This window comes from Kribbella ginsengisoli (assembly GCF_039537185.1).
Lineage (GTDB): Bacteria > Actinomycetota > Actinomycetes > Propionibacteriales > Kribbellaceae > Kribbella > Kribbella koreensis.
Genome location: NZ_BAABAA010000002.1, coordinates 1,178,644 through 1,290,688, shown reverse-complemented (window position 1 = coordinate 1,290,688; position 112,045 = coordinate 1,178,644). Strand labels below are relative to the sequence as shown.

Below are 112,045 nucleotides of genomic sequence, written 5' to 3'. Positions count from 1 at the left end.
GAGCGCCTCGGGCGAGAGGTCGCCATGCCGGACGACTTCGGCGTGGTACCCGGCTCGCTGGGCCCTGGTGACGGCCTGCCGCACCGGTCGCATGGTCCGGCCCTCGAGGGTGAAGTCGGCGACGTCGATGATCGCCTCGTCGCCCATCGCGAGCGCGCGCAGACCGGCGTCGACGTACGCGTGCGCGGCCTCTTCGCTCGCCGACAGCACAGCAGGGGACCAGCCGTAGTTCTGCGCCTCGGCCAGCCAGCGCTGGATCGCGCCGGGCCAGGCCGCCGGATCGCCGATCGGGTCGCCGCTGGCGAGACTGACGCCGTTGACGACCCGGTAGGCGATCGCCGCCTGGTTGTCGGGCGCGAAGACGACGGCCTTGTCGCGCCGGGTGGCGAAGTAGCCGAGCGAGTCGCGTTCGCCGTACTCGAGCAGCAGCCGGCGGACCTGGAGCTCTTCGGCCTGGCTGAGGTACCGGACCCGGCGGACCGAGCGGAGGAAGATCGCGAAGGCGACCACCAGCGAGGCCGCCGAGATGGCGCCGACGGTCAGCCCGACCCAGCCGTGGCCCTCGTGTCCCTCGCCCATCTTGCTGCGGCTCTGACCGAGGGCGGCGATCACCGCCCAGCCGATCTTCTCCTTCTGGCCGGTCAGCGTCCGGGGGAAGGCCTGGGTCAGCATGATGCTGACCGTGATCGAGATCAGCAGGCCGCCGATCAGGGCGCCGACCGCGAGCCTGCGAGTACCGGGTGCCAGCCGGGCCGGGAACGAGGCGCGGATCTTCCACAGCAGCAGGACCAGCGCGGCCACCACGATCACCCGGGCGATGGCCAACTCGAGATCCTGTGGCTTGGCCTCGCCGAACTCCTGGATCAGGTCCTGGTCGCGCGGATTGGCCAGCCGGACGCTGGCCAGTCCGACCGCGGCCATCGAGGTCAGCAGCCAGAGCGCCTCGAAGACCCACAGGACCCAGAGCAGTGCGGCCCGCTTGCCGCGCAGCAGCGCGCTGCCGACGACGGCCAGGTAGACGGCCGAGAAGAACGTGTGCCCGGCGGGGATACCGAAGAAGTCGAAGGCCTGGTCGACGCGCTTCACATAGGCCGGTGCGAACAGGTGCAACGGGATGGCGAGGAACGACCAGATCGACGCGAATACGACGACCCGCCCGACCCAGACGGCCGCGCGCTGTTGCCACTGCGGGATGACCTGTTCCGACGACACCCAGCGATCATCCCATCCTCAGGTGTTGACTTTGGTCTCATATGCAACTCTTCGGTCATGATGGTCGTCCCCGCCCTGTTCCCGTACCGGTTGGTCCGGGGCCTGATGGTCGCCGCGGGAGTGCTCTACTGCAGCCTGCTGCTCGAGCTGGCGGCCGGGTTTCCGCTCGATCTGCGGAATTCGATGCTCAGCGAACTGGCGGCGCTGGACCAGCCGACCAGCAGCTATGCCCGGGCGATGGACCTCGCCACCGGGATCCTGCTGGTGGTCGCGGTCGTGCTGGCCCGCTCGGCCGCCCGGATGCACCGCGACGTCGCCGGGTTGCTGGTCAGCACCGCGCTGTTCGGTGTCGGGACGATGTTCACCGTGTTCCTCCCGCTCGACTGTGCGCCGTCGCTGAGCCAGGCCTGCCTGGAGTCGGAGGACAGCGGCCGGGCCGGTCTCGCCCTGTTCCTCCATGCGACGTTGTCGACCATCGCCGGGATCGGCTGCGTCGCGATGGCGGTCTTCATCCTCCTCGTACTGCGGCGTGTCGGCCCGGGCGGGCGATGGGGCTGGACGGCCGGAGTAGCCGCCGGGGCGGCCCTCGCCAGCCAGATCTGGCTCACTGTCGCGATCGGCATCCAGGAGCTGCGCGGCGATGACGCGCACCCGCCCGGCATCCTCCAGCGCGCGTCGGTGGTACTGGTCTGCCTGATGCTGGCGACGGTGATGCCCGGTCTGAGGCAGGCGCTCCGCCGATGACCAGCAGCTGGGTGATGGTGCCGGGTCTGGCCGAGGCTCCGGAGGAGTTCGGCGAGGTCCTCTCGTTGCTGCCCGACAGGGACATCCAGGTGCTGGACCCGTGGCTGACGCCGATCACGGCGCCGGTGTCGGAGCTGCGCCGGGGGCTGACGCTGCCGGTCGGGTTGCTCGGGCACTCGATCGGCGGGCTGGCGGTGCTGCGGTGGACGCTCACTCATCCGGAGGAGGTCGAGCGGCTGGTGCTGATCGACACGAGCCTCACGTCGGAGACCGGATGGCGGTGGCTTTACCCAGGGACGGTGGGGGACCGCTTGGTGAGGGCGGTGTTGCGGGGGCTGGGGCGGTTCGGCGTACCGCAGCTGATCGGTACTACGGCCCGGCGGCTGCTCATCCGGGTCGGCAGCATGCGGAACAACGACCTGCTGTCCAGGGCGACAGCTCGACGCCGGTACGGGGCTGCCGGCTCGTGGCTGCTGTTCTGGGACGAGCTGACCGGCAGCTGGGAGCTCGCGGCTGAGGTTGCCCGGCTACTGGAGTCCCCACCGGCCGTACTGCCGCCCACTGTCGTCCTGGTGGCGACCGGCGGCAGCTCTCGCTTCACCGCTCAGGGATGGCTAGCCGGGCAGCGAGCACTTGCTGACAGGTTGAATGCCACTGTCGAAGTACTGCCCGACTCTGCCCACCTGATCCACCTGGACCGCCCTGACGCCATCGCCAAGGCTGTCGCTGGGTTCTAGGCGGGTGTCGTAAGTGCGGGGGTGGGGAGCTTGCGCTGCCAGACCTCGTCGAGGGCCATCCGCATCGCACCGGTGACCACTGCGTCCTCGGCCAGAGCAGAGAGCTCCAGCTTGGGGTGGTTGAGGGTGAGCAGCCGGAGCTGGTCGGAGATGGCGTCCAGCAGCACTGCGCCGGCCCGGGCGACACCACCACCGATGACGACGGCAGTGGGGTCCAGGACCAGTACTGCCGGCGCCAGCGCTCTGGCGAAGTCGCGGGCGACCTGCTGAACGACTGCCTGAGCAACCGGGTCGCGCTCAGCCGCTGCGGCGAACACGTCAGCTGTGCCGAGTTGGTCTGCACCGAGCTCCGCTAGGCGGGAGTCCGGGTTCGCGAGCGCGGCCTGACGGCCCAGCTCGGCGATCGCCTCGGAGCCGACTGCGCGCTCCAGGGGGCCTCGGCTGTCCTCGGGGTTGATCACGTCGTCCGGAGCGGTGGCGATGAAGCCGATCTCACCCGCCGCGCCCGTACCGCGGTGGAGCCGGCCGTCGATCACGATGCCGGCACCGAGCCGCTCACCCCACTGGACGGCCAGGAGAGTGCCCGTACCGCCGCGGGCCGCCGCGATGGCCAGGGCGGCCAGGTTGGCGTCGTTGTCGAGCATTACCGGGCAGTCGAGCAGGCTGCGGACGTGCTTGGTCAGGTCGATCGCGGACCAGCCCGGTACGGACGGGACCAGCTGGACCCGTCCGGTGTGCTCGTCCACGATGCCGGGGCTGGCGGCGACGGCTGCAGCGATGTCCTCGGCGGGGACCTCAGCCTCGGCCAGTGCCTCGGTGATCACCTCGCTGATGACGCCGAGCAGCTCCTGGGCCGTCCAGCCCGGGCCGGACCGGCGTACCAGAGAGAGCTTGCGGCCGGCCAGGTCGGAGACCCCGACGGTGACGCGGTGCGGGCCGACGTCGAGCCCGAGCACCGGCGCCGCGCGCCCGCGCAGAGAGACCCGGATGGCCGGGCGACCCAGCGAACGGTCCGCGGAATCAGGGCCGTGTTGCTGCAGCCAGCCGGCGTCCAGCAGCTCGTCGACGGCCTGGGCCACCGTCGGCCTGGCCAGTCCGGTGCGTTCGACCAGTTCGGCGACTCGCAGCGGTGCCGGTGCCGAGCGGCGGACCGCGTCCAGCACAGCAGCGACGTTGATCCGCCGCAGCATCGTCGTACCGCCGCCGCCGACCGTTCCCTTGCTCATGTCCGACCCCTTGCCTGCCACTCGCCCATCCTATATATAAAGCGAGCGTTCATAAATTATCCGGCCAGTTGCGCGCGTGCCGCCGGAGCTCCAAGGCGGGCGGTCGCCCGGAATTTCCGTGAGTCGACAACTATCACCCGAACGCCCTCCGGGCGCCCAGCACACGCACGGGCCCCGGGATCAGTCCTGCAACTTCAGTCTTGCAGCACCGTCCGCGCAAAGCTGCTCAACGCCTCCCGATCCGGCTGCTGAGTCTTCGTCATCAAGCTCGCGACATGCTTCTCCACCGTCCGCGGCGAGATGTGCAACCGCGAAGCGATCGACTTGTTCCCGATCCGGTCCACCAGCAACTGCACAACCTCGAACTCCCGCGTAGTGATCCCCAGTTGCCGCAGATGAGCCGGCACCTGATCAGACCCGGTACGCCGCTGCGACACCGTCGCCCCGAGCTGCCGCAACATGCTCCGGCATGCACTCGCCACCGCCGGCACCTCAGCATTATGAAAGTAGTCCTCAGCCTGCCGAAGCCAGACCACCGGCTCGCCCCACCCATCAGCCGCCGCCGGCTCGGCCACCAACCGCAGACCGAGATGTTGGGCCATCGGATAGAGCGCCGAGGTCTCCAGGGCGCTCGCGACAACCGCGTCAGCCTCCTCGCCGCGGCCGTCGCGGCCGAGCAGGATGGCTTCGGCCCACTGCACGAACTGGCGGTTCCAGCGCATCCCGCTGGCAGCGGTAGCGGTCACCGCCTCGTGATGCGCCCAGCTGTTCCGGCCGGTCAGTACGCCGAGAAGCAGGCCGAGTCCGTTCTTGCCGGCCAAGTGGAAGGTGCTCGGATTCTGCGCGTCGTAGGCCAGCGCCTGGGCCATCTCGCTCGCGGCGAGATCACGGTTCTCCTCCAGCAGTGCGCAGAACGTCCTGGCCAGCCCGAAGGACAGCGGCAGTTCGTGCGACGCCCGCTCGCCGTACTCGGCCAGCTCGGCGAGGGTGTCCTCCATCGCGCTGCGCTTGCCCTGGTGCCCGGCGAGGACTGCCTTCGAGACCAGGACGTACGGCGCGTGCCGGGTCATCTTGAGCCGGCTGGTGATCTCCAGGCAGGCCTGGATCATCACCGCCGCCTGGTTGTACTCCGATCTGAAGATCGCCTGCTGCGCAAGCACACTGTCGACCTCGTACGCGCTCGGAATCGCGCCGATCCGCAGGGCTTGCTGACGGGCGTGCTCCAGCTCGGTCACACTGCCGTCGGCCAGGCAGATCGAGCCGGCCTGGAAGATGTGGGAGGTCACGCGCTGAACGCCCATGTTGTTCTCGGTGGCGATCTGCCGGGCTCGCCGGAAGTACTCGATCGACTGGTCGAGGTCCTGCTCGCGGGCCAGGATGCCGAGCAGTTGCCAGCCGTCGATCGCGACGGCCGGCAGGTTGGCCCGCTCGGCCGCTTCAACGGCGCGGGTGGCCAGCACCGCCGCGGACCTCAGCCGGGCCGGGCTGCTTCGGGCGAGTTCGAGTGCTGCTGCCATCGCATCGAGTGGAGCCAGATCCACGTCGCTGGCGTCGTGGCCGAGCAGACCGCGGGCGGTGGCCACTTGCGTCATCGCAGAAGACCACCGCCCGGCCATGTGTTCCACTCCGGCCAGTCGCACATGTAGCGCGGCCAGCTTGCGATGGTCGAGGTTCTGGTCGCCCAGCGCGTCGATGGACTCCCGGCGTGCCACAGGATGGTCGAACTGCCCGGTCTCGCCGAGGGCGAGGAACAATGAGCCGAGTACCTCCGCCCGGTAGCCGATCTCGGGATCTTCCACCAGCAGGCCGTTCGCCCGGTCGAGCAGATTGACCGCCGTCCCCATCGATCCTTCGTCGAACGATCGTCGTCCGGCCGCCGCGAACAGCCGGCCCGCGCGGATGTTGTCGCCACCGGTCTGCGCCAGTTCGGCGACCATCAGCGCCCATTCCCCTGGCAGTCCGGGGTGCAGCGACTCGATGGCCTCCACCAGGCGCCTGGCCAGGCTCGCGCGCTCGGTCGGATTGAGACCGGCCAGCAGGGCCTCCGCGGTCAGGGGATGACGAAAGGCGTACCAGTCGGGCACCGGTTCGTCTGGACCGACCAGTTGCGCGGCCAGCCCGGCCCGCAGGGTCGCGAGCAGTTGCCGCTCGTTGGTGCCGCTGGCCTGCCGGACGATGCTGAGCGGGAACCGGTGGCCGATGACCGCGGCCAGTACGAGCAACTCGCGCGACTCCGCGCCGAGCTGATCGGTCCGGTTGCCGATGCTGCGGACCACCGCGGCCGGCACCGTCATCCGCAGGTCGCTGACGATCTGCACGCTGCCGTCCGACCCGGACAGCAACTGTCCGGACCGGCTGGCCTCCTGGAGCAGCTCCTCGACGATGAACGGGATGCCGGCGCTGTCGGTCCACAGACGCTCCGCCAGCTGATCGGGAACCGCCTCTGGGTCGGCCTCGAGCTGAGCGGCGGCCAGCTGGCGCACTTCGGCCCGGGTCAGCGGTGGAATGTCCAGTACGGTCGCCGAGCCTCGCTGGGATGCCAGCTGGGTCAATTCGGTCGCCGGGCAGCGTTCGGACCGTACGGTAGCGACCACTGCGATCGGCTGGTCCTCCAGGTTGTCGAGCAGGTAGTCGATCACCGCCAGAGTCTCGGGGTCGGCGCCCTGCAGATCCTCGATCACCAACAGGCAACCGCGCCCCTGGCCGGCCAGCCCGAGCAGCCGGAGGATGGCCTCACCCAGGATCACCGCGGACACGCTGGTCTCCGGGGCGTCGCCGTCGTCCCAGTCCGGGATCAGCCGGCCCAGCACCCTGCGGTAGGGGCCGAGGCCGGCCGGGTCCGGCATCTCGCCCCGGCGGATCAGCGACAGCAACGCCTCGGCGAACGGCCGGAACGCCATCGTCGACCCGACCGCGCCGACTCGCCCGCGCAGGGTGACCATGCCGTGGTCCAGGGCATCAGTGGTCGCGACGGCGGCCAGCCGGCTCTTGCCGATCCCGGGCTCGCCGACCAGGAACGTCGTGTTTCCGCGTCCTTCACGGGCAGCGCGCAACGCATCTGCGATGTGTGCGATCTCCCCGTGTCTGCCGACCACTCCGGGCGCTTGGGTCTGCATGCCAGCAAACTCTAATCACCCGAGGGCACGAGCGCAGCGTGATCGGCCGGTTGATTTTCCGGCCGATCACGCTGTGTGAAGCGCTTGTTTCAGACCGGATTCTGGTTGCTGATCGTGGTGAAGGTGGTGCAGGTGTCGGCGATCGGCTGAACCGCAAGGGCGGCGACACTTGCGACGCCGACCAGGGCCAGCGCGCGGGCGCCGATCCTGCTGCGTTTGGGAAGTGTGATCGGACCGATCGGGTCGGTCTGCTCGGTCACTTCGCGGTCCTCGTGCTGCGGGTGCTGGGCGGTGGTCATGCTGTTCCCCTGTCGAATCTGCCGACTCGGCGCTGTGATGGGCGTCGATCGTCGGCGGCTGGTTCGAGCAGCAGTACTGACGGGATCTGCCCGCGAAAACCGAGCCGGAGCAAGCCGTAGCCGATACCAGCCAGGCCGGTCAGCAGACCGGGGGACGGTACGGCGCGGGGCGTGCCACAGATCGGTCCGTACTGCTGTACTGCGGCGAGCACCAGCCCGGCCCGGCGACGCCGGATGGCCGCTATGGCTGGATGATCGCGTTCGGTCAGCCACAGCAGTGGCTCGACCGCGCCGAGCTCGCCATGACACAGACTCATGTCGGCGAGCACCGGACGTTCGTTGGCGACGCGGAGGTACGCGTCGAGGGTCGCGGCCGGATCCGCGCTGGTGCGGGAAAGTACCGATCCCGCTGCGCCGGAACACCAGCCGGCGTCTTCCGGCCCGTCGTGCCGCTCGAGCCGGGCAGCAGCCAAGGCCGCTTCCGAGTAGGGATCGCCTGGTGTGCCGTACTGCGCCAGGGACCAGGCGACCCCGGCGTAGCCACGAGCGAACCCGTGGCCAGGTGCGGCGTCGGCCCGCCGCACGGTCTGGAGGAGTTCGTCGGCGTAGCGACCAGCCAGCTTCGCTGCTGCCGGGAGATTGTGGATGCCTTGTACCGCAGCCAGTCCGCCGGCGGCCCCGTCCAGGTAGCCGGGGAACGATTCCGTGTCGGTCGGCAGGCTTGCCATCACGTCCAGCAAGGACGCGAGCCACTTGCCCGGTTCGGGGTCGTCCAGCAGCGTGCTCAGCCGGCTCAGCGCGTAGCTGATCCCGCCAAGACCGTGCAGCCCCGCGCCCACGGCCTGCGCGGCATCCGGTTGCTCGCTGAGCAAGTCCAGTAGCCGCGGGATCGGGCGAATCGCGTCGCGAGCGAGTTCGGAGTATTTGTCGGCTCCGGTGAGGGCGCCGATCTGCGCCAGGAACAAGGCGGTTCCGGTGTATCCGTTGGTCAGTCCGGCGCCCATCGGGAGCAACGCCCAGTGGTGGTCGTCGAGCAGTTCCAGGCCGAGCCAGTTGGCGAGCCCGCCCCGGTCGCCCAGCACCCGGGCCATGATCTCGTCGGCGATGTCGGTCGATGCCGCGAGCAACTGTTCCGGATCGGCCTCGGTCACGCCGACCCCGGTGCGGTTCGCCGTTCCGGCATGCACCACTGGGACAGGCCTGGTCGCCAGGCAGGCGGAGATCACCCAGCTCTGTCGGTGCTCGTCGACCTCGCCCAGCAGAGCGAGCTTCGCCTCGACGGCGGCAAGTCCCTGTACCGCCAGGAGTTCGGGGACCCGGTTGCCGTCGGCAGTCCAGATGTCGCGGGTACCCGGCCTGGTCGTGAAGAGCGGAATGTCGCCCGCCCACAGGTCCGCCAGCTCGAACGGCACCAGGCGTCGCTGGTGCTCGTCCGCGTCCCACAGCAGGTCCAGCAGGCCGCCACGGACCTCCGCATCGCGGAGAGCGTCCGGGTGCGTCGACTCGTCGAGCAGAGTCGCGTAGAGGTTGGTAGGCCTGGCCAGGTAGCGGATCTCGTCGTCCGCGAAGGCAGCCAGCAGGCCGCCCGGGCCGGCCAGCTCGTGGCGGTTCCGGGCGATGGCTTCGTACCCGGCGCGGAATCCGGTCTGCAGGGAAGCCTCGTGATCGCGCGGTTCGAGGGTCGCGCCATCGAGCGAGGGACGATTACGCCCGCCGGTCGTGGTACCGGCTCCGCGGACGAGGTGCATCGAGTCGAGTCCGGCATCGGCCCATTCGACAACGCTGTACGGAGTCACGGATCCGGCGTCGCCTCCCAGCCCGGAGACATCAGCGACGCCGTGTTCGCCGGCCAGCACCAGGGGCAGCAGAGCGGTTCGGTAGACCGAACTCAGCAGGGCGGCGTTCGCCGGGTCCGTGCTGAGCATGCCCAGCGGCACTATGGCCGGGTGGAACAGGGTCTCGATGTCGACCAGGACCGGCTGGTCGCCATGGGCGATCAGGTTCTCGTAGTGCATGTCCGTGCCGTCGAGGACGTACAGCAAGGCCAGTAGGGCGCCCTGGCGCTGGTAGAAGCGCCGTACCTCGGAGATGTCCTGGCACGGTGTGTGGGGGACGTACCCGAGCCAGCCGTAGCCCGGACGCCTTAGTACGTGGACTGTTTGGAGGTCCAGACCGGTTTTGCTGGTCAGCCAGTGAACCAGGTCGTTGAAGTGCGCGTGGAGGTCCAGCGGGCGGGGCTTGTAGATGACGTGGCGGCCGTCGGCGAAGGTGAGGGTGGCGGTGCACCGGCCGCCGCGGTGCGGGTCGCCGCCGGGGGAGATGCTGAGGAGGGGACCTGGGTCTGTGCCTGCCAGCAGGTCGGTGATCAGTTGCTCGCGGTCCTCGGCGAGGCGGGCCAGCAGTTCGAGGTGGCCCTCGACCGACTGTCGGCACGCCTCGCCCAGGACCCGGGCCAGCACCGGGTATGCGGCCAGGAACTCCGCCAGCTCGCTCCCTCCGACGAGCCGGTGGGTGAAGTCGAGGAAACGCTCGGCCGGGGTGTCGCCGGCCAGTTCGCCGCGGTTGCGGGCGCGGGAGAGTTCCAGCACCAGGGTCCGCGATGCCAGCCGCACCAGGCGCAGCCCCAGCCGGTCCAGGAACTCATCGGTCAGTACGCCGTCCTGCCCGGCCGCGGTAAGGTCCTGCCGAGCCGTTGCCAGCAGAGGTTCGAGGCAGCGGACCAGGGCTTGCTGCCAACCCTGTGTCATCGATTCCCTACTGACCGGCATGGCCGTACTGCGTTCGACGTACTCCGCCCAGGCGGGCATGGACAGGCCCTGCTCGTGCGGGCCCATCCCGGCAGACCACCAGGCTGTCGACTGGTCGGTCCGGGAGGTCCCGGCGGTTGCGGAGTTGAGCACGCGCTCAGAGTGCCATCGAGGGACCGGCCCTGCCATGGGTACGGATCCCCCATATTCCGTACGAGCGCGGTAACGAGTTGGTGACGGCTGGACGGAGGTGTGCTGTACCGCGGGATGTCGACTGGGGGTAGCCATCCCGCGGTCCAGCATCGCCTGGGCCGGACGTCCTCTGGTGGAAGGCCGTACGGCACAGGAATCGGTGGATCTTGTCGGTCATTCGGTCACTGGGTGGTGCCGAATTCCCGACGCCATGAACGATGCCGGACGGCCGGCCGGGTCTGGAAGGGCTGCCGGTACCCAATTTCGCGGGCTTTCCGTTGGCCTCGACCGTGGGTGGGGGCCGTCGGAAACATGGGGGCTCAGCCCCCATGTGCAATATCTTCGGGGCTGCGACGGTGAGCGGGTGTACAGCCTCGCGTCGCCCGGACTTCCGGTGTCAGCCCACTCGGTGCTCGATGTGGTGCCGCAGTTGCCTGGGCAGTCTGCGGCGGCTGCGCTTCGGGAGACCGTGGAGGTGGCTCAGACCGCCGATGATCTTGGCTACCGGAGGTTCTGGGTTGCAGAGCAGCATGGCGTCCGAGGGGCCGGTGGCGCAAGCCCTGCCGTGTTGGCGGCTGTACTGGCGGCCAGGACGGACCGGATCCGGCTGGGGTCGGGGAGTGTGCTGCTGACGAATCACCGGCCGCTGGTGGTCGCGGAACAGTTCGCGGCGCTGGCTGCGGCGTACCCGAGCCGGATCGACCTGGGGGTGGGGAAAGCGCCGGCTGTGCCGCCTAGTACGGCCGCGGCGCTTGGGCTTAGCGAGAAGGGGTGGGACACGTTCCCCCAGAGGCTGGACGAGTTGTGCCGGTTCCTGAGGGATGGGTTGCCGGGACGTGCACCGGTTGGCGACGTGCGGCTGGCTTTGGCTGGGTTGCCGCCGCCTGTGTTCGTGATGACGGATAACCCGGCCAGCGCGCAGGTGGCCGCAGTACGGGGGTTGCCGTTGTTCTTGGGGCATCACACTGCGCCGGCAGGGACGCTGGCGTCGGCTGCGGCGTACAGGGACAGCTTCGAGCCGACAGGGCCGACGGGGAAGTCGTATGTCGGGGTGACCGTGGCAGTGGTTGCCGCTGACACCGATGAGGAGGCAGTCATCCGGTTGGGGGAGTACGTGCGGGTGAAGTCGCGTCTGAGGACTGCAGCCAACAGGGCGACGCCGGCGGAGCTCATGGAGTTGCTGGAGCCGCCGATCACCGGTCGCGAGCGGAGCAAGGCCGAGCGGCTGCTCGACGAGCCCGGGTACGTCGTGGGGACCCGCGCTGGTGTTGCAGCCGGTCTGGCATCGGTTGCGGCCAGTACGGGCGCCGACGAGCTCATGCTGGTCCCGCTGGCCTTCGACAGCCTCGTCCGGTCGGCCATCCTCCGTACCGTCGCCGCAGGCCTGACCCGGGCCATCCGCAGCGTCCCCCGGCACACCCCGCACTTCGTCGCGACTGCCTGAGCACACCGGCCTAAAGTGGGCGATGTCCACTAGCGAAAGGCGTGCCGATGTCGCGGGAGCAGGAAGTCGTCGAGGCTTGTCCGACCGAACTCTTCATCGCAGGCAAGTGGCGACCGGCCGAGGGCGGTAAGACCCTCGCCGTGGAAGACCCAGCCACCGGTACGACGCTGTGCCAGGTCTCAGACGCAAGCCCTGCCGACGGACTGGCCGCCCTGGACGCCGCCGTCACCGCGCAGGCCGAATGGGCGGCCACGGCCCCCAGGGAGCGCGGCGAGATCCTCCGCCGGACCTATGAGCTGATGACCGAGCGGGTCGACGAGCTGGCCCTGCTGATGACCCTCGAGATGGGCAAGCCGGTCGCGGAGTCGAAGGGCGAGATCGCCTACGCCGCCGAATTCTTCCGCTGGTTCGCCGAGGAGGCCGTCCGGATCGAGGGCGGCTACCAGGTCGCCCCGAACGGCAAGGGCCGGCTGCTGGTGATGCGCCAGCCGGTCGGGCCCTGCCTGCTGATCACCCCCTGGAACTTCCCGGCCGCGATGGGCGCCCGCAAGATCGGGCCGGCCGTCGCCGCCGGCTGCACGATGGTGATCAAGCCCGCCTCGCAGACACCCCTGTCGATGCTGAAGCTGGCCGAGTTGATGACCGAGGCGGGCCTGCCGCCCGGCGTACTGAACGTCGTCACCACCCACGACGCCGGTGGCGTGATGGAGCCGCTGATCCGCGACGGCCGCGCCCGCAAGCTGTCCTTCACCGGCTCGACCGGGATCGGCGTGAAGCTCATCGAGCAGGCGGCCGAGAAGGTGCTGAAGACCAGCATGGAGCTCGGCGGCAACGCGCCCTTCCTGGTCTTCGAGGACGCCGACCTGGACAAGGCGGTCGACGGCGCGATGCTGGCCAAGATGCGCAACGGCGGCGAGGCCTGCACGGCGGCCAACCGGATCTACGTGCACTCGTCGGTGCTCGACGAGTTCGCCACCAAGCTGACCGCGCGGATGGCCGGGCTGACGGTGGGGCGGGGGACCGAGGACGGGGTCGACCTCGGCCCGCTGATCGACGCCAGGCAACGCGACAAGGTGAAGGATCTGGTCGACGATGCCATCGAGCAGGGCGCCGAGGTGCTGACCGGGGGAACGGTTGCCGAGGGCAAGGGATATTTCTATCCGCCGACCGTGCTCACCGGCGTACCGAAGTCCGCCCGGCTGCAGAAGGAGGAGATCTTCGGCCCGGTCGCGCCGCTGACCGCGTTCGAGACCGAGGACGAGGCGGTCGCGATGGCCAACGACACCGACTTCGGGCTGGTCTCCTACCTGTTCACCAACGACATCGGCCGCGCGCTGCGGGTCAGCGAACGGCTCGAGACCGGCATGATCGGCCTCAACCAGGGCATCGTCTCCAACCCGGCGGCGCCCTTCGGCGGCGTCAAGCAGTCCGGCCTCGGCCGCGAGGGCGGCACGGTCGGCATCGACGAGTACCTGGAGATCAAGTACGTCGCGGTCGCGGTGGACTGACTACTCCGCGAGCCACTTCTGGATGGTCTCCTCGTCCGGGCGGGCCTCGGTGCCGATCGCGTGCGGGACGAACCGTGCGTAGTAGTCGGTGACGGGCCCGTCGGACTCGCGGACCATCATGCCTGCCGCGACGCCGTCGACGACCCAGCTGCCGATCACCGCCCGGTTGCCCTCGTACGACGGGAGCGGACTCCACTCCTGGTAGACCATCGTGTCGGTGTCGTACGGCCCGTCGTGCACATCGTCCTCGGTGGAGGTGATGGTGTGGATCCGGATGTTGCTGCCCTCCCGGCCGTGCAGCGGCTTGGCCACCCACTCGAGCAGGTCGCCTGGCGTACCGAAGTACGCGGGCAGCAGGTTCGGGTGGTCGGGGTAGAGCTCCCAGAGGACCGGGAGGATCGCCTTGGTGGACAGCATCGTCTTCCAGATCGGCTCGATCCAGCGCACCGGCTCACGCTCCAGCCCGGACAGGATGTACTTGCCGAACTCCTCGTCGAGCATGTCCTCCCACGGGTAGAGCTTGAACGCCGTCCGGATCTTCCGCGCGCCGTAGTCGACGAACGCGCGCTGCTCCGACTCCCAGCCGAGGTCCTCGATCTCATGCCCGTACGTCGCCAGGCCGGCCATCGCCGCGGTGTCGCGCATGTACGCGACCGTCATCGCCTCCTCGCCGGTCGTCTCGGCCGCCGAGTTGAAGAAGTGTGCCTCGTTGCCGGGGAACGTACCGGCCGCGCGCTGATCGCTCCACCACTTGACCAGCCGGTCGTGCACCGAGTTCCACTGGTCGGCGTCGGGGAAGACGTCCTCCAGCCAGTTCCACTGGATCACCGCCGACTCCACCAGCCCGGTCGGGGTGTCGCCGTTGATCTCCAGCATCTTCGGCTCGACCCCGTTCCAGACCAGGTCGAACCGGGCGTACACCGACGGGTCGTCGCGCTTCAGTGACTCGCGGACCATCGGCAGCGTGCCGGACGCCAGGCCGAGCTGGGCGTCGCTGAAGCGGTCACCCGACGCCATCACCGAGGCGGCGTGCTTGCACATCTCGTAGAGCTCCTCGGTGACCCGCTCGAGGTGCAGCACCTCGTCCATGGTCACCTCGTACCAGGCGCTCTCGTTCCAGTACGGCGTCTGGGTGCCGTCCGGCAGGTCCGTCATCGGGAAGACCAGCCCCTGCTCGACGACCTTGTCCTTCCAGCCCGGGCGGGGCTTGATCGAGTGCCGCCACATCAGCCGCCGTGACTCCCTTTGCTCGCCTTGCCGAAGCCGCCGCGGGCGATGGTGCCGATGTTGCCGCCCTTGGTGGACAGCCCGCCGCGCTGGATGGTCGCCGTACCACCGGAGGAGTTGCGCAGGTTGGAGCTGGTGTAGCTGCCGTCCCCGGCGTTGTAGCGGCCGCCGACCGGTGGCACCAGGAAGCCGCCCCGGGTGGCCATGTAGAACCAGAAGAAGCCGGCCCCGGAGCCGTGGTACTCGCGGTCGTCCTTGCACTTGTCGTCGTCGGTGCGCTGCTGGGTCTCCGGGTCGACGCAGATCGCGGCGTAGTCCGCCTTCTCGTCGTCCCCGCTGCTGCAGCCGGTCAGCGACGCGGCGACCAGGGCCGTCAGCCCGAGCGTTATGCCCGCGCTGCGCATCCTGCGCCGCGCCTTGTCTGCTGGTGGTTGCGTCATGCCCTGCCTTCCCCCTCGGCCGGCGGCTTCATCGAGAACATGATCAGCGCGCCGACCACCATCGTTACACCCACCACAACCAGGGGCCCGGTACCGACGTCAGAGACAGCCAGGACGAGTACTACGACGAACGACGCTGCCGCGAGTAGGGGGACGACTACCCGCTGCAGTACTCGGCCTTCGATCGCCCCGGTGAAGTACACCGGTACTGCGATGGCAGTGGCCAGGTAGTAGATCGACACGAGCACCGAGACGGCCCCGACGGCGTCAGCCAGTACTGCGTCCGAGGTGAGCACCAGCGTCACGTAGATGACCAGGCTGGCGACGGCGAAGACGAAGGTGGAGACGCTGGGGGTGTGGAAGCGAGTGGAGATCCGGGCGAACTGCCCCGGGAACGCGTCGCGCCTGGCCATCGACAGCATCGTCCGTGCGGTCGGCAGGATGGTCGTCTGGGTGGAGGCGAGCGCTGAGACGAGTACTGCGCCGATGAGGAGCTTGCCGCCCGCAGTACCGAGTAGGTCGTTGCTCAGCACGGAGAAGAAGTCGTCGTCGGCTATGTCGGCCAGCGGGCCCACCCCTGCGTAGGCGATGGCTGACCAGGCGACTACGACGTACAGGAGGACCAGGAAGCCGTTGGCGATGAGTGCTGCGATGGCAGGGGTACGCCGGGGGTCACGGGTCTCCTCATTGACGCTGAAGGACGAGTCCCAGCCCCAGTAGAGGAACACTGCGACCAGTACGCCGGTAGCCCACTTACCCTGGCCGGTGTCCGTGGGGAGGCTGAGGGTGCCGGCCTCGTAGAACGCGTTGATGGCGAACCAGAGCAGCGCGACGACCTCTACCGTCAGCAGGATCGCCTGGGTCCACGCTGCGATCTGGATACCGCGGTAGGCGAGCACTGCCATCACCACGATGAACACGGCGCCCAGACCGGCCTGTGCGCCACGGGAGCCAGCAGCGTCGTCCAGGCCGAGCAGTACGTAGGTGTAGATCGAGGCGACCTGGGCCAGGTTGCTCATGACCAGTACGCAGGCCATGACCGTGGTCCAGCCGACCATGCGGCCGACACCCAGCCCGAACGCCTTCTCGGTCCAGGGGAACGTCGTACCGCAGTCCGGCTCGGCCCTGTTCAGCTCGCGGAAGCAGAGCGTGACCAGGACGACCGGCACCGCCGCGAGTGCCAGGACCATGGGAGCCGCCGTACCGACATACGCCACCAGTAGTCCGACCGCCACGGCCAGCGAGTACGCCGGTGCGGAGGAGGAGATCCCGATCGCGGTGGACGTGCCCAACCCCAGCGCATCCCGTCGCAGGCTCCGCCCACGGGACCGCGAATCAGCTGTCGTCGTCATCGTCCCCCCAGAGTGCCACCCCAGTGGTCCGCTGTCCGTCAGGCGCTGTTGTCAGCCGTTCATCAGTTGGGTCACCGTGACGAACCGGAAGCCTTTGGCCCGCAGCCCGGCGATGATCGGGGTGATCGCTTCGTCGGTGTACGGCGCGTTGTCGCCGCCGTGCATGTGGAGGACGACGATCGAGCCGTTCTGGCAGTGGGTGAGCACCTGCTTGACGATCGGCTTCGGGGACCTGGCGAAACCGTCGGCGCCCGGTACGTCGAGGCCTACCGCCGTGACGCCGGCTGGGGCGAGCTCATGCAGGGCGGTGCCGTCGTAGCAGCCGCCGGGGAAGCGGAACCATCTGGTGGCGTGGCTGTCCAGCTGGTCGAGCATGGTGACCGCTTTGCGTACGTCGCTGAGCATGTCTTTGCGGGCGACGGTGCCGAGTGTGTAGCAGTGCTTGGTGAAGCCCTTGTGGTCGTAGGTGTGGGTGCCGAGCTCGAAGAGGGGGTCTGCGGCCAGTTCGCGGACACGGTCGGGGTACTGCTCCATCCACATGCCAGTGAGGAACAGCGTGGCCGGGACGTGCTCCTGGCGGAGCTTCGTGATCAGGGCTTCGTTGTAGTACGACTTCACCTTGCCGTGCTGTAGGCGCTCGCGCATGAGCGCGGTGAGGTCGGCGTCGAAGGTCAGGGCGACCCACTTCTTGTCGCGCGGCCCGTGCTGGATCACCGGCATCAGGTTGGTCTCGTGCGACTCACCAGGCCGTCCCGTCGCGCCGGGTGTGGTCGCCGGTCCGCTGGGCTGGGTCGGCTGGCTGGCTTTGGGCGGGGTGCTCGCGGCGGTGGTCGGCGTACTGGGTGGTGTGCTGCTCGGGGTCTGGTGGCTGGGGCCGCCCAGCGTCGGCGTACCGGCTGCTGTGCCCCGCGGTGCCGCGGTGCCGCCACAACCGGCCAGTACGACGGACGCGGCGGCGGCGAGCGCGGCGATCCTGATCCCCCAGTGAACAGTCACGATGCCCGAGTATGCCTCGCGCGCCGGGTCGTCACTTCCAGGGGCGGTGTTCCCAGTCGTCGCGGATCATCGCCCAGACCTGGCTGTCGTGGACCTCGCCGCGGTACGGGAAGTCCTGCCGCAGGGTCCCCTCGAGCGTCATCCCGAGCCGCTTGGCGACCGCCGCGCTGCGCTCGTTGGTGGTGAAACACCGCCACTCGATCCGGTTCATCCCGCGGACCTCGATCGCCCAGTCGATCAACTGCTGCACCGCCCGGGTGATCAGCCCTCGTCCCTCCGCCTCCGCGGACAACCAGGCGCCGATCTCACAACAGCCCGTCCGCACCTCGAAGGTCCGGAACAGCAACCCGCCGACCAGCTTCCCCTCCAGCCAGATCCCGTAGAGCCGCCCGCTGTCCGCGGCCTGCCGCTCCGCATACCGCTGCAGAAACTCCCGCGCCCCCTGCTCATCGACCACCACATCGACGAACGACACGTAAGGCTCGATATTCGCCCGCGCCTCATCGATATGCGCCAGAAACTCCGCCGCCTGCCACGGCTCGAGTCCCCGCAACTCGGCACCCTCGGCAAGCCTCGAACCGAACAACATGCTGCCTCCCCGGCGTACATATCAACTGTTATGTACCTACTATAGGACGATGCCGGCAAAGCTGGATCACGAGGCCCGACGACGAGACGTCTCCGCCGCCGTCTGGCGAGTCCTGGCCGCCGAAGGCTTCGGCGGCCTGACTCTCCGGGCCGTCGCCGCGGAGCTGAACGCGACCACAGGCCTGGTCACCCACTACTTCCCCTCCAAACAGGCCCTGATCGTCCACGCCCTGGAACTGGCCGAAGCCCGCACCCGGGCCCTGGTCCCCGCGACCGAAAACCCTCGCGGCCTGGAAGCCCTCAAACAAGCCTTGGCCGCGGTACTACCCCTGACCCCCGAAGCCACCGAACTAAACCGAGTCTGGGTCAGCTCCTGGGACGCCGCCCTGGCCGATCCCGAACTCCGCATCATGGAAATGTCCCGCTACACCCGCTGGCGAGCCCGCCTCAAACCCCTCGTACTCCAGGCCCAGCAAGACGGCGACCTACCACCAGGCAACCCCAACGATCTGGTGGCAGGCCTGGCCGCCTTCACCCACGGCCTCGTAGTACAAGCCCTCTTCGATCCCAGAGCGTTCCCGCACAAACGGCTACGGCAGTTGCTGGACGCGCATCTCGAGGCGCTTACTCCACGACGAGGTTGAGGCGTTGGATGCCCCAGTTGTCGGCGGCGGGGCCTGGGGGGAACCAGACGTCGACGATGTCGTCCTTGATCCAGCTGCCGATGTCGGCGGCGTAGCAGTGGCCGTAGCCGGGGACGTAGAGGCGGGTGCCCCAGGGGATGATGCGGGCGTCGACGGCGCAGATGCCGGTGCCGGCGTTGTAGCCGAGGGCGGTCTGGGCGACGTCGTTGTACGCCGAGACGCGGTAGTTGAACGTGGTGCCGACAGGGATCGTGTACGCCGCCAGCCGGTTGGCCGAGTTGAGCCGGAACGATGTGGTGATCTGGCCGATCGACGACGCCGCTGTGTCCTCCTGCGACATCGCGTAGACCTGGTAGTGCGCGCCGTTGCAGGGCGACGAGTCGGTGACCTGCAGCGTCGCCTGACCCCAGTCGCTGATCCACTGCAGCGCCTGACCGTTCTTGAACGCCCGGTACGCCTTGGCGCCCGTCACCCGGTTGAAGGTGAACGTCACCTTGCCGTCCGTGCCGAGTCCGCCGTTGATCCCGGTCGGCGCCGGCAACCGCCCGGCGAGGCTGTACGCCGGTGCCGTGGTCCCGTTGCCATGGCCACCCGACACGGGCCGGTCAGGGATCGTACCGGTGTAGAAGTGCTGACAGGCGGGAAGCGCGGCCGAGGCCGTCGCCGGGGCGGCCAGCAAGGCCGCGACACTGAGGAAGGCGACCGAAATCACCTTGAATACATGGGTTTTGGGCATGACGGACAGACCTCCAGTGGGGGCGGAAGCAGAGCTGTCAGCACCCAGTAGGAGGTCTGTCGATCACTTAGTCAAGATGTCGTCATAAAGCAATCAGGTCGTTGGCCGAGCGCAGTACCGGCTTGCCGATCGGCGTCACAGGAGCTGACGCGTTGGTGACGTGGAAGGTGTGCGACTCACCCGCGTTCAGCGTCACCAGGCAACTGTCGACCTTGGCATCCTTCTCCAGCCGGTCCGGGAACAGCGCGAGATCCTTCGCCAGCGCGGTCGCCGTCACGGTCACGTCATACCCATCAGCAGTCGCCGCCACCTCGGCCGTGTAGGCGTCGCCGACCACCTGCAGCTGCGTGTCCTCCACGAAGTACCAGTACGCCGTACCGCCACCAGCGGCCCGCACCTCCACATACTCGGCGGCCGCATCACCCGCCACCGCAACCGACTCGGGCAACGAATTCAGCACCCCGTCCCGCGCCCCGACCTCGAGGACGAAGGTCTCGCTGGCGAGCACCTCGCCACCCTTCGCCGTGCTGCGACGCCGGACTGTCACCTCGGTGCTCCACGCAACGTCCGTATCGTTGTGCGCGGCAACAACCAACCCGTCTTCCCGCGGCTGCACCGACAGCAGCCGATCGGAGTACACCCGCTTCAACGTGTGCCACAAGGGCTTCCGCACCCCATGGCCGTCAACGGCGGCCCATGAAACGACCGGCCAGTTGTCGTTGAGCTGCCAGACGATCGCGCCCGTGTTCAGCGGGAACAGGCTGCGGAAGTGCTCGACGCCATAGGCGATCGCCCGCGCCTGGTTGAGCTGCGTCGTCCAGTGCCAGTCATCCATCGTCTTCCATATCGGCAGATGATCGCCGAGCCCCTTCTCCAGCTTGAGGTTGCCCTCGAAAGCCTTCTGGTGCACGAGCATCTGCTCGCCGTACGGGTCGAGCGGCTCGTCGTGCACGACACTCGTCAGCGTCGACCAGGCCGGCGGTCCCTGGAACCCGAACTCGGACACGAAACGCGGCTTGTACTTGCGGTAGTAGGAGTAGTCGACCTGGTTCCACACATCCCAGATGTGCATCGTGCCGTTGCGCTCGTCGTTCGGATGGATGTAGCGGTCGTACGAGAACGGGCTGCCGGCCGAGTACGGCGTCCGCGGGTCGAGTTCGGCGACGATCCGGGGGAGGAGCTCCATGTAGTAGCCCTCGCCCCACGACCGACCGCCGAGCGGCTCGCGCCAGCCCCACTCGACGTACCCCCAGATGTTCTCGTTGTTGCCGTTCCAGAGCGCGAGGCTGGCGTGGCTGCTGAGCCGGGTGACAGCCTCGCGGGCCTCCGCCTCGACCTCGCTCCACAGGGGTTCCTCCTCGGAGTACGCCGCGCAGGCGAAGAGGAAGTCCTGCCAGACGAGCACGCCCAGCTCGTCGCAGAGGTCGTAGAAGTCTTCGCTCTCGTAGAGACCGCCACCCCAGACCCGGAGCAGGTTCATGTTGGCGTCGACGGCGTCCTGGATGCTGCGCGCGTAGGTCTCCCGGGTCTGCCGGGTGAACAGGGCGTCGTCGGGGATCCAGTTGGCGCCGTGGATGTAGATCGGCTTGCCGTTGACCGACAAGACGAACGGGCCGCCGTCCTTGTCCGGGGCGACGTCCATCGTGACGGTCCGGAAGCCGACGCGAGCTCGCCAAGCGTCGGCGTGGTTGCCTGCAGCAACCGAGATCGTCACGTCGTACAAGGGTTGCTCGCCGTGCCCACGCGGCCACCACCGGTCGACCGCGTCGATGGTCGACGTGACGCTGACCTCTTCGGTGCCCGCGGCAACGGTCATCTCGGTGGTGGTGCCACCGACCTCGACGGTGATCGTGGCGTCGCCCTCAGCGCCCGGAGACCAGGCGAGCGAAACCTTGCTGTCCAGGACGCCGCGGTCGCGATCGAGCCCGGCGAGCGGGCGGACCGCGTCGATCCGTACGCCCGTCCAGGACTCGATCCGCAGCGGCCGCCAGATGCCGGCCGTCGCGACGTCGATGCCCCAGTCCCAGCCGAAGTTGCTCGCCATCTTGCGAATCGCGTTGTAGGGATGAAGATTCGTGTGCGGCCACATCCCCGACTCTTCCCGCAGCCGGTTCGCCGTCGCCACCGGCGAGGCGAACTCGACGACCAGCTCGTTGTGCCCGGCAATCAGCAACCCGGTGACATCGAACCGGTACGACCGGTGCTGGTTGCAGGTCGACCCGATCTCGGTCCCGTTGAGCACCACCCGCGCCGCCGTGTCCAGCCCCTCGGCAACGATCTCCTGCACCGCATGCTCGTCCGGCTCCCAGTCGAAGTCCGTCCGATAGCTCCAGCTGGTCTTCCCGATCCAATGCAGCTTGCCCTCGTTGTCCCCGTCGAACGGATCGGGAATCACCCCGGCGGCCAGCAGATCGCTGTAGACCTCCCCGGGAACGGTCGCCGAGACCGGCGCGGCGAACAACGCGCTGTTCCCATCGGGCACCGGCCCCTCCACTGCCCGCACGGTCCATGCCACCCCGCCCGCGGTGGTCAGCAAAACAGTCCTGAGCGTCGATGTCACAGCCGGTTCTCTCTTTCGGGACATTCGGAACGATTACTTGACGGACTGAAGAAATCCTACGTGCACGGAACGGAGTGACCTACGCCGTACCGCAAAGGCCGAAGGTTCCCTAATCTGGAGGGCTTACCGATGGTTGGGAGACCGCCGTGACGACTGTCGTCCTGATGGGCCCGCCGGGAGCCGGCAAGGGAACGCACGCCGGCCACCTCGCCGAGAGGCTCGGTGTGCCCGTGGTCTCCACCGGCGACATCTTCCGCGCCCAGGTCGCCGCCGCGACCGAGCTCGGCCGGACCGCGAAACGCTTCCTCGATGCCGGTGAGTACGTCCCCGACGAGGTGACCAACGCGATGGTTCGCGAGCGGCTGGCTGCCGGCGACGCCCGCGGCGGCTTCCTCCTCGACGGCTACCCGCGGACGCTCGACCAGGCCGCAGTACTGGACGAGATCCTGGCCGCGCAGGGCCGATCGCTCGACGCGGCCGTCATCCTGCAGGTCGACCCCGAGGACCTGCTTCATCGTCTGCTCCGGCGGGCCGAGATCGAGCACCGCTCGGACGACACCGAGGAGGTCATCCGCCGCCGCTTCCAGGTGTACGAAGACCAGACTGCTCCGCTGCTCGCCCTGTACGCCGGCCGCGGCATCCGCCACGAGGTCGACGCGTCCGCGGAGATCGACACGGTCCGCGAACGCATCCGCCAGGTCGCTGACCTGCTCCGCCCAGCCGCCTGACGCCGCCCTGCCGCCTGACGCCGCCCAGCCGCCTGATGCTGTCCTGAGGCCTGACATCGTCCTGAGGCGTGGCCCTGCTTGCTGACGGCCGTGGCGGCTAGCGATCCCGGACCGTCCGATGCCAGAGCTCGGCCAGCAGCGCATGGCCGGCCGCGGTCGGATGCACTCCGTCGTCGGCCAGACTGGTTGCGCCGACGACCGCGGCCTGCCGGTTGAACTCCACGTCCGCAGGGACGAGAAGGGCGTCGTACTCCGTCGCGAGGCGGCGGACGACCTCGATCTTGGGGTCGAGGTCTTCGCGCCAGGCATGCTGTTCTTCCTTCACCGCCAGGAGAAACGGCTCGATCAGGACGAGTCGCGTGCTCCGGAGCGGCTCCAGCAGTTCGCGGTACGAGTGCTCGAACGACTCGGCCGACGTCGGGTCGTCCTCGTCGTACCGACGCCAGGTGTCGTTGATGCCGACCAGGATCGAGACGAGGTCCGGCTCGTACGCGAGGACGTCCGTCTGCCAGCGGGCGGCCAGATCGGCCGCCCGGTGACCGGAGATGCCGGCGTTGACGATCCGTGGGCGGTCCGGGCCCAACTCGTCGTACAGGTTCTTCACGTAGCCGTCGCCGAGGCCGGCCGGGTCGTCCCGGCGGCCGCAGTCGGTGACGGAGTCCCCGGCGAACACGATGGTCCGCCGGGGATCCAGGAGTGCTGTCATCAGATGGTCGAGGCCTGTACGTCCCAGTCGTCCGGCAGGACGGGCGGGACCTCGACGGTGCTGGTGACGTCGACGAAGGAGCCGGTGTCGATCGACTGCGTGATGGACGACATCACGTCGACGACGTGGAACGCGAGCGCTCCGGTGGCCCGGTGCGGGCGGTCCTCGCGGATCGCGCGCGCCATCTCCAGTACGCCGGTGCCGCGCTCGGCCGTCGCCTTGGTGGTCTCGAGGACCTCCCAGTCCTCGGCGCCCCGGCGACGGATCTTGATCTCACCGTCGAACTGGTTCGGATCCGGCAGCGCCAGCGTCGCGTCGGCGCCGGTGATCTCCACGAACCCGCCCCGCGGCAGCGGCGAGTCGAAGCTGAAGATGCTCTGCGACGACTGTCCCGACTCGAACCGCGCGATCGCGCTGACGTGGGTCGGCACGGTCACGTCGAACTGCTGACCCTCCAGCGGCCCGGACCCGATCGTGCGCTTGTCCCGCGACTTCGACCCGATCCCGGCGACCGCCGCGACCGGCCCGAAGAGCTGCACGAGCGTCGTGAGGTAGTACGGACCGATGTCCCACAGCGGCCCCGCGCCTTCCTGGAAAAGGAAAGCCGGGTTCGGGTGCCAGGACTCCGGACCGGGGGACTGCATCAGGGTCAGCGCGGTGAGCGGCTGACCGATGTCGCCGCGCTCGATGATCCGGCGCGACTGCTGCAGCCCCGGCCCGAGGATCGTGTCGGGCGCACAGCCCAGCCGAAGGCCCGCGTCGGACGCGCTCGCGAGCAGCTTGAGGCCGCTCTCCTGGTCGAGCGAGAACGGCTTCTCACTCCACACGTGCTTGCCTGCGGCAATGGCTGCCAGGGCGACCTCGACGTGCGCGATCGGGATGGTCAGGTTGACCACGATCTCCACGTCCGGGTGGCCGAGCACGGCCTCGGGGCCGCCGTGCGCCTCGATCCCGTACTCCGCTGCCTTCGCCGCCGCGGCCTCCGGGCGCAGGTCGCCGATCGCGACCACCTTGAGGTCGGGGAAGCTCTGCATGCTCTTGATGTAGGCGTCGGAGATCACTCCGGCGCCGATCACGCCTACGCCGACAGCGCTCATTCGACGTCCTCTCCGGTGAGGTAGGCGAAGCTGCCCTCGACCGCGTCGAAGATGTCGCCCTCGAAGTCGTCGAGCTCGACGACGCGCAGCGTGCCCGGCGACGCCTTCAGGATGTCGTTGACCGCGATGGAGCCGGCGCCGACCGCGACCTGCGCCTTGTTGTTCAGGGTGCCGTCGCCGTCCTTGACGTGCAGCGCCTTCACCCGGTCGCCGAGCCGGCCGAGCAGCGCCGGTACGTCGGCGCCGCCGACCGCGGCCCAGTAGGTGTCGAGCTCGAGGACGACGTCGTCGGACAGGTTGTCGGCCAGGATCTCCAGGCCGTGCACCCCGTCGATCACCGACTCCAGCTCGAAGTGGTGGTTGTGGTACCCGACCGTGATGCCGTGGTCGGCCGCGACCTTGGCGGCCTCGTTCAGCGCCGCGGCCGTCGCCAGGATGTCGTCCGCGGACTGCCACCGGGCGGGATCGACGTACGGGTCGATGACGGTGCCGATGCCGAGCTTCTTGGCCACCTCGAAGATCGGGCCGCTCTCGTCGCGGAGCAGGCCGGCGTGCGTGGTGGGGGCCGACAGACCGTACTTGGGCAGCGCCTCGGCCAGCTGGTCGGCCAGGCCGACGACACCGAAGGGCTCGACCTTGCGATACCCGATCTCAGCGATCCGGGCGAGCGTGGCGTCGAAGTCCTCCTCCAGCTTGAATCGGACCGTGTAGAGCTGTAGGGACAGATTGTCCACTGCGACCATGTTTTTCTCTCCTCGTCTTCGGGGTCTCCCGCTGCCCATGAGAGCCCCCGGACTGGACTAGCCGAACCGGTTAAGTAACTCGCCGCAGCCTATCCCAGCCAGCCACCCCCGGACCACCCCATAACCACCAGTCGAGCCGCCTTCACCCGCTGAAGGCAAGCGTTTGCCGAATGGCGTCGCCGAGCGGGTCCGCAGGCCCGGTAGCCGGTTGACTACGTTTCGTGTCCAGACCTCGGATGTTTGATCAAATGATTGCGGAGGGTGGTGGAGAGCGTTTACCTGGAGACAGGGAGTACACGGTGGTCGCAGAATGGGGGCTTACCGGACCGCCCGTCACGGTTCGGACCGCCCGTTCGAAGGAGGCCATCGTGCCCCGAATCACGATCAAGGAGATTGCCCGACGGGCCGGCGTCTCCAAAGGCGCGGTGTCGTACGCGCTGAACAACCAGCCGGGGGTCAGTGAGGCCACCCGGGCTCGTGTGCTCAAGGTCGCCGAGGAACTGGAGTGGGTGCCCAACCGGGCGGCGCGGCAGTTGTCGGCCGCGCGCAGTGAGACGTTCGGACTGGTGCTGGCCCGGACCGCCAAGACCCTGAGTGAGGAACCGTTCTACATGGGCTTCGTCGGTGGCGTGGAGTCCGTGCTGAGCGACCGGTCGTACGCGCTCGCTCTCCAGGTCGTACCGGACCTGGCCGACGAGATGGCGACCTACCGCAAGTGGGCCGCCGAGCGACGGGTCGACGGAGTGCTCGTCGTCGATCTGCGGGTCGACGATCCGCGGATTCCGTTGCTGCGCAAGCTCGAACTGCCCGCGGTGCTGGTCGGGGACCCAGCACTCGCGGACGGGTTGGCGTGCGTGTGGACCGACGGTACGACGGCGATGTACGCCGCCGTCGAACACGTCGCATCGCTCGGCCACCGGTCGATCGCCCGGGTGGCCGGGCCGCCCGAACACGGTCACGTCTGGATCCGCGACCAGGCGTTTGCCGCGGTGAGCCGGCGACTCGGGCTGGAGGAGCACGTCGTACACACCGACTTCTCCGGTGAGGGAGGCGCTGCCGCGACGCGGGAGCTGCTGGCCGGCAAGGACCGTCCGACGGCGATCATCTACGACAACGACCTGATGGCCGTGGCCGGTCTGTCGGTGGTGAACGAGCTCGGGCTGCGTTCGCCGGCCGATGTCACGCTGGTCGCCTGGGACGACTCGACCCTGTGCCGGCTGACCCATCCGACGCTGACCGCGATGAGCCACAACATCGTTGCCTACGGCGCCGAGGTCGCCCATCGCCTGTTCGACCTGCTGGACGGCGCGATGCCGCAGTCGCACCTCTACTCCACGCCCGCGCTGGTCGTGCGCGGCAGCTCGGGGCCGCCACCCGCCTGAAGTTCCGGTACGGAAGTGGTGACCTTGAACACGAAGTGGTGACCGCGGACATCGCATTTCATGTCCGAGGTCACCGGATGGTGTTCAAGGTCGCCGGAGTGGGTCAGTTGGGTGGGGCGGCCGTCACCTTGACCGGTACGCCGTTCAGGGCAGCGGTTCCCGCAACGGGGTCAGTGAGCGCGCTGTCCGTGATGTCGTTGACGCTCGCGCCGGCGACCTGGTTGGCGACGGACAGCTGCGCGCCCTTCCGGCCATGCCCGAAGCCGTGCGGAAGGCTGACCACCCCCGGCATCATGTCGTTGCTAGAGGCAACTTCGACCGAGATGGTGCCGGCGGCCGAGGTGATGTCCACCAGCTGCCCGTCCGACAGTTGGCGGGCCTTCAGATCCGACGGGTTCATCAGCAGTTGGTGGCGCGGCTTGCCCTTCACCAGGCGGGCCGAGTTGTGCATCCAGGAGTTGTTGCTGCGCAGGTGCCGCCGCCCGATCAGCAGCAGCCCGTCGTCCAGGGCATCCGAGAACAGCGCGGTGAAAGCGCGTGGCAGATCATCGAGGATCATCGCCGGGGCCAGGTCGATGCGTTTGGTCTTCGTATAGAGCCGACCAGGCAGCGCCGGTTGCAGCGGCCCGAGATCCACCCCGCCGACGGACTTTCGCAGCTTGCGTACGGACAACCGGTAAGGCCCGATCCGCAATCCAAGATCGACGATGCGCCGCGGCGACAGACGCAGTCGCGCGGCAGCGAGCAGCTTCTGCCGATTGAGACCGGGGGAACCCAGCAACGCAAGCCCCAGCCCCCGGAAGATCTCCCAGTCGTGCCGGGACTCCGACGGCCGCGGCAGCACGGCGTCGTTCCACCGCGCAGTGTTCCGTACTGCGAGTTGGTGGAACGCCAAGTCGTAGTGCTCCCGCTCGAGTGGCGGCGTCGGCGGCAGGATCACGTCGGCATGCCGTGTCGTCTCGTTGATGTACGGATCGATCGACACCATGAAGTCCAGCGTCGGCAACGCCTCGTCCAGCCGCCGTCCGTTGGGAGTCGACAGCACCGGGTTGCCGGCGATCGTCACCATCGCGCGGATCTGCCCGTCGCCCGGCGTCAGGATCTCCTCGGCCATCGCCGACGCCGGCAGCTCGCCACCGAACTCCGGCAGCGACCGCACCCGGCTCCTCCAGACACCGATGTGCCCGCGCCCGATCCCACGCAACGTATCGACCGCCGGCCGCGGGAACATCGACCCACCCGGCCGATCGAGGTTGCCGGTGATGATGTTGAGCACCTGCACGGCCCACTGGCAGATCGCCCCGAACTGCTGCGTCGACACCCCGAGCCGCCCGTAACAAGCAGCCTTGTCAGCGGCCGCGAACTCCCGTGCCAGCCGCCGGATATCCTCCGCCGCAATCCCCGTCACCCCAGCTGCCCGCTCCGGCGTCCACTCCCGCGTCACCTCTTCGACGGTCTCGAGACCATCGACGTACGGAGCCACCTCAGTAACCCCGTCGGCCAGGATGACGTGAATCAACGCCAGCAGAAAAGCAGCATCCGTACCCGGCCGGACGAACTGATGTTCATCGGCCACCGCCGCCGTCTCGGTCCGTCGTGGATCGATCACCACGACCCGCCCGCCCCGCTTCTGTACCTCCTTGAGCCGCCGTCCGAAGCCGGGCGCCGTCATCATGCTGCCGTTGGACGCGAGCGGATTCGCGCCGAGCATCAGCAGGTACGACGTCCGGTCGATGTCGGCGACCGGGACCATCAGTTGATGCCCGTAGAGCAGATGGACCGCGAGCATGTGCGGCAGTTGGTCGACCGACGTCGCGCTGAACCTGTTGCGCGTCTTCAGCAGCCGGACCACGGTCGGCATGTGGGTCATCGCGCCGACGCTGTGCACGTTCGGGTTGCCGAGATAGACGCCGATCGAGTTCCGGCCGGATTCCTGTTGGACCGCTCGCAGCCGGGTCGCGACGAGCGTGTACGCCTCGTCCCAGCTGAGCTCTTGCCAGCCGGTGGCGGTCCGGCGTACCGGCTGGGTGAGGCGGTCGGGGTCGTCCTGGAGGTCGCGCAGCGCGACGGCCTTCGGGCAGATGTGTCCGCGGGACAGCGGATCCGCCTCGTCGCCGCGGATGTCGGTGACACGGCCGCTCTCGACGGTCACGAGCACACCGCAGATGGCCTCACACAGGTTGCACGAAGTACGCCGTACGGTCGCCATCCAGCCAAACTACTCTGGAGTAGCGACGCCGACTACTCGAACTTGGCCTCGTCGAGTCGGCCGAGGATGGCGTCGACGGTCTCGTGCGGGGAGAGGTCGGAGTTGTCCAGCCAGAGGCCGCGGCGCGGGCTGAAGGCGTGCAGTTCGTAGTCGAGCTCGTCGACCGAATGCTCGTGCCCGTAGCCGAGCCGGTCGTGGATCACGTCGGGGCGCGGAGTGAGGACGACCAGATAGCGCGGCCGGGTCTCGATACCGTCGAGGAACTCGCGCAGCAGCTCGCCGATCACGACATCCTCGAGTACCACCGTGAAGCCGCCCTGCGCATAGCTGTCGGCGACTTGGCAGGCGATCCGGTAGCGCAGCTTGAGTTGCTTCTGCGCTTCCTCGCCGTTGTCGGTCGCGGCCGAGGCCCGGCCGCTGACGATCATCCGGCGGAAGACATCACCGTGCAGATGGACGCCGTACTGGAATCGTTCGGCGAGCAGTTGGGAGACAGTGGATTTCCCTGCCGCCATGATCCCGCTGACGACGATCACCCCCTCGGTCTCCATGTAGGGGATCGTGCCACGCAGGACAACCTTTTAGTCAGGGTTCAGCGAATCTTCTCGGCACCCGGCCGATCACCGAACGAGACACTCCGGCAGGTACTCCGACCTGACGGCGAAGGCGATCCCACGTTGCCGCGCGATGGCCGCCAGGCAGACCGGCCCGAACGCGACGAACCCGAGCGGGTCCCGCGCGTTGGATTCACCCGGGTTGGCCTCGCAGTTCTCGTACCAATGCCGGTGCGACCCCAGTGTCGCGACGAGCTGCTCCTCGAACCCTCCGTCGAGCACTGCCTGGGCGAGCTTCAGCAGCGGCAACTCGATGTGCTCGTTCCACGGACCGAGCAGACAGTGGCTGAGATCGAGCTCCTCGATCGCCGACCGCAGCAGCTCACCCGCATGCGGATCGCCGGTGACCAGCGCATGAAAGGCGTGCAGCACCGTCGAGTGGCCGAGGCCGGCGGCGGTCAGCTCCAGCGACTGCTGATCGTCGAATGCTGCTGCTCCCAGCGCCGCGAGCTTCTCCAGGAAGCCGGGATCGCGTCGTTCGGTAGCGCGGTCGAGCTCCACCTCCTGCCCGGCGAGAGTGACCGTGAAGGTACCCGGACCGGCCGCTTGTCTCGCCAGGGTGGCGGCACCGCTACGGACGTACAGCTCGAAGAGATCAGTCAGCCGCTCGTCGTCCGGGGTGAGCAGCTGGCGCAAGCCCAGCTCCTTGGCGGCGTCGGTCATGACGAGCTTCACGTGCTGGGGCCGGGTGCCCAATGCTTCGATCTGCCACTCGAGTGGGTCCAGGTCGTCCAGGTACTCCTGGAACCAGGTGAGGTCGTCGCGTGGGCCGTGGCGGTCGATGGTGACGGTCACGGCTGGAGTTCTACCAGGTGTCTGCGGAGGATCTCCCGTACGCGGTCCGGGGTGCTGGCGGTGGGATCGACCGCTGCGTGCAGGGAGAGGCCGTCGATCAGGGCGTGCAGACGGTCGGTCTCCAGATCGATCCGCAGGTCCGGGCGGAGGACGCCGGCCTCGGACAGGGAGCTGAGCAGGGAGGCGCAGAGGTCGCGGAGGCCTTGGTGGACCGGGGCGAGGACTTCGCGGAGGCCGCCGGCGCCGGACTCGGCTTGGGCCTGGGCGATGAAGGAGAGCCAGATGTCGAACTCGGCCTGCCGTTCGGGGTCGAGCGGGATCACCTCCTCCAGGAAGCGCAGTACGACGTCGGTCAGCGGGCCGGTGGTGTCGAGCGCCCTGATCCGGTCGCCGACCCGGCGGGAGACCAGGTCCATCGCGAACGCGATCAGGCCGGCCTGGTCGGGGAAGTAGTAGCGGACCGCGCCGGCGGACCAGCCGGCCTCGGCGGCGACGGAGCGCACCGACGCCGCGCGGATCCCGTCGCGGCGGACCACCCGCCAGAGCGCCTGGGCGATCTCCTCGCGGCGGGTGTCGTGGTCGACGATCTTCGGCATCTGCCCTTTTTAGCACAACCGTGTTAGAGTCGATCATATAAACACAAGCGTATGAAATAAACGGAGGGGTGAATCCTTGTGCTGCTCGCTGTGATCGCCGGCTGTGAGATCGGCTTCTGGGTCCTGCTCGCCGCCGGGATGACGTCCCGCTATCTGCTGCGCCTGCCGCGGCTGGGCATGGTGCTGCTCGCGATGGTCCCGCTGGTGGACGTGGTGATGCTGGTCGCGAGCGTGATCGACATCCGGTCCGGTGGGGAGCCGGCGTTCAAGCACTCGCTGGCCGCGATCTTCATCGGGGTCAGCGTCGGCTTCGGTCATCGGAGCCTGAAGTGGGCGGACGGCTGGGCGGCGTACAAGTTCGCCGGCGGGCCGCGGCCGCTCAAGCCGAAGAAGGGGACCCGCGAGAAGGCGCGACACGAGCGTTCCGGCTGGTATCACCACCTGCTCGCGTACGCCGTCGGAGTCGGCGTGATGATCGCGCTCGGCCTGCTGTCCGGCAAGGGGTTCGACGCGCTGCTCGGCCCGGCCTGGACCTGGACGATCGTGCTGGTGATCGACGGCTTCGTCTCGTTCAGCTACAGCGGTGCGACCTCCCCGTCTGACCCACCTGGAAGCCGTACATTGCCACCATGCGAAAGCAAGGACGGATCTGGTCCGGAGTCACGGCACTCATCGTCTTCCTGGGTGTCCTGATCCAGTTGCTGGTCACCGCGACTTCGAGCGGGGACGGCTTCTACAAAGAGAATCCCGAGCGGGTTCTGAATGTCTTCGCCTACTTCACGATCCAGTCCAACCTGTTGCTCGGCGGGACGTGCCTGCTGCTCGCGCTCGGCCGTGGCGGCGACGGCACGCTGTTCAAGACGCTCCGGCTCAACGGCGTGCTCTGCATCGCGGTGACCGGGATCGTGTACCACCTGGTGCTCGCCGGCAGCGACAGCTTGTCCGGCTGGGCGTGGGTCGCGAACCTGCTGGTCCATACGGCCACTCCGCTGCTCGGCGTACTGGGGTGGTTGCTGACCGGCCCGCGCGGGCAGACCGACGGCCGGATCGTGGCGTGGTCGATCGTCTATCCGCTGCTCTGGGTGGCGTTCACGCTGATCCGCGGCGAGGGGACGGGCTTCTATCCGTACCCGTTCATCGACGTCGGCCTGCACGGCTACGGCAGGGTCCTGCTGAACTGTCTGTTCGTCGCGCTACTGTTCCTCGCTCTGGCAGCCGGGGCCACCCTTCTCGACCGCCGGCTCAGCAGGCAATCCGTCGAGAGGTAGTGCCCACGTGTTGGTGACATCTCGCTCGTACGCCGAGTACGAGGCGATGTTCGATTTGACCGAGTTACCCGATTCGATCCTCGACTGTTGCGCGGGCGGTTCGAGTTTCACCGCCGAGGCGGCCGCCCGGGGCGTCGACGCCGTCGCGGTCGACCAGGCCTACGAGCTGCCGACGCCGGAGCTCGTCGACACGGTACGCCGCAGCCTGCCGCAGGGCGCGCAGATCGTCGACCAGCACGCGGCCAGCTTCGTCTGGCATTGGTACGGCGATCCGGGCCGCAAGGACGATCTGCGGATCGAGGCCGCGGACCGGTTCCTGCAGGACGTGACCACGGCGCCCGAGCGGTACGTCGCGGGCAGCCTGCCGGAGTTGCCGTTCGAGGACGGGCGGTTCGATCTGGTGCTGTGCTCGCACCTGCTCTTCACCTGGGCCGACAAGTACGACCGCGACTGGCATCTCGCCGCGTTGAAGGAACTCGTCCGGGTCAGCCGTTCCGAAGTACGGATCTTCCCGCTCGTCCAGCAGGGTGCCGGCGATGCGGTCCCGTACTTGCCCGACCTGCTGGACGACTTGCGGCCGGTGCGATCGGAGATCCGCAAGGTGCCGTACGAGTTCCAGGTCGGCGCGGACCAGATGCTGGTCCTGAACCGCTGATTCCGAACCGCTGGTTCCGAACCGCTGAGAGGACTGCGGCCGCGGGCGAGGGTTGGGGTCTGCCCGCGGGCCGCAGTAGCTCAGAGGGTCAGCGCAGGTACTTCCCGCAGACCGGCCACGGGGAGGCGCCACGCTGGGCGTAGAGCTTCTTGGCGCGCATGAGCTGCTCGGCCGCCGACGCCTTGGTCGGATTGCCGGTGCCGCCGACGCTGCGCCAGGTCTGCAGGTCGAACTGGAACAGGCCGTAGTAGCCCGCCGGGTTCACGGCCTTGGGGTTGCCGCTGGACTCGCAGTTGGCCACCTTGGCCCAGGCGCCACTGAGGTTCGCATTGCCGCTGCCGGTCGAGGGGCGATCGTTCGAGCGGGTCGGGCGAGCCTTGTACTTCTTCTTGTGGATCGTGGACTTCTTGACCGTCCGGGTCTTGTGCACGACCCGCTTCTTCTCGGTCTGCCGGACGGCGGTCGCGGTCACGCCGTCGAGCTTGAGGGTCTGACCGATCAGGATCAGGTCCGGGTTCTTCAGGTTGTTGAGCTTGGCGAGCTGGTGCCAGTCGGCGCCGTTGGCCTGGGCGATCTCCGACAGCGTGTCACCGGCCTTCACCTTGTAGTCGGCGGCGAACGCGCCACCCGCTCCTGCGGCGGTGATCCCGGCGCCGAGGCCGGCGATCGAGAGGGTCCGGACTACCCGGCGGGTACTTCGCCGGGGGCGGGCATGTCGTGCTTTGGACATCAGGGTTCTGCTCCTCATGAGCTGGGCATGGTGGATTTCTCAGCCCGGATGATTCAGCCGCGTTGCGCACTTGCCCCGAGAACCAGCGCTCCGGGCAAGTGCGGCCGGAGTGAGGTGAAGGTGGACGTCACCTGGGTGCGTGAGGCTCGGATCATCGGCCGCTCGAACAGCTACGGCCGTACCGGGCTCCGCAGTCTGGTGAGGTACCACTCCCTTCGGGGGTGCAGGGGACGGGCATCCGGGCAGATCACGAGACAGCGTCCGAATGATCACGCATCGGTAACGGTGATCGGCCCATCGTGCTCGAAGCAGCGCCGGAGCGCAAGAGGGATCAGCATTTCCGCAGAAGATTTCGCAGACTTCGAAGATCCCGAAAACCCAACAACAGAACGGTTTCCCACCGGAGAACGACCTGTTTCAGCAGCCTGCCCGCCCCCCGAGCGGCGACCTTGAACACCATCCGGTGACCTTGAACACGCTATTTCTTGTCCAAGCCCACCGCCGGCTGTTCGAGCCCACCGCCGGGTGTTCGAGCCCACCGCCGGCTGTTCAAGCCCACCGCCGGGTGTTCAAGCCCACCGCCGGGTGTTCGAGCCCACCAGTGGTGGGCTTGCTCGGCATCCGGCGACTGTGAACAGGAGGCGGTGGGCTTGAACACGTTATTGCTTGTTCAAGGTCGCCGTTTGGTGTTCAAGGTCGCCGCTTGGTGTTCAAGGTCGCCGCTCGGGGGCGAGGTTGCCATTTGGTGTTCAAAGTCGCTGCTTGGGGGGCGAGGTTGCCGGTTGGGGTTCAAAGTTGCCGGTTGGGGGGCGAGGTTGCCGGTTGGGGTGAGGGTGCCGGTGGTGGGGGTGGGCGGGTTGTGAGGGGCGTTCTCGGTGGGTGGACAAGCGCTTGCTTTGGGGGTGGGGGCGGATTTGTGCGTGCCCTCTGCCGTGTTCGCTCGTTGACCCAGGGACGGGACCGGGCCGACGCCTGGGCGGTGCCGTGCTGAGGCAATCGACGTGATGGGGGCGTGCGGTGATCCGAGTAGTCCTCGGCCACCGCGGCACGATGGTGCGAGGTGCACTGGCCGCGGTGTTGGCCCGAGAGAACGACCTGGACGTGGTGGCCGAGGTGGAGTCCTCGGACGAGGTGATGGTCGCGATCGGCCGGCGACCGCATGTGGTGCTGCTCGATCCGCAACTGCCCGGCAAGCTCGGGATCGAGGACTTGTGCCGCAAGCTGACCGGGCCCGGCGTGCTGGTGCTGATCGACCACGAGGCGATCGCCGCGACCAGCCTCGCGCTGGTCAAGCAGGCGCCGCGGATCGGGCTGATCGCGACGGACTCGTCGACCGACCAGCTGGCCGAGGCGGTTCGCGATGTGGCCAAGGGGTTGCCGGTGGTCGATGTCCGGCTGGCGGTCGCCGCGCTGAAGGCGGGTGACAATCCGCTCACCGACCGCGAGTGCGAAGTGCTCCGGCAGGTGACGACCGGCGCGACCGCGCAGGAGATCGCGCGGACGCTCAGCCTGAGCGCCGGCACCGTGCGGAACTACTTGTCCCGCATCCTCGCCAAGACGGGCGCGCGCAGCCGGATCGAGGCGATCCGCAAGGCCCAGGACGCCGGCTGGATCTGACGCCCAAGACGCAGGCTGGATCTGGCGGCTCGACGCCGGCTGGACTTGACGGCTCGGGACGCAGGCTGGATCTGGCGGCTCAGGATGCCGGCTGGATCTGGTCGGACGCGGGCTGCCAGTGGCCGAGGAGTTCGCGGTAGAGCGGTGAGGTCCGCAGCAGCGTCTGGTGGGTGCCGATCGCGGCCTTGTTGCCGTCCAGGACGAGGATGCGGCGAGCGCGCAACGCGGAACTGATCCGGTGCGCGATCACGATCAACGTGCCACCCCGCTTGGCGAAAGCCTCTTCCGCACGCCGCTCGGCCTCCGGATCGAGGAAACACGTCGCCTCGTCGAGGACGACCAACGGTGCGGGCGAGAGGTAGGCGCGAGCGAGCGCGATCAACTGCCGTTCGCCCGGCGACAGTTCGCCCGGTCGTACCCGGGCGCCGAAGCCGCCGAGCCGATCGACCAGCCGCCCGGCGCCGATGGCCTCGACGGCCTGGATGACCTCGGAGATCGTCGCGTCGGGCAGCAGGTAGGTGAGGTTCTCCATCAACGGTCCGCTGAAGACGTACGCCTCTTGCGGAATCAGTACCCGCGTCGCCGCCAGCCGCTCCACCGGTACTTCGCTGGGCGGTACGTCGCCGAGCGACACCCGGCCACTCGTCGGCGCGAGCATCCCGCAGACGAGTCCGGCCAGAGTCGACTTGCCGATGCCGCTCGGCCCCACCACGGCCAGATGCTCTCCCTCGGCCACGGTCAGGTCGAGCTCTTCGAGCACGGGATCCGCAGACGGTCCGTACGCGAAGGTCAAACCACGCAGGCGAAGCTGGTACCCGTTCACCTCATCGACTGGCCGCGGCTCGGGCGTCGGCGCCGCCGAATCGAGGATGCGGCCGAGCGTGATGACATACCGCAGCCCGCTCTCGCCAAGCGCACCCATCACGGTGCTCAACGCGGGTTGCAGGCCGACGAGCACGTAGGTGAGCCCACCGAGCAGCGTGCCGGTACTGATCCCGCGGCCGACCAGCCAAGGACCTGCGGCCATCAGGATCAGCAGCGGTGCCCAACCGCCGACCGCGAAGCACAACGTCCGCAGCGCGGCCACCTTCGCAAGGGACCGCTCGGCAGCCGCCTGTGCCTCGATCGGCTTCCCTACAAGGGCTTCGGCGAACTCTTCAGCCCCCGTGGCAGTGATGTCCCGTACGCCGCTGAACGTCATCCCCGCCGCCGTCGCCAACTCCTCATCGGCCTGCAACGACGCCCGCACCCGATCGGCCGCCATCCCGAGCACCGCCAGCGACAACGCAAAACCGATCAGGAACGGCGGTACGACGAACGCCGCGACCAAAGGCGCCAAGGACAGCAGCCCGACCAGTACTCCGAGCAGCGTGACGGCGAAGTTGCGGATCACCAGCACCAGGCCGGCGAAGGTGTCGCGGACGATCTCGACCTGGCGGTTGAGCCGGGCCACCGCTGCCTCGTCACCGGTTCGCAGGGCGCCGCCGACGACGCGGCGTACGAGGTCGTCTCGGAGCGGCTCGACGAGGTGGCCGAGGCGGCCGTAGACCTGGTGGGAGCCGGCGGCGCCGAAGCAGGCCGCTGCGATCAGGCCGCCGAGCCAGGCGATCCCTTGCCAGGCACGGCCGTCGAGGAAGTTGTCGGTGGCGTGGGCGACCGCGACACCGTAGACGGCCGTCGGGAGGATGTCGGGGATCGACCAGAGTGCGAGCTTGATCGTGGACCGCTTGCGGAGGGCCGCGGCGCCATAGCGGAGCTCTCGGTTCATCCGAAGACCTCGCGATAGTCGGCGTGCTGCCACAGCTCCTGGTGGGTGTCGACCGCGCGGACTCGACCGTTCTCGAGCCAGACGACGAGGTCGGCACGGGCGGCGGTCGCTGTGCGGTGGGTGACGATCAGGCGGGTTCGGCGGTGGCGGTCCTCGGTGAGGGTCTTGCTGATCTGCATCTCGGTCGCGGTGTCGAGGCTCGAGGTCGCGTCGTCGAGCACCAGTAGGCGGCTTGCGGGCCAGGCCCGGGCAAGGCCGAGGCGTTGGCGTTCACCGCCGGACATAGGGGCCTTGGGCAACGGAGTGAAGTAGCCCTCGGGGAGGCGGCTGACGAAGTCGTGCGCGTGGGTGGCGCGGGCCGCGGCCAAGGTCCGGACCGGGCCGACAGCGTCGTGCGAGATGGCATCCCCGACGGTCGTGCCGACCAGGGTCGGCCGCTCGAAGGCGCAGCCGACCGCAGTACGGAGGGCTTGCCGGTTGAGGGCCTGGATCGGTACGCCGTCCAGCAGGACCTGACCGAAATGGGGGTCGCGCAGGCGGGCGGCCAGGCCGGCCAGGATGGACTTGCCGGCGCCGCTGGGGCCGACCACTGCGACGGTCGCGCCGCCGGGGAGGTCGAGGTGGACATCCTGCAAGAGGGCTGACTCTTCGCCGAAGACGGTGACGCCGTCGAAGGTCAGGCGGCCGGGGCCGGGCGGTAGTTGGAGTAGCCCGTGGGTGACGGGGGTGATGGCGAAGACCTCGGCTGCGCGCTGGATGCCTGCGCGGGCTCGGGCGATCTCGCCGATCACGCCGGTGAGGCTGCCGAGTCCGGCGCCGAGTACGGCGTACTGGCTGGCGGCGAAGAGTTCGCCTGCGGTGATGTGGCCGTCGACGAGTTGGAGGCCGCCGACGGCCAGGACTGCGACCAGGACGAGCGGGCCGACGATGGCGGCTTGGGCGCCGGAGCGGGCGAGGACCTTCCAGGTCTCGAGGCCGTGCTTGTGGAGATCAGGGAGGAAACCGAGGATGCGGCGTTCTTCGCGGGCTGTGGTGCCGGCGGAGCTGATGGTGCGAAGGCCGGCTACTGCTTCGGTGAGGAGGGCGGAGATGCGGCCCTGGGTTTCCTGGTAGGCGAGGCTGAGCTCGGCGGTACGGCGGGCGAAGACGAAGAGGACGCCGATGACGAGGATGACGCCACCGAAGAAGGCGACGGCCAGCCAGGGGTCGATGAGGGCGAGGAGGACGAGGCTGCCGATCGGGGGTGCCATGGCGGCGACGGTGGTGACGGCGGCTGGGCCTGCTTGGGCGGCGTCGGAGGCATTGCCGGAGACGCGGCTGACGAGGTCGCCGGGGTCGAATTCACGGGTGCCTTCGGGCCCGCCGTTGACGACCTGGCTGACGAGTCTGTGCCGGAGCCAGGCGGTGGTACCGGCGACGCAGGCGGTACCGGCGAAGGCGTCGATCAAGCTGCAGGCGATTCCGGTGGTGATGAGTGCGGCGGCGATGGTGAACCACTTGCCGTAGTTGTCGCCAGCAACGATCGCGTCCACCGAATGCCCAAGCACAGAAGGCAAAGCAAGCGCCACGCCGCTACCAGCGAGAGCCGTCAGGCCGATCAGCGGCAACCACCCCCGCCCGTGCCGGGCGACAGCACCAAAGCTGGCGGGGCCGCCCCCATATGCCACGGGGCCACTGCGGAGTGACGTGGTCATCGGAGCAGTCCGCTGGGGTGGGTGGCGATCATCGGGTCAGCCCGGTGTGGTGGCCTAGGAAAGCGAGCATGTCTGCGGCTAGGCCTATGCCCTTGGAGGCAGAGCCCCCGGCGTGGCCGGTGTCCTGTTCGAAGCGGAGGAGGACGGGGTGGGTGCCTTCGGTGGCGTGTTGGAGGGCGGCGCACATCTTCCTTGCATGCAAGGGATCTACGCGGGTGTCGCCGCCGAAGACGGTGAAGAGGACGGCGGGGTACTTCACGCCGGGCCGCACTCGGTGGTACGGCGAGTAGGACAGCAGGTTCGCCAGCGCCGCGGGATCGGCGGCTGAGCCGAACTCCGGCACCCAACTTGCGCCGAGGCCGGAGTGTTCGTAGCGGACCATGTCGAGCAAGGGGGCAGAGAGGACCGCGGCGGCGAAGAGTTCTGGGCGCTGAGTGATGGCGGCGCCGACCAGGAGACCGCCGTTGGACTCGCCGCAGAGGGCCAGTTGATCGGGAGTGGTCCAGCCTTCGGCAATCAGCGTCTCGGCAGCGGCGAGGTAGTCGTCGAAGACGTTCTGCTTCTGGTCGAGCATGCCGGCCTTGTGCCAGTCGTCGCCGCGTTCGCCGCCCCCGCGCAGCGTCGCCGTGACGAAGATGCCACCGGCCGCCACCCAGGCGAGCGCGAAGGCCGAGTACGTCGGGGTCAACGACTGCCCGAAACCGCCATATCCGTAGAGGATTGCGGGCCGTGGACCGTGCTCGCCAGGCTTGCCGACGATGAGCATCTGCAGCTCGGTACCGTCCGGTGAAGTGAAGTCGACCTGCCGCGAGTCCGCGTCGGCGACACCGATCGCGCCCGGCGGTGGCGACCAGAGAGTCGTCTGGTGTGAGGTCGCGTCGTACTGGTAGACGGCTGACGGCGTGACGCTGTCGGTGTAGGAGAACCAGACCTGGTTGTCGCCCTCCGGACGGCTGGCCAGCGAGCCCACCGAGCCGACGCCGGGCAACGGGACATCATCCAGGTACCGCCCGGTGACCAGGTCGTGGATCGCGATCTCACCAATGGCGTTCCGGGTCCGCCCGACCAGCACCACCTTGTCGAGGATGGCCAGACTGCTCAACGGCGCGTCCGGATCGGCGGGGACGAAGTCGTGCCAGACGGCCGGATCCTCGGGATCGCCGACGCAGATCTTCCCGGTCGGCGCATCGCGGGTCGTCACGACGTACAAGCGCCCCTCGCGGCCCACCGACATCACGGTGATCGCGTCGACGCCCTGCTGGACGACCGCCGGCGGACGGTCCGTGGTGAGGTCGGCGAGCCAGAGATCGTTCGCGGTCCCACGCGCCGCCGAGATCGTCAGCCATCGCCCATCGGCACTCAGATCCAGCCCGTACGCCGCTTCGCCGGGAAGTACCCGCTCGTCGTCGGACTGGCCGACCTCATGCCGTAGTACCTGCCGGAATCGTACGTAGTAGAAGGACTTCCCATCCGGCAGCCAAGCGACAGGGGAGTAGCGGCAGCCATCGAGCGGACCGTCGACGACCGTGCCGGTGGCGACGTCGAGGACGTGCAGAATCGACTGTTCGTCGCCACCTCGGGAGATCTGGAAAGCGAGGAGGGATCCGTCAGGAGACGGCTGCCAGCTGTCGAGCGTGGTGCGGCCGGTCGGGTCGAGCTGCTGCGGGTCGAGCAGGACCGCGTCATCGACGTACAGGACCGGATGTTCCTGCGCGGCGGAGCGGCGAACGACGAAGCAGTGGTCGCCTCGCCAGACAGGAGTGGAGACGGAACCGACGCTGGACAGGGCTCGGACCCGGTTGCGGAGCTTGTACCGCCCGGGGAGCGTGGTCGCGTGGTTCAGCCAGAGCTGGTCCTGGATCGCCTGCCAGGCCTTGGTTTGCGGCGTAGCGGCGTCTTCCAGCCAGCGATACGGATCGGGGATCGCGTGGCCGTGCAGGTGATCGACGAGCGGCTGCCGCTCGGCATCGGGGTAGCTGAGGTCGAGGTCGTGCACGGGTGCCTCCTCCCGTCGCGGGCAGACCAGGGGTAACGCAGGTTCGGCCCTGGGTGGGAATGCTGCCCACCCAGGGCCCCCGGAACCTGAGGTTCACGCCGCCTTGGTCATCACTCACCGACGTCCGGCGGCGCTGCCTCGTTGCCCGAATCAGTGGCAGAGCAGAAGGCTCAGGTTGCTCGGACGCTGGGAACCGCAGCCGAGAACGGTCAGCGTGGAACCACCGTGGTGGTGGCCGCCGTGGCCGTAGCCGGGGGTCTCCAGACCCTGAAGGTCGAGAAGTGCCATTTGTTTACACCTCCTTCGAGGTGAGTAGGGACGGGGACTCGGACCACTGGGGAGGTCCGAGGAACGGGAGGGTGACGCGCTGCTCGTGCAGCGCCGCACCCAGGGCCAGCAGGACGCCGGCCGATCCGGTCGCCAGGTCCATCGAGAGACGGAGCAACTGGTTGCCGGGGAACGCGAGACCGCCTTCGAACGGCATCGCGTGCCAGCCGAGTCCGTGCACCAGGTCGGTGGTCTCGACCCCGAGCGCCGGAGCGGCGAGGAGAAGACCGGCGCGACCCATGAACAGGCCTGGCTGGACGTAGTAGGAGCAGCGGGTGACCCGCCGCAGAGGATCGAGCTGCGCGGCCAGCTCCGACTCGGGCCGGAGCTCGAGGAACCGTCGCAGGACGAGCGCGATACCGGCCGAACCCTCCTCCAGATAAGGAAGAGTGCGCCAGCCCTGGTTCACCTGGACGGTGCCGTCGGGAGTCTGAACACAGCGCCGGAGGTCCTGCCCGAGGGCGATCTCCGCGAGGTCGAGCAGGCCGGTGTCACCGGTCAGCTCGTAGGCCTCGAGGAAGAGCAGGGCCGGTCCGGACGAGCCGTACATCAGCCCGGCCCGAGGCTTGTCGCCGCCACTGGTCTCCGGTACGTCGGCGACCTCGCCGAGCCGGTCTGCGACCAGGTCGACCACGTGGATCGCCTTGGCCCGCAGTACTGGCTCGCCGGTGAAGTGCAGCAGGTTGAGGCCGATGCCCGCCAGGCCGCTGTGCAGGCCGAGCTCACGCGTCTCGAGCTGGTCGGACAGCGTTCGCTCGACGAGGTCCAGGGCGTCCTGCTCATGACCCAGACTGTTGAGGACGTGCGAGACGCCGTGCAGCCCGTCGTACAGGCCGGGGCCGATCTCGCTGGTGAGGGCGTGCTTGCGCAGCCAGTCCTCGTACTCCGGGAAGCGCCCGGCTCCGGTTTGGTCGAGGGCGTAAAGGACGCCGGCCGCGCCGGTCGCGAAGTTGGTGCCACCGCCGGGCTGGAACTGGGCGATGTCGCCGGGGAACAGCCGGTCGTCGCGCTCGGGAGTCGCGCTGGCCACGATCGCCTTGGTGAGCGCCGCTCGTACGTCGGTCCACTCCGCCTGCCCCGGCAGCGCGAGCGACTCCATCTCCGGGTCGCCGGTCAGCTCGGGCCCGACGATCGTGCGGACTGCCTGGTCGAGCGTCTGGCGCGGTACCGGGAAGGTCTCGGCGATCATGTCGGCGAGCTGGAAAGCCTTGCCGGGGTGGAGATTCAGCAACATCGTCGTCTGCGGCGCGAACAGGCCGAGGGTGATGCAGGCCAGCGCGTAGAGGTCGACGTCCGGGCCTTGCCGGTCGCCGGGAGCGGCGTATCCGGGGTGCGCGAGGGCCGATCGCGCCTGGTCCTCGACGAGTGTCGCGACCTCGAAGTCGATCAGCACCATCCGGTCACCCCCGACCGGGGCGGTGGGGTGGGGGTCGGCAATTGCACTGCTGAGGAGCACGTTGTCCGGATGGAGGTCGCAGAAGACCACGCCCCGGCCGTGCAGTTGAGCGACGGCGGCTTGTACGTCGGCGACCATCCGCGCGGCCCAGTCGGCGTACCCGGACAGCTCGGCCTCGGTCGCGTCCGGGTGGGTCAGCGGGTAGCGGCTGACGAGTTCGCGCTGGAGCGGATTCGCGTCGACGAACTCCTGGACCAGGAAGTGGTGCTCGCCCAGCTCGAAGTAGTCGTGCACCTTCGGGACCACGTCGAGGCCGTCGAGGCGCTGCAGGATGTCGCGTTCGTGGCCGACCCGGGCGACCGCGTCGCGGCCGCTCATGTCCAGCCCGGCGAGCGGCCGGCCTTCCTTCAGGACGACCTTGGCGCCGGTCTCGTTGTGGTGGCCGAGGTACACGCCGCCGCCGTTGGAGAACTGGATGACGCCTTCGATCGTGTAGGCCAGCTCGTTCGTGGTGACCGCGTTGCGGGCGTCCAGATGCTCTTGCAGGAAAGGCGGCAGGGCGATCCACGGCGGCATCGAGAAGGTCGGGCCGCGATGGTCCGGAACGAGCCGGCCGCTGTCGTCGGCGAGGGCGAGCACGCGCTCGCCACCTTCGTTGAGGCAGTACCGGCTGATGAAGGCGCCGTACCGGACGAAGAGCGGGCCTTCGGCGTACCGGAGGTCGCTGAGGATGTACGGCCCGCGGATCCCTTGCAGGAGATCGTCGAGCTCCTTGAGGACGAGCTCCAGCTGGGCCTCGTCGGCCGGGTAGATGGTGACGAGCTTGCCACTCGAACCACGCGGGGCGGACTTCGAGTTGACCATCAGCATCACGGGCTCGTTGCGCAGGAACTTGAACGCGATGCCGCGGGGGACGCAGTAGTCCCACACCACGGCCAGCGTCTTCTCCGCGTCCTCGAGCCCGGAGGAGACATGGATCTTCCAGCCCTGGGCCGGCAGCTCGAGACCGTCCGGCGCGTAGTGCATCCAGGTCTCGCCGGGGACGTGGCTCCAGCCGTCCGGGACCGGTCGCGAACAGAGCGCGAAGTCCGGGTGCTCGGCACCGCGGTTGGTCGGGGAGTCGTAGAACCGCCGGTCGGCCAGGCAGTAGAGCTCGTGACTTTCCATGGCGATTCGTCCCCCCTCTCATCGGTGTGCCCGGCACATCTTGGGCAACGGGAGGAGGGCTGGCGTAGTGCATGACGTCACGACTAGACCGTGAAGAACTCACACCCTACGGATGGGTATATAACCACTCTTTGTTACGTCACGATCACTTTGAGCGGTGAAACCCCTGTTACATCATGCCAGTTCGTGGCGGTGACGTAACAGGGCGTAACTTGTCGGCGCAATCCTCGTAGGACCCCTATTCGGCCGAGCGGTGCTGCTGGCTGGCGAAGTAGGCGACCTTGCGGGCGCGCATCACCTCACCCAGCGGGCGGTGCTCGACGAGCGCGTTCCAGGGGTCGAACTTGGCCGACTCGACCTCCTTGTCGAAGGCTGGCTCGGGGTGCTGACGGGGGACGGTCAGCTTGCCGACGGTCAGGTACGGCGAGTCCCAGACCCGGGCGGCGTCCTCGATCGGGGTCCGCTCCTCGTCGGTGAAGAACTGCACCTGGAAGTCGTAGACGAGCGGGCCTTGGTCGAGTCGTTGGTAGATGTCGGCGGCCCAGTCCTCGCTCGCCTTGGCATTGACCTGGTCGGAAGCGGCTGCGAGCTTCACGCGGACGGCGTACGGGCCGAAGGCGACCGGGGCGGCGCTGAAGAAGTCGTGCGTGGCGAAGCCGCTGAAGGGCTCCTTGAGCGCGGCCTGCACGAGTTTGAGCTGGGGGATCATTCCCGGGTTCTTGAGCACCCGCAGCAGCAGCTTGCCCGGTGTGCTGCCGCCGGTGGTGACGACCTTGGCGAAGTCCTCGCTGGTCGCCGAGCTGAACCGTTCGTGGTTGATCAGGGCGAAGTCCTGCGAGGCCGCCTCGCCGCCGAGCGCGCCCTTGCCGCTGACGCCGAGCACCTTGATGGAGAAGCCGCGGATGTCCGGAGTACTGTCCGGCGCCCGGTTGAAGCCGCCGTTGGAGAGCCGGAGCCAGGTGTCGTACTTGTTCGGGATCGCGAAGATGCCCTGCTTGGCGTGCGCCGGCAGGTCGCCCGGTACGTCCAACGTCGCCCGCAACGCCGCCACCTGCTTGCGGTGCAACGCCCGCCCGGTCCCGAACTTCTCGTCCTTCCGCCCCTGCATCTCGGCAAAGGCCTTCCCCTGCGCCTCGTGCCGCTCAGCCTCCCCGGACTCGATCACTTCACGCCATTCGGTACTCGGCTCGGCCACGACGTCTCCCATCACCGGATCCAGCGGTCGGACCCAGTATCCGCCCTCCCAACCGTTGCATCAGGCAACTGCCCGCCCCTCGGCCGGGCCAATGCTCCGTGGGCCGGGCATGATCGGAGGATGACAGCGGAGCTGGAAGCGGCTGAACAGCGGGTACGAATCTTCGAGGGCATCCTGGTGGCGGTCGATCGCCGCGTCGAACTGCTCGACGAACGCCGCCTCGACGGACGACGCGCTGCAGGCGCTGTCCCGGCACTTCGGCCTGGACGAGATCCAGGCCCAGGCAGTTCTCGACCTTCAGGTCCGCCGCTTCTCGACCGGCGAGCGAGCCAAGATCGTCGAGATCCTGGCGTCTGCCAGGGAGTATGTCGCCGACCTGCGGGGGTGATGCCCACTACCCGTGCGTCAGGCGGGATACGTCTGGACCTCGGTGGCTTTGAGGGTGGCGTGGAGGTTTTGGCCGGGGGTGAGGTGGAGGTCGGCTACTGCTGCGGTGGTGATGTCGGCCAGGAGCGTTGCGGGGGCGGGGGAGCGGCCGGGGGTCAGGCGGACCCGGACTGTGTGGGCGTGTTGTTCGATGCCGGCTACCTGCATCGGCCAGGTGTTGCGAGGGGTGCCGGTGGGGGGCTCGGGGTAGAGGCTGACGGCTGAGGGTGGGAAGGCTACGAAGACCTTGCCTTCTGACGGGGTGGCGATGGTCAGCTTGCCGCCGTCTGTGAGGTTGACGGTCGTGCCGGTAGCGGTGCCTCGGTACAGGTTGAGGCCTACCAGTTGGGCGACGTACTCCGTGCGCGGGCGGCGGGCGATCTCGGTGGGCGGGCCCTCCTGGACGACCTTGCCGTTTTCGACGATGACCAGCCGGTCGGCGAGGACCATCGCATCCAGTGGGTCGTGGGTGACGAGGAGGGTGCGGCCGTCGTACCGCTGGAGATGCTGGCCGAGTTCGGCGCGGATGTGGAGAGTGGTGCTCGCGTCGAGGGCGGCTAGGGGCTCGTCGAGTAGGAGTAGGTCGGGGGAGGTGGCCAGGGCGCGGGCCAGGGCGACGCGTTGGGCTTGGCCGCCGGAGAGGGAGCGCGGGCGGATTTTGGCGTACTCCGCCAGGCCGACTGTTTCGAGCCAGCGGGCGGCGGTGGCGCGGGCCGTGCGTTTGTCGGTGCCGCGGGCGCGGAGGCCGAAGGCGACGTTCTCGAGGGCGCTCAGGTGGTCGAAGAGCAGGTAGTCCTGGAAGACGACTCCGATCGGGCGATGGTCGGCCGAGCGGAAGGTTCTCGGTGGCTCGTCCCAGAGGATGTCGCCGAGGCGGATGCTGCCGTCGGTGATCGGGAGGAGGCCGGCGATGGCTCGGAGGGCGGTGGTCTTGCCGGCGCCGTTCGGGCCGAGCAGGGCGACTACCTCGCCTGGCTCGACGGTGAGGTCGAGGTCGAGCCGGAAGGCGTCACGGGTCACGTGCAGATCGGCGTACAGGGTCATCGGAGCCCACTGATCCAACGCTCACGCAGGCAGGCCAGCACGACGACCGACACGGCGAGGAGAACGATGCTGAGTACTACGGCGACGTCCGGGTCGGACTCCAACGCGAGATAGACGGCGAGCGGCATCGTCGTAGTACGCCCCGGAAGGTTGCCCGCGAAGGTGATCGTCGCCCCGAACTCGCCCAGCGCCCGGGCCCAGCACAGTACTGCGCCCGCCACGATCCCCGGCGCGATCGATGGCAAGGTCACCCGCCTGAACGTCAACCACCGCCCAGCTCCCAGCGTCGCGGCCGCTTCCTCATACCGAGGATCCGCTGCTCTCAGTGCGCCCTCCACCGAGATCACCAAGAACGGCATAGCCACAAACGCCTCAGCCACAATCACCCCCGCCGTCGTGAACGGCAAACTGAACCCGAACCAAAGATCCAGCTGCTCACCCACCAGCCCCCGCCGCCCCAACACCAGCAGCAACGCCACCCCACCCACCACGGGCGGCAGCACGAGCGGCACGGTGACCAACGCCCGGATGATCCCCCGCCCGGGCAGCTCCGCCCGCGCCAGCAACCAAGCCAACGGCACCCCGAGCACCAGACAGATCACCGTCGCCGACGTCGCACAAATCAGCGAAAGCTTCAACGCCTCCCCAACAGCAACACTGAACAACCGCTCCGGCAAGGTCGACCAGGGCGCCTGAGCCAACAGCCCGATGAGCGGGACGAGCAGGAAGGCGAGCCCGAGGAGGGCGGGCAGCAGCAGTACAGCAGGCAACCGCCCGCCGACCCGCTGCCGCCGCCTCTTCACCTGGGTCAAGCTATTACGGACCTTCGAAGCCGGCGTCGGTGAGGACCTTGGTGCCGGCGGGGGAGAGGACGTAGTCGACGAACGCCTTGGCTCCGTCGGCGTTCTTTGCCTTCGTCAGGGTGGCGATGGGGTAGTCGTTGATTGCTGCGGAGGCTTCGGGGAATTCGATGCCTTCTACCTTGTCCTTGGCGGAGAGGACGTCTGTTTTGTAGACGAGGGCGGCGTCCACCTCGCCGAGGCTGACCTTGGTGAGGGCTGCCTTGACATCCTTTTCGAGGGTGTCGGGGGCGGGGGTCAGGTCGGCGGCCTCGAAGACCTTGCCGGCGGCGGCGCCGCAGGGGACCTCGGCGGCGCAGAGGGCGATCTTGCGGTTCTTGTCGGTGAAGTCCTTCAGGCCGGTGATCCTGCCGGGATTGCCCTTGGGGACGGCGATCTCCAACTCGTTCTTCACGAAGGTGGTGGGGGTGCCCTTGTCGGTGACCTGGTCCATGTTCTTGGGGGCGGCCGAGGCGAAGACGTCGGCGGGGGCGCCCTGGTTGATCTGCTCGGCGAGGGCGGAGCTGCCGGCGAAGTTGAAGACGACCTTGACGCCGGGGTGCGCGGCCTCGAAGTCCTTGCCGAGCTGGGTGAAGGTACCGGTCAGCGACGCCGCCGCGAACACGCTGATCGTGCCCGAGAGGTTCGCGGTACTGCTGGAACTGCTGCTCGGAGACGAGGCCGCCGGGGTGTCGTCTCCACAGCTCACCAGGGTCAGGGCGGCAATGGCGGTGACGGCGGCTGCAACGGTACGGCGGAACATCAGGCCTCCGGGATCTCGACGACGACATGGGTGGACTTGATCGACGCGACGGCGATCACGCCCGGCTCCAGGCCGAGCTCGTCCGCCGCCTCCCGGCTCATCAGCGAGACGACCCGGAACGGACCGGCCTGCAGCTCCACCTGAGCCATCACGCCGTCCTTGACGACGCGCGTGACGATGCCGCGCAGGCGATTGCGGGCCGACGCGGCCGTGGTGTTGCCCGGCTCCGGCGACTCGGCCAGCTCCTGCGCGAAGGCCGCCAGCGCCGCGCCCTCGACAGCCATCCGGCCGCTCTCCTGTACTACCGGCAACCGCCCCTGATCGACCCACCGGCGCAAGGTGTCATCACTGACTCCGAGCAGCGCAGCAGCCTCACTGATCCGCAAATTCGGCACGAACCGCATCTTATCGCCGCATCTGCGCAGTCTGTGTGCCATCTCAGCCTTACCGCTGCCGAACGTGAGCGTCGTTACGGACCCCGAGCGCCCCGCGGCCTACGTTTGGAGCATGACGGGGTTGCGCGAGTATCTGGACGGGCCGCACAAAGCGGCACGGGATCTGGTCCGCGACGGGCTGGCGGCGAACGCCGGTCTGCTCGACGCCGGACTGGAGCTGAGCAGAGCGGAGTACCGGGACAAGGTGCTCGAGGTGATGCAGCAGATCACCGCCGAGGGCCACACCGCCCGCGGCTTCCCCAAGGAGTTCGGCGGCCAGGGCGACCTGGGTGGTTTCATCGCCGGCTTCGAGACGCTCGCGTTCGGCGACCTGTCCTTGATGGTGAAGGCGGGCGTCCAGTTCGGCCTGTTCGCCGGCGCGATCCTGCACCTCGGCACCAGCCGGCATCACGACGAGTACCTCACCGACGCGATCGAAGGCCGCCTGCTCGGCTGCTTCGCGATGACCGAGACCGGCCACGGCTCCAACGTCCAAGCACTCGGTACGACGGCGACGTACGACCCGGCCACCGAAGAATTCGTCATCCACACCCCAACCCCCGCCGCCCGCAAGGACTACATCGGCAACGCGGCCCGCCACGGCCGGATGGCCGCCGTCTTCGCCCAACTCGTCGTCGGCGGCGAGACCCATGGCGTGCACTGCCTGCTCGTCCCGATCAGGACCAAGGACGGCGACCCGCTCCCCGGCGTCACCCTCTCCGACTGCGGCGCCAAGCTGGGCCTGAACGGCGTCGACAACGGCCGGATCGTCTTCGACCAGGTCCGGGTCCCGCGGACCGCCCTGCTCGACCGCTACGCGCAGGTCGATGCGGACGGCAACTACAGCAGCGAGATCGAGAACCCGGACCGGCGCTTCTTCACCATGCTCGGCACCCTCGTCCAGGGCCGCGTCTCGGTCGGCGGCGCCGCGATCAACGCGAGCAAGGTCGCCCTGACGATCGCCATCCGGTACGCCGACCGCCGCCGCCAGTTCGGCGCGCCCGGCAGTGCGGACGAGGCGTTGCTCCTCGATTACCGCATGCATCAGCGCCGGCTCCTGCCGCTGCTCGCGCGGACGTACGCGCTGCATTTCGCGCAGGCCGAGCTGGTGGAGGAGTTCGCCCGGCTGTTCGGTGGCGATGGTGTGAAGGACGACCACGACCAGCGCGCGCTGGAGGCGCAGGCGGCCGGTACGAAGGCGCTGGGCACCTGGCACGCGACCGAGACGATCCAGATGTGCCGCGAGGCGTGCGGTGGCGCGGGGTACCTGGCGGAGAACCGGCTGGCGACGCTCAAGGCGGACACCGATGTGTTCACCACCTTCGAAGGCGACAACACGGTGTTGATGCAGCTCGTCGCCAAGGGGCTGCTGACGAACTACCGGGAGTCCTTCGGCAAGCTCGACCCGCTCGGGACCGCTCGGTTCATCGCGGCGCAGGCGGTCGAGATCGCGGTGGAGAAGACGGCGCTGCGGACGCTGATCGAGCGGCTGCGCGACGTGGTGCCGAATCGCAACGACGCGGCCGACCCCGACGCCGGGCTGCGGGACGACGCGTACCACTCCGGCATGCTGCGCTTCCGGGAGGAGCACATGCTGGCGGGGGTGGCTCGCCGGCTCAAGCGCGGGATCGACGATGGAGTCGAACCGTTCGAGGCGTTCAACCGGTGCCAGGATCACGTCATCGCGGCCGGCCGGGCGCATGTGGAGCGGGTGGTGGCGGAGGCGTTCCTGGCCGCAGTACAGGCTGCGCCGGAAGGTGCCGCGCGGGAACGGCTGCGGGATCTCTACGATCTGCACGCGCTGGTGACGATCGAGTCGGAGCGGGCCTGGTACATCGAGCACGGGCGGTTGTCGGGGGCCCGGTCGAAGGCGATCACGGCCCTGGTGAACGAACTTTGCGCGGTCGTCCGGCCGTACGCCGGGGAGCTGGTGGACGCTTTCGGCGTACCGGGCGCGGCGGTCGATGTGCCGATGGTTGTACCGTCTCAGCATGAGTGAGCCGATTGAGCCCGCATCGGCCGCCGAGGCCGCCCGCGAACTGGCGAAGGTGCTGCTGGCGCAAGCCGACGCCCTGGACCTGCACGACCTGCGGGCCACCACGGCGATCGAGAACGTCCGGGTCCAGGCCCGGGTCCTCGCCGACGCGGTCCACGAGCGCGGCTGGGGAGACATCTTCCTCGGCATCGACTCCTACGACCCCGACGAGCTCGACGACCTGCCGCTGGGGCCGGACGACTTCGACGACCCCGACGACTACCGCGAGATGGTCGAGCGCGGCGACCTGGACGACCTGGACGAGGCGATCGTCCCGGAGAACGGGATCCGGCTCAGCTACCAGGCCCGCTACGACTTCGTGGTGACCGATCCCGAGGCGTTCGTCGCCTACGTCCGCAGCCGCGCGGACGAGGCCCAGAACGACGAGGTGATCGACGACATCGAGGACGCTCGTTCAGCCTTCGAACTCCTCGGCTACCTCGACGGCCTCGGCTCCAAGGACTACGACAACTTCGGCCTCACCCCCGCCGGCGGCGAAGAATCCCACAAGGTGGTCCAGTTCTCCCTCTGGGACCTGGACCCAACCCGCCGCGACGACACCTACCCGTACTGAGCCGGCTCAGTTCTACTGCCAGCGTCGCTCGGTGGCGTCCCAGATGCCGTCGGCAAGCTCGCCGCCGAGGAGTGGATCAAGGCAGGCTCCGGCGACGTCGAGGGCCGGTGCGAGGTCACGAAGGTCCGCAGACAGCCCTGCCAGGCCGGCTTCCTTGTGGTAGCCGGCCGGCCATTGTCCACCAGGTGAAACCAGCTTGGTGGGGAGCGCAAGATCTCGGTTGGTCGCCTCTGCCTGCAACGCGCAGGTGGTGCGGGCTGCGTCGAGACCCGTGCTGCTGGTGACGATCAGGACCAGGTCGACGAGATCGTGGTACCGGGTGGAGGGCGTGCCGTCCCGGTGGGTCTCGTACATCGCGCAGACCTTGTCGGCGATCTGGTCTGCGAGCGGGTAGAGCGCGAACTCGGGTAGCTCGGGAATGCCTGGTAGTTCGACGATCGGGGTCGGCCGAACCCAGTCGACCTGGCCGACCGGCCGCTTCTTGACGGACACATCGATGCTGAACCGCTGGTACTCCGTAGTCCCGATGGAGGCGACGACGTGGATCTTGGCGACGGCCTTCTCGGCGCCTTCCCTGGTGTGTTCGTCGACCTTGCGGAGCTCGAAGCGGAAGTAGTCACTGCCACACGGCCGGGCCATCACGGCGCGGATCTCGTTGACCGGCACGCGGAGGTCGATGTCCTCGGTCGGGTAGAGCAAATCGATGTCGTCGCTGTACCGGGCGCGGGGGAGCCGGACCAGCAGGCCGGTGCCACCCTTCAGAACCCAGGGCGCATCCGGGAGCTGGAATACACGGGCCAGGAAGCGTTGCAGGACGAACTCGCGGTTGACCTCCTGCGTCGGTCTGCCGGAGCTGGTGGCGATCTTCTTCATGTGCGCGTTGGCGCTGACCCGGAACTCGCGAGCGGTGGCGTACGGCTTGGCTCTCATCGGCCGGTTCGGTCCTTCGACTCGTGAAGAAGCCTCGCTCGGGCTTCGTAGGCTGCGCGCAGAGCCTCCTGTACCTCAGCTGGATCGTCGGTGATGCCCAGTACGGCCTGTACTTGCCGCAGTTCCTCGACCGACAGGCCGAGGTGCGCCGCGCGATTGCGGAGGTCCCTGGGGATCCGTGGATCAATCAACGCGAGCGCGTGGAGAACCGCCGCGTCGGCAAGTGACGGTCTGGGCGCGACCAGCTCGGCTGCTTGCCTGGTGGCTTTGGGAACGCCCGCTTCATCGAGGAAGTTGCCCAGCAACCCGAGTCCGTGACCGAGTTGCTGTCCGTAGAGGTGCGCGTAGGGCGCGAGAGCTTCGCTGATCTCCTCCGCACTGACAGAAGCCACCGCGATCGCGTCGCGGACCACCCCGGCCAGATGCCCACCGTCGGTGTGCGCCTTCGCCAGATCGCTGATGGTCTTCACGATGGTCGTCACCGGTAGGCCGCTGACGATCTGCCACTCACCGGGCTTGAGAGTCTCGCGATGGAACCGCACGTCCTGTCGCTTCGACTGCTTGCGGACGGCAACGGTGAACTCGAACCGGTCGGCGTCCAGATCGCCCAGCTGGTGATAGCTCGCAGCCGATCGGTAGGACAGGACGGCATCCGGATCTCGCAGCCGATCGACGACGAGCTGGTCGGGCGCGAGCGCGAGCCACGTCGCCCGGAGAGCATCCAGTGGCGAGCCGGCGCCGACCACTCGATAGACGCCGTGGGTAACTCGCTCCAGTACGCCGTCCTCCGCCAGCCGCGCCATGGACTGCGCGGACACGCCGGCCGCACGCGCCTGGGCCGTCGTCACCAAGCCCCATTGCTCGTCAGCGATCGCTGCGATCGTGGCTACCAGCACTTCGATACTCCTTCGGGCTACTTCGATATTATCCTACCACCGGAATATCGAAGCGAATCCTGCGATATCTGAGCTGTCAGCCACCAGTCTGCGGGCGGCCTTGTCATGAGCGAGCCGGATTGTGAGTTGCTGCAGGCAACAAACTTGGCGGCTTTGCTCTCACCGGACTGGACCGGTCGGGGGTGGTTGAGCGTTGGATTGTTGTTGCGGTAGGCAACTTGTCTACTGGCGGGTACGGAAAGCGACGGCGGGTATACGGAGCGTCGCTCTGCGCTAGATCAATGCAAATGTTTGACCGCGCTCATGGCGGCGGTCAGCTACCCCGTGACAACGTTCAGTTGTCGGCGACGGACGGGTCGCTGGCGAAAGGCTCAGGCGGTACCGCGATTCCCGTCCGCGACCGGACTGTACCTCCCCTGCCGGTCACGGAATGAGTCAGCGGTCCTCCCTCCTTCGGGCCGAACCGCCCTCTCGGGGCAAAGCAGGACGCCGGCCGTGTCGCCGGGGCGCCGGTCGCCAGTGAGGTGGTGACCGACGCCCGACACGGTCGGCGTTTCTTTTTCCCGAAGTACTGGTTGAGAACTGGGGACCAGTACTTCGGGAAAAGCTTCAGGCGGTGAGATGGGCGAGGACCGCGAGCACCCGTCGATGGCTGTCGGGATGGTCGTCGATGCGGAGCTTCTGGAAGATGCTGCGCATGTGGGTTTCGACCGTGCGCTCGGCGAGGACCAGCCGGGCGGCGATGGCGGCGTTGGAGAGGCCTTCGGCCACCAGGGTGAGGACTTCGCGTTCGCGGGCCGACAAAGCGGCGAGTGGGTCGTTCGCGCGGGTCGGCGTCATCAGGGCGGCCACGATCGCGGGGTCGAGTGCTGAGCCGCCGTCGGCGACGCGTCGCATCGCGTCGAGGAAGTCGGCGACTCGTAGTACGCGGTCCTTGAGCAGGTAGCCGAAGCCGGCGGTGGCGACCAGATCGACCACGTGCCTGGTCTCGATGTGCTGCGACAGCATCAGGATCGGCCGGTCCGGCGCCTCGGATCGCAGTACGCCGGCCGCGCGGGCGCCGTCGTCCGTCATCGTCGGCGGCATCCGGACGTCGATGATCGTGAGGTCGGGCTCGTCCGCCCGGACTGCCTCGACCAGCTCGTCCGCGGTCGCCACGGCGCTCACCACCTGGTGCCCGTTCTCGGTCAGCAACCCGCGCAGACCCTCACGAAACAAAGCGGAATCCTCACCGATCACGACGCGCACGGGATCTCCGCCCTGATCGACGTGCCCGCACCCGGCGGACTGTCCAGCGTCAGCGAGCCACCGACCGATGCCACCCGGTCCCGCAACGAGGTCAGCCCGAATCCCTCCCTCGCGCCGCCGATGCCATCGTCTCGCACGACGACACACAACCGCTGCGCGGCGACGGCGACCTCGATCGAGATCCTCGTCGCTTCAGCATGCTTGAGCGCGTTGGCGATCGCCTCGCCGACCGTGAAGTACACCGCCGTCGCCACCCCTTCACCGACCTCCAGCTCCGGTACTACGAGATCGACCGGCACCGAACTCTCCTGTACCAACCGCCGCAACGCCACCGCCAGCCCGTCGTCAAGCCGACTCGGCCGGACCCCGTGCGCGATCCGCCGCAACTCACCCACCGTCTGCTCCAGCGTCCCGACCAGCTCGTCGAGCTCGTCGTCATGGGTCCCGCCGAGCCGATGCTGCAACGACCGCAAACGCATGCCCAGGGCAATCAATTGCTGCTGGGCGCCGTCATGCAGATCCCGCTCGAGGCGCTGGCGCTCGGCGTTCACCTCGGACATCAACCGCGACCGGCTGGCCCGTACTTCGGCCAGCGCGTCCTGCAGTTCCAGCCGCAACCGGCTCACCTCGATCGGCAGCCGCGCCTCGACGGCCGCCTCGCGGGCCCGGCGTACGCGGCGGGCCGAGGTACTCCCCAGGACAAGCGCTCCGACGGTCGAATCGCCTGTCTGCAAGGGAATCGCGGTCTCTGGGAGGGGGAGCTGATCCCCGGGTCGCTGTAGCAGGAGCTGGAGCGAAGGGTCGTCAAGGGCCTTGCGGAGCACCTGCTCGACCTGCTCCGGCTCGGCCTGACCGTCCCGGACCTGGCGGACGAAGTCCCGGATCTGGGCCAGCGCGACGGAGCGGTCAGGATCGACGAGCCGCCCGACCGCCCGGTGCAGCCACTGGTGCAGCGGCACCAGAACCAGCGCCGTGACGAAGGCGGCGCCGGCGATTCCCGCGCGCTGTCGCCCCGGAAACAAGTTGTCCACGGCAACGACGATGCCGGCGAAGATCACCGCTGAGGTGATCGTGGTGATCAGCCAGCTGACCGTACTGCCCAGCAGCCGATCGATATCGAACAGATCGTGCCGCAGGATGGCCAGCGCGATCGCCGCGGGGACGAGGATCAGCATCGCGACCAGGAAGAACGTGTAGGCGAACGTGTCCGGAGCGCCCAGGGCGATGGCGGCCCAGCTCCCGCCGAGCAGCAGCGGCACGCTCAGGGCCGCCAGCATCAGCCAGCGCAACCGGAGCCGGGTGACCTCGTCGCCACGCCGGAAGCGCACCACCAACCCTGACGCCGCTGCCAGCAGAACGGCCAGGAACGAGCTGAACGCCACGACGATCAAGGCGACTCGCAGCGGCCCGGGCAGGACGAACGGCGGCTTGCCCAGGTTGGCCTCGCTGAACGTCCCGCTGTCAGTGGAGACGGTGAAGTTCACCAGCAAGGCGGTCACTGGTACTGCGACGGCCACCGCTCGCCACCAGCGGCCCGGCAGCAGTCCGTCCGGAAACAGGAGCACCACTGCGGCGAACCCGATGAACAGCCAGGTCCACGCGCCGGCGCCGACGACCGAGACGAGTCGGGCGCCCGGCCAAGGGTTGCTCGTGGTGTAGGTCGCGCCCCAGTCCTCGACGGCGAAGACGAGCGCCGGTATGGCGGAGGTCAGGGCCAGGGCCGGGCCGAGCGGGTTGCCGGGTGCCCTGATGGCCACCAGCCAGCCGAGGGCCAGCGACGGGAGCAGTAGTGCCGTCGTGGCCAGTACTTCCGTAGTACCGACCGAGGCGGGGCCGAGGGCCAGTAGCTCGCGCAGGACCAGCGCTGCGGCGTACAGGATCGTCGCGAGCACTACTAGCCGTCTGGCGCGGGACACCTCTTCATGATGGCGGCGGCTGGTCGCGAGCGCACCCGTGCCAGCACTTAAGGGCCCGGGACGAGCGGAGTCCGGCGATGGCACCGATGTGGTGAGGGTGGTCCGGGCGGCACCTTGAGGGAGTCAGCACAACGCTTTGGAGGGGATTCCCATGGTTGCCATCGTCACCGTTCTGTTCGCGTTCCCGCTCGGCTTCTTCGTGAAGAACCGGCTGGCGGCGTACGTCGCCTACATCGCGATCTTCGGCTACTCGTTCACGTTCCAGACCCTGTACCTGCTCAGATCGTGGGTGGGCGACAACACCGCGGCCTTCTCGGCCGATCCGGACAAGGTGCCGCTCGACTACCTGGCTGTGACGGCCGGTATCTACCTGATCGGCTTCGGGCTGATCACTCTCGGCCATCGGGTCGGCGCCAAGCGACGGAACCGTACCGCCGTCGATCTCGACGCCGCCCGATGAGCGGGAGCTACCGCAAGCTGTCAGGCCAAGTCTCTTCAGGCCAGTTCGAGGGCCGTGTGCGAGGTCTGGGGGACCTCGCCGTAGGTGGTGGTGCGCTGGCGGGCGGGGCGGCCGGCGGCGGTGGCCATCTGGGTCAGCTCCTCGATGGACTTGCGGGAGCCGTGCTTGGAGCCGGCCATCCGGCTGATGGTCTCCTCCATCAGGGTGCCGCCGATGTCGTTGACGCCGCCGTTCAGCACGTCGACGCAGCCGTCGGTGCCGAGCTTCACCCAGGAGCACTGGATGTTATCGATCCGGCCGTGCAGCATGATCCGCGCCATCGCATGCACGGCGCGGTTCTCGTCGTACGTCGGACCGGGACGCGCCACGCCGGCCAGGTAGATCGGCGAGTTGGTGTGGATGAACGGCAGCAGCACGAACTCGGTGAAGCCACCGGTCTGGTCCTGGACCGCCGCGATCGTCCGCAGGTGCTGGACCCAGTGGTGCGGGGCGTCGACGTGGCCGTACATCATCGTCGAGCTGGACGGCAGGCCGACCTTGTGCGCGGTGCTGATCACCTCGATCCAGCTTGCCGTCGGCAACTTTCCCTTGGTGAGGATCCAGCGCACGTCGTCGTCGAGGATCTCGGCGGCGGTGCCGGGGATGCTGCCCAGGCCGGCCTCCTTGACGGAGATCAGGAAGTCCTCGATCGACAGGCCGGTACGGACCGAGCCGTTGACGATCTCCATCGGGGAGTAGGCGTGCACGTGCATCTCGGGGACGCGGTCCTTGACGGCTTTCACGAGGTCCGCGTACGCCGTACCGGGCAGGTCCGGGTGGATGCCACCCTGCATGCAGACCTCGGTCGCGCCGATCACCCAGGCCTCTTCGGCGCGCTGGGCGACCTCGTCCATCGAGAGTGAGTAGGCGTCGGCGTCGGTCCGCCGCTGAGCGAACGCGCAGAACCGGCAGCCGGTGTAACAGACGTTGGTGAAGTTGATGTTCCGGTTCACCACGTAGGTGACATCGTCCCCGACCACGGCCTTCCGCAGATCATCCGCGATCTTCGCCAACTGATCCAACGCCGGCCCGGTCGCCGTCATCAACGTCAAAGCCTGAGCATCGGACAATCCCGCCGGATCCCGCTCAGCAGCAGCAAGCGCCGCCTTCGTCTCGGCAGCAATCCGCTCCGGTTCACTCACACCACTTGCAGATTCACCGGCCCGACGGGCTGCGACATCTTCGCGGAGTACGTCCCAGTCGCCGTACGCCGCGTCGAAGTCGGAACGGGTTTCGGTGCGGCGGCCTTCGGTGTCGATGGCGGTGTGGAGGTCGGTGCGGCCGACGCTGTCCCAGCCGCCGTCTGGCTCCTGCCAGGGCAGGCCCTTGGGGAACGCGTCCTCGTTGGCGAGACCGGTCTCCGGGTCGACGAGGGCTTCCACATGCGAGATGAGGCGCGGGTCGAGCCAGGGTTCACGCAGGTACTCCGGGTGCGCGGTGAGCCTTTCGCGCAAGGTGAAACCGGCGTCCGCGGTGAGCTTGGCCAGGTCGTCGATCTGCGGCCACGGACGCTCGGGGTTCACGTGATCCGGGGTCAGCGGCGAGACGCCACCGAAGTCGTCGACACCCGCGTCGAGCAGCAGTCGCGCCTCGGCCAGGTCGACCAGGTTCGGCGGCGCCTGGACGCGCATCCGCGGCCCGAGCACGACCCGGGTGACCGCGATCGCGGCCAGCCACTCGTCCAACGGTACGTCGGCGTCGTTGCGCATCGCCGTATCCGGCTTCACCCGGAACCCCTGGATGATGACCTCCTGGATCCCGCCGTACTGCCGGGCGATCTTGCGCAGCGCGAAGATCGAGTCGGCCCGCTCCTCGAGGTTCTCCCCGATGCCGATCAGCAGCCCGGTGGTGAACGGTACGTTCGAACGACCGGCATCCTCCAGCACCCGCAGCCGGATCGCCGGGTCCTTGTCGGGCGACCCGAAGTGCGGCTGACCCTTCTCCTCGAACAGCCGCCGCGAGGTGGTCTCGAGCATCATCCCCATGCTCGGCGCGACCGGCTTCAGCCGCTGCAGGTTCTGCCACGACATGACACCGGGGTTGAGGTGCGGCAGCAGGCCGGTCTCCTCGAGCACCCGGATCGACATCGCCCGCACGTAGTCGAGGGTGCTGTCGTAGCCGGCCTCCTCGAGCCACGTCTTGGCGGCGTCCCAGCGGTCCTCGGGAGCGTCGCCGAGCGTGAAGAGCGCTTCCTTGCAACCGAGTGCCGCGCCTTGGCGGGCGATCTCCAGCACCTCGTCGGGACTCAGGTACGGCGAATGAACGCGCCCCGGCGTCGTCGCGAACGTGCAGTAGTGGCACCGGTCCCGGCACAACTGGGTCAGCGGGATGAACACCTTCTTGGAGTAGGTGATGATCCCACTCCGGCCCGCGTCGGCCAGTCCTTGGTCACGTACCCGCGCGGCGGTCGACATCAACTGCTCGAGCGCGGGGCCGGAGGCGGACAGCAGTACCTCGACCTCTGCCGGGTCGAGCGTCTTGCCGTCGTCGGCCCGCTTCAGCGCACGCCGCATGGCGGTGCTGATCGGGGCGTTCGGGGGAGTGGCTGTGGGCTGCTGGGGGTCAGTCACGACAAGAAGCGTAGGCCGCCTCCGGAGCGGATCCAGCCGATTCCGGGGGTCAAAAACAATCAGTACGTCTGTCCTGGTATTTTGCGATTCGTGCAGGTCAGGAGCGTTGATGGACGCCGCGTACGCGGGCAAGCGCGGCGAGTGGAGTTGCTGACGGCGACGCTGGCCGTGATCGAGCGGGACGGCGTTGCCGGGGTCAGCCATCGGGCGGTCGCCGCCGAGGCCGGGGTCTCGCTGGCCTCGACGACGTACCACTTCACCTCGCTCGACGACTTGCTGGTGGCAGCGCTGACCTGGGCGGCCGACGACCTGGCAGCCGAGCTCCACGAGCGCGTCAACGAAATGGGTGCCCGCCCCGCCGACGAGCTTGCGCGACTGATCGAGCACTGCCTGGTCTATCGGCGAGGCCGCACGCTGGCGGAGTACGAGCTGTACCTCCTCGCAGCCCGCCGCCCGGCGCTCCGCGACGCCGCTGCTGCCTGGCTCGAGCCCCTGACCCAGATCGCCCGCAACTTCACCACGAACCCCCAAAAGGCAAGCCTCCTGGTAGCAGCCCTCGACGGCATCCTGCTCCAGTCCCTCATCGGCGCCCGCCCCTACAACCAAGCCGATTTCACGGCCCTACTGACTCACCTGCGGTAGTTGACGCCCGAGCCGCACATGAAGCGGATTGCGACGTGGTGGAAGGGGCGGATCAGGTTGAAGTAGAGGCGGCCGGCGGTGCGGAGGTAGTGGACGAGGGTTACCACCTTGAATGCGCGGACGGGGCCGGAGTCGTCGACGATGATCGCCAGGTAGGCGAAGAGATGGTTGTCGGTGACTTTCAGCAGGAGGTAGTGCTCTTCTTCGCCGCGATCGACCGTGAAGAACGCGAGCTGGTCGCCGGGGGTGAAGCTGACGTCCTCGGGGCGGAGCCTTGTTCTGGAAGGCATTCCGGTCATCTCGAGTCGGAGCAGTTTGGCGACGGGGACGCGGAGCGCGAAGAGCGCCTGGCCGGCGCGGGACTCGAGGCTCAGGGCGCCGGCGGTGAACTCGCGCAGCGTCACCGATCCGGTCGCCGTCTTCACGTCGATGACGTCGGCTTCGGGCAGGAGCTCGGCTAGCTCAGGGAGATCGGTGTACGTCGGCATGGCGGGCTCCTTCTCAGGTGAGGAACGGTTTGCCGGTCGCCAGGGTCAGCGTGGTCGCGTACAGCGCGCGCAACTCGGTCGCCGGCACCGGTGGTACGACCTGCTCGGCGCCGATCAGGATCAGGTAGAGCAACCGGGCGAGGTGCTCGGGCTCCTCGACGCTATCGATCCCGCGGCAAAGCTCTTGTAGATAAGCGGTTCTGGCGTGATCGACCCGCTCCTGCGCGGCCCTCGCCTCGGGATCCTGCAGGGCCCATGCCCGTACTGCGATCTCGAGCCGGACGTGGTCCGCATCGGCCAGCACCGGCTCCATCAACTGGGTCAGCTTGCTCGCCGCATCAGCGTCGGGGTGCTCTTCGACGGCGTCGATCAGCCGCGTGGTGAACCGCCTCTCGAAGTACTCGAGCAGGGCGGTCCGGAATCCGCCTGCCCCTTTGAAATGGTGGTAATACGACCCTTTGCTCAAGCCCAGTTCGCCGGTGAGCCGCTCGATCGTCAACGCCGGCGAGCCCTCGGCCGCCAGCACCTTCAACCCGGCCTCGAGCCAGTCCTTCTGTGCCACCATGCCGCTGACCATACCATACTGTTTGGTATGGTCAGCAAGGATGGCGGTGCCTGACTGGTGCCAGGGGCCGACTCAGAGGGCGGCGTCGACGATCGCGTTGAAGGCCGTGGTCAGCCGGTCTCCGACCCGGGTGGGGTCGCCCAGGTAGCCGGCGACCAGGGCGCCGTCGCGGAGCATCATCATCTGGTCGGCTACGGCGTACGACGGCTTGCCCGCCGGGGTGCCCAGCCGGGTCGCCAGGCCCCGGAAGAAGGTCCACCACCAGCTGCGCTGGTCCTCGACCAGGCGGCGGATCGGATGCGTGGGATCGGCGTACTCGGCGCCGGCGTTGATGAACGGGCAACCGCGGAAGCCGGGCTGGCAACTGGAGTCGGCCAGCAGTTTGGCGACCGCTTGCAGTGCCCGGCGTGGGTCGTCGTCCTGGGCGGCGGTCGTCACCGCGATCCGTTCCCAGTCGGCCCGGCGCTCGAGGTACGCGAGAACGAGGTCGTCCTTGGTGGGGAAGTGCCGGTAGAACGTCGCCTTGGTGGTGCCGACGGCCGCGATGATCCGGTCGGCGCTGATCGCCCGGATGCCTTCGCCGTAGAACAGTTCGCTGGCGCACTCGATCAACCGGTCCCGCACGGGGACGGTGCGGTCGGGGGCGCTGGTGTGCTCTGTCATCTCCGTCACTATCCCATCCTCGGCGCTCTCGCTTGGTTGACGACTGCAAGAGTGACTAGTTAGTCTACCTGTATTCGCGGTTGACTTTCTAGGGAGACAGATATGCCTACTCGTACCGCTCGCACCGCCTGGAACGGCACCCTGCAAGACGGTTCCGGCCAGGTCGAGCTGACCAGCTCCAAGATCGGCACCTACGAGGTCTCCTTCCCCAAGCGGGCGGCCGAGGACGCGAACGGCACCACCAGCCCGGAGGAACTGATCGCCGCGGCCCACTCGGCCTGCTTCGCGATGCAGTTCTCCGCGCTGATCGCGGAGGCCGGCGGCACTCCGATCGCCCTGGAGATCCAGGACGACGTCACGCTCGGCCCGGACCCGGACGGCGGCTTCAAGCTGACCGGCATCAAGCTCACGGTCCGCGGCGAGGTCGACGGCCTCGACGCCGACGGCTTCGCCAAGGCAGCCGCGGACGCAAAGGCCACCTGCCCCATCAGCAAGGCCCTGACCGGCGTCGAAATCACCCTGGACGTCGCCCTCGAGCAGTAGCTCACACCCGCGCACCGCACCCGTGTATTGCGTGGGCTCCGGTCTTCTCTGTCCCCGGTAGCGCTTGCGCTACCGGGGACGGGCGTTTGGGGGAGGGTGTGCGAGCGCGCTGGGCGGTTGAGTGGTGGTGTGCTGAGGATTTCGGTGGGTGCGGTTCGGGACCGGTGGCAGTTGTTCGCCGGGGCGGTGGTTGCGGTGGCGCTCGGGGTGGGGCTGGTGCAGTCGGCGCTGCAGGTGATGGCGGCGACCGACCGGCCCGTACTACCGGCAGGGCTGACGGGAATCGAGCGGGCGCACATCCGCGACGGGTACGCGGGTGCGGCGACGTTGCTCGGGATGACGGTGATGCTGGCGGTCTTCCTGACCGTGTTCATCGTCAGTACGACCTTCGGCTTCACCGTCGTACAGCGGCGGCGAGAGCTCGCGTTGCTGCGACTGGTCGGCGCGCAACGCGGCAGCCTCCGACTGATGTTGCTCGGCGAGGCGGTGTTGCTCGGCCTGGTGGGGACGGCGGTCGGCGTACCGGTCGGCCTGCTCGGCACCTTCGCGCAATCGAAACTCCTTGTTTCTTTGGGGATGCTGCCACAGTGGTTCATTGCGCCTTGGGATCCAGGCGCCCTGTACGCCGCCGCGATCGTCGGCGTGAGCACCGCCGTGGTCGGTGTCTTCGCCGCAGCCTGGCGGGCATCGCGGATCAGCGCATTGGAGGCGCTGTCCGACCTGCCGGAAGGCCGACCGGTGATGACCGGCTGGCGCTGGTTCTGGGGGTTGTCGGCCGCAGTGTCGACGGCCGCACTGGTCGCCATCGCGCAGGCAGCCGGTGATCTGGTCGCCGGACTGACCATCGCCTTGCTGGTGATGGTCAGCGGCTCAGTCGCGCTGAGCCAACTGAGCCCGGTCGTCGTACCGTGGGTCGGCCGCCTCCCCGCGCTCGTACTCCGTGGCAGCGTCGTCGCAGACCTGGCCCGCGCCAACGTCCTCCACGCGGTACGCCGAAGCGCCGCCACCGCCGCCCCGCTGATCGTCTTGGCCGGCTTGCTGCTCGGCCTCTGGGGCACCTTCGGCTCACTTGCCAAGGCCGTCGGCGAGGAACAGCGCCAACTCATCACCGCCGACCTCGTCGTACCCGGCGAAGTCGCCTCCACCGCAGGAATCGCCGTCGCCTCACCGCAGACCATCGTGCCGATCTCCATCCGCCACAACCGCCGGACCACGTACTCCGAGGCGATCGGCATCGACCCGACTGCCTGGCAGCAAACCCACAAACTCCGTCCCCGCAAGGGCTCCCTGGCCCGCCTGGCCGGCGCGGCAATCGCCATCGGCCCAGGAATGAGTGCCGAGGGCTACAAACTCAATTCGGTGCTGGCGGCAACCATCGACGGCCGGACGGTCAAGCTGAAGGTGGTTGCGATCCTGCCCGAGACGCTGGACGTCGGTGACAACTTCTTCGTCCCGCGCGCGCTGACGCCGGCCGGCCGCACGGAGACGCTGGTGAAACTCGCCGACGGCGCCGACCTGACGGCGGCAGCACACCGGCTGGGTGGGCGTACGGTGGCCGACTGGGCGCAGAGCCGGGGCGAAGCGCAGCAGCGCGGCAACACGGCCATCTTCGCGGTACTGATGGGCTTGTCCGGTGTTTACGCCGCGGTCGCCGTAGTCAACGCGATCGTCATGTCCACCGCCGACCGCCGCCGAGAATTCGCCCAAGCCAGAATGGCCGGCCTCACCAGACCTCAGGTCCTCCTGATAGCCCTACTCGAGTCCCTGACCGTCGTCCTCGTCGGCGTCCTCCTCGGCTGCATCGTGGCAGCCGCAGCCCTGGCCGGCATAGCCACCGGCACCGCGAGCACCTACGGCGTCGTAGTCGTAGCAATCCCTTGGCGCCTACTCGCCCTGATCCTGGGAGGCTCCCTCATCGTCGTCGGATCCACCGCAGCCACCACCGCCTGGCTAGCAACCAAGCCGCAACCCATCACCTTGCTCAGCGGCCGCGAGTAGCCCGGCGCGGCAGCTCATACAGACGACGATGTGGTGGACTTCCGTCAGCTGAGACGGCCATGCGTCGGTCGCCGGTAGGAAAGAGTCTGGCTGAGAAGGCGCCTGGGTGGTGGGATGGCGGTACTGTGGAGGTATCACGCCGATTCTGTTCGGCGTGACTGGCTGCCCAAGACCCCGGCGTCGCTCTGCTCGAGTGGAAATTGCATAGGGAGTTGGGCCGATGGCGCTCATCCGTACTCGCCTCCGGCGATCGGTGACTGCTTCCGCGACGGCGATCGCAGGGCCGCGTCCCGAATCCAGCGATGCAGTGGTGTCGGCCGGTGAGGTGGCGCGCTGGGCCCAGCTCTACGACGCAGCCGGGATCACCGAGACGCTGGGACTGGTACAAGACTCTGTACTACGTATCGCCGGCGGTGACTGCGCAGGAGTGATTCTCCGCCGCCACGGACTCGCCTCGGCGAGCGCGATCGATCCACGGGCAGAGCTGGCCGATCAACTGCAACTGGACCAGGGAAACGGGCCGTCCGTGCCACTGAGGGGCGCGCACGGCAGCGTGCTGATCGCCGACACCGCTACCGATCAACGCTGGCCACGTTGGAGCCGGCAGGTGGCTGACCTCGGGCTGCGAAGCGTGCTCACCGTCCCACTCGCGACCAGTGCCTCGGCTGTGGGTGCGCTGACTGTCTACGCGGTTGCGCCGAACCAGTTCACGACCGGCGACGAGGCCGCGGCGCTGCTGCTGGCGAGGCACGCTGCTGTGGCGCTGTCGAACGTGGTGCAGATCGCGGACCTGGCCAAGGCGGTCGAGGCCCGGCATCGCATCGGCCAGGCGCAGGGAGTGCTGATGGAACGGTTCGCGATCGACGCCGACCAGGCGTTCGCAGTACTGCGCCGGTACTCCCAGGACGGCAACGTCAAGCTCCGGGTGGTCGCTGCCCGGCTGGTCGCCACCCGCATACTCCCGGACGGGCCGGCGGATGGCGACAGCTGACTAGGCGTCTGCTGCTGTGAGGGCGGTTGCTTCGGTCTCGGAGTGGACGACCGGGGTCCGAAGGTGGGCCAGGGGCTTCCAGCCGGTGGCCAGTACGCCGACTGCCAGCAGTACTGCGAAAGCGCCTACCCAGAAGGGGATCTGGACGTTGATCTCCTCGCCTAGTTTGCCTGCGAGCCAGGGGGCGACGGCGCCGCCGGAGAAGCGGACGAAGCTGTAGGCGGCGGAGGCGGTGCCTCGTTCTACGGGGGCGGCGGCCATGACGGCTTCGGTGATGAGGGTGTTGTTCACGCCGAGGAAGAGGCCGGCGACGATCACGCCTACGGCCAGTACCGGCGGGTGGTGGGCGTAGAGGCCCATCAGGGCCAGGTCTGCTGCGAAGAGGAGCAGGGACGTCATCACGACGGGGAGAGTGCCGAAGCGGCGTTGCAGGCGGGGCGCGGCGAAGACCGAGGTGAGTGCGAGGCCGATGCCCCAGCCGAAGAAGATCAGGCCGATCTGGCGGGCCGACATGCCCAGCGGGAACGGGGTGAAGGCGAGGAGGGTGAAGAAGCCGAAGTTGTAGAGGAGGGCGGTGACGGCGACGGTGGCGAGCGACCGGTGCCGGAGTGCCTTCAGGGGTTCGATGATCGACGTACGCCGGGGAGCGGGCGGCGACGCGGGGAGCAGGAACGCGGTGGCGGCCAGCGCGATCGTCATCAGGACCGCGACGCCGAAGAACGGGCCGCGCCAGGAGATCGTGCCGAGCTCACCGCCGACGAGCGGACCGGCCGCGATGCCGACGCCGAGCGCCGCTTCGTACAGGATGATCGCCTGGGCGACGGAACCGCTGGCGGAGTTGACGATCGTCGCCAAAGCGGTGGCGATGAAGAGCGCGTTGCCCAGACCCCAGCCGGCCCGGAAGGCGACGATCATGCCGATCGAGTTGGACAGGCCGGCCAGCGCGCTGAAGACGACGATGATGGCCAGACCGATCAGCAGGGTGCGCTTGGCGCCGATCCGGCTGGAGACCGCGCCGGTGATCAGCATCGCGACGCCGATCACGGCCATGTAGCTGGTGAACAGCAGCGACACCTGGGACGGGCTCGCGTGCAGTTGCTCGGCGATCGGCTTGAGGATCGGGTCGACCAGGCCGATGCCCATGAACGCGATCACGCACGCGAACGCGACGGCCCAGACGGACTTGGGTTGCTTCAGAAACGAGTTGCTGCTCACCGGTTGCTCTCCTCCAGAGGCTTGAGAATTCGGTGCATGACGGTGACCGCGGCCTGAAGGGTTTCGAGGTCGGATTGCGGCAGGTGCTTCAGCCGGGCGGCGATGGCCTCACCGGCTTCGTGCCGGGCGCGGTCGAGCTCGGCGCGGCCGGCCGGGGTGAGGCTGATCAGGCTGGCGCGGGAGTCGGCGGGGTCGGGCTCACGGCGTACCCAGCCGTTCTCCTCCTGGCGCTGGACCAGGTTGGACATCGTCGGCTGCGAACACCGGTCCGCCTTGGCGAGCTCACTGATCCGGGTCGGCCCGAGCTCGTCGAGCCGGCCCATCAGCCGCATCGCCGCGTGCGGCAACGCGCTCACATCCCGGCTGGCCAGCCGGGTCAACCGCGCCGAGGCGACGACGACGTCGACCCCGAGCTGAGAAAGATCTGTCGAAGCGATCACGTGAGACAACTATACATAGGAATGCTATGTATATCCAGAGCAGGTGAGTCAGCTCGGTGGCTGAAGCCCTGGGCAGCCCCGGTCGATGCGGCCCGTGTCGAAGTAGGTGACGACCTCTGCCGCACAGGCCGGGACTCTCGTGGTGGAGACGTGGGCGTCGTCGGCGACCGTGTAGATGGTGCCGCCGATGGCCTTTCGGGTTTGGCGGGCCCAGTCGTAGACGGACATGAACTCGTAGAGATGAGCGGCGAGGATCAAGGAGCCGTTGGTCGGGCGGAGGGTGGCTTGCTGTGCTGGGAGCGGCCAGCCTGAGCAGAGGGCGGTGGTGCCCCAGCCCCGGCCGGTCACCGGGAGGCGCTTCTGGAGTTTCTGATAGTCGCGCCAAGCCTTCGCGAAGGTCGGGCGGCTGCTGTCCTCGTTGCAGGTGACAGCCAGGTTCATAGTCATGCTCTGCATCTCGGGTGCGCCGGGGAGCGGTGCGGGCGGCGGCCCACCGAGTAGCTGCTTGACGGTCGGCGGTGCGGTCGGACCTGTGGCGGTGGCCAGTTCGGACAGGGCTTGGCCCACGCGGGTCCACTCGGCCGAGGTGCGGCCGGCCAAGTTGGCGATCACCGAGCCGTCGATCGGTCGCGGCAGGTCGGAGTACAGCTTGGGGCTGGTGTCGTACGCCTTGACCAGCTGCAGCACCTGCTCACGTACCTGCCGGGCAGTAGTGCCGAGGCCGTACGCCGTATGCCGATCGGCCAGCCATGCCGCGAAGCGCCCGAAGTTCCGCTCCATCGCCGCCGCACTCTCCTCGATGTGCCGGTCGAAATCGGTCCACGGCGGTGCCGGGCTGTCCAGGAAGACCCGGCCGGTGTACGTCGGGAACAAGCTCCTGTACGCCGCCCCGAGGTAGGTGCCCCAGGAGAGGCCGAGCAGGTTCAGTCTGCGATCGCCGAGTGCGGCCCGCACCTGGTTGACGTCCTTCGCGACGGTGTCGGTGGTGAGTTGCCCGATGAACTCCGGATCCGAGTTCGCGCAGCGCTGATTGACCGCCACCTGGGTGTCGTAGATCTTGCGCGCCATGGCTTCGGTCAGCGGACCCGGTTTGTCCGGGCCGTTCATCGGGAGCTCGCAGGCGACCTTGGTGCTGTAGCCGACGCCGCGGGGATCGAAGCCGATGAGGTCGTACTGCTCGTTCAGCGAAGCCATTTCCTGGTTGCGGAGCATGACGCGCAGGATCGGGTCGAGGTATCCGCTGCCACCGGGACCGCCGGGCAGTACCGCGACGCTGCCCTTGCGATGACCCGTGGCGGCGAGCCGCGTGACCGCGATGTCGATCTTCCGTCCGCCGGGATCGGCGTAGTCCAGCGGCACGCTGACCGTGCCGCAGTCGAGGCGGTCCATCAAAGTACGGAACGTCGCGAACTGATCCGGAGCCACGCCCAGGTTCCGGATCACGTCGTCGGAATAGCTGGGGCACGCCTTCCACGAGATAGGCGGTGGCGCGGCTCCGGCCGGAGACAGGTGCGCGGCAGGCATTATCGCCACGGCCATCGTCGCGGCGGCGAGCAAGGGTCGGATTCTCATAAGGTCATCCGACCGGTCCCGGCGTTTCCTCGCCGTTTCCTCAGAACGAGGCGATGAGTTCGGCGGCGTCCGCCGGGCCGTCGGCGGCGGCGTACAGCTTCTGGATGTCTTCGGCCGCGGCTTTGTGGGAGTTGCTGCCGAGTAGTTGGGTTGCGAGGGTGGCGAGGTTGTCGATCGGGGTTGCGGCACGGGCGGCGCCCAGGCGTTCGACCAGGGTCAGGTTGAGTGCCTGTTCCGGATGCAGTGGGACGCCGAGGAGGGGTGTGCCGCTGGCCATCGCGGTTTGGACGCTGCCTTGGCCGCCGGTGGTGACGGCGAGGTCGACCTGGGGCATGACGAGGTGGCTGGGGAGGATGCCTTCGATCAGGATCCGGTCCGTCGCCAAGTCGGCAAGGTCGCTGTGGATCGTCCCGGCGACGAGGATGCGGGCGTCGAGTGTGCTGAGCGAACCGATCGCGGCGCGGACCTCGGCGGCCGGGGTCGAGGTCATCGCGAGGTAGATGGTCGGGCCGGGCTGGTTGAGGAACTTCTGGACTCGGTCGGGGAGTGGGACGTCGAGGTGTGCGAAGAGAGGACCTACGGCGGCCAGTCGCGAGCCGGGGCGGTAGCCGGGGTCGCCGTCCGGATTCCAGCCGGCGAGTTCGGTGGCGGAGACGCCTAGGACTTCGGCGACCTCCGGTACCAGCGAGAGATCGCCCAGCAGCAACGCCGCGAGGCTCGGAATGCCTTGTACGCCGAGAGAATCGGCCACCCGGTTGAAGCCCGAGGTGTAGGCATCCATCTCGGCAGGCTTCCGGTCCGGCGGAAGGTACCGCTCGAACACCGGCGGTACGAAGCTCCCCGCATGCTCCGTCACAACCCGTACGCCGGCCAGCCGCGACGACAGCAACGAGGTCAGCGTAAAGCCGGTAACCGCCACGCTGATCCCATGTGCCCGGAAGTACTCAGCCTCCAACTGCACGTACGACCGGATCTCGTCATCCTCGTACATGCTCTGCCCCGGATCCCCAAGCCCCACGGCCGATCCGACGAAACGAGCGGCCCTCGCCGGCGACAGGCCGGGCCCCAATACGTCGTACGGGATCCCGGCGAGCAGGCGTTCGTGCGGACCGCCATGGGTGGCGACGCGGACCGGGACGCCGAGCTCGGTCAGGGCGCGGTGGAGCTCGAGCATCCGCGAGGTCTCGGACAGGTAGGCGCAGTGTGGCAGTAGACAGATCACGGTCTTGCCCCTTCGATGATGATAGGTAATATATTGCCTATGTCACCGCGAGACAAGACCGAAGACCTGCTGGGGATCGGCCCGGCCTCGGCGCTCGAGCCGTCGATCCGGGCCTTCCGGGCCACGCTCGCCCTGGCGCAGCGACTGCGGTACGCGATGGACGAGCGACTGCGCGAGGACGGTCTGACCACCCAGCAGGCCGCGTTGATCACAGTCGTCGTGGCGGCCGGCAAGCCGTCCCTGGCCGAATCCGCGGCCGCGCTCGGCAGCACCCATCAGAACGTCGCCCAGATCGTCGCCGCCCTGGTCCGCAAGGACCTCCTGCAGGTCGAGCCCGACCCGGCCGACAAGCGCCGCAAGTTGCTCTCAGCAACGAATCACAGTGCGGCCTTCTGGAAAGAAACAGATGCGGGCGACTTCGCGGCGGTCGCCGACTGGTTCGCCGATCTCACCCCGGCCGAGCTGCAGACCTTCTGCGAGCTCTCCGATCGCATCATCGCCAGGCTCGCCGATGATTAAGGCAGCCATCGGCAGCACGCTCTTCTTCTTCGCCGCACCCTGCGTGGTCGCCGGCCTGATCCCGTGGTGGATCAACGGCTGGGACGATCCGAAGCTCTGGCCGGCACTGCTCTTGATCGTCGCCGGTGTGCTCGTCGTCGTGCGCGCCTTCATTCGCTTCGTCCGCGAGGGCCGTGGCACCCCGCGCCGATCGCCCCGACCGAGCGCCTGGTGATCGGCGGCGACTTCCGTTTCGTCCGCAACCCCATGTACGTCGGCGTCGTGACAACCATCCTCGGTCAGGCACTCCTCTACCTCGACCCAGCACTTCTCATCTACGGCCTCGGCGCCTGGGTGGTGATGGCGACCTTTGTCCGCTACTACGAAGAGCCCGTACTACGCCAGCGCTACGGCAGCCAATACGACGACTACCGCAAGGCCGTCCCCGCGTGGATCCCTAGGGTGCGACCGTGGCGTCGGACTGCCCCGCCCGCTTGAGCGATTCCGCCACAAACCCGCTCGCCTTCAACTCCTCGACCACCTCACGCAGGAACTCAACGGTCTCCGGCTGCCGGTCCTTCGTCGTACCGACCGCTTGCTGGATCTGCATGAAGCGCTCGTCGATCAGCCGGACATCGTCATTCGCCGCGACGAAGGCCGTGATCGGCTGCCGAATACCCGCGGCCGCCTCCAACGACTCCGCGCGGAAAGCATCCGTGCCCTCAGCACCCCGAACCACAGTGGCGTTCTGCAGCGTGCGAGTCAGGAACAGGTCGTACGCAGACCCCTGCTTCACACCGATCCGCACCCCCGGGCTGTCCACCGACGCGACAGTCGTGAGCGGCGAGTCCTGCGGCACCGCGTAGACGCCTTCGATCACGACGTACGGGGCAGTGAAGGCGACCTCCGCCTCCCGCGCCGGATCGATGGCGAGGAAGCAGAGGTCGGCCGCACCCGACGTCATCGCCTCGAACGACTTCCGCGCCGCGTCGAAGCAGAGGAACTCCACCGGTACGCCGAGGCGCGCCGCGATCTCCCGGGCGAGGTCGACCGTGATGCCGGTCGGCTCGTCCGGGGTGCCCTGGGCGAGCACCGGATTGCCCAGGTTGATCGAGGCACGCAGGACGCCGGTGGGAGCCAGATCGGTCGCGAAAGAGGAAGTCACGAGGCCCGAGCGTATAACCCGCCAGGGCCGTCGCTCGGCGGCGATCTCGTCAGGTTCGCAGGTCGGTGGCGAGCACGCGGGCGATGTTGCGTTCGGCAAGGGCCGTGATGGTGACGAACGGGTTGACGCCGATCGAGCCCGGGATGAGCGAACCGTCCGTCACATACAGGTTGCGGTAGCCGCGGACCCGGCCGTAGTCGTCGGTCGCCTTGCCCAGCACGCAACCACCGAGCGGGTGATAGCAGAAGTCGGCCGCGAACTCCCGGTTGCCGCCGAAGAGATCGTGCCGGTACGTCGTACCGATCGCGCGGTTGATCCGGTCGAAAAGCGCCCGTGCGGTCGCGATCGACGGGTTGCTCTGCGTCGCGCCCCAATGGAGTTCGGCTCGATCAGTCGAAGCGTTGTAGCTGAAGCGGCCGCGCTCGGGGCTGGCCGTGATCGCCAGGTAGAGGCTGGCCCAGGTCTCGATACCGATCGGCAACGGCGCGATCTCCGCGAAGGCCGGATGGATCGGGTCGTTCCAGTTGTCGATGGCCAGCGTCGGGATCGTCGACTGAAGGAAACCGGTCGGGTCCCACAGATGGTTGGCGCGCGACGTCATCACGTTGCCGTTGCTGCCCCAGCCGGTGCCGATCGCCGCGGAGAGGTTGGGCAGGGCATCGGTTTCGCGGGCCCTGAGCAACAATTCGGTGGTGCCGACACTGCCGGCGCCGAGGAAGAGGTGTTCGCAGCCCAGCTCGCTGCGGCGGAGAACATTGCCTGAGGCATCGATCTTCTCGAGGGTCAGTACGTAGCCGGTCTTGTCCTGGCGGATCGCGGTGACCCGGGTGAGGGTCTGGATCGTCACCTTGCCGGTGCCGACCGCGTCCGCGAGGTAGGTCTTGTCGAGGCTCTGCTTGCCGTGGTTGTTGCCGTAGATGACCTCACCGGCCAGCGCCGACCGAGGGACCTGGTTGCGCTCTTCTCGTTGCAGATAACGGAAGTCGTAGACGTTCGGGATGACGGTCGTCTTGAAGCCGGCCTGGTGTGCGTGCCGGCGGGACACGCGGGCGTAGCGGTAGACCGGGGTCTGTTCTAGGTAGCGCGGGTCGATCGTGTTGACGCCGAGCATCTTGTTGGCGAGCGGGAAGTACCGCCGGTACATCTGGTCGGCGTCGACGCGCGGCAGCATCTTCTCGAAGTACGCGCGCTTCGGGGTCGGCGCCATGCCGCCGTTGACGAGTGAGCCGCCGCCGACGCCGCGACCGACGTAGACGCCCATGTTGGGGAAGTCGATCCGGTCGAGCACACCGGCGTACGGCGTACCGATGTCGCGGTTGACCACGTCGAGCCACAGGAACGTGTCGAGCGGGGCCTTGGTGCGGCGGCTGAACCACATCGAGCGGGAGTCCGGGTTCAGGGTCGAGCAGAAGATCTTGCCGTCCTTACCGGGCTTGTTCCACAACTGGCCCAGCTCGAGCATCGTCGTGGTGATGCCGGCCTCGCCGAGGCGCAGGGCGGTCACGGCCGAGCCGTAGCCGGTGCCGACCACGACGGCGGGGACGAAGGTTCGCTTCTGAACAGCAGAGGCGGTGCTGATCTGGGTGAGGCCGAGGGCGGCCGCGGAGGTGAAGGCGGTCAGGCCGGCGAACCGGCGGCGGGACATAACGGACGGATCAGTCTCCAAAAGGCGCATCGACGCACCGTAGCCGCTCGGATGCCTTCGGTAGCAGCCCAGGTGATCAGCGTCACGTGCCCCATCGTGCAGTTCTGCAAAGTTGCAGCAATAAGAATTTGCACTGACTGCAAGTTTTAGTACCGTGGAGGCGTGATGGAGATCGAGGAGACCGCCGCCGCGCCTGGCCGGCGGGAGCGCAAGAAGCGGGAGACCCGCGCGGCACTGACCGCCGCGGCGCTCCGGCTGGCGCTGGAGAAGGGGCCGGACAATGTCACGGTCGAGGAGATCAGCGAGGCCGCCGACGTCTCGGTGCGGACCTTCTTCAACTACTTCTCGCACAAGGAGCACGCCATCCTCGGCCGCGACCCGGACGACCTCGAGCTGGCCCTGCGCCGGATCCGCGAGGCGCCGGCCGGTGAGTCGCCGTTCGCCACGATGCGGGCGATCGTGGCCCGGGTGCTCGACGACCTGGAGTCGATCGAGGACCAGGAGACCGCGCTGGCGCAGCGGATCCGGCTGATCACCGAGTCGCCCAACCTGCTGGCCCAGTTCGTGGTGCTCGGCAGCGAGGACGAGCGCGACCTCGCGGCGGCCCTGGGCGACCAGATGGGCGAGCCGCTCGGCTCGCCGCTCCCGGCCTTGATCGTCAGCGCGACCTCGATGGCCGTCCGGGTGGCGGTCGAGCAGCGCAAGGCCGGCTCGGACCGCTCGATCAGAAGCCTCGTCGACGAGGGCTTCAGCCTGCTGGCGACCGGCCTCGATCCGCACTACGACCCGACCCTGGAACCCCGTACCGATCAGAAAGGTCAAGCATGACTACGACCTCTTCGTCCTCGCCGGAGCCGGCGGGGACGGTTGAGTCCGCTGGGGTAGACATCGCGACCGAAGCACCCGCCCAACTCACTCCGAGGCAGACGATCCAGGCCATCTCCGGCCTGATGATGGGCATGTTCGTCGCGATCCTGGCCGGCACGGTCGTCTCGACCGCGCTGCCGCGGATCATCCACGACCTCGGCGCGAGCCAGTCGTCGTACACCTGGGTGGTCACCCTCGAGCTGCTGACGATGACGGCCACCGTGCCGTTGTGGGGCAAGCTCGCCGACCTCTACAACAACAAGCTGCTGGTCCAGCTGTCGCTGAGCTTCTTCGTGGTCGGCTCGCTGGTGGCCGGCTTCGCGCCGAACATCGAAGTACTGCTGGGCAGCCGGGTGCTGCAGGGCCTCGGCGCCGGCGGTCTGACCGCGCTGGTGCAGATCGTGATGGCGGCGATCATCCCGCCGCGTGAGCTCGGCCGGTACTCCGGAATCTTCGGCGCCATCTTCGCGTCGGCGACTGTCGGTGGCCCGCTCCTGGGTGGCTTCCTGGTCGATTCGCCGCTGGGCTGGCGGGCCTGCTTCCTGGTCGGCGTGCCGTTCGTGCTGGCCGCGATCGTCTTGCTGCAAAGGACGTTGAAGCTGCCGACCGTACGGCGTGAGGTGAAGATCGACTGGTGGGGCGCGTTCCTGATCACGGCCGGCGTGAGCACGCTGCTGGTCTGGTCGTCGTTCGCCGGCAACAAGTTCGAGTGGGCCTCCGGCTGGAGCTTCCTGCTGGTGGGTGCGGCGGTCGCGGCCTTGGTGGCGGCCGTTCTGGTCGAGCGCCGGCACCCGGAGCCGATCATTCCGATGGACCTGTTCCGCAACCGCACGGTGACGCTGTCGATCATCGCGAGCGCGCTGGTCGGTCTGGCGATGTTCGGCGGGTCGGTGTTCCTGGCGCAGTACTTCCAGATCGCGCAGGGCTATTCGCCCACCAAGGCCGGGCTGATGAGCCTGCCGCTGATTCTCGGCATGATGGTCGCCTCGACGATCGCCGGTGGGCTGATCACGAAGTACGGCAAGTGGAAGATCTACCTGGTGATCGGCAGCGTGCTGTTGCCGATCGGGCTGGCGCTGTTCGGCACGATCGACGCGCACACGTCGAAGTACATGCTGTGGGCCTTCATGGTGGTGCTCGGCGTCGGCATCGGCCTGGTGATGCAGAACCTGGTGCTCGCCGCGCAGAACGACGTACCGGCTCGTGAGCTGGGCGCTGCGACGTCGGCGGTGAGCTTCTTCCGCAGCATGGGCGGCACGATCGGCGTCAGCGTGCTCGGCGCGATCCTGGCCAACAAGGTGACCGAGACCCTCAACCCCGGCGGCTCGTCATCCGGTGGCAGCGGCACGGTGCCGAACATCGCTGACCTGCCCGAGCAGGCGCGGGCGGTCGTCGAGAACGCGTACGGCGATGCGACGGCCGATTTGTTCATGATGTCGGTGCCGTTCGCGGTGCTCGCGTTGATCGCCGTCCTGTTCATCAAGGAGAAGGTGCTGCTGACCACGACGGGCGCCGAGCGCCGGGCCGAGGAAGAAGCAGCGGGCAGGTTGCAGGACGACATCTAGGCTGGCTGCATGATCGTTGCATTCAGCATCAGCCCGGCTGCCGGGGACGAGACCGGTGGCGTGAGCGAGGCGGTCGCCGAGGCGGTCCGGATCGTTCGCGCCTCCGGCCTGCCGAACGAGACCAACGCGATGTTCACCAACATCGAGGGGGAGTGGGACGAGGTGATGGCGGTGGTGAAGCAGGCCGTCGAGGCCGTCACCGCCGTCTCGCCCCGGGTCAGCCTGGTGCTCAAGGCCGACATCCGCCCCGGCTACACCGGACAGCTCACCGCCAAGGTGGAGCGGATCGAGCAGGCGCTCGCCGACTAGTACGCCGCCGCGCGGTCAGTGGCTGTTGAGGGCCGCGATCGCTTCCGGCAGGCGGTTCTCACGCTCGGCGTCGCGGAGGAAACCGACTCGCTGGACGGTGACCTCTTCGACGTCGGGCCGGTCGTGCAGGATGGCCATCGTCTCGGTCAGGAAGTCCTCGACCGGCATCGCCGACGGCGCGTCCTGCATGCCCATCAAGGTGGTCGCGACGTGTGGCGGGACCAGTTCGATCACCTGGACTCCGGTGCCGGCCAGTTGCAGTCGCAGGCTCTGCGTGTAGCTGTGAACGGCGGCCTTGGTGGCGTTGTACGTCGCGGTGAGCGCGAGCGGCGTGAACGCGAGGCCCGACGACACCGTGAGGATCGTGGCGTCCGGCCTCGTTACCAGGTACGGCGTGAAGGCCGCGATCGTGCGGATCGTGCCGAGCAGGTTCGTGGTGATGGTCGCCTCGGCCGTGTCCAGATGGCCGGGGTCGAGCAGGTTCTCCGGGCGCATGATGCCCGACATGGTCAGCAGGGCGTTGAGGTCGGGGAAGCGGGTGGTGACCTCGTCGTACGCCGTCTGGATCGAGGCCGGGTCGTCGACGTCGAGGACGACCGTCTCGATGCCGGGGTGCTCCGTCGCGATCTGGTCGAGCAGTTCCTTGCGGCGGCCGCCGATGATCACCTGGTTACCGAGAGCGTGCCAGCGCAACGCCAGGCCCAGCCCGAGTCCCGAAGTACCGCCGGTGATGAAGATCGTGTTCCCTGTCGTTTTCATGTCTCCAGCCTTGAGCGGATCCCGGTGGGCAACCAGGCTCGGTTCAGCCACTGCTCGGCAGGCAGTGGATAACTCCGGTGAGTTCGCCACACTGGAGACATGGAGTACGCCGATCTGTCCGATTTCCTGCGCAAACGCCGGGAGGCGCTGCAGCCCGAGGATGTCGGGATGCCGCGCGGCCGACGGCGCCGTACGCCGGGGCTGCGCCGCGAAGAGGTAGCGTCACTCGCCTCCATGTCGACCGACTACTACAGCCGGCTCGAAGGCGGCCGTGGTCCACAACCCTCGGTCGAAATGCTCGGCGCGATCGCCCGCGCGCTCCGGCTCACGCTCGACGAGCGCGACCACCTCTTCGTGCTGGCCGGCCACGGTACGCCGCCGCGCACGACCCGTGCCTGCCACGTCGACCCAGGAATGCTGCGGATCATGGACCGGCTGCACGACACCCCGGCGTTGCTGCTGAATCGCTGCGGCGAGACAGTCGCCCAGACTCCCGCCCACGTCGCCTTCGCGGGCGAGCAGACTAACTACGACGGTATGGAGCGCAGCGAGGCCTACCGCTGGTTCGTCCATCCGGAGTCGCGAGCGCTCTACCGGGACCCCGAGCTGAGCAAGCACAGCCGGCTCCTGGTCTCGATGTTGCGGGCGGTCGTCACGGCCGACGGGCCGAAGTCGTACGCCGCCTCGATCGCGCGCACCCTGCAGGAGCTGAGCCCGGAGTTCGCGGCGATCTGGGACACCCATGAGGTCGTCCCGCCGCACAGCCAGACCAAGCGCTTCCAGCACCCGGTGGTCGGTGAGCTCGAGCTGTACTGCGAGGTCATCGACAACCGGGACCAGCAGCAGACGCTGATCATTTTCACCGCGGAGCCGGGCAGCGAGAGCGCCGAGCGCCTTGAACTGCTCGCCGTCCTCGGCAGCCAGCAGCTGCTCACCGCGGAAAACTGAGGATCTTTTCGGAAAAGGCTTGCCGAAGTCTTTACGGGGGTTCGGTCGTGGGTTAATTTAAGCCCTGAATTTCTGAACCCTACGTAACACCACGCTCACTGAGGGGATCCGCCCAATGCCCGCTCGGAAGCTGTTGCCTGCCCTCGTCGGAGTCCTGACAGGTGCTCTGGTGCTGGCCGTTCCCGCGCCTGCGCCGGCCTCGCCGGTTCCGGATGAGGTATCGGCCTACAAGGACGCGAGTCAGCCGGTGAAGGTGCGCGTGCAGGACCTGATGGCGCGGATGACCCTGGACGACAAGCTCGGCCAGATGATCCAGGCCGAGCGGCTGGGGATCACCAACCCGGCCGACGTGGCGACGTACGGGCTCGGATCGTTGCTGTCCGGCGGCAGCTCGCAGCCGACGCCGAACACGCCGGAGGCCTGGGCGGACATGTACGACGGGTTCCAGCGAACCGCGTTGTCGTCGCCGCTCGGGATCCCGTTGATCTACGGCGTCGATGCGGTGCACGGGCACAACGGTGTCAAGGGCGCGACGATCTTCCCGCACAACATCGGGCTCGGCGCGACCCGGGACGGAGCGCTCGCCGAGAAGATCGGCCGGGCGACGGCCGAGGAGGTCTCCGGTACCGGCATCGACTGGAACTTCGCGCCGTGCCTGTGTGTGGTGCGCAACGACCGGTGGGGGCGGACGTACGAGTCGTTCGGCGAACTGCCGATGCTGGCCCGGACGATGGCGCCGATCATCAACGGTATGCAGGGCAAGTCCCTGTCCGATCCGGGCTCGGTGCTCGCGACCGCCAAGCACTATGTCGGCGACGGTGGCACGGTTGGCGGCAAGGACCAGGGCGAGACGAGCATCAGTGAGGCCGAGCTGCGGGCGATCCACCTGCCGCCGTTCAAGGAGGCCGTCCGCCGCGGCGTCGGCTCGGTGATGATCTCCTACAGCAGCTTCAACTCGGTCAAGATGCACGCCAACAGCTACCTGATCAACGACGTGCTGAAGGGCGAGCTGGGCTTCGACGGGATCGTCGTCTCGGACTACAACGGGATCGACAAGATCGACGGCCAGGCCGGGTTCACGCCGGCCGAGGTGACCGCGTCGATCAACGCCGGCATGGACATGGTGATGGTGCCGTTCGCGTGGAAGCAGTTCATCGACACGCTGCGCGCCGAAGTACAGGCCGGCCGGATCCCGCAGGCCCGGATCGACGACGCGAACCGGCGGATCCTGACCAAGAAGTTCGAGCTCGGGCTGTTCGAGCACCCGTACACCGATCGGACCTTCCTCGACACCATCGGCAGCAAGGAACACCGCGACCTGGCCCGCCAGGCGGTCCGCGAATCGCAGGTCCTGCTGAAGAATGCCGGGCGGGTGCTGCCGCTGGCGAAGGACAACCAGAAGATCTTCGTGGCCGGCAAGAACGCCGACGACATCGGCAACCAGTCCGGCGGCTGGACCGTCGGCTGGCAGGGCGCGAGCGGCCCGGTCACGCCGGGAACCACCATCCTGGAAGGCATCCGGCACTCGGCGGCACCGTCGACGACCGTTGCCTACAGCAAGGACGCGACCGGGATCGACGACTCGTACGACGTCGCCGTCGCGGTGATCGGCGAGACCCCGTACGCCGAGGGCAAGGGTGACCGGCCCGGCTCGATGGGACTCGACCAGGCCGACCTGGACACGCTGGCCCGGTTGAAGGCGACCGGCGTACCGGTGGTCGTCGTGCTGGTCTCCGGGCGGCCGCTCGACATCGCAGCACAGCTGCCGGACTGGGCCGGGCTGATCGCCGCCTGGCTGCCCGGCACCGAGGGGCAGGGCGTCGCGGACGTCCTGTTCGGCGACTACAACCCGACCGGCCAGCTGCCGGCGACGTGGATGAAGAGCGCCGCGCAACAACCCATCAACGTCGGCGACGGGCAGGCGCCGCTGTTTCCGTTCGGATACGGACTCCGTTATCGCCCACAGCAGTAATTCACGGAAGGACCCGCCCCCATGCATCTGGTCCGCAAGAGCACTATCGCCCGACTACTGGCGCTCCTGGTGGTCGCCTGCCTGAGCCTGACCTCAGCCAGCGCGTTCGCCCGGGTCACCGCACCCGACAAGGTCACTGGGTCCAATCAGATCCAGGCGACCTTCAAGGTGCTCGCGTTCTACAGCGGCACGTTCGACGCCGCGCATATCGACTTCGAGAAGGAGGCGGCGGTCCGGTTCCCGCAGTTCGGTGCCGCGAACGGCTTCACCTACGAGCAGACGAACAACTGGGACCGGCTGAACACCCTGACCACCACGCAGGCCGCGGTGGTGATGTTCCTGGACGACTCCCCGCACAGCGACGCGCAGCGGACCGGATTCCAGCGCTACATCGAGAACGGTGGTGGCTTCCTCGGCTTCCATGTCTCGAACTACAACGACTCCAGCGGTGGCTGGCCGTGGTTCAACAACACCCTGCTGGGCACCGGCCGGTTCGTCAGCAACACCTGGCTGCCGACCGCGGTCACGCTGAAGGCCGAGAACCGCGCGCACCCGGCGCTGGCGAACACCCCGGCGACGTTCCGCTCGTCGGTCAGTGAGTGGTACAGCTGGCAGAACGACCTGCGCAACAACCCGAACATCCAGGTGCTGGCGTCGATCGACCCGTCCAGCTTCCCGGTCGGCACCACGCAGGTCTGGACCAGCGGCTACTACCCGATCGTGTGGACGAACAAGAACTACAAGGTGATCTACGCCAACTTCGGGCACAACGCGATGAACTACGAGACCAACACCAGGACCTCGTCGACCTTCGACAGCCCGGCGCAGAACCAGTTCCTGATGGACGCCATCAAGTGGCTCGGTGGCGGCGGTACCACCGTCCCGCCGGTCGACCAGCCGGACCCCAATGCCTGGTACACCGCTGTCAACAAGGGCAACGGCAAGTGCATCGACGCCCGCGCGGCCGGTACCGCCAACGGCACCGTCATCCAGCAGTACACCTGCAACGGCACGCTGGCCCAGCAGTTCCAGTTCCAGCCGACCTCGGGCGGCTTCACCCGGGTCAACAACCACAACGACGCCACCAAGGTGATCGACGTGACGGACGTGTCGTCGGCCGACAACGCGGGCCTGCAGCTGTGGACGTACAGCAGCGGCAACAACCAGCAGTGGCAGGCGGTCTCGGAAGGCAGCGGCTACTTCCACTTCGTCAGCCGCCTCAGCAGCAAGTGCCTGACCGTCCCCGGCGGCTCCACCGCGGACAGCACCCAACTCGTCCAGCTGACCTGCAACGGAGGCGCCACGCAGTCCTTCAAACTGAGCTGACCGACTACGCACTGCGTTCGAAGTACCGGAGCTGTCCGGTACTTCGGACGCGGTGCTTCTGTTGTGGAATCGGGGTTGCTGCTGGTGAGGACCGTGGATCGCGTCGCCCGACGACACCGCCTGAACCGTTTCGGGGAGGATCCTGCCCGAGGCTGGGGAGGCAATTCGCCTGATTCGGGGGTAAAACCCACCCCAACCCCATGCCACCGTTACCCCGCGACTCGACCGGCTTCGCCAAGGTGACTCATTGGCCAATACCCTCCGCGGGATCAGCGGAGACCGCGAACCACGGTCACCTCGGCACCCCCCCCAAACACCAGACTTTCGTGACGAACCGTCGGCCCCTGGCGACCGACAGCCACTGAAACGTCGTTCGCAAGGCCGGTCCTTCTGTTCTGTCGGGTCGATGTATTACGTTTCCCGGCATGAAGACCCTGCGCATCGCCGCGCTTGCGGCCGGAGTCCTGCTCGCGATGTCCCCCTTGGTGCCGGCGCAAGCCGTCGGGCAGCACGGGGTGAAGTACACGTGGGATCTGAAACCGACGGGGAGTACGGCGCAGTTCCGCGGGCTGGCAGCGGTGAACAAGGACGTCGCGTGGGTCGCGGGGAGTGCGGGGCAGGTGCTTCGTACTCTCGACGGCGGGCGTCATTGGCAGAACGTGAGCCCGCCTGGGCAGGCGCTGTTGTTCCGGGACGTCGAGGCGTTCGATGCGCAGCATGCGGTCGTACTGGCGATCGGGCTTGGTGAGGACTCTCGGATCTTCCGGACCGCGGATGGTGGCAAGCACTGGGCGGAGACGTTCCGCAACGCGGAGCCGACCGGGTTCTACGACTGCCTGGACTTCAACAACTCCCGCGACGGACTCGCGTTGAGCGACCCGGTGAACGGAAAGTTCCAGATCGCGGCGACCTCCGACGGTGGCAAGTCGTGGAAGGTCCAGTCGGGCAAGGGCATGCCGGCGGCCTTGCCCGGTGAGTTCGCCTTCGCGGCGAGCGGGACCTGCTTGGTGGCGGGCGCCGGTCGGACGGCGTGGTTCGCGACCGGTGGAGGTGCGGTGCCGCGGGTGTTCCGGACCGTCAACGGTGGGCGGACCTGGAAGGTGAGCGACTCGCCGATGGCCAGTGGCGAGGCGGCCGGCATCTTCAGCCTGTCCTTCCGCAACCAGGTGCACGGGGTAGCGGTCGGTGGCGACTTCGGGACGACCGGCGACGCGGTGAAGGCTGCGTCGTACACGACCGACGGTGGCCGGAGCTGGAAGCTGGTGCCGGCGGACAAGGCGCCGAAGAAGTACCGCAGCGGCTCGGCCTTCGTGCCGTGGTCGGCGGCGACCTTCGTCGCTGTCGGGCCGACCGGAAGTGATGTGAGCCTGGACGGCGGGCGGAGCTGGACGCAGTTCGACGACGGGTACTTCGACAGCGTGGAGTGCGCGGGTCACGGCTACAAGGCCGGCTGCTGGGGCTCCGGCAAGGACGGCCGGGTCGCCCGGCTGTCCGTCGGTCGCTGACCGTCACTCGCTATTTCAGCGTGGCGACACCCGTACTTCCCGCGGGTGTCGCCTGGTGACGGCCAGGATGGGCTCATGCGAAAACTTCCTACCCGGTTGCTCGCCACGTTCGCGGGACTGCTGATGGTGCTGCCGACGGCCGCCGACGCCAGCTCGCGCGGCAGTGACCGGACGGACAAGCCCGGCCAGCCGTTGAAGGTGCTGACCTACAACATCCACCACGGCGCCGGGACGGACGGCGTCCTGGATCTCGAGCGGATCGCCAAGGTGATCGAGAACTCCGGCGCCGACCTGGTCGGGCTACAGGAGGTCGACAACCACTGGAGCGAGCGCAGCAACTGGGTGAACCAGCCGGCGTGGTTCGCGGCCCGCCTCAACATGCACTACGCGTATGCGGCGAACCTCGATCTGCCGCCGTTGCATCCGGGGGAGCCGCGCCGGCAGTACGGGACCGCGGTGTTCTCGAAGAACCCGATCAAGGACTTCAAGAACACACTGCTGCCGCTCTACCCGACCGGTGAGCAGCGCGGGCTGTCGGTGGCGGCTATCAAGATCCGTGGCGTCTACCTGCGGCTCGCGAACACCCACCTGACCTCGAACAACAACGCCGAGCGGCTCGAGCAGGCGAAGAAGGTCGTCGAGTTGCTGGACGACTCGAAGATCCCGACCATCCTGGTCGGCGATCTGAACGCGCGGCCGACCGCGCCGGAGATGGCCACGCTGACCAAGGTCTGGCGCGACACCTGGGCCGAGGTGGGCGTCGGACCGGGCTACACGATCGAGGCGGACAACCCGACCGGACGGATCGACTATCTGCTGCACACCCGCCAGGGAGTAGAGCCGTTGTCGTCCGCGGTGATCACCACGAACGGGTCCGATCACCTGCCGGTCGTCGCGACTTTCACGCTCAACTAGCTTTCGGCTCAGCAATCGGCGTCCACCGGTCTCGGTGGGCGCCGATTTTGCTGCGCGGGAATTACAAGCTTGTAGTTTGTCAAGCCGACACGCAGGTGCAACAAAGTTATTAGTGGGATTAGTGTTCCCAATGGGGCTAGAGGCAACTAGTGTCACGTATTGGGTCCAGATGGACCAAAAGGGCTCGGCGGAAGGAAGACCCGATGCGGACGATCTCGGGGGTGCTGGCGGTCTCCCTGGTGGGAACCATGGGTTTGATCGCCGTCCCGGCGCAGGCTGATCCCAAGCCGCCGGTCATTCCGTCCCAGTCCACCGTCGACGCGGCCAAGAAGGCAGCCGCTGCGAAGGCCGCGCAGGTCAATGCCATCGAGCAGCAGCTCGCCAGTGCGGGAGCCCGGCTCGAGCAGCTCGGCGTACAGGCGGCCAAGGCCGGCGAGGTCTACAACGGCGCGATGTACCGGCTGCAGCAGGCGCAGGCCGAGGCGAAGGCCGCTGGGGACCGCGCTGACCGGGCCGAGAAGACGCTGGCGGCTCAGCGGCAGCAGATCGGCCGGTTCGCGGCAGCGTCGTACCAAGGTGGTGGTGACCTGGCCAAGATCGGGCCGCTGTTCACCGCGAACGGTCCGCAGGAGCTGCTCGACTCGGCAGGTGCCGCCCGTTCGGTGTCGCAGGCGATGCAGGGCTCGTACCTCCGGTACACCGCGAGCCAGGTCGTCACCAACGCGTTCAAGCTGCAGAAGGACCAGGCCGTCACCAAGGTGCAGGCGGCGACCGACGAAGCGGCGAAGGCCAAGCAGGCGGCCGAGGCGGCTGAGGCCGAGCAGCGGTCGGCTGTCGCGGCCATCGGCGTACAGCGTCGGCAGCAGATCGCTCAGCTCGCCGTACTGCGGAACACCTCGGTGCAGGTGGCCACGCAGCGGCAGCGTGGGCTGGAGGAACTGGCCCGGCAGCGGGCCGCGGCGCTGGCCGCGAAGAAGGCCGAGGAACTGCGCCGGCGGATCGCCGCCCGGGAAGCGGCCGAGGCTCGCGCGGCTCGTGAAGAGGCCGCGCGGAAGGCTCGCGAAGAGCGGAACAACGACAAGCACCAGGGCTCGAAGAAGAAGCCGAAGAAGCACAGGCCCAGCAAGGGCGGCGGTGGCAACGATGGTGGCTCCGGGCACAACTCGCGCGGTGCCCGAGCCGCTATCGACTTCGCGCTCGCGCAGCTGGGTGAGCCGTACATCTGGGCCGCTGCCGGCCCGAGCTCATGGGACTGCTCGGGGCTGACGATGGGCGCCTGGAAGAAGGCCGGCGTGCAACTGCCGCACTACAGCGTCGCGCAGTACGAGCAGATCAAGCACATCTCCGAGGACGACCTGCGGCCCGGCGACCTGATCTTCTGGGCCGAGGACTCCGGCGATCCCGGCACGATCTTCCATGTGGCCATGTATCTCGGTGGTGGCCGCATGATCCATGCGCCCCGGCCTGGCCGGCCGGTGACGACGGACAGCATTTACTACTGGGAGGCGCCCGACTTCTTCGGCCGGCCCTGACTTGTGGCCGGTACTGCGTGAGGCAGTTCAGCTCGAATCCACTAGACCAGCCGGTTTCCGCCGTCGGCGTGCAGGACGGTACCAGTGATGAATCCCTTGCGTGGCAAGACGATGCTCGCCTCCGCGATGTCCATGATGGTCCGGCCCACCGGCCGCCGTCGGCCCGTCGCGACTCCCGCATCGGCGGTGCAGACCGGTACGCCGGCCTTCGGCCCCGCCGAGGCGAGCTGTGCGAGCGCCGACGACACCACCGACTCGAGGGCGTCGTTGAACCCGGCGCCGATGTCGTACTCGCTGATCGGCTGGTAGGCGTCGCCGGCAGCAGCGGCCGTGCTGACGAGGTGGCAGCCGCTCCACGATGCCGGGCTGGATGGTCGCGACCGGACCTAGATGGTCGCGACCAGCCGGCCGAGGTTGGTGCGGGCGTCGAGGGTCTCGTGCAGTTGGCGGACCTCGGCGAGAGGGAAGTGGGTGCTGGTGACGGGGTGGAGGTCTCCGGACTTCAGGAGGCGGGTGACCTCGGTGATGTCGGCTCGCGCTTCGGCCGGGCGGGCGGAGCGCCAGGCGAGCATGGAGACGCCGGTGACGGAGATCAGGCTGAAAAGGCTGGTGGCGTTGACGGTCGGGAGTTCGCCGCTGATCGCGCCGTAGGTCACCATCCGGCCGAGTGGGGCCAGGGCCTCGAGGCCTTGGTCGAAGACCTTGCCGCCCACCGAGTCCAAGACGAGGTCGATCGGTGGCAGCTGTTTTGTCCAGTCGCCGTCGCTCAGGTCGATGGCGAGATCGGCGCCTTGGTCGCGGATGAAGTCGAGTTTGGCGGCGGAGGACGCAGTACCGATGACTGTTCCGGCGCCGAGCGCTCGGGCCAGCTGGACCGCCAGGTGGCCGATGCCGCCGGCCGCTGACTGGATGAGCACGGTCTCGCCGGGTTGTAGGCGTCCCGCCTTGAGCAGTCGAAGCGCCAGAGGAGCCGGCATGGAGAGCGTCGTCGCCGCGCCCGCGTCGGTGTCCTCAGGGATCGGCGCCAGCCACTCGGCGTCGACCGCTACCTGCTCGGCGAAGGCGTCCTCCGACAAGGCAGCCACCCGCTGACCAACCTGTACGCCGGCAGGCGCGCCCGGCCCGAGTCGGGTGATGCGGCCGACGACATCACCGGTGAGCGCACCGGGCAGCGGCCGGGGCCACGGGCTGTTGCCGCTACGGAAGGTCGAGTCGATCGCGTTCGCGCCGACCGCCTCGACCTCGATCAGCACCTGACCGTCAGCCGGCTCGGGGGCGGTGACGGCGGCCAGCTGGAGGACGTCGGGGCCGCCGTGTTCGTAGTACCGGATCGCGCGCATCTGCCGGCTCCAAATCGTGGGAGATTTAAATGATGGGTATCTCCTACGATAAGGGATGGCGGAGGTCAGCCCTAGAGTGAGCAGGTGAAGTCGTCCCAGCACCGCCTCGGCGATCGGGTCGTCTGGCAGTTGGCCAGGGCGAGCCAGCACTGGCAGCGGCTGGCCCGGCGCGAGCTGGCGGCGGCGAACGTGCGGACGCAGTACTACCACGTGCTGGCGAGCCTGGCCGACGACGGCGACGCGGCGCAGGCGGCGCTCGCCGACCGGATCTCGTTCGACCGCAGCGATCTCGTCTCGGTGCTCGACGAGCTCGAGCGGCTGGGGCACGTCGTCCGCCGGACCGACCCGACGGATCGGCGCCGCAACATCGTCGCCATCACCGAGTCGGGGGAGAAGCTGCTGATCGAGATGGATCAGCTGGTCTATGCGGCGGAGGCCAGGCTGCTGGAGCCGCTGACCGCGGCCGAGCGCAAGACTCTCCTGGCGTTACTCAGCCGCTTGGCTCAGGACTGAACCAAGCGGCTGTGGATTGGACTGCTCTGCCGCCGGGGAGCGGCAGTAGATCAGTGGCCTTCGCGCTTCAGGCGCTCGAAGGACGCTGTGACCTCGGCCTCGGCGTCCGCGCGGCCGACCCAGCTGGCGCCTTCGACCGACTTGCCCGGCTCGAGGTCCTTGTAGACCTCGAAGAAGTGCTGGATCTCCAGCCGGTCGAACTCCGGCACGTGGTGGATGTCGCGCAGGTGCTCCTGGCGCGGGTCGCCGGCCGGGACGCAGAGGACCTTGTCGTCCGGCCCCTTCTCGTCCGTCATCCGGAACATGCCGATCGCCCGGGCCCTGATCAGGCAGCCGGGGAAGGTCGGCTCCGGCAGCAGCACCAGAGCATCCAGCGGGTCACCGTCCTGACCCAGGGTGTCCTCGATGAACCCGTAGTCGGAGGGGTACTGAGTGGACGTGAACAGGGTGCGGTCGAGCCGCAGCCGGTTCGTCTTGTGGTCCAGCTCGTACTTGTTGCGGGTGCCCTTGGGGATCTCGATGAAGACGTCGAACTCCATACGGCAGATACTGTCACGGTTCCGACCGATGAAATGACAGGAGTAGCCCGGTGGCCCGTCCTTCCCGTGCGGTCTTCGTCACGCTGCTGACCGCTGGAGTATTGACCGGGCTGGTCACTAGTGCACAAGCAGTACCTGGCGCATCGCAGACAGCAGCCGGTACTACGGCAGCGCCGCCAGTGCTCACCCCTGCCAAGACCGAGGGCGCTGCACCGACCTCAGCCGGAGTGGCCAAGGCAGTGGCCGCCGCCCTGGCTGACCCGTCACTGGGCAAGCACCACGGCGTCTACGTGTACGACGCGTCCCGCGACAAGCTGCTCTACTCGCTCGGTACTGCGAAGCCCTACGTCCCGGCGTCGACCATGAAACTCCTGACGACGGTGTCGGCCCTGGAGACCATCGGCCCGGAGCACCGGTTCTCGACGAAGGTCGTGCAGTCCGGCAAGTCGATCATCCTGGTCGGTGGTGGCGACCCGCTGCTGGTCGCCAAGCGGCAGACCGACGAGCTGGACTTCCCGGTTCGTGCGTCGCTGCAGGACCTGGCGGCCAGTACTGCGAAGGCGCTGAAGGCACAGGGAGTGTCCAACGTCACGCTCGGGTACGACGCCAGCCTGTTCACCGGGCCCTCGGCCAACCCGAAGTGGGAGCCGAACTACCTGACCGAGGGCATCGCTGCCCGGACGTCGGCGCTCTGGGTCAATGAGGGGCGACTGTCGGCCGGCATGGCCAAGCGGGCCGACTCTCCGGCCGCTGCGGCCGCCACTGCGTTCGCTGCTCAGTTGGCGAAGGTGGGGATCAAGGCGGCCGGCCTGAAGGCGGCAGTGGCGCCGGCAGGGGCCAAGGCTCTCGCGCAGGTGGATTCGCCGACGGTGGGGGACATCGTCGAGTACATCAACCTGCACAGCGACAACGACGGCGCAGAGGTCATGCTGCGTCAGGTCGGGCTGGCGACGAAGAACGGTGGCTCCTATACGGGTGGCGTGGCCGGAGTACGGGCGACGTTGACCAAGCTGGGGCTGGACCTCACCGGGGCGCGGATCGAGGACGGGAGCGGGCTGTCTCGTACTAACCAGGTGCCGCTGGAGGTACTGGCCGGTGCTGTGCGGGTGGCGGCGTCCGAGGACAACCCGCAGCTGCGGCACCTGCTGACCGGGCTGCCGATCGCTGGGTTCACCGGGAGTCTCAGGGAGCGGTTTGCCGGGCCGGGGACGGCCACTGGTACCGGCATGGTCCGGGCTAAGACGGGCACGCTTACCGGGGTCCACTCCCTGGCCGGGTATGCCCGGGACAAGTCGGGGACGCTGCTGGTCTTCGCGGTTGCTACCGACAGTGCGCCGCCTGCCAAGGCACTGGACGCCCGCGCTGCGCTGGACCGGGTGACGTCAGCCCTCGCAGCCTGCGGCTGCTGACCGCGCACTTACCGGGCGTATGTTGGAACATGCCACTAGGGTCGATGTATGAGTACGGCTGAAGGTAGTACCGCGACTGAGATGGTCGACTGGCAGCTGGCGATCGGGGTGGCTCGCAAGCTGCTCCGGCCGGGGCCTGCGGTCAGTCGGGCCGAGGCGGACCAGGTGGTTGCCGAGCTGAGGCAGTTCGCCGCCGACTCGGAGCACCACGTGCGTGAGTTCACCGGGCTGACTGCTACTTCGGCCACGGCTCCCGTGGTCATCGTGGACCGGCCGGGCTGGGTGCAGGCCAACGCGGACGGCTTCCGGACGGTACTGCAGCCGCTGGCCGACAAGCTGCGCGAGAAGCAGGAGCGGATGGGCGGGCTGTCCGCCAGCGTCGGCTCCCGGGTCACCGCGATCGAGGCGGGGGCCCTGCTGGCGTTCCTCTCTTCTCGGGTGCTCGGTCAGTTCGACCCGTTCTACCCGTCGGAGCCCGATCCGGCTCGGCCTGACCTGACTGGGCGGCTGTTGCTGGTCGCGCCCAACGTGATGCATGTGGAGTCGGAGCTGGGCGTAGTACCGCGGGACTTCCGGTTGTGGGTGTGCCTGCATGAGGAGACCCACCGGGTGCAGTTCACCGCTGTGCCGTGGCTGCGGGATCACCTGCGGTCGGAGATCGCGCTCTTCCTCGACCAGGCGGAGCTGGACGCGTCGGCGTACGCAGCGATGTTCCGCGAGGCTGTCCAGCGTCTCGGCCGGTCGGTCAAGGGCGAGGCGGAGTTGAGCCTCGTAGACCTGATGCAGTCCCCCGAGCAGCGCGCCGTCCTGGACCGGCTGACTGCCGTGATGTCCCTCCTGGAAGGCCACGCCGACTTCGTCATGGACGGCGTAGGCCCCTCCGTCATCCCCACCGTCGACACCATCCGCTCCAAGTTCACCTCCCGCCGCACCGGCGGCAACCCCCTCGACCAGCTCCTGAAGAAACTCCTCGGCCTGGACGCCAAAATGCGCCAGTACCAAGACGGCGCCGCCTTCGTCCGCCGCGTCGTAGACCGCGTAGGCATGGAAGGCTTCAACAAGATCTGGACCGCCCCCAACACCCTCCCCACCAAAACCGAAATCGCCAACCCCGATGCCTGGGTCACCCGACTCCACGGCTGACCCTCGGAGACCTCGCCTTCACCCCGCGGTTGCGAGGGTGCGGGAGGCTACTCGGGTTGCCTTGGCCGACCTGCCGCACGGGACCACCGTGCTTGTTGCCTGTTCTGGGGGAGCTGACTCGTTGGCTCTGGCTGCGGCTACCGCGTTTGAGGCTCCGAAGCTGGGGTTGACGGCTGGGGCTGTGGTGGTGGATCACGGGCTGCAGGATGGGTCGGACAAGACTGCTGAGACTGCTGCGGAGCAGTGTCGGGGGTTGGGGCTGGAGCCTGTGGTGGTGCGGGCTGTGGTGGTGGGGAGTGAGGGTGGGCCTGAGGGGGCGGCGCGGGCTGCTCGGTATGAGGCATTGCGGGATGTGGCTGATGAGTTGGGGGCGGATGTCGTCCTGCTCGCGCATACCCGGGATGACCAGGCTGAGACGGTGTTGCTCGGGCTAGCGAGGGGGTCGGGGGCTCGGTCGTTGGCGGGGATGGCTCCTACGGCGGGGCTGCTGCGCCGGCCGCTGTTAGAGGTGCCGCGGAGCGCTACGGCCGCCGCGTGCATCGCATCGGGGCTGCGGCCATGGCACGACCCGCACAACGACGATTCGCAGTACAGGCGGGTCCGGGTGCGGCACGAAGTACTGCCTGTCCTCGAGGAAGCGCTGGGCCCGGGGGTGACAGAGGCGCTGGCTCGTACGGCGGGCCTGCTGCGGGCCGACGCCGACGCGCTCGACGCACTGGCGGCTGACCTGGCAGAGACCGCGGTGCAGCATGCCGAGGGTGAAGTGCTCTGCGAAGTGTCGGTGCTGGAGGAGGAACCCACAGCGCTCCGAACCCGGGTGCTCAGACAAGCTGCTCTGGAAGCAGGTTGCCGGGCAAACGATCTCACCGCCGGCCACATCGCGGCCGTCGATGCCCTCGTCACCGATTGGCGCGGCCAGCGCTGGATCGACCTCCCACAAGCTGTCAAAGCAGCAAGGAAGGGCGGATTCCTCATCCTGGCAAAAGGTATGACAGGCTGAGCTCGTGGATGCGTCGGACATCGAGAAGGACCTGGCCCAGATTCACTTCACCGAGGACCAGATCCAGGAGAAGCTCCGGGAGCTGGCCGGGCGGATCGAGCAGGACTACGAGGGCAAGGATCTGCTGCTGGTCGGCGTCCTGCGCGGCGCCGTGATGGTGATGGCCGACCTCGCCCGCTCGTTCAGCCGGCACGTCGAGATGGACTGGATGGCGGTCTCGTCTTACGGCTCGGGGACGAAGTCGTCGGGCGTGGTGCGGATCCAGAAGGACCTGGACACCGACATCACCAACCGGCACGTGCTGATCGTCGAGGACATCATCGACACCGGGCTGACGCTGACCTGGCTGGTCAGCAACCTGCAGTCCCGCAAGCCTGCCTCGGTCGAGATCTGCACCGCGTTCCGCAAGCCGGACGCGGCCAAGATGGCGGTTCCGGTGAAGTACGTCGGCCTGGAGCTGCCGGACGAGTTCGTGGTCGGGTACGGGCTCGACTACGCGGAGAAATACCGCAACCTGCGCTGCGTGGCGACGCTCGCCCCGCACGTCTATTCCTGACCTCCGCGCCACCCCTGGCATGCTGACCCGTCAAGGACCTCACGACGGGGACTTGGTGACAGGCTGTAGACAGGGTCGTACCGTCGTTCGGTGACCCTCGTGGTGGGCACGCTTGCCCGACACGAGACACTTGAGCTGGTATTACCGTCACAAGCCCGTTATCCCGGGCCTGCTGAGCTAGGAGGGACGGGGCGCCTGCCCTGATCATGGACGTGAAGCGCATCTTCCGCGGACCCCTGTTCTGGATCGTCATCGCCTTCTTGGGCGTGCTGGTGATCGGACAGCTCCTGACCGGCTCGACCGGATTCAAGACCGAGCCCACGGGCCAGGTCGTGCAACTGATCCAGCAGGCCACGTCGTCGAGCGACAAGACGATCAAGTCCGTCACGCTGATCGACCCGGATCAGGAGATCCGGATCGAGAAGACCGACGGGACCAAGGTCCGGGCGCACTGGGTCGACGGGCAGGCCAGCACGCTCGGCTCCGACCTGCAGACCCTGTTCCAGAACGGCAAGATCGAGAAGTACGACGTGGAGAACCCGAAGCCGAGCTTCATCGGCCAGGTGTTCTCGACGCTGATCCCGTTCCTGCTGATCGCGGTCGTCTTCATCTTCTTGATGAACTCGATGCAGGGCGGCGGCTCGCGGGTGATGAGCTTCGCCAAGTCCAAGGCCAAGCTGATCACCAAGGACACCCCGAAGACGACCTTCGCGGACGTGGCCGGCTGCGACGAGGCGATCGAGGAGCTCGGCGAGATCAAGGAGTTCCTGCAGGAGCCTGGCAAGTTCCAGGCCGTGGGAGCCAAGATCCCCAAGGGCGTCCTGCTCTACGGCCAGCCGGGTACCGGTAAGACCCTGCTCGCCCGTGCGGTCGCCGGTGAGGCGGGCGTGCCGTTCTACTCGATCTCCGGTTCGGACTTCGTCGAGATGTTCGTCGGTGTCGGTGCGAGCCGGGTCCGCGACCTGTTCGAGACCGCCAAGACCAACGCGCCGGCGATCGTCTTCATCGACGAGATCGACGCCGTCGGCCGGCACCGTGGCGCGGGCCTCGGTGGTGGGCACGACGAGCGCGAGCAGACGCTGAACCAGCTGCTGGTCGAGATGGACGGCTTCGACGTCCGCGGCGGCGTGATCCTGATCGCCGCTACCAACCGGCCGGACGTGCTCGACCCTGCGCTGCTGCGCCCGGGCCGCTTCGACCGGCAGATCGCCGTCGACGCGCCGGACCTGCCGGGTCGCGAGAAGATCCTGAAGGTGCACGCCCGCGGCAAGCCGATGTCGGAGAACGCCGACCTGCGCGCGGTCGCCCGCCGTACGCCGGGCTTCACCGGCGCCGACCTGGCCAACGTGCTGAACGAGGCCGCGCTGCTGACCGCCCGGCTGAACAAGCAGCAGATCGACAAGAACGCGCTCGACGAGGCGATCGACCGGGTGATCGCCGGACCGCAGCGCCGGACCCGGTTGATGTCCGACAAGGAGAAGGTGCTGACCGCGTACCACGAGGGCGGACACGCTCTGGTGGCTGCCGCGCTGCCGCACTCCGACCCGGTGCACAAGGTGACGATCCTGCCGCGCGGTCGCGCGCTGGGCTACACGATGGTGCTGCCGGACGAGGACAAGTACTCGACCACCCGGTCGGAGATGCTCGACAAGCTGGCCTACATGCTCGGTGGCCGGGCCGCCGAGGAGATGGTCTTCCACGACCCGACCACGGGCGCGAGCAACGACATCGAGAAGGCGACCGCACTGGCCCGCGCGATGGTCACGCAGTACGGCATGACCGAGCGGCTGGGCGCGATCAAGTTCGGCCAGGACTCCGGCGAGCCGTTCCTGGGCCGCGACCTGGGCAGCCAGCGCAACTACTCCGAGGAGATCGCCGCGGCGGTCGACGAGGAGGTCGGCAAGCTGATCCTGAACGCGCACCAGGAGGCCTTCGACATCCTGGTCGAGAACCGTGCGGTGCTCGACGCGCTGGTCGAGGAGCTGCTCGAGAAGGAGACCCTGGACAAGGGCGAGATCGCCCGGGTCTTCGCGCCGATCCAGAAGCGTGAGCTGCGGCCGGCCTGGACCGGGTCCTCGACCCGGGTCCCGTCCGAGCAGCCGCCGGTGATGCCGCTGCCGCGGGCCGAGCAGAACGGCTCGCTCCAGGACGTCATCCCGGGTGGATCGATCGGACCGGACGAGGCCGCCAAGGGCCCGAACTACGGCGGAGGGCCCACCCCACCCGTGGGTGAGTGACGCCGCGAGGACGAGGTGATGCCCCGGGATCCGTAGTGGATCCCGGGGCATCGCCTATGTTGGCGAAATGACTTCGCCGACCTTCGATCATGCGCGTGCCGAGGCCGCCGTCCGGGAGTTGCTGATCGCGATCGGCGAGGACCCGGACCGGGAAGGGCTGAAGGACACCCCGGCCCGGGTCGCGCGCTCGTACGCCGAGATCACCGCCGGCCTCGGCCAGACCGCCGAGGACGTGCTGCAGACGACGTTCAACCTCGGCCACGACGAGCTGATCCTGGTCAAGGACATCGAGGTCTGGTCGGTCTGTGAGCACCATTTGGTGCCGTTCACCGGGGTGGCCCACGTCGGCTACATCCCCGGTACGGACGGCCGGATCACCGGGCTGTCGAAGCTGGCCCGGCTGGTCGACGTCTACGCCAAGCGGCCGCAGGTGCAGGAGCGGCTGACCACCCAGGTCGCCGAGTCGCTGGTGGAGATTCTCCGGCCGCGCGGCGTGATCGTCGTGATCGAGTGCGAGCACCTGTGCATGACGATGCGCGGCGTCCGGAAACCGGGCGCCAAGACGATCACCTCCGCGGTCCGCGGCCAGCTCCGCAACCCGGTCACCCGGGCCGAGGCGATGAGCCTGATCGTCGGCTGACTCGCTGCCCGGGCAGGAAGTTTCCGGAAGCGCGTAGCCCCGGCGGCCGCAGGTTCGTTGAACTTCCGAAGCCGTTTCCCATGGACATTCCGTGTCCGAACGCCTACGGTCCGTAGTGGCGTTCTGACTCGGGTGCAGGGCGCCGGCGTGAGGAGGATTGGATGTCAGGGCGTTTTCGGGTCGGCGCCGCACTCACCGGGATCGTCGTACTGACGGCTGCCGGACTGATCGCGGCGAACGGCGCCCAGGCTGATCAGCACCGGGCCGGTGGCCCCGTCGGAGCCGCCAAGCTCCCGACGGCGGACCAGCAGCTGCTGCAGATTCAGGACCAGGCACAGGCGCTCGACGGCATGCTCGGCTCGCGCGCGATCGGCAGCTACGTCGACGACACCGGGGCCCTGGTGGTCGCGGTGTCCGACGAGGCGACCGCGGCGCTCGTCCGGCAGGCCGGAGCGATCCCCAAGCTCGTCCGCTACACGGCCGAGCAGCTCTTCGCAGTACAGAAGCAACTCGATCACCTCGCGACCAGTTCGACGGCGGGCCAGGTCAAGTCCTGGTACGTCGATCCGATCAGCGGCACCGTCGTCGTCTCCGTGCCCGAGGGCGTCCGGGACTCGATCACCAAGCGGTTCCTGCGCAAGGCACAGGCCAACGGCGGCAAGGTGACGGTGCGCCGGACCCCTGGCGTCGTCACCACCACGGACGAGCAGTTCGGGCTCCTGGGCGGCTACCAGGTCGACAAGAACACCGGCTACACCTGCTCCCTGGGCTTCAACGCCACCACGAGCGACGGCGGCCGGATCTTCGTCACCGCGGGGCACTGTACGGCGGGCAAGCCGTCCTTCTCCCGCAACGGCTACATCATCGGCAACACCCGCAGCTCCAGCTTCCCCGGCAACGACTTCGGCACGGTCAGCGTGATCGAGGGCTGGGACCAGCAGGGCCGGGTCGAGCGCTGGGGCGCGACCGACGTCCAGGTCCGCGGCACCGCGGACGCGATGGTCGGGTCCGACCTGTGCAAGTCCGGCAAGAGCACCGGCTGGACCTGCGGCAAGATCGTCGCCCGCAACGTGACCGTCAACTACGGCAACAACAAAGTCGTCCGCGGACTGATCGAGCACACCGCGTGCGTCGAGGCCGGTGACTCCGGCGGCGCCAACATGACCGGTGACTACGCGCAGGGAATCACCAGCGGCGCCGCCTTGATCAGCGGGCAGTGCCTCGACAAACATGGACAGCAGAACGAGTCCTACTCACAACCGATCGGTGAGGCGCTGTCCGCTAGCGGCGCCTCGCTGGTACTGGGTTAGCGGCCCCGGGCGGGAGCCCGGAGCCGATGGGGGCCTGGTACCTAGGTGGGGTAGTTCGGGCAAGGCCACTACGGTGGTCGGGTGCGAACTGCCCCACCGAATCAGCTCGAAGGCCTGCCCAGACCGGATCGATGTCTGGTGATGGGCGTCGTCAACGTGACCCCGGACTCGTTCTCCGACGGCGGTGAGTGGTTCGAGCCGTCGGCCGCGATCAAGCACGGCCGCGAGCTGATGGCCGAGGGCGCCGACCTGCTCGACGTGGGCGGTGAGTCGACCCGGCCGGGCGCCGAGCGGCCCGCGCCGGCCGAGGAGATCCGCCGGGTGCTGCCCGTGATCGAGACGCTGGCCGCCGAGGGGGCGCTGATCTCGATCGACACGATGCGTGCCGACGTGGCCGCTTTGGCGCTCGATGCCGGTGCGGTGATGGTCAACGACGTGTCCGGCGGGCTGGCCGACCCCGACATGCTCGGCCTGGTGGCGGAGCGTAGTACGCCGTACGTGTGTATGCATTGGCGTGGGCACTCGGCGCAGATGCAGGAGCGAGCGCAGTACCAGGACGTGGTGGCCGAGGTGATCGCCGAGCTGGCCGCGCGGCTGGAGGCGATCAGCGAGGCTGGAGTGGACCTGAACCAGGTCGCGGTCGACCCCGGGATCGGGTTCGCGAAGAACGCGGACCACAACTGGGAGGTGCTGCGGCGGCTGCGCGAGTTCGGCGTACTGGAAAGGCCGTTGCTGATCGGTGCCTCGCGGAAGGCGTTCCTGGGTAGGCTGCTCGCCGACGAGGAGACCGGCGAGCCGAGACCGGCCGTACGACGAGACGACGCGAGCGCGGCCGTCTCCGCCCTCGCCGCCGCGGCGGGAGCCTGGTGTGTCCGGGCTCACGCGGTGGCGCCGAGTGCGGATGCGGTACGGGTGGCGCGCCGGTGGGGAGCGGTATGAGCGAAGAGCCGGACGGTACGCGCCGGGGGACCGCGACCGCGGAGTCCGTGGTGCTGAACGCCAACACGGCGTTCTACAACGCGTTCGAGGCGGGCGACCTGGACCTGATGGCGGCGGTCTGGCTGCCGGAACCCGATCCAGTCTGTATCCATCCGGGCAACGCGGCGATCTACGGGTATCCGGAGATGATGCGGGCCTGGGCGATGATCTTCGCCAATACGCCGTACATCCAGTTCTTCCTGACCGACGTTCAGGTAAGAGTGGATGAAGACGTGGCCTACGTCACGTGTACGGAGAATGTCCTGTCGTCCGGCGAAGGGGCGCCGGAAGAGGGTTTCGCCGGTGGCAAGGCACTGGCCACCAACGTCTTCCGCAAGACGACTTCCGGCTGGCGGTTGTGGATCCACCACGCCTCCCCGGTACTGTCGTCAGGGGGTCGACAAGAGGAGGCAGAGTGAGCGGTCCCGCGCTGCCCCTTGAGGTGCGGCCGCCGGACGTGATCGAGATCCGTGGCATCCGTGGATTCGGCCGGCACGGGGTGTTCGAGCACGAGCGGGCCGACGGGCAGGAATTCGTCGTGGACGTCCGGCTGGAGCTGGACACCCGGCCCGCGGCGGCCTCCGACAAGCTCGCCGACACCGTGAACTACGGTCTGGTGGCCGAGCAGGTGCATGCGGCCATCGAGAGCGACCCGGTGGATCTGATTGAGACACTGGCACAACGGATCGCGGATCTGTGCCTCGCCGACCGGCGGGTGACGGCTGCCGCGGTCACCATCCACAAACCTTCGGCGCCGATCACGGTGCCGTTCGACGACGTTGTCCTGACCGTGCAGCGCAGAGCCGGAGAATCCTCGTGACTGAGACCCCTAGCCCCTACGTGATCGACGCGGACACCCTGAGCGGTGGCCTCAAGCCGATCCGGCAGGTGATCCTGTCGCTCGGTAGCAATCTCGGAGACCGGGAAGCCAACCTGCAGGGCGGCGTCGACGCGCTGCGGGACACCCCGGACGTGGTCGTCGTGGACGTTTCCCCGGTCTACGAGACCCAGCCGATCGGCCCGGAGGAGTCCGGCCCGTACCTGAACATCGTGCTGCTGGCCGACACCACCTTGTCGGTCGACACGTTGCTGGACCGCGCGCATGCCGTCGAGCAGGCCTTCGGCCGTGAGTACGAGGCACCTGGTGCGCCCCGGACTCTCGACGTCGACCTGATCACCTTCGGCAAGAAGACGATCGAGTCCGAGGAGCTGACCGTGCCGCACCCGCGTGCGCACGAACGCGCCTTCGTGCTCGCGCCCTGGCTGGACATCGAGCCCGACGCGGTCCTGCCCGGCGTGGGCCCGGTGGCCGAGCTGCTCGCCAAGGTGGGCAGCGACGGGGTGAAGAAGCTCGACGATCTCACCATCGAGCTGCAGTAGTGGTGTCGGGCGGTACCGGTCCGAACCGGGCGCCGGGGGCGGGCAAGGAGCCGCCGCGCCCCGGCTCGGTCCGGCCGACGTCGCGCCGGCTGCTGGTCGCGATCGTCGTCCTCGGGGCGGCGATCGGCTGGACCCTGGTCAAGGCGATCGAGTCCGGCGGCGGCGTCGCGCCGACGGTCTCCTGGCTGACGCTGGTCGCCTGGAGCTTCCTGGCCGCGCTGCTGTTCGTCGCGGCCCGCAACACCCATCAGCGGATCCAGGTCCGGCGCGAACGGGTCGAGGCGTCGCGGGCGGTCTTCCTGCTGCTGATCGGCAAAGCCAGCGCGTTCGTCGGCGCGTTGTGTAGCGGTGTTTACGCAGGGTTCGCGTTATCCTTCCTGGGCGCGGTCAGCTCCTCGGGCCCGCGCAACCGTGTGATCACAGCCGGTGCTGCGGCGGTGATCTCTGTGCTGGTCGTCACGGCCGGATTGATGCTCGAACGCGCGTGTCGGATCCCCGATGACCCGGACGAGACCCCCTAACATGTCGGTCCATGGGGTCAAGGGGTAGCCGCCGTCGTACCAGGGCCACGGTTCTCGTGGTCGCCAACGTGCTGCTCGTGATGATCTGCGTCGGCGTCAGCGTCTCCCTGTTCTCGCAGAACCAGTGGATCCTGCGTGCCGCCGCCGTGGCCGCCGTCGCGGTCGCGATCGGCGCCTCCGTGCTGACCCGCCACCAGCTCCTGATCGAACGCCTCGCGCACAGCGACGAACGCGCCCAGGTGGCCCAGGAGTACTCCCGTATCACCAGCGCCCGCGTCGTCGAGAACGCCGAGTTCGTCGATCTGATGCAGCGCCGCCTCGACACCATCGACCAGCGCCTCGACAAGATCGACGAAGAGGTCGCCACGGTCGTCGCCGCCGGCGACAAGCACTCCCACGCCGACGCCCCCACCGTCGTCGACCTCAAGCTGCGAGGCCTGGCAGCTTCCTGACCTCCCTCCCATACTGCTGGGAAGGGGAGGGGGTACTCATGGGGTTGGACGCGAATTTCCCGGCAGTGACGATGAACGACCCGCAAGGCACGGTCACCGTCTACAACCAGGACCACGTGCCGATCGGGCATCTGGGCCCATCGCCGTATCAGTCGCCGTCGGTGAACGTGGTCTGCCGGACGAAAGCTTGGGACGACGCGTACTGGTATCGGCTGCTGAGTGCGGAGGGTTGGGACTTTCCGGCGACTACGGCCTATGTGTCGGCCGACGAGACGCATGAGTTGAACCCAGGGGTGCCGTACACACCGCCCGACTGCGCCAACGTCGGCTGCGCCCGGAAGGGCGGGCAGGTGGCCGGTGCTGGGTTGCTGGCCATCGGTGCGGTCGCAGCCGCGGCTGCTTGGCGACGGAGGACCGGCCGGAGCTGATCGGCGGCGGTGGGTTTTCGTCGGCGGCAGCGGCGGAGTACGGGTTACTTGTCGATGTCGCCGACGACGAAGAACATGCTGCCGAGGATGGCGATCATGTCGGCGACGATGGTGCCGGGGAGCATCTCGGGGAGGACCGAGATGTTGTTGAAGCTGGCGGAGCGGAGTTTGAGGCGCCACGGGGTTTTGTCGCCGCGGGAGACCAGGTAGTAGCCGTTGATGCCCAGCGGGTTCTCGGTCCAGGTGTAGGTCTGGCCTTCGGGGACCTTGAGGATCTTGGGCAGGCGGACGTTGACCGGGCCGGCCGGCATGGTGCGGAGGCGGTCGAGGCAGGCGTCCACTAGGTCCAGGGAGACTTTCACCTGTTCCAGCAGGACGGAGAAGCGGGAGAAGCAGTCACCGTCGGTGCGGGTGACTACGCGGAGTACGCCGTCGCGTGCGAGCTCCTCATAGGCCAGGTACGGCTCGTCGCGGCGCAGGTCGGCGTCGACTCCCGAGGCGCGCGCGATCGGGCCGGAGACCCCGTACGCCGCGATCAGCTCCGGGGAGAGCCGGCCGACCCCGACCGTCCGGGCCCGGAAGATCTCGTTGCCCAGGACAAGGTTCTCGATGTCGGGCAGCCGGCGCCGTACTGCGGAAGACGCCGCCCCCGCCCGATCCAGCCAGCCGTAGGGCAGGTCCTCCTTCAGCCCGCCGACCCGGTTGAACATGTAGTGCATCCGCCCGCCGGACAGCTCCTCCATCACGGCCTGGATCGTCTCGCGCTCGCGGAAGGCGTAGAAGACCGGCGTGATCGCGCCCAGCTCGAGCGGGTACGAGCCGAGGAACATCAGGTGGTTGAGGATCCGGTTCAACTCGGTCAGCAGGGTCCGCAGCCAGACCGCGCGGACCGGGACCTCCAGCCCCATCATCCGCTCCACGGCGAGCACCACGCCGAGCTCGTTGGAGAACGCCGACAGCCAGTCGTGCCGGTTCGCGAGCACGATGATCTGCCGGTAGTCACGGACCTCGAACAGCTTCTCCGCGCCCCGGTGCATGTAGCCGACGATCGGCTCGCAACCGACGATCCGCTCGCCGTCCAGGGTCAGCCGCAACCGCAGTACGCCGTGCGTCGCGGGATGCTGCGGCCCGATGTTGAGCACCATGTCGGTGGTCGGCAGCTCGGACCCCGGATCGGTCCCACCCCGCTCGAAGGCAGCGGCACCGGCCCCGATTCCCACCACGCGTTCCGTACTCATGACCCCTAGTGTGCCGTGGGCGACGCAGCTTGGCGCTGTCCCCGCCCGGGCACGCACCTCGGGACCTTTGAGAAGCATCCACGATGCTCCGCATCGAGGACCCTTCTCAAACGCCCCGATGCACGCACCCGGACGGCGACATCGCTCAAGCTGCGTCGCCCACGGCACACTGTCGTGACAGGCTTAGAGGGTGGACGACCTCTTTGCTCCTTCGGATGTCAGCTGGACGCCGGTCTCGCCCAAGCTTGCGGCGGTACGCCGGGTCAGCGCGGCGATCATGTTCGGCGTACTGGCCGTCGCCGGACTCCTGCTGCTCGGGATGCTGCTGGACTGGCTGTACGGCGTACTGGCGGTGGTGCTCGTCTTGCTGGCCTACCTGTGGGCGTGGGTGCTGATCGGGCGCAACCAGCGGTCCTGGAAGTACGCCGAGCGCGAGGACGAGCTGCTGGTCAGCCACGGGATCATGTTCCGCCAGCTGGTCGTGGTGCCGTACGGGCGGATGCAGTTCGTGGATGTCGCGGCTGGTCCCCTGGAGCGGTCGTTCGGGATCGCAACGGTCGAGCTGCACACGGCGACGCCGGCCACCGACGCGAAGATCCCCGGGCTGCATCCGGACGAGGCGAGCCGGTTGCGTGACCGCCTGTCCGCGCTCGGCCAAGCCCAGGCGTGGGGCCTGTGACCGAGCCGCCGCAGGAACTGACTCAACCTCCGCAGCTGACCGAGGAGGTCATGGGCGCGCGGCTGCATCCGCTGACGCCGTTCGTGAAGGGCTGGGGGTACTTCGTCGTCGCGGCGATCGCGATGGCCAACAACGAGGGCCTGCGGACCAACCTGAAGATCGCCGGGATCGGCCTGGGCGCGGTCCTGGTCGGTGGCATCCTGCTCGGCGCGCTGTCGTGGTGGTTCACCAAGTGGCAGCTCACCGGCGACGCGATCCGGGTCGACAGCGGCTTCCTGTTCCGGCGGACCCGGATCATCCGGTTCGACCGGATCCAGACCATCGACGTCGCGCAGCCGTTCGTCGCCCGGCTGTTCGGGATGGCCGAGCTGCGGATGGATGTGGCCGGCGGCGGCAAGAACGACGGCCGGCTGAGCTACTTCACGTACGACGAGGCGCAGAAGCTGCGCGCGACCCTGCTGGTCCGGGCAAAGGGCGAGCACGCCGTCCAGCAGCACCCGGCCGATGAGGTCGAGCCCGAGCCGCTACTGGTCGTCCCGACCGGACGCCTGCTCGGTGCCACCCTGCTGTCGTCGACAGTGCTCGCCAGTGCCGGTGGTTTGGTCGTGCTGATCGTGTCTGTCACCGTGCTGGATGCGCATGCCGGGCTGTTCGCCGGTCTGCCGCTGCTGCTCGGTGTCGTGCAGCCGATCTGGAAGCAGGTCGTCGGCAACCACGGGTTCACGCTGTCGGAGACGCATGAGGGGCTGCGTACCAAGCGCGGCCTGTTCGACGTACAGCGGCAGACAGTGCCGCCGGGACGCGTGCAGGGCCTGCTGATCACCGAGCCGTTGATCTGGCGGCTGCTGGGCTGGTCGCGGGTCGACCTGGACATTGCTGGGGTGGCCGGTTCCAAGGGCGACGGGGAGGACGAGCACGAGGGCTCTCAGTTGTTGCCGGTCGGTCCGCATCAGGAAGTGATCGGAGTGCTCGCACGGGTGCTGCCTGGCTTCAACCTGTCCGCTGTGCCGATGCATCAGGCGCCGTCGCGAGCGAAGTGGCTGCGGCCGGTCGGCTGGCGGTACCTGGCCTACGGGTTCGACGACCAGGTACTGGTGACCACTCGGGGTTGGGTGAGCCGCCGTACGTCGATCGTGCTCCACCACAAGACCCAGTCGGTCCGGTTGCACCAGGGACCGCTCCAGCGGCGTCTACGGCTCGCCAACGTCCACGTGGACACCCCTGAGGGGCCGACGGACGCCATTGCGCTCCACCGGGACCAGGAGGAGGCTGCGGCGCTGGTGCAGGCTCAGGCGATCAGGGCCCGAGAAGCACGCCGTATTGCAGACTCGGTGCCCGCCCAGACCCAGCCGAACGAGCCGAGGCCGGACGGGTTCAACAACTCGGCCGCTTCTCCTGCTGACGACAGCTCGGCGAGGTAGCTCAGGGGGTCGGTGCGGGCTCGCTCCTGGCTGGGGCGCACTGCTGAGAGGCCGAGTGCCTGCAGTGCCTCGCGCTGGGTGGTCAGCTCGCCGCCGACCGCGGCAGCAAGGGAGTCGAGGGCTACGTGGGCGGTGATGTCGCAGGAGCCGTCAAGGAGGACCTCGCACTCGCGGCCGGCGCGGAAGCCGGTCAGCGTCCCGTACGGCGGTCGCCCGGCCAGCATGCCGTGTCGCCCGCCCCGGGAGGCGTCCTCCGGCCGCAGGACGTGGCCGTAGTCGATCGCGAGGGCGATACCGTCGTCCAGACGGCTTACCACGTCGGCCCAGGCCTCGTCGCGGGTGAGGCCGATCTCGGCTCGGTCACCCGGCGCGCCCATCTCGCTCACTCCACCGGCCAGCTGCACCTCGCCGAGTGGCCACCACTTCTCCAGCCAGGCCAGGTCGTTGCCTTCGACAACATCGCCCAGGGTCTGGTCGGCCAGTAGGTACCGGGGCACTCCGGCGTCGTCCAGCTCGGCGACCTCGCACGGGATGTTGTCCAGCCACTCGTTGGCGATCACGAGTCCGGTGAGGCGGGGCGGTAGGTCGTCCTCCAGCTCCACGTCGACCACGGTGAGGCTGGCGGCTCGTAGTACGCGGCCTAGTTCGCCTTCGCCGGCACCGATGTCGGTCACCTGCGTCGCGCCGATCTGCTCGGCCAGTCGGGCTACTGCCTGGCCGAAGAGGGGTGAGGCGTGCACCGAGGTGCGGAAGTGCGCGGCGGGGCGTTCACGGCGGTAGAAGCCGGTGGGGCCGTAGAGGGCCGCCTGCCAGGCCTCGCGGAACCTCACAGCGCAGGATCCCCGCCCAGCGGTACTGAGCCGGTGAGCTGCCAGATGCCGTCGTCGCCTTCGCGCCAGATGGTGAGGTCGTCCAGTCGGACCGCCGGGACCTCCTCAGCCTCAAGGGCAGCCTGTGCCTCGGCGACCAGGCCGGGGCCGCCCCGGTCCGACGAGGAGATCGTCAGGTGGGGATGCGGTTCCGGGAACTGGCCACCATAGGGCGGGCACTCGGGGAAGGCGGCCAGTACGGTCGCCACCAGGTCGTGAACCTGGTCGAAGGGCTCGGGGCGGAGCCAGGTCGTGCCGTTGGGGAACTGCCCGGCCGTCTTGAAACACAGGTCGAACGGCTCGATGTCGACGACTGCGTCCTGCAGCCGCTGTACGTCCTCAGGGGACGGGTCCTGCAACCAGGGCACGAGCACCGTCACATGCGGCGGGACCAGTTCGGTGAGGGCGGCTGTTGGCCGCGCCGAGGAGAAGGAGACCGAGCGCCACCGGTCGGTGAACTCGGTCAGCTCGGGTACTGCGATCAAGATCGCAGTAAGTCCTGTCCGCGCCGCCCAGGGGTCAGGTTGTCCACTCACCGGCCAATAGTCCCACCTGTGACTTAACACTCGACCCAACCCCACAAATGAGCACTACGCTGTCCTGAACCGCATCAATTCGTCTGGTACCTCGGCAGAGGACTGGAACGTACGAGAGTGGACATGGAACGCATCGGCATCATCGGCTCCGGCCGGGCCGGCGCCGCCTTGGGAGCAGCCCTGGCGTCCGTCGGACATCCCGTCACCGGGGTCACAGCACGCTCGCAGGCATCGCTGGATCGCGCCGCGAGGCTCCTTCCGGACGTCCCGATCCTGTCGCCCGCGGAGGTGACGGCTCGCGCGGACGTCGTGCTCGTCGCCGTACCGGACAGTGCGATCAGTGAGGTCGCCCAGAGTCTCCCGCTGACAGCAGAGCAGTACGTCGTCCATCTGTCCGGCGCACACGGCCTATCCGTCCTGCAGCCGACAGTGGCGATCCCTGTAGCGCTGCACCCGCCCATGACCTTCACTGGCGACCGCCCCGACCTCAGCGCCATCACCTTCACCGCAACTGCGCCCGAAAGGGCAAAGCCGGTTGTGGAGCGACTGGTGAAGGCGCTGGGCGCTGATCTCCAGTGGGTCGCCGAGGACCAGCGCGCCCGCTACCACGCGGGTCTGGTGCACGGCGCCAACCACCTGACCACTCTGCTCGCACAGGCTTTCGCAGTACTACGAGACGCCGGTATCACCGACCCGGCCGCGACACTGCGACCCTTGCTGACCGCAACTCTCGACAACACGCTGCGCTCCGGTCATGATGCGCTCACCGGGCCGATAGCGCGCGGCGACGTCGAGACGGTGGCAGCCCACTTGGCGGTACTCAGGGGGCGCACCGCGAGCACGTACGCCGAGCTGGCCCGGGCGACGGTGGACCTGGCGACGGCGGACGGCCGGCTGGAGCGCAGTACGGCCGATCGGTTCTACGAAGTACTGCAACGAGCAGAGGTGCTTGAGCGGGATCGAACAGGGGAGGCACCACGGTGAGACTCACCCAGACCAAGGCCGAGCTGCGAGCGGCGGCGGCGATCCGGCCGCGGGCGGTCGTGATGACGATGGGCGCGCTGCACGAGGGCCACGCGGCGTTGCTCGCCGAGGCCCGGGAACGGGTTGGTCCGGACGGCAGCGTGGTGCTGACGATCTTCGTGAATCCCTTGCAGTTCGGGCCGTCCGAGGACTTCGACCGGTACCCGCGGACGCTGGCCAGCGACCTGGCGATCGCCAAGAACGAGGGCGTCGACCTGGTCTTCAACCCGTCCCGCGACGAGCTCTACCCGAACGAGCCGTCCATCACCGTGCATCCCGGCCCGCTGGCCGACGAGCTCGAGGGACAGGTCCGGCCGGGGCACTTCACCGGGGTGCTGACGGTGGTGTCGAAGATGCTGCACCTGACCTCGCCCGACCTGGCGCTGTTCGGCGAGAAGGACTACCAGCAGCTCACGCTGATCCGCGAGATGGTCTGCGACCTCGACATGGACGTGGATGTCGTACCGGTGCAGACCGTGCGCGAGCCTGACGGACTAGCGCTGTCCTCACGCAACCGCTACCTGGACGAGACCGAGCGTGACGAGGCACTGGTCCTGTACCGCGCCCTGACCGCCGGTGCGAAGGCCGGGATGAACGGGCCGGACGCAGTACTGGCTGCTGCTCATGCCGAGCTGGAGGCGGTCCCGTCGGTGCAGATCGACTATCTAGCGCTCAGGGCACCAGACCTGGGCCCAGTGATCGGCCCCGGTGAGGCCCGCATGCTCATAGCGGCCCGCGTAGGTAGTACTCGTCTCATTGACAACATTTCCATCACGCTCCGGTGAAATCGATTGATACCGTCGCGGGATGACTGCTCCTGCTGTGCCGCAGCGGTTGGCTGCGCCTGAACCCGGTTGGACCGACACGGTCGACGTGGTGGTGATCGGCTCGGGGATAGCGGGGCTGACGGCCGCCCTGAGGGCTCGTGAGCTCGGTTCGGTGCTGGTGGTGACGAAGGACGTCGTCGCCTCCGGGTCGACCCAGTGGGCGCAGGGCGGGATCGCTGCGGCGCTCAGCCCGGAGGACTCGCCAGAGGACCACTTGAACGACACCCTGGTCGCCGGGGCCGGGCTGTCGGACCCAGAGGCCGTCCGGGTGCTGGTGACCGAGGGTCCGGAGGCAGTACGGGACCTGATCGACCTGGGAGCCGTATTCGACACCGGTGCCGGGGGAGGCCTGTCACTGACCCGCGAGGGCGGCCACCACCGCAACCGGATCGCGCATGCGGGTGGTGACGCCACCGGTGCGGAGATCGAGCGCGCACTGGTCGCTGCGGTGAAGCGGGCACCGGACATCCGGATCATCGAGCACGCGCTGGTACTTGACCTGCTGCTCTCTGACGATGGCGCGGTTGCCGGGGTCACGCTTCACGTCATGGGCGAGGGACAGCTGGACGGCGTCGGCGCGATCCGCAGCCGCGCAGTGATCCTCGCCTCGGGCGGACTAGGCCAGCTGTACGCCGCGACGACCAACCCCAGTGTTTCGACCGGTGACGGTATGGCGCTCGCCCTGCGGGCCGGTGCGAAGGTGCGCGACCTCGAGTTCATCCAGTTCCACCCGACCGTGCTGTGGCTCGGCAAGGGCGCCAAAGGCCAGCAGCCGTTGGTCTCCGAGGCTGTCCGCGGCGAGGGCGCGTTCCTGGTCGACCACGAGGGCAAGCGGTTCATGCAAGGTCAGCACGAGCTGGCGGACCTGGCCCCGCGCGACGTCGTGGCGAAGGCGATCATGCGCCAGATGCTTGCCTCGGGCAAGGATCACATGTTCCTCGACGCCCGCGGCTTCGGCGACGAGAAGTGGCGGGTGCGCTTCCCGACCATCCTCGCCTCCTGCCGCTCGCACGGCATCGACCCGGTGCACGAGCTGATCCCGGTCGCGCCGGCCTGCCACTACTCGTCCGGAGGGGTCTGGACGGATCTGCACGGCCAGACCTCGGTCCCCGGGTTGTACGCCTGTGGCGAGGTGGCCTGCACCGGCGTACACGGTGCGAACCGGCTCGCCTCCAATTCGCTTCTCGAAGGTCTCGTCTTCGCCCGGCGGATCGCTGCGTCGCTTGCCGAGCACTTGCCGGTACTACGTGAGCCGGCCCCCGATCACCGCGTTCCCGGGCTGGTTGCGGCGGACGTAGTACCGGACTTGCAGCGCGTGATGACCGTCGGCGCCGGGGTGATCAGAAGCGCTGGCGGACTGTCGGAGGCTGGTGACAGACTCGCCAAGCTGATCGAGCAGCCGGCCGAGCAGCCTGGAACTCCCGATTGGGAAGCGACGAACCTGGCCACGGTGGCCTCCGCGCTGATCGAGGCGGCGACCACCCGGGAGGAGAGCCGCGGCTCGCACTGGCGGGAGGACCACCCGGATCGCGACGACGAGCACTGGTCGGGCAGTCTGGACCTGACGCTGCCGGCCGAGGATGATTCGGCACGGCCTGCCGCGACGTTCGTGGCGCAAGCAGCACCTGAGGGGAACAAGTAATGGATGACACGCTCGACAAGCAATGGGTCGAGGACCTCGTCCGGGCCACCATCGAGGAGGACCTGGCGGGCGGGGTCGACGTGACCACCACTGCCACGGTCGAGGCGGACCAGGTCTCGGTCGCCGAGTTCGTGGCCCGGGCCGACGGTGTCGTGGCCGGCCTGGAGATCGCCGAACTGGTGGTGCGGCTGATCGCGGGCAAGGACGAGGTCGAGATCGAGCACTCCGTCGTGGACGGCGCGCAGGTCAAGGCGGGCGCGGTGCTGATGACCGTGCGCGGCAAGACCCGGCAGCTGCTCACGGCCGAGCGCACTGCGCTCAACCTGCTCTGCCACCTCTCGGGTGTGGCCACGCTGACCAGTCGCTGGGTCGAGGCCGTTGCCGGCACCGGGGCGATCATCCGGGACACCCGCAAGACGATGCCGCTGCTGCGCCAGCTGGAGAAGTACGCGGTCCGCTGCGGCGGCGGGCAGAACCACCGGATGGCGTTGTCGGACGCAGCTCTGATCAAAGATAACCACGTGATCGCCGCCGGCGGGGTCGCTGAAGCGTTCCGGCTGGTCCGCAAGGCCTATCCGGATCTGTCCGTCGAGGTCGAGGTGGACACCGTCGAGGACGCGATCATCGCGGTGGAGTCCGGGGCCGAGCTGGTCCTGCTCGACAACATGCCGATCGCGGTACTACGTGAGGCCGTCGAGAAGGTAGCCGGCCGGGCTCGTCTCGAGGCGTCGGGCGGGCTGACGCTCGAGGTGGCTCGCGAGGTCGCCGAGACCGGCGTCGACTTCCTCGCGGTCGGCGCACTGACCCATTCGGCCCCCGTGCTGGACATCGCGATGGATCTTCAGGCTGCCTGATGTTGCTCGCCGTTGCCGTTGAGAACACCAGGACTCTGGTCGGCCTGATCTTCGAGGGCACGGTCAAGCGCCACTGGTGGGTGGGGACGGATCCACGCCGTACTGCGGACGAGTGGGCCGTCCTGCTCGAAGGGCTGCTCGCCGGCGAGTCCCCGGTGTCGGGGGTGGCGGTGTGTTCCGCAGTACCGCATGTGCTGCACGAGTTGCGGGATGTTGTCGCTCGGTACTACCACGAAGTACCGAGCGTCGTCGTCGAGCCCGGTGTGAAGACCGGCCTGCCGGTGCTCGTCGACAACCCGCGTGAGGTCGGCACCGACCGCATCGCCAACGCACTGGCCGCCGTCAACCGGTACGGCGCTCCCTGCATCGTCGCCGACTTCGGTACCGCGACCACCGTCGATGTCGTCAACGCCAATGGCGCCTTCATCGGCGGGGCGATCGCGCCCGGGATCGAGACCGCCGTCGACGCCCTCGGCGCCTCCGCGGCCCAACTGCGCCGGATCGAGCTCGTCCGGCCGCGCTCGGTCGTCGCCAAGAACACCGTCGAAGCGCTGCAATCAGGTGCCGTCTTCGGCTTCGCGTCGCTCGTCGACGGGCTGATCACCCGGATCATCGCGGAGCAGGGCTTCGACCAGGTGACCGTGGTCGCCACGGGCGCCCTGGCACCGCTGATCGTCGGGGAGTCGAGCCAGATCCAGCACCACGAGCCCTTCCTGACCCTGCACGGCCTGCACCAGGCCTTCACGCGCAACCACTGAGAGCTACCCTTAACTCACCGCGCAAGGCTCTTGAATACTGCCTGTCACAGGATCACGATGTGATCAGCGACACCTGGGCGGGGAGGCCCGGGGCCACAGGGCATCGTGGTCGCAACACGCGGGTCGCGTGGTCCGGGGGAGGATCATGAAATCCACTTATCGCGCCCTCGCGAATCTGATCGCGCTCGGCGTCCTGATCCAGGTGATGGCGATCGGGCTGGCCTGGTTCACGGCTCTCAAGGACGTGGACGACGGCCTGGTGATCGACAAGAACTACGACGGCAACTTCGGCCACCAGCTGCACGGCATCGTCGGCTCGATGGTGATCCCGCTGCTGGCGATCCTGCTCCTGATCGTGTCCTTCTTCGCCCGGGTCGATGCCGGGATCAAGTGGGCGCTGATCGTGTTCGGCCTGGTCGCGCTGCAGATCGCGCTGGCCTTCGTGTCCTTCTCGGTACCGGTGATCGGAGCGCTGCACGCCGCGAACGCGGTGGCGCTGGCCGGCGTCGCGGGAATCGCCGCCAGACGAGCGGCACCCAGCCAGCAGAAGGTCGGCACCGAGGCGACCATCTAGATGAAGCATCGCCGCACCGTGGTCGCGATCGCGGCCACGCTGGTGGTGCTTGCCCCGATCGGGTGGTTCTGGCAGCAGAGCCTGGTGCCGGACGGTCTGTCGGCGATGGACATGGGGTACGCCGACTACGGCGGCGGACCCGCGATGCCGGCTGGGCACCACCATGGCAGCAGCGTGGCGGAGCTCAAGCCGGCCGCCGATCGGGCCGCCGACGTGTCGGTCCGGCTGGTCGCCCGCAAGGAGCGCTTCGACATCCCCGGCCGCGGCCCGATGGACGGCTACACGCTCAACCACACCTCGCCCGGTCCACAGATCAACGCGAAACAAGGCGACCTGATCGAGGTCACCCTGGTCAACGAGTCCGTGCCGGACGGCATGACGCTGCACTGGCACGGGGTCGACGTACCGGCTGCCGAGGATGGGGTCGCCGGGATCACGCAGGACGCGGTCCAGCCGGGGCAGACGTTCACCTACCGGTTCGTGGCGGTCGATGCGGGCACGTACTGGTACCACTCGCACCAGTTGTCGCATGAGCAGGTGAAGAAGGGCCTGTACGGCGTACTGGTCATCTCACCCGGTACTACCGACGTAGTGGCCGCCGTGCACACCTACGACAAGGTCCGAACCGTCAACGGCGGCTACGGCGAGCGCCGAGTCGCCGCAACTGGCACTGTGCGGCTAAGGCTGATCAACACCGACAACGGCCCGATGGCGGCCTGGGTAGATGGCACCGGGTACCGAGTAGTCGCAGTAGACGGCACTGCGGTCAACGACCCACCCCCTGTCGAAGGCAAGTCGGTCCTGGTCACCGCAGGCGGCCGCATCGACCTTGAAATCACCCTGCCACCCGGCAAGGCAGTCCGCATCGGCCTAGGAGGCGGCCCGACCACCCTGGTCATCGGCGACGGCGATGCCCCCACCGCCCCCGAACCCAAAGACCGAGTCGACCTCCTCACCTACGGCAAACCAGCCGCCGCCCTACCCTTCGACCCCGCGAAGGCGACCCGCCACTTCAACTACACCATCGGCCGCCGCCCAGGCTTCTTCAACGGCAAACCCGGCCTCTGGTGGACCATCAACGGCCACCAGTACCCCAAGGTCCCCATGTTCATGGTCACTGAAGGCGACCTGGTCACCATGACCGTCAAGAACACCTCCGGCCAAGTCCACCCCATGCACCTACACGGCCACCACGTCCTGGTCCTGACCCGCAACGGCGCCCAAGCCACCGGCAGCCCCTGGTGGACCGACTCCCTCAACGTAGAAGACAACGAGACCTACGAGATCGCCTTCCTCGCCGACAACCCAGGCATCTGGATGGACCACTGCCACAACCTCCCCCACGCTTCGCAGGGGCTGGTCACCCACTTGATGTACGAAGGTGTGACGACGCCTTTCCATCTCGACGGCCCAACCGGCAACCAACCGGAGTAGGTCAGTCGATGGGACGGCCTACCGATAGCTTTTCGGCGAGGCCGGCGGGGAGTTGGGTTTTGAAGGTCGGGTCTGGGGTGGTGCCGGTGGCGTCGAGGGTTTTGGAGAAGAAGGAGCGGGCGGCGGCTGCCAGGGAGACGTCGAGGATGTCGTCGTCGGACAGGCCGAGCGCGCGGAGGTCGTCGATGTCGGTCTGGGTGACGGTGTCGGCGGCCAGGGCTACCTTGCGGGCGAAGGCCATGACGGCGCGGTCGACGGGGTCGGGGGCGGGGGAGTCGACCAGGGCCGCGACTTCGTCGGGGGTGAAGAACTTCTCGGCCAGGACCTGGCCGTGGGCGAGGCTGCAGTAGCTGGATCTCAGAGCCGTCGCGGCGGCCAGGGTCGCCAGTTCGTAGCGGCGGAGGTCCATGGAGGCCTTGATCGCGCCGTTGAGTTGCTTCCAGGCCTCGTAGACGTCGGGGCGGGAGGCGAAGGTCTTGACGAAGTTCGGGATGTGGCCGGCCGGGGCGCGGTTGTCGTCCAGGAAGCCGGGTGGTGGTGTGGACGGATCGATGAATGCCATCTGAGTTCCCCCTCGGATCTGACTTACCAAGTTAGCTGAAGGACCAGCCGGACCAGGTCTCGATGGCGACGGTGATGACGGGGCCGCGCGGGGGATCGGTGCGGTACTGCGGGTACTTCGCCGCGAGCAGCTCCAGAGCCGCTGGGTTTTCCAAGTCGACCCGGGCGTGGCCGTCGGCTCTGACCCACCAGAGTCGGCTCCAGTCGGCGTCGTACCGGTCGCAGAGCAGGGCGACCTGGGGGTTGGCGGAGATGTTGCGGAGCCGGCGCAGGTCGGTGGTCGACTTGGGTTTCTGGTCGACGGCGATCACGACCAGGTCCGGGTCGGCAGAGACCGCGAAAACGACCGGTACGAGATGCGGCCGGAGCGGGTCGCCCGGGCTGATACTGGCCAGGTAGGCGTGATCGGCGGTGGTGAACCGTTCGCGGCAGCTGTCCGCACTCAGTCGCACGCTGCCGACCCTACTGCCGCAATCCGGGTTGGGGCCGGTAGGTATGGTCTACGCGACCGTCCACGAGTTTGGGTGAGGCCAGATGGTGAGGTTCCGCAGCGTCTTGTCGGCCGCCCTGGCGACCGTCATCGGCGCGACCCTGCTGACCGCATGCTCGTCGGATCCGGTACCGACGAAGGTGACCGTCGCGTGGGCCGACAGCACCCGGCAAGAGGTGAAGGTCAGCTGGGCCGACTCCGACGCCCCGAACCGGATCACCATCGAGGGCGTGCTCAGCACCAGCCCGTCGTACGTGAAGTTCGTCGCCGCGGACGCCCCCAACACTTGGGCGATCCCGGTCTCGGCCTTCCCGCCGGACGGCAATTACAAGGTGTCCGTCGGTATCGGTACGTCGACCGGCGGAATGTCCAGCAAGCTCGCCAGCTCCCCGGTCTTCGACACCAGCGGACCGGTCCGCCCGAGTGGCGCGTCCGCGACCCCGACCGGCAAGGGTGACGTCCTGATCCGCTGGACGGTCCCGCCGACGCCCGAGGACTTCAGCCCCCACGACCCACTCGACGTGCCCGCCAAGACCCAGCTGTACGTGCCCGTCGTCGGCCGCCCAGGCCAACCCCTGCGCACCGCTGGACCGGGCACCACCTCGATGCGTCAGGTCGTCAAGGACCTCAAGCCGCCGTACCTCTTCCAGTTGCGCGCCCAGAACGAGTGGTCGACCGCCGTCGGTGGCCAGATCTCGGCCCGAAGCAGCACGACCGAAGCCT

Annotated in this window: 107 protein-coding genes and 1 pseudogene (2 of these 108 running past the window's edge); 56 read left to right on the top strand and 52 right to left on the bottom strand. The window is 68.2% G+C overall.

Annotation, left to right across the window (positions count from 1 at the left end; genetic code table 11):
• Positions 1-1,212: the beginning of a bifunctional lysylphosphatidylglycerol synthetase/lysine--tRNA ligase LysX gene (gene lysX / locus ABD768_RS13595; protein ID WP_344840691.1), read on the bottom strand. 2,142 nt of this gene lie to the left of the window's left edge; 1,212 of the gene's 3,354 nt are visible here — the first part of the coding sequence; its start codon is at positions 1,210-1,212; its stop codon lies off the left edge, out of view.
• A gap of 57 nt (positions 1,213-1,269) precedes the next feature.
• Here lysX and ABD768_RS13590 point away from each other — a divergent pair, with 57 nt between their 5' ends.
• Both ABD768_RS13590 and ABD768_RS13585 read left to right on the top strand, forming a co-directional pair.
• Positions 1,270-1,956, top strand: coding sequence for a DUF998 domain-containing protein (locus tag ABD768_RS13590; protein WP_344840689.1), 687 nt, complete (start codon positions 1,270-1,272; stop codon positions 1,954-1,956).
• Positions 1,953-2,693, top strand: coding sequence for an alpha/beta fold hydrolase (locus tag ABD768_RS13585; protein WP_344840688.1), 741 nt, complete (start codon positions 1,953-1,955; stop codon positions 2,691-2,693). Before ABD768_RS13590 ends, ABD768_RS13585 begins: the two co-directional genes overlap by 4 nt.
• Here ABD768_RS13585 and ABD768_RS13580 read toward each other — a convergent pair.
• The 4 genes from ABD768_RS13580 to ABD768_RS13565 all read right to left on the bottom strand — a co-directional run bounded on the left by ABD768_RS13580 (position 2,690) and on the right by ABD768_RS13565 (position 10,234).
• Positions 2,690-3,919 carry an ROK family transcriptional regulator gene (locus tag ABD768_RS13580; RefSeq protein WP_343975186.1) on the bottom strand — a complete coding sequence of 410 codons (1,230 nt, stop codon included), beginning with the start codon at positions 3,917-3,919 and terminating at the stop codon, positions 2,690-2,692. The two genes, ABD768_RS13585 and ABD768_RS13580, sit on opposite strands and share 4 nt — an antisense overlap.
• Positions 3,920-4,113: 194 nt before the next feature.
• Complete coding sequence (locus tag ABD768_RS13575; RefSeq protein ID WP_344840687.1) at positions 4,114-7,035, bottom strand: helix-turn-helix transcriptional regulator; 2,922 nt, start codon at positions 7,033-7,035, stop codon at positions 4,114-4,116.
• A gap of 89 nt (positions 7,036-7,124) precedes the next feature.
• Positions 7,125-7,334, bottom strand: coding sequence for an LbetaH domain-containing protein (locus ABD768_RS13570; protein WP_344840686.1), 210 nt, complete (start codon positions 7,332-7,334; stop codon positions 7,125-7,127).
• On the bottom strand, positions 7,331-10,234 hold the full coding sequence (locus ABD768_RS13565; RefSeq protein ID WP_344840685.1) for a type 2 lanthipeptide synthetase LanM family protein: 2,904 nt from the start codon (positions 10,232-10,234) through the stop codon (positions 7,331-7,333). Before ABD768_RS13565 ends, ABD768_RS13570 begins: the two co-directional genes overlap by 4 nt.
• Positions 10,235-10,667: 433 nt before the next feature.
• Between ABD768_RS13565 and ABD768_RS13560 the strand changes: the two genes are divergently transcribed.
• Both ABD768_RS13560 and ABD768_RS13555 read left to right on the top strand, forming a co-directional pair.
• Entirely contained in the window at positions 10,668-11,717 is a 1,050-nt protein-coding gene (locus ABD768_RS13560) for an MsnO8 family LLM class oxidoreductase (RefSeq protein ID WP_344840683.1), read from the top strand.
• A 47-nt stretch (positions 11,718-11,764) separates the two neighbouring features.
• Positions 11,765-13,225: an NAD-dependent succinate-semialdehyde dehydrogenase gene (locus tag ABD768_RS13555; protein ID WP_344840681.1), complete on the top strand. Its 1,461-nt coding sequence runs from the start codon at positions 11,765-11,767 to the stop codon at positions 13,223-13,225.
• Here ABD768_RS13555 and ABD768_RS13550 read toward each other — a convergent pair whose 3' ends face one another.
• From ABD768_RS13550 to ABD768_RS13530, 5 genes are read right to left on the bottom strand one after another with little or no spacing between them, the layout of a single operon-like run.
• Positions 13,226-14,452: a glutathionylspermidine synthase family protein gene (locus tag ABD768_RS13550; RefSeq protein ID WP_343975203.1), complete on the bottom strand. Its 1,227-nt coding sequence runs from the start codon at positions 14,450-14,452 to the stop codon at positions 13,226-13,228.
• Complete coding sequence (locus tag ABD768_RS13545; protein WP_343975207.1) at positions 14,452-14,892, bottom strand: hypothetical protein; 441 nt, start codon at positions 14,890-14,892, stop codon at positions 14,452-14,454. The genes ABD768_RS13550 and ABD768_RS13545 overlap by 1 nt, the downstream gene beginning before the upstream one ends.
• A complete protein-coding gene (locus ABD768_RS13540) occupies positions 14,889-16,244 on the bottom strand; it encodes an APC family permease (RefSeq protein ID WP_344840678.1) in 1,356 nt (451 codons plus the stop codon). Before ABD768_RS13540 ends, ABD768_RS13545 begins: the two co-directional genes overlap by 4 nt.
• 51 nt (positions 16,245-16,295) lie before the next feature.
• Positions 16,296-17,240, bottom strand: a complete 945-nt coding sequence (locus tag ABD768_RS13535; protein WP_344840676.1) for a polysaccharide deacetylase family protein — start codon at positions 17,238-17,240, stop codon at positions 16,296-16,298.
• 31 nt (positions 17,241-17,271) lie between these two features.
• Positions 17,272-17,829, bottom strand: coding sequence for a GNAT family N-acetyltransferase (locus tag ABD768_RS13530; RefSeq protein ID WP_343975216.1), 558 nt, complete (start codon positions 17,827-17,829; stop codon positions 17,272-17,274).
• Between the two features lie 49 nt (positions 17,830-17,878).
• Here ABD768_RS13530 and ABD768_RS13525 point away from each other — a divergent pair, with 49 nt between their 5' ends.
• Complete coding sequence (locus ABD768_RS13525; RefSeq protein ID WP_344840675.1) at positions 17,879-18,472, top strand: TetR/AcrR family transcriptional regulator; 594 nt, start codon at positions 17,879-17,881, stop codon at positions 18,470-18,472.
• Here ABD768_RS13525 and ABD768_RS13520 read toward each other — a convergent pair.
• Together ABD768_RS13520 and ABD768_RS13515 are read right to left on the bottom strand one after the other, a co-directional pair.
• Complete coding sequence (locus ABD768_RS13520) at positions 18,453-19,208, bottom strand: 3D domain-containing protein (protein ID WP_344840674.1); 756 nt, start codon at positions 19,206-19,208, stop codon at positions 18,453-18,455. The genes ABD768_RS13525 and ABD768_RS13520 overlap by 20 nt on opposite strands.
• Before the next feature lie 82 nt (positions 19,209-19,290).
• Entirely contained in the window at positions 19,291-21,792 is a 2,502-nt protein-coding gene (locus ABD768_RS13515; protein WP_486327389.1) for a glycoside hydrolase family 2 protein, read from the bottom strand.
• A 122-nt stretch (positions 21,793-21,914) separates the two neighbouring features.
• Here ABD768_RS13515 and ABD768_RS13510 point away from each other — a divergent pair, with 122 nt between their 5' ends.
• Positions 21,915-22,496: an adenylate kinase gene (locus ABD768_RS13510; protein ID WP_344840671.1), complete on the top strand. Its 582-nt coding sequence runs from the start codon at positions 21,915-21,917 to the stop codon at positions 22,494-22,496.
• Positions 22,497-22,593: 97 nt separating this feature from the next.
• Here the strand turns inward: ABD768_RS13510 and ABD768_RS13505 are convergent, their stop codons facing one another.
• Genes ABD768_RS13505 through ABD768_RS13495 form a run of 3 tightly spaced genes read right to left on the bottom strand, consistent with a single transcriptional unit; the run spans position 22,594 to position 25,042 of the window.
• Entirely contained in the window at positions 22,594-23,202 is a 609-nt protein-coding gene (locus ABD768_RS13505; RefSeq protein WP_344840669.1) for an SGNH/GDSL hydrolase family protein, read from the bottom strand.
• Complete coding sequence (locus ABD768_RS13500) at positions 23,202-24,299, bottom strand: Gfo/Idh/MocA family protein (RefSeq protein WP_344840667.1); 1,098 nt, start codon at positions 24,297-24,299, stop codon at positions 23,202-23,204. The genes ABD768_RS13505 and ABD768_RS13500 overlap by 1 nt, the downstream gene beginning before the upstream one ends.
• Entirely contained in the window at positions 24,296-25,042 is a 747-nt protein-coding gene (locus ABD768_RS13495; RefSeq protein ID WP_344840666.1) for a sugar phosphate isomerase/epimerase family protein, read from the bottom strand. Before ABD768_RS13495 ends, ABD768_RS13500 begins: the two co-directional genes overlap by 4 nt.
• 368 nt (positions 25,043-25,410) lie before the next feature.
• On the opposite strand from ABD768_RS13495, the gene ABD768_RS13490 reads away from it, so the two are divergent.
• Entirely contained in the window at positions 25,411-26,424 is a 1,014-nt protein-coding gene (locus ABD768_RS13490; RefSeq protein ID WP_344840664.1) for a LacI family DNA-binding transcriptional regulator, read from the top strand.
• A gap of 103 nt (positions 26,425-26,527) precedes the next feature.
• Here ABD768_RS13490 and ABD768_RS13485 read toward each other — a convergent pair whose 3' ends face one another.
• The 4 genes from ABD768_RS13485 to ABD768_RS13470 form a co-directional block, all read right to left on the bottom strand.
• The gene (locus ABD768_RS13485) at positions 26,528-28,633 is read right to left on the bottom strand and encodes a molybdopterin-dependent oxidoreductase (RefSeq protein WP_344840662.1); all 2,106 of its coding nucleotides are present in this window, start codon (positions 28,631-28,633) and stop codon (positions 26,528-26,530) included.
• Positions 28,634-28,665: 32 nt separating this feature from the next.
• Positions 28,666-29,184: a P-loop nucleotide/nucleoside kinase family protein gene (locus tag ABD768_RS13480; RefSeq protein ID WP_343975244.1), complete on the bottom strand. Its 519-nt coding sequence runs from the start codon at positions 29,182-29,184 to the stop codon at positions 28,666-28,668.
• Positions 29,185-29,253: 69 nt separating this feature from the next.
• A complete protein-coding gene (locus ABD768_RS13475; protein ID WP_344840661.1) occupies positions 29,254-30,042 on the bottom strand; it encodes an Imm49 family immunity protein in 789 nt (262 codons plus the stop codon).
• Positions 30,039-30,638, bottom strand: a complete 600-nt coding sequence (locus ABD768_RS13470) for a TetR/AcrR family transcriptional regulator (RefSeq protein WP_344840659.1) — start codon at positions 30,636-30,638, stop codon at positions 30,039-30,041. Before ABD768_RS13470 ends, ABD768_RS13475 begins: the two co-directional genes overlap by 4 nt.
• Before the next feature lie 78 nt (positions 30,639-30,716).
• Here ABD768_RS13470 and ABD768_RS13465 point away from each other — a divergent pair, with 78 nt between their 5' ends.
• Genes ABD768_RS13465 through ABD768_RS13455 form a run of 3 tightly spaced genes read left to right on the top strand, consistent with a single transcriptional unit; the run spans position 30,717 to position 32,561 of the window.
• On the top strand, positions 30,717-31,331 hold the full coding sequence (locus tag ABD768_RS13465; RefSeq protein WP_344840658.1) for a 2TM domain-containing protein: 615 nt from the start codon (positions 30,717-30,719) through the stop codon (positions 31,329-31,331).
• Positions 31,268-31,906 carry a Pr6Pr family membrane protein gene (locus ABD768_RS13460; protein ID WP_343975260.1) on the top strand — a complete coding sequence of 213 codons (639 nt, stop codon included), beginning with the start codon at positions 31,268-31,270 and terminating at the stop codon, positions 31,904-31,906. The genes ABD768_RS13465 and ABD768_RS13460 overlap by 64 nt, the downstream gene beginning before the upstream one ends.
• A 7-nt stretch (positions 31,907-31,913) precedes the next feature.
• A complete protein-coding gene (locus ABD768_RS13455) occupies positions 31,914-32,561 on the top strand; it encodes a class I SAM-dependent methyltransferase (RefSeq protein WP_343975263.1) in 648 nt (215 codons plus the stop codon).
• Between the two features lie 88 nt (positions 32,562-32,649).
• Here the strand turns inward: ABD768_RS13455 and ABD768_RS13450 are convergent, their stop codons facing one another.
• The gene (locus ABD768_RS13450; protein ID WP_343975266.1) at positions 32,650-33,291 is read right to left on the bottom strand and encodes a transglycosylase family protein; all 642 of its coding nucleotides are present in this window, start codon (positions 33,289-33,291) and stop codon (positions 32,650-32,652) included.
• A 1,017-nt stretch (positions 33,292-34,308) separates the two neighbouring features.
• Between ABD768_RS13450 and ABD768_RS13445 the strand changes: the two genes are divergently transcribed.
• Positions 34,309-34,908 (top strand): response regulator transcription factor, encoded by a 600-nt coding sequence (locus ABD768_RS13445; protein ID WP_343975269.1) that lies wholly within the window; start codon positions 34,309-34,311, stop codon positions 34,906-34,908.
• A 79-nt stretch (positions 34,909-34,987) separates the two neighbouring features.
• Here the strand turns inward: ABD768_RS13445 and ABD768_RS13440 are convergent, their stop codons facing one another.
• The 10 genes from ABD768_RS13440 to ABD768_RS13395 all read right to left on the bottom strand — a co-directional run bounded on the left by ABD768_RS13440 (position 34,988) and on the right by ABD768_RS13395 (position 47,927).
• Entirely contained in the window at positions 34,988-36,676 is a 1,689-nt protein-coding gene (locus ABD768_RS13440) for an ABC transporter ATP-binding protein (protein ID WP_344840654.1), read from the bottom strand.
• Positions 36,673-38,370: an ABC transporter ATP-binding protein gene (locus ABD768_RS13435; RefSeq protein ID WP_344840652.1), complete on the bottom strand. Its 1,698-nt coding sequence runs from the start codon at positions 38,368-38,370 to the stop codon at positions 36,673-36,675. The genes ABD768_RS13440 and ABD768_RS13435 overlap by 4 nt, the downstream gene beginning before the upstream one ends.
• Before the next feature lie 28 nt (positions 38,371-38,398).
• On the bottom strand, positions 38,399-40,366 hold the full coding sequence (locus tag ABD768_RS13430) for a prolyl oligopeptidase family serine peptidase (protein ID WP_344840650.1): 1,968 nt from the start codon (positions 40,364-40,366) through the stop codon (positions 38,399-38,401).
• 150 nt (positions 40,367-40,516) lie between these two features.
• The gene (locus tag ABD768_RS13425) at positions 40,517-40,654 is read right to left on the bottom strand and encodes a SapB/AmfS family lanthipeptide (protein ID WP_012924049.1); all 138 of its coding nucleotides are present in this window, start codon (positions 40,652-40,654) and stop codon (positions 40,517-40,519) included.
• Between the two features lie 4 nt (positions 40,655-40,658).
• A complete protein-coding gene (gene lanKC / locus ABD768_RS13420) occupies positions 40,659-43,256 on the bottom strand; it encodes a class III lanthionine synthetase LanKC (protein WP_344840648.1) in 2,598 nt (865 codons plus the stop codon).
• 238 nt (positions 43,257-43,494) lie between these two features.
• Positions 43,495-44,463: a catalase family protein gene (locus tag ABD768_RS13415; protein WP_344840647.1), complete on the bottom strand. Its 969-nt coding sequence runs from the start codon at positions 44,461-44,463 to the stop codon at positions 43,495-43,497.
• Positions 44,464-44,856: 393 nt separating this feature from the next.
• Positions 44,857-45,921, bottom strand: coding sequence for an ABC transporter ATP-binding protein (locus tag ABD768_RS13410; RefSeq protein WP_344840645.1), 1,065 nt, complete (start codon positions 45,919-45,921; stop codon positions 44,857-44,859).
• The gene (gene modB / locus ABD768_RS13405) at positions 45,918-46,724 is read right to left on the bottom strand and encodes a molybdate ABC transporter permease subunit (protein ID WP_343975299.1); all 807 of its coding nucleotides are present in this window, start codon (positions 46,722-46,724) and stop codon (positions 45,918-45,920) included. Before modB ends, ABD768_RS13410 begins: the two co-directional genes overlap by 4 nt.
• Before the next feature lie 13 nt (positions 46,725-46,737).
• On the bottom strand, positions 46,738-47,523 hold the full coding sequence (modA, locus tag ABD768_RS13400) for a molybdate ABC transporter substrate-binding protein (protein ID WP_344840643.1): 786 nt from the start codon (positions 47,521-47,523) through the stop codon (positions 46,738-46,740).
• Complete coding sequence (locus ABD768_RS13395) at positions 47,523-47,927, bottom strand: TOBE domain-containing protein (RefSeq protein ID WP_425552142.1); 405 nt, start codon at positions 47,925-47,927, stop codon at positions 47,523-47,525. The genes modA and ABD768_RS13395 overlap by 1 nt, the downstream gene beginning before the upstream one ends.
• A gap of 103 nt (positions 47,928-48,030) precedes the next feature.
• On the opposite strand from ABD768_RS13395, the gene ABD768_RS13390 reads away from it, so the two are divergent.
• The gene (locus ABD768_RS13390; protein WP_344840640.1) at positions 48,031-49,956 is read left to right on the top strand and encodes an acyl-CoA dehydrogenase family protein; all 1,926 of its coding nucleotides are present in this window, start codon (positions 48,031-48,033) and stop codon (positions 49,954-49,956) included.
• Positions 49,949-50,566, top strand: a complete 618-nt coding sequence (locus ABD768_RS13385; RefSeq protein ID WP_343975312.1) for a hypothetical protein — start codon at positions 49,949-49,951, stop codon at positions 50,564-50,566. The genes ABD768_RS13390 and ABD768_RS13385 overlap by 8 nt, the downstream gene beginning before the upstream one ends.
• A gap of 12 nt (positions 50,567-50,578) precedes the next feature.
• Here the strand turns inward: ABD768_RS13385 and ABD768_RS13380 are convergent, their stop codons facing one another.
• The 4 genes from ABD768_RS13380 to ABD768_RS13365 form a co-directional block, all read right to left on the bottom strand.
• Positions 50,579-51,496 (bottom strand): nucleotidyl transferase AbiEii/AbiGii toxin family protein, encoded by a 918-nt coding sequence (locus ABD768_RS13380; protein ID WP_344840638.1) that lies wholly within the window; start codon positions 51,494-51,496, stop codon positions 50,579-50,581.
• Positions 51,493-52,392 carry a type IV toxin-antitoxin system AbiEi family antitoxin domain-containing protein gene (locus ABD768_RS13375; RefSeq protein WP_344840636.1) on the bottom strand — a complete coding sequence of 300 codons (900 nt, stop codon included), beginning with the start codon at positions 52,390-52,392 and terminating at the stop codon, positions 51,493-51,495. Before ABD768_RS13375 ends, ABD768_RS13380 begins: the two co-directional genes overlap by 4 nt.
• Positions 52,393-53,001: 609 nt before the next feature.
• Positions 53,002-53,640, bottom strand: a complete 639-nt coding sequence (locus ABD768_RS13370; RefSeq protein WP_344840634.1) for a LuxR C-terminal-related transcriptional regulator — start codon at positions 53,638-53,640, stop codon at positions 53,002-53,004.
• Positions 53,628-55,556, bottom strand: a complete 1,929-nt coding sequence (locus ABD768_RS13365; protein WP_344840632.1) for a sensor histidine kinase — start codon at positions 55,554-55,556, stop codon at positions 53,628-53,630. Before ABD768_RS13365 ends, ABD768_RS13370 begins: the two co-directional genes overlap by 13 nt.
• Before the next feature lie 151 nt (positions 55,557-55,707).
• Here ABD768_RS13365 and ABD768_RS13360 point away from each other — a divergent pair, with 151 nt between their 5' ends.
• A complete protein-coding gene (locus ABD768_RS13360) occupies positions 55,708-56,016 on the top strand; it encodes a hypothetical protein (protein ID WP_343975321.1) in 309 nt (102 codons plus the stop codon).
• A 35-nt stretch (positions 56,017-56,051) separates the two neighbouring features.
• Here the strand turns inward: ABD768_RS13360 and ABD768_RS13355 are convergent, their stop codons facing one another.
• Entirely contained in the window at positions 56,052-58,625 is a 2,574-nt protein-coding gene (locus ABD768_RS13355; RefSeq protein WP_425558420.1) for a bifunctional FO biosynthesis protein CofGH, read from the bottom strand.
• 90 nt (positions 58,626-58,715) lie between these two features.
• Between ABD768_RS13355 and ABD768_RS13350 the strand changes: the two genes are divergently transcribed.
• A complete protein-coding gene (locus ABD768_RS13350) occupies positions 58,716-59,267 on the top strand; it encodes a TetR/AcrR family transcriptional regulator (RefSeq protein ID WP_344840630.1) in 552 nt (183 codons plus the stop codon).
• Here ABD768_RS13350 and ABD768_RS13345 read toward each other — a convergent pair.
• From ABD768_RS13345 to ABD768_RS13335, 3 genes are all read right to left on the bottom strand, one after another.
• A complete protein-coding gene (locus tag ABD768_RS13345) occupies positions 59,255-59,755 on the bottom strand; it encodes a DUF2867 domain-containing protein (protein WP_344840628.1) in 501 nt (166 codons plus the stop codon). The genes ABD768_RS13350 and ABD768_RS13345 overlap by 13 nt on opposite strands.
• A gap of 13 nt (positions 59,756-59,768) precedes the next feature.
• Entirely contained in the window at positions 59,769-60,320 is a 552-nt protein-coding gene (locus ABD768_RS13340) for a TetR/AcrR family transcriptional regulator (RefSeq protein ID WP_344840626.1), read from the bottom strand.
• A 72-nt stretch (positions 60,321-60,392) separates the two neighbouring features.
• Complete coding sequence (locus ABD768_RS13335) at positions 60,393-60,983, bottom strand: TetR/AcrR family transcriptional regulator (RefSeq protein ID WP_343975333.1); 591 nt, start codon at positions 60,981-60,983, stop codon at positions 60,393-60,395.
• Between the two features lie 102 nt (positions 60,984-61,085).
• Between ABD768_RS13335 and ABD768_RS13330 the strand changes: the two genes are divergently transcribed.
• The 3 genes from ABD768_RS13330 (at position 61,086) to ABD768_RS13320 (ending at position 64,515) form a co-directional block, all read left to right on the top strand.
• A complete protein-coding gene (locus ABD768_RS13330) occupies positions 61,086-61,526 on the top strand; it encodes an OsmC family peroxiredoxin (RefSeq protein ID WP_343975336.1) in 441 nt (146 codons plus the stop codon).
• Between the two features lie 144 nt (positions 61,527-61,670).
• Complete coding sequence (locus ABD768_RS13325) at positions 61,671-63,524, top strand: FtsX-like permease family protein (protein WP_344840623.1); 1,854 nt, start codon at positions 61,671-61,673, stop codon at positions 63,522-63,524.
• Positions 63,525-63,744: 220 nt separating this feature from the next.
• Complete coding sequence (locus ABD768_RS13320) at positions 63,745-64,515, top strand: GAF and ANTAR domain-containing protein (protein WP_344840621.1); 771 nt, start codon at positions 63,745-63,747, stop codon at positions 64,513-64,515.
• Here ABD768_RS13320 and ABD768_RS13315 read toward each other — a convergent pair whose 3' ends face one another.
• Genes ABD768_RS13315 through ABD768_RS13300 form a run of 4 tightly spaced genes read right to left on the bottom strand, consistent with a single transcriptional unit; the run spans position 64,516 to position 68,964 of the window.
• On the bottom strand, positions 64,516-65,730 hold the full coding sequence (locus tag ABD768_RS13315) for an MFS transporter (RefSeq protein WP_344840619.1): 1,215 nt from the start codon (positions 65,728-65,730) through the stop codon (positions 64,516-64,518). It abuts the gene before it with no gap.
• Positions 65,727-66,170 (bottom strand): MarR family winged helix-turn-helix transcriptional regulator, encoded by a 444-nt coding sequence (locus ABD768_RS13310; protein WP_343975348.1) that lies wholly within the window; start codon positions 66,168-66,170, stop codon positions 65,727-65,729. The genes ABD768_RS13315 and ABD768_RS13310 overlap by 4 nt, the downstream gene beginning before the upstream one ends.
• Before the next feature lie 48 nt (positions 66,171-66,218).
• Positions 66,219-67,742 (bottom strand): alpha/beta fold hydrolase, encoded by a 1,524-nt coding sequence (locus ABD768_RS13305; protein WP_344840617.1) that lies wholly within the window; start codon positions 67,740-67,742, stop codon positions 66,219-66,221.
• 40 nt (positions 67,743-67,782) lie between these two features.
• Positions 67,783-68,964, bottom strand: a complete 1,182-nt coding sequence (locus ABD768_RS13300) for a glycosyltransferase (RefSeq protein ID WP_344840615.1) — start codon at positions 68,962-68,964, stop codon at positions 67,783-67,785.
• A gap of 39 nt (positions 68,965-69,003) precedes the next feature.
• Between ABD768_RS13300 and ABD768_RS13295 the strand changes: the two genes are divergently transcribed.
• The 3 genes from ABD768_RS13295 to ABD768_RS13285 are packed head-to-tail and all read left to right on the top strand — an operon-like array spanning position 69,004 to position 69,960.
• Complete coding sequence (locus ABD768_RS13295) at positions 69,004-69,483, top strand: MarR family winged helix-turn-helix transcriptional regulator (RefSeq protein WP_344840613.1); 480 nt, start codon at positions 69,004-69,006, stop codon at positions 69,481-69,483.
• Complete coding sequence (locus ABD768_RS13290; RefSeq protein ID WP_344840611.1) at positions 69,476-69,697, top strand: hypothetical protein; 222 nt, start codon at positions 69,476-69,478, stop codon at positions 69,695-69,697. Before ABD768_RS13295 ends, ABD768_RS13290 begins: the two co-directional genes overlap by 8 nt.
• Complete coding sequence (locus ABD768_RS13285) at positions 69,694-69,960, top strand: methyltransferase family protein (RefSeq protein ID WP_344840609.1); 267 nt, start codon at positions 69,694-69,696, stop codon at positions 69,958-69,960. Before ABD768_RS13290 ends, ABD768_RS13285 begins: the two co-directional genes overlap by 4 nt.
• Here ABD768_RS13285 and ABD768_RS13280 read toward each other — a convergent pair.
• Positions 69,920-70,627 (bottom strand): transporter substrate-binding domain-containing protein, encoded by a 708-nt coding sequence (locus ABD768_RS13280; protein WP_343975362.1) that lies wholly within the window; start codon positions 70,625-70,627, stop codon positions 69,920-69,922. The genes ABD768_RS13285 and ABD768_RS13280 overlap by 41 nt on opposite strands.
• A 49-nt stretch (positions 70,628-70,676) precedes the next feature.
• Positions 70,677-72,302 (bottom strand): GMC oxidoreductase, encoded by a 1,626-nt coding sequence (locus ABD768_RS13275; RefSeq protein WP_344840607.1) that lies wholly within the window; start codon positions 72,300-72,302, stop codon positions 70,677-70,679.
• A 135-nt stretch (positions 72,303-72,437) separates the two neighbouring features.
• Here ABD768_RS13275 and ABD768_RS13270 point away from each other — a divergent pair, with 135 nt between their 5' ends.
• Genes ABD768_RS13270 through ABD768_RS13260 form a run of 3 tightly spaced genes read left to right on the top strand, consistent with a single transcriptional unit; the run spans position 72,438 to position 75,013 of the window.
• Positions 72,438-73,100, top strand: coding sequence for a TetR/AcrR family transcriptional regulator (locus ABD768_RS13270; RefSeq protein ID WP_344840726.1), 663 nt, complete (start codon positions 72,438-72,440; stop codon positions 73,098-73,100).
• The gene (locus ABD768_RS13265; RefSeq protein ID WP_344840606.1) at positions 73,097-74,704 is read left to right on the top strand and encodes an MDR family MFS transporter; all 1,608 of its coding nucleotides are present in this window, start codon (positions 73,097-73,099) and stop codon (positions 74,702-74,704) included. Before ABD768_RS13270 ends, ABD768_RS13265 begins: the two co-directional genes overlap by 4 nt.
• Positions 74,705-74,713: 9 nt before the next feature.
• Positions 74,714-75,013 (top strand): thiamine-binding protein, encoded by a 300-nt coding sequence (locus ABD768_RS13260; protein ID WP_343975375.1) that lies wholly within the window; start codon positions 74,714-74,716, stop codon positions 75,011-75,013.
• 15 nt (positions 75,014-75,028) lie between these two features.
• On the opposite strand, the gene ABD768_RS13255 is transcribed toward ABD768_RS13260, so the two are convergent.
• Positions 75,029-75,772: an SDR family oxidoreductase gene (locus ABD768_RS13255; protein ID WP_344840604.1), complete on the bottom strand. Its 744-nt coding sequence runs from the start codon at positions 75,770-75,772 to the stop codon at positions 75,029-75,031.
• A 99-nt stretch (positions 75,773-75,871) separates the two neighbouring features.
• Here ABD768_RS13255 and ABD768_RS13250 point away from each other — a divergent pair, with 99 nt between their 5' ends.
• The 7 genes from ABD768_RS13250 to ABD768_RS13220 all read left to right on the top strand — a co-directional run bounded on the left by ABD768_RS13250 (position 75,872) and on the right by ABD768_RS13220 (position 84,279).
• Positions 75,872-76,720 carry a helix-turn-helix transcriptional regulator gene (locus ABD768_RS13250; RefSeq protein ID WP_343975381.1) on the top strand — a complete coding sequence of 283 codons (849 nt, stop codon included), beginning with the start codon at positions 75,872-75,874 and terminating at the stop codon, positions 76,718-76,720.
• A 115-nt stretch (positions 76,721-76,835) separates the two neighbouring features.
• Entirely contained in the window at positions 76,836-78,692 is a 1,857-nt protein-coding gene (locus ABD768_RS13245; protein ID WP_344840602.1) for a glycoside hydrolase family 3 protein, read from the top strand.
• A 21-nt stretch (positions 78,693-78,713) separates the two neighbouring features.
• Positions 78,714-80,018 carry a ThuA domain-containing protein gene (locus ABD768_RS13240; RefSeq protein WP_344840600.1) on the top strand — a complete coding sequence of 435 codons (1,305 nt, stop codon included), beginning with the start codon at positions 78,714-78,716 and terminating at the stop codon, positions 80,016-80,018.
• 425 nt (positions 80,019-80,443) lie between these two features.
• Positions 80,444-81,523 carry a WD40/YVTN/BNR-like repeat-containing protein gene (locus tag ABD768_RS13235; RefSeq protein ID WP_344840597.1) on the top strand — a complete coding sequence of 360 codons (1,080 nt, stop codon included), beginning with the start codon at positions 80,444-80,446 and terminating at the stop codon, positions 81,521-81,523.
• Positions 81,524-81,598: 75 nt separating this feature from the next.
• On the top strand, positions 81,599-82,438 hold the full coding sequence (locus tag ABD768_RS13230) for an endonuclease/exonuclease/phosphatase family protein (protein ID WP_343975393.1): 840 nt from the start codon (positions 81,599-81,601) through the stop codon (positions 82,436-82,438).
• Positions 82,439-82,641: 203 nt separating this feature from the next.
• Positions 82,642-83,970, top strand: coding sequence for a C40 family peptidase (locus ABD768_RS13225; RefSeq protein WP_343975396.1), 1,329 nt, complete (start codon positions 82,642-82,644; stop codon positions 83,968-83,970).
• 87 nt (positions 83,971-84,057) lie between these two features.
• On the top strand, positions 84,058-84,279 hold the full coding sequence (locus ABD768_RS13220) for a hypothetical protein (protein ID WP_344840596.1): 222 nt from the start codon (positions 84,058-84,060) through the stop codon (positions 84,277-84,279).
• A 77-nt stretch (positions 84,280-84,356) separates the two neighbouring features.
• Here ABD768_RS13220 and ABD768_RS13215 read toward each other — a convergent pair whose 3' ends face one another.
• On the bottom strand, positions 84,357-85,310 hold the full coding sequence (locus ABD768_RS13215) for a quinone oxidoreductase family protein (protein WP_344840594.1): 954 nt from the start codon (positions 85,308-85,310) through the stop codon (positions 84,357-84,359).
• 84 nt (positions 85,311-85,394) lie between these two features.
• Between ABD768_RS13215 and ABD768_RS13210 the strand changes: the two genes are divergently transcribed.
• Complete coding sequence (locus ABD768_RS13210; protein WP_343975405.1) at positions 85,395-85,823, top strand: MarR family winged helix-turn-helix transcriptional regulator; 429 nt, start codon at positions 85,395-85,397, stop codon at positions 85,821-85,823.
• Between the two features lie 50 nt (positions 85,824-85,873).
• Here ABD768_RS13210 and ABD768_RS13205 read toward each other — a convergent pair whose 3' ends face one another.
• Positions 85,874-86,362, bottom strand: coding sequence for an inorganic diphosphatase (locus ABD768_RS13205; protein WP_343975408.1), 489 nt, complete (start codon positions 86,360-86,362; stop codon positions 85,874-85,876).
• A gap of 50 nt (positions 86,363-86,412) precedes the next feature.
• Here ABD768_RS13205 and dacB point away from each other — a divergent pair, with 50 nt between their 5' ends.
• The 14 genes from dacB to ABD768_RS13135 all read left to right on the top strand — a co-directional run bounded on the left by dacB (position 86,413) and on the right by ABD768_RS13135 (position 98,416).
• The gene (gene dacB, locus ABD768_RS13200; RefSeq protein WP_344840591.1) at positions 86,413-87,771 is read left to right on the top strand and encodes a D-alanyl-D-alanine carboxypeptidase/D-alanyl-D-alanine endopeptidase; all 1,359 of its coding nucleotides are present in this window, start codon (positions 86,413-86,415) and stop codon (positions 87,769-87,771) included.
• A 48-nt stretch (positions 87,772-87,819) separates the two neighbouring features.
• Positions 87,820-88,914 carry a zinc-dependent metalloprotease gene (locus tag ABD768_RS13195; protein ID WP_343975413.1) on the top strand — a complete coding sequence of 365 codons (1,095 nt, stop codon included), beginning with the start codon at positions 87,820-87,822 and terminating at the stop codon, positions 88,912-88,914.
• Positions 88,886-89,914 carry a tRNA lysidine(34) synthetase TilS gene (tilS, locus tag ABD768_RS13190; RefSeq protein WP_343975416.1) on the top strand — a complete coding sequence of 343 codons (1,029 nt, stop codon included), beginning with the start codon at positions 88,886-88,888 and terminating at the stop codon, positions 89,912-89,914. Before ABD768_RS13195 ends, tilS begins: the two co-directional genes overlap by 29 nt.
• 4 nt (positions 89,915-89,918) lie before the next feature.
• Complete coding sequence (hpt, locus tag ABD768_RS13185) at positions 89,919-90,470, top strand: hypoxanthine phosphoribosyltransferase (protein ID WP_343975419.1); 552 nt, start codon at positions 89,919-89,921, stop codon at positions 90,468-90,470.
• A 206-nt stretch (positions 90,471-90,676) separates the two neighbouring features.
• Positions 90,677-92,707, top strand: a complete 2,031-nt coding sequence (gene ftsH / locus ABD768_RS13180; protein WP_344840588.1) for an ATP-dependent zinc metalloprotease FtsH — start codon at positions 90,677-90,679, stop codon at positions 92,705-92,707.
• 67 nt (positions 92,708-92,774) lie between these two features.
• Entirely contained in the window at positions 92,775-93,347 is a 573-nt protein-coding gene (gene folE / locus ABD768_RS13175; protein ID WP_343975425.1) for a GTP cyclohydrolase I FolE, read from the top strand.
• A gap of 161 nt (positions 93,348-93,508) precedes the next feature.
• The gene (locus tag ABD768_RS13170; RefSeq protein ID WP_343975427.1) at positions 93,509-94,657 is read left to right on the top strand and encodes a S1 family peptidase; all 1,149 of its coding nucleotides are present in this window, start codon (positions 93,509-93,511) and stop codon (positions 94,655-94,657) included.
• Between the two features lie 141 nt (positions 94,658-94,798).
• On the top strand, positions 94,799-95,596 hold the full coding sequence (gene folP / locus ABD768_RS13165) for a dihydropteroate synthase (RefSeq protein WP_343976828.1): 798 nt from the start codon (positions 94,799-94,801) through the stop codon (positions 95,594-95,596).
• Positions 95,593-96,054 carry a nuclear transport factor 2 family protein gene (locus ABD768_RS13160; RefSeq protein WP_343975429.1) on the top strand — a complete coding sequence of 154 codons (462 nt, stop codon included), beginning with the start codon at positions 95,593-95,595 and terminating at the stop codon, positions 96,052-96,054. Before folP ends, ABD768_RS13160 begins: the two co-directional genes overlap by 4 nt.
• The gene (folB, locus tag ABD768_RS13155) at positions 96,051-96,455 is read left to right on the top strand and encodes a dihydroneopterin aldolase (RefSeq protein ID WP_344840585.1); all 405 of its coding nucleotides are present in this window, start codon (positions 96,051-96,053) and stop codon (positions 96,453-96,455) included. The genes ABD768_RS13160 and folB overlap by 4 nt, the downstream gene beginning before the upstream one ends.
• Positions 96,452-97,015 carry a 2-amino-4-hydroxy-6-hydroxymethyldihydropteridine diphosphokinase gene (folK, locus tag ABD768_RS13150; protein WP_343975435.1) on the top strand — a complete coding sequence of 188 codons (564 nt, stop codon included), beginning with the start codon at positions 96,452-96,454 and terminating at the stop codon, positions 97,013-97,015. Before folB ends, folK begins: the two co-directional genes overlap by 4 nt.
• Positions 97,016-97,017: 2 nt before the next feature.
• A complete protein-coding gene (locus tag ABD768_RS13145) occupies positions 97,018-97,536 on the top strand; it encodes a DUF3180 domain-containing protein (protein WP_343975438.1) in 519 nt (172 codons plus the stop codon).
• Positions 97,537-97,547: 11 nt separating this feature from the next.
• The gene (locus tag ABD768_RS13140) at positions 97,548-97,988 is read left to right on the top strand and encodes a hypothetical protein (RefSeq protein WP_343975441.1); all 441 of its coding nucleotides are present in this window, start codon (positions 97,548-97,550) and stop codon (positions 97,986-97,988) included.
• Between the two features lie 38 nt (positions 97,989-98,026).
• Positions 98,027-98,416, top strand: coding sequence for a hypothetical protein (locus ABD768_RS13135; protein ID WP_343975444.1), 390 nt, complete (start codon positions 98,027-98,029; stop codon positions 98,414-98,416).
• A gap of 44 nt (positions 98,417-98,460) precedes the next feature.
• Here the strand turns inward: ABD768_RS13135 and ABD768_RS13130 are convergent, their stop codons facing one another.
• Entirely contained in the window at positions 98,461-99,654 is a 1,194-nt protein-coding gene (locus ABD768_RS13130) for an NADH-quinone oxidoreductase subunit D (protein WP_343975447.1), read from the bottom strand.
• Positions 99,655-99,844: 190 nt separating this feature from the next.
• Between ABD768_RS13130 and ABD768_RS13125 the strand changes: the two genes are divergently transcribed.
• Together ABD768_RS13125 and ABD768_RS13120 are read left to right on the top strand one after the other, a co-directional pair.
• Positions 99,845-100,333: a PH domain-containing protein gene (locus ABD768_RS13125; RefSeq protein WP_344840581.1), complete on the top strand. Its 489-nt coding sequence runs from the start codon at positions 99,845-99,847 to the stop codon at positions 100,331-100,333.
• Positions 100,330-101,754 (top strand): PH domain-containing protein, encoded by a 1,425-nt coding sequence (locus ABD768_RS13120; protein ID WP_425558419.1) that lies wholly within the window; start codon positions 100,330-100,332, stop codon positions 101,752-101,754. Before ABD768_RS13125 ends, ABD768_RS13120 begins: the two co-directional genes overlap by 4 nt.
• Positions 101,755-101,855: 101 nt before the next feature.
• Here ABD768_RS13120 and ABD768_RS43105 read toward each other — a convergent pair.
• Positions 101,856-102,356 (bottom strand): annotated as a pseudogene (locus tag ABD768_RS43105) (SAM-dependent methyltransferase); the annotation flags it as partial.
• Between the two features lie 224 nt (positions 102,357-102,580).
• Positions 102,581-103,159 (bottom strand): 2'-5' RNA ligase family protein, encoded by a 579-nt coding sequence (locus ABD768_RS13110; protein WP_344840577.1) that lies wholly within the window; start codon positions 103,157-103,159, stop codon positions 102,581-102,583.
• A 123-nt stretch (positions 103,160-103,282) separates the two neighbouring features.
• Between ABD768_RS13110 and ABD768_RS13105 the strand changes: the two genes are divergently transcribed.
• The 7 genes from ABD768_RS13105 (at position 103,283) to ABD768_RS13075 (ending at position 110,271) form a co-directional block, all read left to right on the top strand.
• Positions 103,283-104,143: a Rossmann-like and DUF2520 domain-containing protein gene (locus ABD768_RS13105; RefSeq protein WP_343976831.1), complete on the top strand. Its 861-nt coding sequence runs from the start codon at positions 103,283-103,285 to the stop codon at positions 104,141-104,143.
• A complete protein-coding gene (gene panC, locus ABD768_RS13100) occupies positions 104,140-104,967 on the top strand; it encodes a pantoate--beta-alanine ligase (protein WP_343975458.1) in 828 nt (275 codons plus the stop codon). The genes ABD768_RS13105 and panC overlap by 4 nt, the downstream gene beginning before the upstream one ends.
• A 22-nt stretch (positions 104,968-104,989) precedes the next feature.
• Positions 104,990-106,651, top strand: a complete 1,662-nt coding sequence (locus ABD768_RS13095; protein WP_344840575.1) for an L-aspartate oxidase — start codon at positions 104,990-104,992, stop codon at positions 106,649-106,651.
• On the top strand, positions 106,651-107,505 hold the full coding sequence (gene nadC, locus ABD768_RS13090; RefSeq protein WP_343975464.1) for a carboxylating nicotinate-nucleotide diphosphorylase: 855 nt from the start codon (positions 106,651-106,653) through the stop codon (positions 107,503-107,505). The genes ABD768_RS13095 and nadC overlap by 1 nt, the downstream gene beginning before the upstream one ends.
• Entirely contained in the window at positions 107,505-108,263 is a 759-nt protein-coding gene (locus tag ABD768_RS13085; protein ID WP_343975466.1) for a type III pantothenate kinase, read from the top strand. The genes nadC and ABD768_RS13085 overlap by 1 nt, the downstream gene beginning before the upstream one ends.
• 145 nt (positions 108,264-108,408) lie before the next feature.
• The gene (locus ABD768_RS13080) at positions 108,409-108,837 is read left to right on the top strand and encodes a hypothetical protein (protein WP_344840573.1); all 429 of its coding nucleotides are present in this window, start codon (positions 108,409-108,411) and stop codon (positions 108,835-108,837) included.
• Complete coding sequence (locus ABD768_RS13075; protein WP_344840571.1) at positions 108,838-110,271, top strand: multicopper oxidase family protein; 1,434 nt, start codon at positions 108,838-108,840, stop codon at positions 110,269-110,271. It begins immediately after the preceding gene.
• A gap of 1 nt (position 110,272) precedes the next feature.
• Here ABD768_RS13075 and ABD768_RS13070 read toward each other — a convergent pair whose 3' ends face one another.
• Positions 110,273-110,833 carry a carboxymuconolactone decarboxylase family protein gene (locus ABD768_RS13070; RefSeq protein ID WP_344840569.1) on the bottom strand — a complete coding sequence of 187 codons (561 nt, stop codon included), beginning with the start codon at positions 110,831-110,833 and terminating at the stop codon, positions 110,273-110,275.
• A 31-nt stretch (positions 110,834-110,864) separates the two neighbouring features.
• Complete coding sequence (locus ABD768_RS13065; RefSeq protein WP_343975478.1) at positions 110,865-111,284, bottom strand: TIGR03668 family PPOX class F420-dependent oxidoreductase; 420 nt, start codon at positions 111,282-111,284, stop codon at positions 110,865-110,867.
• Positions 111,285-111,366: 82 nt separating this feature from the next.
• Between ABD768_RS13065 and ABD768_RS13060 the strand changes: the two genes are divergently transcribed.
• Positions 111,367-112,045: the 5' portion of a hypothetical protein gene (locus tag ABD768_RS13060; protein WP_344840568.1), read on the top strand. The gene runs 623 nt beyond the window's last position; the window shows 679 of its 1,302 coding nt (coding positions 1-679); its start codon is at positions 111,367-111,369; its stop codon lies beyond the right edge, outside the window.

Excerpts from the sequence above, each read along its gene's own strand:
- ABD768_RS13590 (WP_344840689.1), top strand. The coding sequence starts at position 1,270 with ATGATGGTCGTCCCCGCCCTGTTCCCGTACCGGTTGGTCCGGGGCCTG.
- ABD768_RS13585 (WP_344840688.1), top strand. The coding sequence starts at position 1,953 with ATGACCAGCAGCTGGGTGATGGTGCCGGGTCTGGCCGAGGCTCCGGAG.
- ABD768_RS13580 (WP_343975186.1), bottom strand. The coding sequence starts at position 3,919 with ATGAGCAAGGGAACGGTCGGCGGCGGCGGTACGACGATGCTGCGGCGG.
- ABD768_RS13575 (WP_344840687.1), bottom strand. The coding sequence starts at position 7,035 with ATGCAGACCCAAGCGCCCGGAGTGGTCGGCAGACACGGGGAGATCGCA.
- ABD768_RS13570 (WP_344840686.1), bottom strand. The coding sequence starts at position 7,334 with ATGACCACCGCCCAGCACCCGCAGCACGAGGACCGCGAAGTGACCGAG.
- ABD768_RS13555 (WP_344840681.1), top strand. The coding sequence starts at position 11,765 with ATGTCGCGGGAGCAGGAAGTCGTCGAGGCTTGTCCGACCGAACTCTTC.
- ABD768_RS13550 (WP_343975203.1), bottom strand. The coding sequence starts at position 14,452 with ATGTGGCGGCACTCGATCAAGCCCCGCCCGGGCTGGAAGGACAAGGTC.
- ABD768_RS13545 (WP_343975207.1), bottom strand. The coding sequence starts at position 14,892 with ATGACGCAACCACCAGCAGACAAGGCGCGGCGCAGGATGCGCAGCGCG.
- ABD768_RS13540 (WP_344840678.1), bottom strand. The coding sequence starts at position 16,244 with ATGACGACGACAGCTGATTCGCGGTCCCGTGGGCGGAGCCTGCGACGG.
- ABD768_RS13530 (WP_343975216.1), bottom strand. The coding sequence starts at position 17,829 with ATGTTGTTCGGTTCGAGGCTTGCCGAGGGTGCCGAGTTGCGGGGACTC.
- ABD768_RS13525 (WP_344840675.1), top strand. The coding sequence starts at position 17,879 with ATGCCGGCAAAGCTGGATCACGAGGCCCGACGACGAGACGTCTCCGCC.
- ABD768_RS13520 (WP_344840674.1), bottom strand. The coding sequence starts at position 19,208 with ATGCCCAAAACCCATGTATTCAAGGTGATTTCGGTCGCCTTCCTCAGT.
- ABD768_RS13515 (WP_486327389.1), bottom strand. The coding sequence starts at position 21,792 with ATGTCCCGAAAGAGAGAACCGGCTGTGACATCGACGCTCAGGACTGTT.
- ABD768_RS13505 (WP_344840669.1), bottom strand. The coding sequence starts at position 23,202 with ATGACAGCACTCCTGGATCCCCGGCGGACCATCGTGTTCGCCGGGGAC.
- ABD768_RS13500 (WP_344840667.1), bottom strand. The coding sequence starts at position 24,299 with ATGAGCGCTGTCGGCGTAGGCGTGATCGGCGCCGGAGTGATCTCCGAC.
- ABD768_RS13495 (WP_344840666.1), bottom strand. The coding sequence starts at position 25,042 with ATGGTCGCAGTGGACAATCTGTCCCTACAGCTCTACACGGTCCGATTC.
- ABD768_RS13485 (WP_344840662.1), bottom strand. The coding sequence starts at position 28,633 with ATGGCGACCGTACGGCGTACTTCGTGCAACCTGTGTGAGGCCATCTGC.
- ABD768_RS13480 (WP_343975244.1), bottom strand. The coding sequence starts at position 29,184 with ATGGAGACCGAGGGGGTGATCGTCGTCAGCGGGATCATGGCGGCAGGG.
- ABD768_RS13470 (WP_344840659.1), bottom strand. The coding sequence starts at position 30,638 with ATGCCGAAGATCGTCGACCACGACACCCGCCGCGAGGAGATCGCCCAG.
- ABD768_RS13460 (WP_343975260.1), top strand. The coding sequence starts at position 31,268 with ATGCGAAAGCAAGGACGGATCTGGTCCGGAGTCACGGCACTCATCGTC.
- ABD768_RS13450 (WP_343975266.1), bottom strand. The coding sequence starts at position 33,291 with ATGTCCAAAGCACGACATGCCCGCCCCCGGCGAAGTACCCGCCGGGTA.
- ABD768_RS13440 (WP_344840654.1), bottom strand. The coding sequence starts at position 36,676 with ATGAACCGAGAGCTCCGCTATGGCGCCGCGGCCCTCCGCAAGCGGTCC.
- ABD768_RS13435 (WP_344840652.1), bottom strand. The coding sequence starts at position 38,370 with ATGACCACGTCACTCCGCAGTGGCCCCGTGGCATATGGGGGCGGCCCC.
- ABD768_RS13425 (WP_012924049.1), bottom strand. The coding sequence starts at position 40,654 with ATGGCACTTCTCGACCTTCAGGGTCTGGAGACCCCCGGCTACGGCCAC.
- lanKC (WP_344840648.1), bottom strand. The coding sequence starts at position 43,256 with ATGGAAAGTCACGAGCTCTACTGCCTGGCCGACCGGCGGTTCTACGAC.
- ABD768_RS13415 (WP_344840647.1), bottom strand. The coding sequence starts at position 44,463 with ATGGGAGACGTCGTGGCCGAGCCGAGTACCGAATGGCGTGAAGTGATC.
- ABD768_RS13410 (WP_344840645.1), bottom strand. The coding sequence starts at position 45,921 with ATGACCCTGTACGCCGATCTGCACGTGACCCGTGACGCCTTCCGGCTC.
- modA (WP_344840643.1), bottom strand. The coding sequence starts at position 47,523 with ATGTTCCGCCGTACCGTTGCAGCCGCCGTCACCGCCATTGCCGCCCTG.
- ABD768_RS13395 (WP_425552142.1), bottom strand. The coding sequence starts at position 47,927 with ATGCGGTTCGTGCCGAATTTGCGGATCAGTGAGGCTGCTGCGCTGCTC.
- ABD768_RS13390 (WP_344840640.1), top strand. The coding sequence starts at position 48,031 with ATGACGGGGTTGCGCGAGTATCTGGACGGGCCGCACAAAGCGGCACGG.
- ABD768_RS13385 (WP_343975312.1), top strand. The coding sequence starts at position 49,949 with ATGAGTGAGCCGATTGAGCCCGCATCGGCCGCCGAGGCCGCCCGCGAA.
- ABD768_RS13380 (WP_344840638.1), bottom strand. The coding sequence starts at position 51,496 with ATGAGAGCCAAGCCGTACGCCACCGCTCGCGAGTTCCGGGTCAGCGCC.
- ABD768_RS13360 (WP_343975321.1), top strand. The coding sequence starts at position 55,708 with ATGGTTGCCATCGTCACCGTTCTGTTCGCGTTCCCGCTCGGCTTCTTC.
- ABD768_RS13345 (WP_344840628.1), bottom strand. The coding sequence starts at position 59,755 with ATGCCGACGTACACCGATCTCCCTGAGCTAGCCGAGCTCCTGCCCGAA.
- ABD768_RS13340 (WP_344840626.1), bottom strand. The coding sequence starts at position 60,320 with ATGGTGGCACAGAAGGACTGGCTCGAGGCCGGGTTGAAGGTGCTGGCG.
- ABD768_RS13335 (WP_343975333.1), bottom strand. The coding sequence starts at position 60,983 with ATGACAGAGCACACCAGCGCCCCCGACCGCACCGTCCCCGTGCGGGAC.
- ABD768_RS13330 (WP_343975336.1), top strand. The coding sequence starts at position 61,086 with ATGCCTACTCGTACCGCTCGCACCGCCTGGAACGGCACCCTGCAAGAC.
- ABD768_RS13320 (WP_344840621.1), top strand. The coding sequence starts at position 63,745 with ATGGCGCTCATCCGTACTCGCCTCCGGCGATCGGTGACTGCTTCCGCG.
- ABD768_RS13305 (WP_344840617.1), bottom strand. The coding sequence starts at position 67,742 with ATGAGAATCCGACCCTTGCTCGCCGCCGCGACGATGGCCGTGGCGATA.
- ABD768_RS13295 (WP_344840613.1), top strand. The coding sequence starts at position 69,004 with ATGTCACCGCGAGACAAGACCGAAGACCTGCTGGGGATCGGCCCGGCC.
- ABD768_RS13290 (WP_344840611.1), top strand. The coding sequence starts at position 69,476 with ATGATTAAGGCAGCCATCGGCAGCACGCTCTTCTTCTTCGCCGCACCC.
- ABD768_RS13275 (WP_344840607.1), bottom strand. The coding sequence starts at position 72,302 with ATGCGCCTTTTGGAGACTGATCCGTCCGTTATGTCCCGCCGCCGGTTC.
- ABD768_RS13270 (WP_344840726.1), top strand. The coding sequence starts at position 72,438 with ATGGAGATCGAGGAGACCGCCGCCGCGCCTGGCCGGCGGGAGCGCAAG.
- ABD768_RS13265 (WP_344840606.1), top strand. The coding sequence starts at position 73,097 with ATGACTACGACCTCTTCGTCCTCGCCGGAGCCGGCGGGGACGGTTGAG.
- ABD768_RS13260 (WP_343975375.1), top strand. The coding sequence starts at position 74,714 with ATGATCGTTGCATTCAGCATCAGCCCGGCTGCCGGGGACGAGACCGGT.
- ABD768_RS13255 (WP_344840604.1), bottom strand. The coding sequence starts at position 75,772 with ATGAAAACGACAGGGAACACGATCTTCATCACCGGCGGTACTTCGGGA.
- ABD768_RS13250 (WP_343975381.1), top strand. The coding sequence starts at position 75,872 with ATGGAGTACGCCGATCTGTCCGATTTCCTGCGCAAACGCCGGGAGGCG.
- ABD768_RS13245 (WP_344840602.1), top strand. The coding sequence starts at position 76,836 with ATGCCCGCTCGGAAGCTGTTGCCTGCCCTCGTCGGAGTCCTGACAGGT.
- ABD768_RS13240 (WP_344840600.1), top strand. The coding sequence starts at position 78,714 with ATGCATCTGGTCCGCAAGAGCACTATCGCCCGACTACTGGCGCTCCTG.
- ABD768_RS13235 (WP_344840597.1), top strand. The coding sequence starts at position 80,444 with ATGAAGACCCTGCGCATCGCCGCGCTTGCGGCCGGAGTCCTGCTCGCG.
- ABD768_RS13230 (WP_343975393.1), top strand. The coding sequence starts at position 81,599 with ATGCGAAAACTTCCTACCCGGTTGCTCGCCACGTTCGCGGGACTGCTG.
- ABD768_RS13225 (WP_343975396.1), top strand. The coding sequence starts at position 82,642 with ATGCGGACGATCTCGGGGGTGCTGGCGGTCTCCCTGGTGGGAACCATG.
- ABD768_RS13220 (WP_344840596.1), top strand. The coding sequence starts at position 84,058 with ATGAATCCCTTGCGTGGCAAGACGATGCTCGCCTCCGCGATGTCCATG.
- ABD768_RS13215 (WP_344840594.1), bottom strand. The coding sequence starts at position 85,310 with ATGCGCGCGATCCGGTACTACGAACACGGCGGCCCCGACGTCCTCCAG.
- ABD768_RS13205 (WP_343975408.1), bottom strand. The coding sequence starts at position 86,362 with ATGGAGTTCGACGTCTTCATCGAGATCCCCAAGGGCACCCGCAACAAG.
- ABD768_RS13195 (WP_343975413.1), top strand. The coding sequence starts at position 87,820 with ATGAGTACGGCTGAAGGTAGTACCGCGACTGAGATGGTCGACTGGCAG.
- tilS (WP_343975416.1), top strand. The coding sequence starts at position 88,886 with ATGCCTGGGTCACCCGACTCCACGGCTGACCCTCGGAGACCTCGCCTT.
- ftsH (WP_344840588.1), top strand. The coding sequence starts at position 90,677 with ATGGACGTGAAGCGCATCTTCCGCGGACCCCTGTTCTGGATCGTCATC.
- folE (WP_343975425.1), top strand. The coding sequence starts at position 92,775 with ATGACTTCGCCGACCTTCGATCATGCGCGTGCCGAGGCCGCCGTCCGG.
- ABD768_RS13170 (WP_343975427.1), top strand. The coding sequence starts at position 93,509 with ATGTCAGGGCGTTTTCGGGTCGGCGCCGCACTCACCGGGATCGTCGTA.
- folP (WP_343976828.1), top strand. The coding sequence starts at position 94,799 with ATGGGCGTCGTCAACGTGACCCCGGACTCGTTCTCCGACGGCGGTGAG.
- ABD768_RS13160 (WP_343975429.1), top strand. The coding sequence starts at position 95,593 with ATGAGCGAAGAGCCGGACGGTACGCGCCGGGGGACCGCGACCGCGGAG.
- ABD768_RS13140 (WP_343975441.1), top strand. The coding sequence starts at position 97,548 with ATGGGGTCAAGGGGTAGCCGCCGTCGTACCAGGGCCACGGTTCTCGTG.
- ABD768_RS13135 (WP_343975444.1), top strand. The coding sequence starts at position 98,027 with ATGGGGTTGGACGCGAATTTCCCGGCAGTGACGATGAACGACCCGCAA.
- ABD768_RS13130 (WP_343975447.1), bottom strand. The coding sequence starts at position 99,654 with ATGAGTACGGAACGCGTGGTGGGAATCGGGGCCGGTGCCGCTGCCTTC.
- ABD768_RS13105 (WP_343976831.1), top strand. The coding sequence starts at position 103,283 with ATGGAACGCATCGGCATCATCGGCTCCGGCCGGGCCGGCGCCGCCTTG.
- ABD768_RS13095 (WP_344840575.1), top strand. The coding sequence starts at position 104,990 with ATGACTGCTCCTGCTGTGCCGCAGCGGTTGGCTGCGCCTGAACCCGGT.
- nadC (WP_343975464.1), top strand. The coding sequence starts at position 106,651 with ATGGATGACACGCTCGACAAGCAATGGGTCGAGGACCTCGTCCGGGCC.
- ABD768_RS13085 (WP_343975466.1), top strand. The coding sequence starts at position 107,505 with ATGTTGCTCGCCGTTGCCGTTGAGAACACCAGGACTCTGGTCGGCCTG.
- ABD768_RS13080 (WP_344840573.1), top strand. The coding sequence starts at position 108,409 with ATGAAATCCACTTATCGCGCCCTCGCGAATCTGATCGCGCTCGGCGTC.
- ABD768_RS13075 (WP_344840571.1), top strand. The coding sequence starts at position 108,838 with ATGAAGCATCGCCGCACCGTGGTCGCGATCGCGGCCACGCTGGTGGTG.
- ABD768_RS13070 (WP_344840569.1), bottom strand. The coding sequence starts at position 110,833 with ATGGCATTCATCGATCCGTCCACACCACCACCCGGCTTCCTGGACGAC.